Annotated in this window: 101 protein-coding genes and 2 tRNA genes (1 of these 103 running past the window's edge); 55 read left to right on the forward strand and 48 right to left on the reverse strand. The window is 64.8% G+C overall.

The window, feature by feature from the left end; genetic code table 11:
- Positions 1-1,282 (forward strand): SEC-C metal-binding domain-containing protein (locus Q0L25_RS07210; RefSeq protein WP_296612905.1); only part of this gene is annotated, 1,282 nt, incomplete at its 5' end.
- Positions 1,283-1,378: 96 nt separating this feature from the next.
- Here Q0L25_RS07210 and Q0L25_RS07215 read toward each other — a convergent pair.
- The gene (locus Q0L25_RS07215) at positions 1,379-1,921 is read right to left on the reverse strand and encodes a hypothetical protein (RefSeq protein WP_296612906.1); all 543 of its coding nucleotides are present in this window, start codon (positions 1,919-1,921) and stop codon (positions 1,379-1,381) included.
- Positions 1,922-2,300: 379 nt separating this feature from the next.
- On the opposite strand from Q0L25_RS07215, the gene Q0L25_RS07220 reads away from it, so the two are divergent.
- Positions 2,301-3,374: a carbohydrate porin gene (locus Q0L25_RS07220; protein ID WP_296612908.1), complete on the forward strand. Its 1,074-nt coding sequence runs from the start codon at positions 2,301-2,303 to the stop codon at positions 3,372-3,374.
- A gap of 45 nt (positions 3,375-3,419) precedes the next feature.
- Here the strand turns inward: Q0L25_RS07220 and Q0L25_RS07225 are convergent, their stop codons facing one another.
- From Q0L25_RS07225 to hpnI, 5 genes are read right to left on the reverse strand one after another with little or no spacing between them, the layout of a single operon-like run.
- On the reverse strand, positions 3,420-4,379 hold the full coding sequence (locus Q0L25_RS07225; RefSeq protein WP_296612911.1) for a lysylphosphatidylglycerol synthase domain-containing protein: 960 nt from the start codon (positions 4,377-4,379) through the stop codon (positions 3,420-3,422).
- A gap of 20 nt (positions 4,380-4,399) precedes the next feature.
- Positions 4,400-5,308, reverse strand: coding sequence for a ferritin-like domain-containing protein (locus Q0L25_RS07230; RefSeq protein ID WP_296612913.1), 909 nt, complete (start codon positions 5,306-5,308; stop codon positions 4,400-4,402).
- Positions 5,309-5,318: 10 nt separating this feature from the next.
- On the reverse strand, positions 5,319-6,149 hold the full coding sequence (hpnK, locus tag Q0L25_RS07235; protein WP_296612915.1) for a hopanoid biosynthesis-associated protein HpnK: 831 nt from the start codon (positions 6,147-6,149) through the stop codon (positions 5,319-5,321).
- Positions 6,150-6,154: 5 nt separating this feature from the next.
- Complete coding sequence (gene hpnJ, locus Q0L25_RS07240; protein WP_296612916.1) at positions 6,155-7,600, reverse strand: hopanoid biosynthesis associated radical SAM protein HpnJ; 1,446 nt, start codon at positions 7,598-7,600, stop codon at positions 6,155-6,157.
- On the reverse strand, positions 7,597-8,763 hold the full coding sequence (hpnI, locus tag Q0L25_RS07245; RefSeq protein WP_296612918.1) for a bacteriohopanetetrol glucosamine biosynthesis glycosyltransferase HpnI: 1,167 nt from the start codon (positions 8,761-8,763) through the stop codon (positions 7,597-7,599). Before hpnI ends, hpnJ begins: the two co-directional genes overlap by 4 nt.
- A gap of 46 nt (positions 8,764-8,809) precedes the next feature.
- Between hpnI and hpnA the strand changes: the two genes are divergently transcribed.
- Genes hpnA through Q0L25_RS07280 form a run of 7 tightly spaced genes read left to right on the forward strand, consistent with a single transcriptional unit; the run spans position 8,810 to position 16,448 of the window.
- Positions 8,810-9,820, forward strand: coding sequence for a hopanoid-associated sugar epimerase (gene hpnA, locus Q0L25_RS07250; RefSeq protein ID WP_296612920.1), 1,011 nt, complete (start codon positions 8,810-8,812; stop codon positions 9,818-9,820).
- The gene (locus Q0L25_RS07255; RefSeq protein WP_296612922.1) at positions 9,817-10,947 is read left to right on the forward strand and encodes a glycosyltransferase; all 1,131 of its coding nucleotides are present in this window, start codon (positions 9,817-9,819) and stop codon (positions 10,945-10,947) included. Before hpnA ends, Q0L25_RS07255 begins: the two co-directional genes overlap by 4 nt.
- Positions 10,944-11,768: a squalene synthase HpnC gene (gene hpnC, locus Q0L25_RS07260; protein WP_296612924.1), complete on the forward strand. Its 825-nt coding sequence runs from the start codon at positions 10,944-10,946 to the stop codon at positions 11,766-11,768. The genes Q0L25_RS07255 and hpnC overlap by 4 nt, the downstream gene beginning before the upstream one ends.
- Complete coding sequence (gene hpnD, locus Q0L25_RS07265) at positions 11,765-12,601, forward strand: presqualene diphosphate synthase HpnD (RefSeq protein ID WP_296612926.1); 837 nt, start codon at positions 11,765-11,767, stop codon at positions 12,599-12,601. Before hpnC ends, hpnD begins: the two co-directional genes overlap by 4 nt.
- Positions 12,598-13,854 (forward strand): hydroxysqualene dehydroxylase HpnE, encoded by a 1,257-nt coding sequence (hpnE, locus tag Q0L25_RS07270; protein WP_296612928.1) that lies wholly within the window; start codon positions 12,598-12,600, stop codon positions 13,852-13,854. The genes hpnD and hpnE overlap by 4 nt, the downstream gene beginning before the upstream one ends.
- Before the next feature lie 9 nt (positions 13,855-13,863).
- Complete coding sequence (gene shc, locus Q0L25_RS07275; RefSeq protein WP_296612929.1) at positions 13,864-15,801, forward strand: squalene--hopene cyclase; 1,938 nt, start codon at positions 13,864-13,866, stop codon at positions 15,799-15,801.
- Positions 15,798-16,448, forward strand: a complete 651-nt coding sequence (locus Q0L25_RS07280; RefSeq protein WP_296612930.1) for a phosphorylase — start codon at positions 15,798-15,800, stop codon at positions 16,446-16,448. Before shc ends, Q0L25_RS07280 begins: the two co-directional genes overlap by 4 nt.
- Before the next feature lie 15 nt (positions 16,449-16,463).
- Here the strand turns inward: Q0L25_RS07280 and hpnH are convergent, their stop codons facing one another.
- Both hpnH and ispH read right to left on the reverse strand, forming a co-directional pair.
- The gene (hpnH, locus tag Q0L25_RS07285; RefSeq protein ID WP_296612932.1) at positions 16,464-17,609 is read right to left on the reverse strand and encodes an adenosyl-hopene transferase HpnH; all 1,146 of its coding nucleotides are present in this window, start codon (positions 17,607-17,609) and stop codon (positions 16,464-16,466) included.
- 9 nt (positions 17,610-17,618) lie between these two features.
- On the reverse strand, positions 17,619-18,587 hold the full coding sequence (gene ispH, locus Q0L25_RS07290; RefSeq protein ID WP_296612935.1) for a 4-hydroxy-3-methylbut-2-enyl diphosphate reductase: 969 nt from the start codon (positions 18,585-18,587) through the stop codon (positions 17,619-17,621).
- A 192-nt stretch (positions 18,588-18,779) separates the two neighbouring features.
- Here ispH and Q0L25_RS07295 point away from each other — a divergent pair, with 192 nt between their 5' ends.
- From Q0L25_RS07295 to Q0L25_RS07315, 5 genes are all read left to right on the forward strand, one after another.
- On the forward strand, positions 18,780-19,373 hold the full coding sequence (locus tag Q0L25_RS07295) for an ABC transporter substrate-binding protein (RefSeq protein ID WP_296612936.1): 594 nt from the start codon (positions 18,780-18,782) through the stop codon (positions 19,371-19,373).
- Positions 19,370-20,431: a VacJ family lipoprotein gene (locus Q0L25_RS07300; protein WP_296612938.1), complete on the forward strand. Its 1,062-nt coding sequence runs from the start codon at positions 19,370-19,372 to the stop codon at positions 20,429-20,431. Before Q0L25_RS07295 ends, Q0L25_RS07300 begins: the two co-directional genes overlap by 4 nt.
- A gap of 109 nt (positions 20,432-20,540) precedes the next feature.
- Positions 20,541-22,469, forward strand: a complete 1,929-nt coding sequence (gene dxs, locus Q0L25_RS07305; protein WP_296612940.1) for a 1-deoxy-D-xylulose-5-phosphate synthase — start codon at positions 20,541-20,543, stop codon at positions 22,467-22,469.
- 8 nt (positions 22,470-22,477) lie between these two features.
- The gene (locus tag Q0L25_RS07310; RefSeq protein WP_296612942.1) at positions 22,478-22,918 is read left to right on the forward strand and encodes a DUF2141 domain-containing protein; all 441 of its coding nucleotides are present in this window, start codon (positions 22,478-22,480) and stop codon (positions 22,916-22,918) included.
- Positions 22,919-22,920: 2 nt separating this feature from the next.
- Positions 22,921-25,512, forward strand: coding sequence for an MMPL family transporter (locus Q0L25_RS07315; RefSeq protein WP_367184094.1), 2,592 nt, complete (start codon positions 22,921-22,923; stop codon positions 25,510-25,512).
- An 88-nt stretch (positions 25,513-25,600) separates the two neighbouring features.
- On the opposite strand, the gene Q0L25_RS07320 is transcribed toward Q0L25_RS07315, so the two are convergent.
- Genes Q0L25_RS07320 through Q0L25_RS07330 form a run of 3 tightly spaced genes read right to left on the reverse strand, consistent with a single transcriptional unit; the run spans position 25,601 to position 28,146 of the window.
- Entirely contained in the window at positions 25,601-26,509 is a 909-nt protein-coding gene (locus tag Q0L25_RS07320; protein ID WP_296612944.1) for a glyoxalase, read from the reverse strand.
- 52 nt (positions 26,510-26,561) lie between these two features.
- Positions 26,562-27,389 (reverse strand): alpha/beta hydrolase, encoded by an 828-nt coding sequence (locus Q0L25_RS07325; protein WP_296612946.1) that lies wholly within the window; start codon positions 27,387-27,389, stop codon positions 26,562-26,564.
- A gap of 58 nt (positions 27,390-27,447) precedes the next feature.
- Complete coding sequence (locus Q0L25_RS07330; protein ID WP_296612948.1) at positions 27,448-28,146, reverse strand: pirin family protein; 699 nt, start codon at positions 28,144-28,146, stop codon at positions 27,448-27,450.
- A 105-nt stretch (positions 28,147-28,251) separates the two neighbouring features.
- Between Q0L25_RS07330 and Q0L25_RS07335 the strand changes: the two genes are divergently transcribed.
- Positions 28,252-29,169, forward strand: coding sequence for a LysR family transcriptional regulator (locus tag Q0L25_RS07335; RefSeq protein ID WP_296612950.1), 918 nt, complete (start codon positions 28,252-28,254; stop codon positions 29,167-29,169).
- Between the two features lie 193 nt (positions 29,170-29,362).
- Here Q0L25_RS07335 and Q0L25_RS07340 read toward each other — a convergent pair.
- From Q0L25_RS07340 to moaA, 3 genes are all read right to left on the reverse strand, one after another.
- Positions 29,363-29,437, reverse strand: a tRNA-Asn gene (locus tag Q0L25_RS07340).
- 79 nt (positions 29,438-29,516) lie between these two features.
- Positions 29,517-30,284, reverse strand: coding sequence for an NAD kinase (locus Q0L25_RS07345; RefSeq protein ID WP_296612951.1), 768 nt, complete (start codon positions 30,282-30,284; stop codon positions 29,517-29,519).
- Entirely contained in the window at positions 30,281-31,279 is a 999-nt protein-coding gene (gene moaA, locus Q0L25_RS07350) for a GTP 3',8-cyclase MoaA (RefSeq protein ID WP_296612954.1), read from the reverse strand. Before moaA ends, Q0L25_RS07345 begins: the two co-directional genes overlap by 4 nt.
- 125 nt (positions 31,280-31,404) lie before the next feature.
- On the opposite strand from moaA, the gene Q0L25_RS07355 reads away from it, so the two are divergent.
- On the forward strand, positions 31,405-33,375 hold the full coding sequence (locus Q0L25_RS07355) for a bifunctional diguanylate cyclase/phosphodiesterase (protein ID WP_296612955.1): 1,971 nt from the start codon (positions 31,405-31,407) through the stop codon (positions 33,373-33,375).
- Positions 33,372-33,788 (forward strand): hypothetical protein, encoded by a 417-nt coding sequence (locus Q0L25_RS07360; protein WP_296612957.1) that lies wholly within the window; start codon positions 33,372-33,374, stop codon positions 33,786-33,788. The genes Q0L25_RS07355 and Q0L25_RS07360 overlap by 4 nt, the downstream gene beginning before the upstream one ends.
- On the opposite strand, the gene Q0L25_RS07365 is transcribed toward Q0L25_RS07360, so the two are convergent.
- The 3 genes from Q0L25_RS07365 to Q0L25_RS07375 all read right to left on the reverse strand — a co-directional run bounded on the left by Q0L25_RS07365 (position 33,764) and on the right by Q0L25_RS07375 (position 38,235).
- Positions 33,764-34,237, reverse strand: a complete 474-nt coding sequence (locus Q0L25_RS07365; protein WP_296612958.1) for a GAF domain-containing protein — start codon at positions 34,235-34,237, stop codon at positions 33,764-33,766. The two genes, Q0L25_RS07360 and Q0L25_RS07365, sit on opposite strands and share 25 nt — an antisense overlap.
- 134 nt (positions 34,238-34,371) lie before the next feature.
- Entirely contained in the window at positions 34,372-37,827 is a 3,456-nt protein-coding gene (gene mfd / locus Q0L25_RS07370; RefSeq protein ID WP_296612960.1) for a transcription-repair coupling factor, read from the reverse strand.
- A gap of 141 nt (positions 37,828-37,968) precedes the next feature.
- Complete coding sequence (locus Q0L25_RS07375; RefSeq protein ID WP_296612961.1) at positions 37,969-38,235, reverse strand: succinate dehydrogenase assembly factor 2; 267 nt, start codon at positions 38,233-38,235, stop codon at positions 37,969-37,971.
- Between the two features lie 104 nt (positions 38,236-38,339).
- Between Q0L25_RS07375 and recG the strand changes: the two genes are divergently transcribed.
- Entirely contained in the window at positions 38,340-40,391 is a 2,052-nt protein-coding gene (gene recG, locus Q0L25_RS07380; protein WP_296612963.1) for an ATP-dependent DNA helicase RecG, read from the forward strand.
- 16 nt (positions 40,392-40,407) lie between these two features.
- Positions 40,408-40,845 carry a DMT family transporter gene (locus tag Q0L25_RS07385; RefSeq protein ID WP_296612965.1) on the forward strand — a complete coding sequence of 146 codons (438 nt, stop codon included), beginning with the start codon at positions 40,408-40,410 and terminating at the stop codon, positions 40,843-40,845.
- Here the strand turns inward: Q0L25_RS07385 and Q0L25_RS07390 are convergent.
- From Q0L25_RS07390 to serS, 5 genes are all read right to left on the reverse strand, one after another.
- The gene (locus tag Q0L25_RS07390; RefSeq protein ID WP_296612967.1) at positions 40,842-41,180 is read right to left on the reverse strand and encodes a PilZ domain-containing protein; all 339 of its coding nucleotides are present in this window, start codon (positions 41,178-41,180) and stop codon (positions 40,842-40,844) included. The genes Q0L25_RS07385 and Q0L25_RS07390 overlap by 4 nt on opposite strands.
- A 65-nt stretch (positions 41,181-41,245) precedes the next feature.
- Positions 41,246-42,472, reverse strand: coding sequence for a tyrosine--tRNA ligase (gene tyrS, locus Q0L25_RS07395; protein ID WP_296612968.1), 1,227 nt, complete (start codon positions 42,470-42,472; stop codon positions 41,246-41,248).
- Positions 42,473-42,497: 25 nt separating this feature from the next.
- Positions 42,498-43,457: a LysM peptidoglycan-binding domain-containing M23 family metallopeptidase gene (locus Q0L25_RS07400; protein WP_296612970.1), complete on the reverse strand. Its 960-nt coding sequence runs from the start codon at positions 43,455-43,457 to the stop codon at positions 42,498-42,500.
- Between the two features lie 114 nt (positions 43,458-43,571).
- Positions 43,572-44,336 carry a 5'/3'-nucleotidase SurE gene (gene surE / locus Q0L25_RS07405; protein WP_296612972.1) on the reverse strand — a complete coding sequence of 255 codons (765 nt, stop codon included), beginning with the start codon at positions 44,334-44,336 and terminating at the stop codon, positions 43,572-43,574.
- On the reverse strand, positions 44,333-45,610 hold the full coding sequence (serS, locus tag Q0L25_RS07410) for a serine--tRNA ligase (protein WP_296612974.1): 1,278 nt from the start codon (positions 45,608-45,610) through the stop codon (positions 44,333-44,335). The genes surE and serS overlap by 4 nt, the downstream gene beginning before the upstream one ends.
- A gap of 88 nt (positions 45,611-45,698) precedes the next feature.
- On the opposite strand from serS, the gene Q0L25_RS07415 reads away from it, so the two are divergent.
- The 5 genes from Q0L25_RS07415 to Q0L25_RS07435 all read left to right on the forward strand — a co-directional run bounded on the left by Q0L25_RS07415 (position 45,699) and on the right by Q0L25_RS07435 (position 48,421).
- Positions 45,699-46,139, forward strand: a complete 441-nt coding sequence (locus Q0L25_RS07415; RefSeq protein WP_296612976.1) for a host attachment family protein — start codon at positions 45,699-45,701, stop codon at positions 46,137-46,139.
- Positions 46,140-46,175: 36 nt separating this feature from the next.
- The gene (locus tag Q0L25_RS07420; RefSeq protein ID WP_296612978.1) at positions 46,176-46,352 is read left to right on the forward strand and encodes a hypothetical protein; all 177 of its coding nucleotides are present in this window, start codon (positions 46,176-46,178) and stop codon (positions 46,350-46,352) included.
- 60 nt (positions 46,353-46,412) lie between these two features.
- Positions 46,413-46,946 carry a hypothetical protein gene (locus tag Q0L25_RS07425; protein WP_296612980.1) on the forward strand — a complete coding sequence of 178 codons (534 nt, stop codon included), beginning with the start codon at positions 46,413-46,415 and terminating at the stop codon, positions 46,944-46,946.
- Between the two features lie 541 nt (positions 46,947-47,487).
- The gene (gene dksA, locus Q0L25_RS07430) at positions 47,488-47,946 is read left to right on the forward strand and encodes an RNA polymerase-binding protein DksA (protein ID WP_066583685.1); all 459 of its coding nucleotides are present in this window, start codon (positions 47,488-47,490) and stop codon (positions 47,944-47,946) included.
- 100 nt (positions 47,947-48,046) lie between these two features.
- Complete coding sequence (locus Q0L25_RS07435; RefSeq protein ID WP_296612983.1) at positions 48,047-48,421, forward strand: PilZ domain-containing protein; 375 nt, start codon at positions 48,047-48,049, stop codon at positions 48,419-48,421.
- A 40-nt stretch (positions 48,422-48,461) separates the two neighbouring features.
- Here Q0L25_RS07435 and Q0L25_RS07440 read toward each other — a convergent pair whose 3' ends face one another.
- Positions 48,462-48,617 (reverse strand): DUF465 domain-containing protein, encoded by a 156-nt coding sequence (locus Q0L25_RS07440; RefSeq protein ID WP_084250836.1) that lies wholly within the window; start codon positions 48,615-48,617, stop codon positions 48,462-48,464.
- 144 nt (positions 48,618-48,761) lie between these two features.
- On the opposite strand from Q0L25_RS07440, the gene Q0L25_RS07445 reads away from it, so the two are divergent.
- Both Q0L25_RS07445 and Q0L25_RS07450 read left to right on the forward strand, forming a co-directional pair.
- A complete protein-coding gene (locus tag Q0L25_RS07445; RefSeq protein WP_296612985.1) occupies positions 48,762-48,959 on the forward strand; it encodes a DUF465 domain-containing protein in 198 nt (65 codons plus the stop codon).
- A gap of 68 nt (positions 48,960-49,027) precedes the next feature.
- Positions 49,028-49,489: a DUF1465 family protein gene (locus Q0L25_RS07450; protein WP_296612987.1), complete on the forward strand. Its 462-nt coding sequence runs from the start codon at positions 49,028-49,030 to the stop codon at positions 49,487-49,489.
- Between the two features lie 48 nt (positions 49,490-49,537).
- Here the strand turns inward: Q0L25_RS07450 and Q0L25_RS07455 are convergent, their stop codons facing one another.
- Positions 49,538-50,491, reverse strand: coding sequence for a nitronate monooxygenase family protein (locus Q0L25_RS07455; protein ID WP_296612988.1), 954 nt, complete (start codon positions 50,489-50,491; stop codon positions 49,538-49,540).
- A gap of 161 nt (positions 50,492-50,652) precedes the next feature.
- On the opposite strand from Q0L25_RS07455, the gene Q0L25_RS07460 reads away from it, so the two are divergent.
- On the forward strand, positions 50,653-53,241 hold the full coding sequence (locus Q0L25_RS07460) for a M1 family metallopeptidase (protein ID WP_296612990.1): 2,589 nt from the start codon (positions 50,653-50,655) through the stop codon (positions 53,239-53,241).
- A 137-nt stretch (positions 53,242-53,378) separates the two neighbouring features.
- On the opposite strand, the gene Q0L25_RS07465 is transcribed toward Q0L25_RS07460, so the two are convergent.
- The 8 genes from Q0L25_RS07465 to Q0L25_RS07500 form a co-directional block, all read right to left on the reverse strand.
- The gene (locus tag Q0L25_RS07465; protein WP_296612992.1) at positions 53,379-53,903 is read right to left on the reverse strand and encodes a gamma carbonic anhydrase family protein; all 525 of its coding nucleotides are present in this window, start codon (positions 53,901-53,903) and stop codon (positions 53,379-53,381) included.
- Positions 53,904-53,924: 21 nt separating this feature from the next.
- The gene (locus Q0L25_RS07470) at positions 53,925-55,133 is read right to left on the reverse strand and encodes a TetR/AcrR family transcriptional regulator (RefSeq protein ID WP_296612993.1); all 1,209 of its coding nucleotides are present in this window, start codon (positions 55,131-55,133) and stop codon (positions 53,925-53,927) included.
- 69 nt (positions 55,134-55,202) lie between these two features.
- Complete coding sequence (locus Q0L25_RS07475; RefSeq protein ID WP_296612995.1) at positions 55,203-55,955, reverse strand: 3'(2'),5'-bisphosphate nucleotidase CysQ; 753 nt, start codon at positions 55,953-55,955, stop codon at positions 55,203-55,205.
- Entirely contained in the window at positions 55,952-57,868 is a 1,917-nt protein-coding gene (gene cysN / locus Q0L25_RS07480; protein WP_296612996.1) for a sulfate adenylyltransferase subunit CysN, read from the reverse strand. The genes Q0L25_RS07475 and cysN overlap by 4 nt, the downstream gene beginning before the upstream one ends.
- A 123-nt stretch (positions 57,869-57,991) precedes the next feature.
- Positions 57,992-58,936, reverse strand: coding sequence for a sulfate adenylyltransferase subunit CysD (gene cysD, locus Q0L25_RS07485; protein WP_296612998.1), 945 nt, complete (start codon positions 58,934-58,936; stop codon positions 57,992-57,994).
- 134 nt (positions 58,937-59,070) lie between these two features.
- Entirely contained in the window at positions 59,071-60,456 is a 1,386-nt protein-coding gene (locus Q0L25_RS07490; protein WP_296613000.1) for an RNB domain-containing ribonuclease, read from the reverse strand.
- Positions 60,457-60,522: 66 nt separating this feature from the next.
- The gene (locus Q0L25_RS07495) at positions 60,523-62,409 is read right to left on the reverse strand and encodes an ATP-binding protein (protein WP_296613003.1); all 1,887 of its coding nucleotides are present in this window, start codon (positions 62,407-62,409) and stop codon (positions 60,523-60,525) included.
- Positions 62,410-62,431: 22 nt separating this feature from the next.
- Positions 62,432-63,178 (reverse strand): response regulator transcription factor, encoded by a 747-nt coding sequence (locus Q0L25_RS07500; protein ID WP_296613005.1) that lies wholly within the window; start codon positions 63,176-63,178, stop codon positions 62,432-62,434.
- Positions 63,179-63,584: 406 nt separating this feature from the next.
- Here Q0L25_RS07500 and Q0L25_RS07505 point away from each other — a divergent pair, with 406 nt between their 5' ends.
- The 12 genes from Q0L25_RS07505 (at position 63,585) to Q0L25_RS07560 (ending at position 76,858) form a co-directional block, all read left to right on the forward strand.
- Entirely contained in the window at positions 63,585-65,714 is a 2,130-nt protein-coding gene (locus Q0L25_RS07505) for a YadA-like family protein (RefSeq protein WP_296613008.1), read from the forward strand.
- Positions 65,715-65,830: 116 nt separating this feature from the next.
- Entirely contained in the window at positions 65,831-66,364 is a 534-nt protein-coding gene (locus Q0L25_RS07510; protein WP_296613009.1) for a hypothetical protein, read from the forward strand.
- A gap of 160 nt (positions 66,365-66,524) precedes the next feature.
- Entirely contained in the window at positions 66,525-66,914 is a 390-nt protein-coding gene (locus Q0L25_RS07515) for a hypothetical protein (RefSeq protein WP_296613011.1), read from the forward strand.
- Positions 66,915-66,983: 69 nt separating this feature from the next.
- Positions 66,984-67,871: a LysR family transcriptional regulator gene (locus tag Q0L25_RS07520; RefSeq protein WP_296613013.1), complete on the forward strand. Its 888-nt coding sequence runs from the start codon at positions 66,984-66,986 to the stop codon at positions 67,869-67,871.
- Positions 67,872-68,030: 159 nt separating this feature from the next.
- Positions 68,031-68,450, forward strand: coding sequence for an NAD(P)H-dependent oxidoreductase subunit E (locus tag Q0L25_RS07525; RefSeq protein WP_296613396.1), 420 nt, complete (start codon positions 68,031-68,033; stop codon positions 68,448-68,450).
- Complete coding sequence (locus tag Q0L25_RS07530; RefSeq protein ID WP_296613015.1) at positions 68,447-70,006, forward strand: NADH-ubiquinone oxidoreductase-F iron-sulfur binding region domain-containing protein; 1,560 nt, start codon at positions 68,447-68,449, stop codon at positions 70,004-70,006. Before Q0L25_RS07525 ends, Q0L25_RS07530 begins: the two co-directional genes overlap by 4 nt.
- Before the next feature lie 5 nt (positions 70,007-70,011).
- Positions 70,012-72,858 (forward strand): formate dehydrogenase subunit alpha, encoded by a 2,847-nt coding sequence (gene fdhF, locus Q0L25_RS07535; RefSeq protein WP_296613016.1) that lies wholly within the window; start codon positions 70,012-70,014, stop codon positions 72,856-72,858.
- A gap of 10 nt (positions 72,859-72,868) precedes the next feature.
- Entirely contained in the window at positions 72,869-73,099 is a 231-nt protein-coding gene (locus tag Q0L25_RS07540) for a formate dehydrogenase subunit delta (protein WP_066583631.1), read from the forward strand.
- Positions 73,100-73,143: 44 nt separating this feature from the next.
- A complete protein-coding gene (gene fdhD / locus Q0L25_RS07545) occupies positions 73,144-73,908 on the forward strand; it encodes a formate dehydrogenase accessory sulfurtransferase FdhD (protein WP_296613018.1) in 765 nt (254 codons plus the stop codon).
- Entirely contained in the window at positions 73,905-74,447 is a 543-nt protein-coding gene (locus Q0L25_RS07550; protein ID WP_296613020.1) for a molybdenum cofactor guanylyltransferase, read from the forward strand. The genes fdhD and Q0L25_RS07550 overlap by 4 nt, the downstream gene beginning before the upstream one ends.
- On the forward strand, positions 74,444-75,658 hold the full coding sequence (locus Q0L25_RS07555) for a molybdopterin molybdotransferase MoeA (protein WP_296613021.1): 1,215 nt from the start codon (positions 74,444-74,446) through the stop codon (positions 75,656-75,658). The genes Q0L25_RS07550 and Q0L25_RS07555 overlap by 4 nt, the downstream gene beginning before the upstream one ends.
- Before the next feature lie 87 nt (positions 75,659-75,745).
- On the forward strand, positions 75,746-76,858 hold the full coding sequence (locus tag Q0L25_RS07560; RefSeq protein WP_296613023.1) for a zinc-dependent alcohol dehydrogenase family protein: 1,113 nt from the start codon (positions 75,746-75,748) through the stop codon (positions 76,856-76,858).
- 208 nt (positions 76,859-77,066) lie between these two features.
- On the opposite strand, the gene Q0L25_RS07565 is transcribed toward Q0L25_RS07560, so the two are convergent.
- Positions 77,067-77,867, reverse strand: coding sequence for a universal stress protein (locus tag Q0L25_RS07565; RefSeq protein ID WP_296613025.1), 801 nt, complete (start codon positions 77,865-77,867; stop codon positions 77,067-77,069).
- 350 nt (positions 77,868-78,217) lie between these two features.
- Between Q0L25_RS07565 and Q0L25_RS07570 the strand changes: the two genes are divergently transcribed.
- From Q0L25_RS07570 to Q0L25_RS07595, 6 genes are all read left to right on the forward strand, one after another.
- Positions 78,218-79,537 (forward strand): erythromycin esterase family protein, encoded by a 1,320-nt coding sequence (locus tag Q0L25_RS07570; protein WP_296613027.1) that lies wholly within the window; start codon positions 78,218-78,220, stop codon positions 79,535-79,537.
- Positions 79,538-79,539: 2 nt separating this feature from the next.
- Positions 79,540-80,202 (forward strand): alpha/beta family hydrolase, encoded by a 663-nt coding sequence (locus tag Q0L25_RS07575; RefSeq protein ID WP_296613029.1) that lies wholly within the window; start codon positions 79,540-79,542, stop codon positions 80,200-80,202.
- Complete coding sequence (locus tag Q0L25_RS07580; RefSeq protein WP_296613031.1) at positions 80,192-80,854, forward strand: phosphoribosyltransferase; 663 nt, start codon at positions 80,192-80,194, stop codon at positions 80,852-80,854. The genes Q0L25_RS07575 and Q0L25_RS07580 overlap by 11 nt, the downstream gene beginning before the upstream one ends.
- 91 nt (positions 80,855-80,945) lie before the next feature.
- Positions 80,946-81,416 carry an NUDIX domain-containing protein gene (locus Q0L25_RS07585; RefSeq protein ID WP_296613033.1) on the forward strand — a complete coding sequence of 157 codons (471 nt, stop codon included), beginning with the start codon at positions 80,946-80,948 and terminating at the stop codon, positions 81,414-81,416.
- 109 nt (positions 81,417-81,525) lie between these two features.
- Entirely contained in the window at positions 81,526-83,961 is a 2,436-nt protein-coding gene (gene ppsA / locus Q0L25_RS07590) for a phosphoenolpyruvate synthase (RefSeq protein WP_296613034.1), read from the forward strand.
- Positions 83,954-84,913 carry a 1-phosphofructokinase family hexose kinase gene (locus tag Q0L25_RS07595; RefSeq protein WP_296613036.1) on the forward strand — a complete coding sequence of 320 codons (960 nt, stop codon included), beginning with the start codon at positions 83,954-83,956 and terminating at the stop codon, positions 84,911-84,913. The genes ppsA and Q0L25_RS07595 overlap by 8 nt, the downstream gene beginning before the upstream one ends.
- A gap of 214 nt (positions 84,914-85,127) precedes the next feature.
- On the opposite strand, the gene Q0L25_RS07600 is transcribed toward Q0L25_RS07595, so the two are convergent.
- Positions 85,128-85,808: a BON domain-containing protein gene (locus Q0L25_RS07600; RefSeq protein WP_296613038.1), complete on the reverse strand. Its 681-nt coding sequence runs from the start codon at positions 85,806-85,808 to the stop codon at positions 85,128-85,130.
- Between the two features lie 240 nt (positions 85,809-86,048).
- On the opposite strand from Q0L25_RS07600, the gene Q0L25_RS07605 reads away from it, so the two are divergent.
- The 4 genes from Q0L25_RS07605 (at position 86,049) to Q0L25_RS07620 (ending at position 92,367) form a co-directional block, all read left to right on the forward strand.
- On the forward strand, positions 86,049-87,341 hold the full coding sequence (locus Q0L25_RS07605) for a glycoside hydrolase family 130 protein (protein ID WP_296613040.1): 1,293 nt from the start codon (positions 86,049-86,051) through the stop codon (positions 87,339-87,341).
- Between the two features lie 90 nt (positions 87,342-87,431).
- The gene (locus Q0L25_RS07610; RefSeq protein ID WP_296613041.1) at positions 87,432-88,226 is read left to right on the forward strand and encodes a universal stress protein; all 795 of its coding nucleotides are present in this window, start codon (positions 87,432-87,434) and stop codon (positions 88,224-88,226) included.
- Between the two features lie 549 nt (positions 88,227-88,775).
- Positions 88,776-89,429 (forward strand): BON domain-containing protein, encoded by a 654-nt coding sequence (locus Q0L25_RS07615; RefSeq protein WP_296613043.1) that lies wholly within the window; start codon positions 88,776-88,778, stop codon positions 89,427-89,429.
- 346 nt (positions 89,430-89,775) lie between these two features.
- Entirely contained in the window at positions 89,776-92,367 is a 2,592-nt protein-coding gene (locus tag Q0L25_RS07620) for a cation-translocating P-type ATPase (protein WP_296613045.1), read from the forward strand.
- Here Q0L25_RS07620 and Q0L25_RS07625 read toward each other — a convergent pair.
- The 3 genes from Q0L25_RS07625 to Q0L25_RS07635 all read right to left on the reverse strand — a co-directional run bounded on the left by Q0L25_RS07625 (position 92,323) and on the right by Q0L25_RS07635 (position 96,081).
- Positions 92,323-93,036: a Bax inhibitor-1 family protein gene (locus Q0L25_RS07625; RefSeq protein WP_296613047.1), complete on the reverse strand. Its 714-nt coding sequence runs from the start codon at positions 93,034-93,036 to the stop codon at positions 92,323-92,325. The two genes, Q0L25_RS07620 and Q0L25_RS07625, sit on opposite strands and share 45 nt — an antisense overlap.
- Positions 93,037-93,135: 99 nt before the next feature.
- Positions 93,136-94,395 carry a glycosyltransferase family 4 protein gene (locus Q0L25_RS07630; RefSeq protein WP_296613049.1) on the reverse strand — a complete coding sequence of 420 codons (1,260 nt, stop codon included), beginning with the start codon at positions 94,393-94,395 and terminating at the stop codon, positions 93,136-93,138.
- A 75-nt stretch (positions 94,396-94,470) separates the two neighbouring features.
- Positions 94,471-96,081, reverse strand: coding sequence for an AAA family ATPase (locus Q0L25_RS07635; RefSeq protein WP_296613050.1), 1,611 nt, complete (start codon positions 96,079-96,081; stop codon positions 94,471-94,473).
- A gap of 267 nt (positions 96,082-96,348) precedes the next feature.
- Between Q0L25_RS07635 and Q0L25_RS07640 the strand changes: the two genes are divergently transcribed.
- From Q0L25_RS07640 to Q0L25_RS07655, 4 genes are all read left to right on the forward strand, one after another.
- A complete protein-coding gene (locus Q0L25_RS07640; protein ID WP_296613052.1) occupies positions 96,349-96,690 on the forward strand; it encodes a hypothetical protein in 342 nt (113 codons plus the stop codon).
- A 16-nt stretch (positions 96,691-96,706) separates the two neighbouring features.
- Complete coding sequence (locus Q0L25_RS07645) at positions 96,707-97,162, forward strand: response regulator (RefSeq protein ID WP_296613053.1); 456 nt, start codon at positions 96,707-96,709, stop codon at positions 97,160-97,162.
- 149 nt (positions 97,163-97,311) lie between these two features.
- Positions 97,312-99,147, forward strand: coding sequence for a PAS domain S-box protein (locus Q0L25_RS07650; protein ID WP_296613055.1), 1,836 nt, complete (start codon positions 97,312-97,314; stop codon positions 99,145-99,147).
- The gene (locus Q0L25_RS07655) at positions 99,144-99,767 is read left to right on the forward strand and encodes a response regulator (protein ID WP_296613057.1); all 624 of its coding nucleotides are present in this window, start codon (positions 99,144-99,146) and stop codon (positions 99,765-99,767) included. Before Q0L25_RS07650 ends, Q0L25_RS07655 begins: the two co-directional genes overlap by 4 nt.
- On the opposite strand, the gene mgtA is transcribed toward Q0L25_RS07655, so the two are convergent.
- The gene (mgtA, locus tag Q0L25_RS07660; RefSeq protein WP_296613059.1) at positions 99,697-102,291 is read right to left on the reverse strand and encodes a magnesium-translocating P-type ATPase; all 2,595 of its coding nucleotides are present in this window, start codon (positions 102,289-102,291) and stop codon (positions 99,697-99,699) included. The two genes, Q0L25_RS07655 and mgtA, sit on opposite strands and share 71 nt — an antisense overlap.
- Positions 102,292-102,639: 348 nt before the next feature.
- On the opposite strand from mgtA, the gene Q0L25_RS07665 reads away from it, so the two are divergent.
- Positions 102,640-103,635, forward strand: coding sequence for a lysylphosphatidylglycerol synthase transmembrane domain-containing protein (locus Q0L25_RS07665; RefSeq protein WP_296613060.1), 996 nt, complete (start codon positions 102,640-102,642; stop codon positions 103,633-103,635).
- Positions 103,636-103,648: 13 nt separating this feature from the next.
- Here the strand turns inward: Q0L25_RS07665 and Q0L25_RS07670 are convergent, their stop codons facing one another.
- Positions 103,649-104,398 (reverse strand): NAD(P)H-dependent oxidoreductase, encoded by a 750-nt coding sequence (locus Q0L25_RS07670; protein ID WP_296613063.1) that lies wholly within the window; start codon positions 104,396-104,398, stop codon positions 103,649-103,651.
- Positions 104,399-104,693: 295 nt separating this feature from the next.
- On the opposite strand from Q0L25_RS07670, the gene Q0L25_RS07675 reads away from it, so the two are divergent.
- A complete protein-coding gene (locus Q0L25_RS07675; RefSeq protein ID WP_296613065.1) occupies positions 104,694-105,485 on the forward strand; it encodes a universal stress protein in 792 nt (263 codons plus the stop codon).
- A 96-nt stretch (positions 105,486-105,581) separates the two neighbouring features.
- On the opposite strand, the gene Q0L25_RS07680 is transcribed toward Q0L25_RS07675, so the two are convergent.
- From Q0L25_RS07680 to Q0L25_RS07720, 9 genes are all read right to left on the reverse strand, one after another.
- Positions 105,582-106,907, reverse strand: coding sequence for a cytochrome c (locus tag Q0L25_RS07680; RefSeq protein WP_296613066.1), 1,326 nt, complete (start codon positions 106,905-106,907; stop codon positions 105,582-105,584).
- 2 nt (positions 106,908-106,909) lie between these two features.
- Positions 106,910-109,096 carry a molybdopterin cofactor-binding domain-containing protein gene (locus Q0L25_RS07685; protein WP_296613068.1) on the reverse strand — a complete coding sequence of 729 codons (2,187 nt, stop codon included), beginning with the start codon at positions 109,094-109,096 and terminating at the stop codon, positions 106,910-106,912.
- On the reverse strand, positions 109,080-109,532 hold the full coding sequence (locus Q0L25_RS07690; protein WP_296613070.1) for a (2Fe-2S)-binding protein: 453 nt from the start codon (positions 109,530-109,532) through the stop codon (positions 109,080-109,082). Before Q0L25_RS07690 ends, Q0L25_RS07685 begins: the two co-directional genes overlap by 17 nt.
- Before the next feature lie 226 nt (positions 109,533-109,758).
- A tRNA-Lys gene (locus tag Q0L25_RS07695) sits at positions 109,759-109,834 on the reverse strand.
- Between the two features lie 122 nt (positions 109,835-109,956).
- Complete coding sequence (gene rodA, locus Q0L25_RS07700; protein WP_296613072.1) at positions 109,957-111,084, reverse strand: rod shape-determining protein RodA; 1,128 nt, start codon at positions 111,082-111,084, stop codon at positions 109,957-109,959.
- Entirely contained in the window at positions 111,077-113,155 is a 2,079-nt protein-coding gene (mrdA, locus tag Q0L25_RS07705) for a penicillin-binding protein 2 (RefSeq protein ID WP_296613074.1), read from the reverse strand. The genes rodA and mrdA overlap by 8 nt, the downstream gene beginning before the upstream one ends.
- Complete coding sequence (gene mreD / locus Q0L25_RS07710; RefSeq protein ID WP_296613076.1) at positions 113,152-113,661, reverse strand: rod shape-determining protein MreD; 510 nt, start codon at positions 113,659-113,661, stop codon at positions 113,152-113,154. The genes mrdA and mreD overlap by 4 nt, the downstream gene beginning before the upstream one ends.
- Positions 113,658-114,533, reverse strand: a complete 876-nt coding sequence (gene mreC / locus Q0L25_RS07715; RefSeq protein WP_296613078.1) for a rod shape-determining protein MreC — start codon at positions 114,531-114,533, stop codon at positions 113,658-113,660. The genes mreD and mreC overlap by 4 nt, the downstream gene beginning before the upstream one ends.
- Positions 114,534-114,602: 69 nt before the next feature.
- Positions 114,603-115,343: the 3' portion of a rod shape-determining protein gene (locus Q0L25_RS07720; RefSeq protein WP_296613079.1), read on the reverse strand. It continues 303 nt past the right edge of the window; 741 of the gene's 1,044 nt are visible here — the last part of the coding sequence; its start codon lies beyond the right edge, outside the window; it ends in the stop codon at positions 114,603-114,605.

Here is a 115,343-nt window from a genome sequence, read left to right on the forward strand (position 1 = left end):
CACCATCGCCACCAACATGGCCGGCCGCGGCACCGACATCCAGCTCGGCGGCAATCTCGAATTCCGCGTCGAGGACGAATTGGCGGACATGCCCGAGGGTCCGGAGCGCGACGCCGCGATCGATCGCATTCGTCAGGAAATTGCAGCCGAGAAGCAGGAAGTGCTGGCCGCCGGGGGCCTGTTCGTGCTCGGTACCGAGCGCCACGAGAGCCGCCGCATCGATAACCAGTTGCGCGGCCGGTCGGGCCGTCAGGGCGATCCGGGGCTGTCGCGCTTCTACCTCAGCCTGGACGACGATCTGCTTCGCATCTTCGGGCCGAATACCTTGTTCGCCAAGATGATGCGATCGAGCCTGGAAGATGGCGAAGCGCTGCCGCCGTCGCGCTGGATGTCGAAGGCGATCGAGACTGCGCAGAAGAAGGTCGAGGCGCGCAACTACGACATCCGCAAGCAGGTCGTCGAATATGACGACGTGATGAACGACCAGCGCAAGGTCATTTACGAGCAGCGCAACGACATCATGGACGCCGAAACCGTCGGCGACGTGGTCGTCGACATGCGGACCGAGACGATCAACACCATCGTCAGCGACCATTGCCCGCCCAATTCCTATCCCGAGCAATGGGACGTCGAGGGGATGAAGGCGAAGGTTTCCGAAATGTTGGGGATCGAGCCGCCGATCGACGACTGGCTCAAGGAGGAGGCGGTCGACGTCGAAATGATCGAGGAGCGGCTGAACGAGGCGGCGGCGGCATTGGTCGACGCCAAGGCGGCCGACATCGACCCCGAAACCTGGACGACGATCGAAAAGTCGATCCTGATCCAGAATCTCGATCATCACTGGAAAGAACATCTCGCGACGCTCGATGCGCTGCGCCAGGTCATTCACCTTCGCGCTTATGCTCAGAAGACGCCGATCAACGAGTACAAGCAGGAAGCGTTCGCGCTGTTCGAGCGCATGCTGGGATCGATCCGTGAGGACGTGACCAAGGTGCTGGCGACGGCCGAGTTCCGCTTCCAGCCGCCGCCCGATCTTCCCGAACTGCCTGATTTCATCACGCAGCATTTCGACCCGTTCTCGGGCGATGACGACAGCGCCGATATCGATGGCGGGTCGCGAGCGTTGGGCGATCTCGGCCTACCGCCTTTATCGATCGTTCGGCCGGAACAGCCTGATCTCGGCGAGGATCCGAAGGATTGGGAAGGCAAGGTCAGCCGCAACGCTCCGTGCCCGTGCGGATCGGGGCTCAAGTACAAGCATTGCCACGGTCAGGTCGGGTGATCTTTACCCCTCTCCCGCTTGCGGGAGAGGGCATAAGCAAACAAAAAGGCCGGGGATTTCTCCCCGGCCTTTTTGTTTTAGTCCGGTCGCGCCGGCTTATTTCGGCATGACGATCGTCGGACCGATATTGGCAATCACCGACTTGGCATCGAAGGCGCGGACGTTGCCTGCGGGCTTGGGGCCCTTGCCCATCACGATCTCGGCCGTGGCCTCGTACTTTTCGACCGTATTCACGTCGATATTGCGGTCGAAGAAAGGATCGCCCCAGAACGGGTCCCAACTCCGCCAGCCGAAGCCGCGGCCATAATAGCGCCAGCGCGGACCCCAAAGCCCACCGCCGTACGGGCCGCCGAAATCGTTGACATAGGTTCGCGTCTTCTTGTCCGTGTCGCGGTCGGCCATGACGAAATAGTCATAGCCCTGCTGCTCGGTCAATTCCGCCGCGCGAAACAGCAAATAGCGCTCGACCGTGTCGCGCGAGGTCATGGTATTGCCGGAAAAGGTGACCTGGAAGCGGTTCGACTCGATCTGGCGATCGCTATAACCTTCGCGCGAGAAGCCGGCGCCGGTCGCCGGGCGGTAAGTGGTTTCGGTCATGCAGCCCGCGAGCATCAACGATGTCGCGGCGACTGCGCCCATCAGGGCTACGCGACCTAAGGAAGACGTCATTTTCAAATCTCCGTTCACCGGGAGGAAGCAACGCTCCATCCTATCCCGCCCTCTCGGAACGCAGAATGAACGGGTTTTGCTCCATTAGCCAGAGGCGTACCGATCGATTGGTCGCATCTCGTTTGGGCGGCGGGGGATCAGCAGCGCAAGCAGGTGGACCAACGCGCCGATATAATTGGGCGGCAGACGTTAGGATAAGATGTATTATAACATGCGATAATGCATTGATCTCGACACCGCATCTGGGTAGGCGCGCAGGGTCGGACGGACCGACAGAAACGATCGGTGCCATCTCGTGCAATGGTTCTTACGTCTAGCCTGCGGCGTGATCGCATGTGTCGCACCGGCGGTGGCGCGAGCCGACGACAAGCCGTCGGCCGATCTGCGCTATACGACCGACATCATGGGCGTGGCCGCCGGCGGCGAACGGCGCGGCGTGCGCTGGATGGGTCGGCTCGACCTCGATCTCGATAGCGGCACCGATCTGCTGGGTTTGGCCGGCGCGCATGCGCATGCCGACATCTTTCTTCTCCATGGCGGTGGCTTTTCGGTGCGCGACGCCGGCGATGCTCAGGTCGTCAGCAATATTGACGCGCCATACGCTGTCCGCCCGTTCGAAGCCTGGGTCGAAGCGCCGTTGAGCGGCGGCGTCCGGGTCAAAGCCGGGCTGGTCGATCTCAACAGCGAATTCGACGTCCAATCGGTCGGCTCGCTGTTCCTCAACAGCTCGTTCGGTATCGCGCCCGATTATTCGCAATCCGGGTTGAACGGTCCGTCGATCTTTCCCGTGACGTCGCCGGGCCTGGTCGTTGCGGTGGAACGGCCGCGCTGGACGCTGCGCACCGCGATATTCGACGCTGTGCCCGGCGACCCGAACCACCCGCATCGCACGCTTCCCGGTCGGTTCGGCCGTAATGGTGCGCTGCTCTCGGTCGAAGGCGAAATGAAGATCGGCGACGGTGGCGAACTGCAGCTGGGCGCCTGGTATTATACTGACCGCTTCGCGCGGCTCGATGGCAATGGCCGTGGCCGAAGCGCCGGCGCCTATGTGCAGTATGAGCAAACTTTTGCCGGGGACGAGAAGACCGGCGCGCTCCGGGGATGGATTCGCGCAGGGCAAGCCGCGGCCGAGGTCAATGACATCGGATTGTATGTCGGGGGAGGATTCTCCTGGGGTACCGACGATCGGTCGTACGGGGTTGCGGTCGCGCACGCGCGCTTGGGCGATCCGGCGCTGCGCGCGTTCGCCGCGGCGTTCACGCCAAGATACCGCGCCGAGACCGCGATCGAGGTCACCGCGACGCATCGACTGACCAAGTGGCTGCAGGTGCAGCCCGACGTACAATATGTCCGCCACCCCAGTTGGGGTGCGGCGGCCGATGCGCTGGTTTTAGGATTGCGCCTGCATTTCGCGATCAAGTGAACCGCGCGGTAGCTTCCATTGTCATCCGACAAATGGATAATCGGTTTAGCGTGCGCGGGCCGCGATGTTGCGCACCTCGACGAACTGCCAGCATAATAATGTCGGCAGGCCGATCGCCACGTCCCGCGCGCGCTTGGCGAGCGATAGCGCGAGGGCGCTTTCCGGCGGCAGGCCGAACAGGGGCGCGGCGAGTGCATAGGCTACCTCCTGCACGCCCAGCGCACCGGGAATGAAGAAGGCGACGCTGCGCAGCGTGAATATCAGGCTTTCGAGCGAGAGCACGGCCCATAAAGAGATCGGCACGCCCATCAGGCGAAGCGCCAGCCAGCCGCCCATGCCGCTCGCTACCCAGGCGGTGAGGTTGAAGCCGAACGCGGCCGCTACCCGGCTGCGCTGCGTGTAGATACGCGCAAGCTCGGCCCGCACATCGCCAAGCGCGCCTTGCGATCCGGGTATGAAGCGCTCTCCGATACGGCCAGTAAGGTCGAGCGCCGAGCGCTGCGCGACGAAAAAGAACAGGATGATCCCGATCATTACCGCAGTGCCGCCCAGAATAGCGGGCCGGAGCGACGCAGCCGCGCCATCGCCGATCAGCAACGAGGCCATCAGCGCGAGCCCGAACAGGGTATAAACCAATTGCGCCGCCATCTCGGTCGTCAGGTCGACCACCAGCGAGCCGTAGATGCGTGGGGTGGAGATACCGGTAACCGAAAGCGACCGGGCGGCGACCACCATTCCGCCGAGCTGAGAGAATGGCAGCAGGTCCGACACCGCTTCGCGCACCATTCTCGCCCAGGTGAAACGGCCGATCCGCGCATTCTGCTCGCCGGGCGCGGCGGCAAGCCATGCGGCGCCAAGCAACACGAACGTGCCGAGCGACCACGAGCAGAACAACAGGAATCCGCCCAGACCGATCCGGCGTGCCGCTACCGCGATCTCGGCAAAACCGGTGGCGCCGAAGGTCCAGATCGCGACGATCAGTCCCGCGACGGTAGCCAGCAGCAAGCCGGCGCTGGCGGAAATCTTCAGGCGGTGCCTCCCGCCGGCTTGGGCGCGCGCATGAACTTCAAAGCGAGCCGGATCATTGCCGGCACGAAGCGCGGACGGATGAGGCGCGAGTCATAGCCCACCAGCCGCCTGTCATTCTCCGATAGACAAATTCGCGCCAGCTCGGGAAAGCTCACCTCGACGCCCAGCTCCTTCGAGCCGTTGAGCGTGAAGTTGTTCTCCTGCGCCTTGCTATTGTCCCCCATGCCCTTGGCCATATCGATCCGTTCCCAGATCAGGAAGAGCCAAACGACGATGACCTTGGCTTCGAAATAGGGCCGCCGCCACCACGGCATGTTGCGGCGCCACCAGGCCACCCAATTGACGAAGAACAGGATGTGCCGCCCTTCCTCGCGCATCACCGGCTCGAACGTGTCGATCAGCTCGGGCGGGAAGAAGCCGGTATCCTTGGCCAGTTTGAACAGACCGAATCCGAAGAAGCTGTCGATACATTCGGAGTAGCCGGAGCGCATGAATGCCCATTCCGCATCCTTCGGCTTTTGATAATCCGGCTCGGGCTGCAACTCGATGCCATAGGATTGGACCATATCGGCGAGCACGACCTTGTGCCGGCGCTCCTCGAAAGCGTCCATCTCGACCGCCGATTTGAGCAGCGGATCCTTGACCGTCTCGCTGAACGTCTTGACGAACAGGCCGGTACGGCCCTCGGTCTGCACTGCCATGTCCCAGATTGGCAGCGAGACGATCCTGTTGCGCGTTTCCGGTTCGAGTTCGGGCCAGTCGATCAGCGCCGGGCGGTAGGGATCGTGCGTGTCCAGGATCATCCGGCTGAACAGCATCAGATGTTCGGGAGAGCCGAGCCGCACCGGACCGGAGGGCAACGGCGCTTCTGTATCGAACTCCCCCCAATCGGGCACGAGATTCATGGACGTTTCCTCAGACGAAATCGGTGAAGCGGCCGAGTGCGACGCTCTCGCGCGTAATCACGGCCTTCGCAAGCGGGTCGATAAGCGCGGCCAGTTCGCCGCGATAGTCGTAGCCGGGTGCCGCGCCGGGATAGGAACCGGTGGCGGGATGGGTGTAAATCTCGGTCAGTCCGTCGGGAAGCCGCTCCACGAGGCCACGCACTCGGTTCGCCGTCATTGCGCCTGACCAGGCGAGCCCGAACACCTGGTCGGGGACGACCATCCCGGCGCGGCGCATCCGTGCGCGAACGAGGCGAGCCCATGCCGTCTCGATACGCGGTCCGGTATTGGTGCCGTCGATCGCTCGCAACGGACCGCGCGGTTCGACGGGAGCGCGAGCCGACCGCATGCCGTGACGCCGCCCGGCTTTCAGGATCGTGCCAGCGATGGTCGGGTGAAGATGGAAATGCTTGTGCGCGTTGACATGGTCGAGCGGCAGGCCGGTCGCAGCGAAGGCCGCGAATTGCGCGTCGACTTCCGCCGCGAGCTGTCGCCGCGCCGCAGGTGAAGCGAAGATGGTGACGCCGGCACGCGCCATGTCGGTGCGGAACTTCCCGTCGGCATCGACCAGCGCCCGAACCCGTTCGGGCGGCAGGATCGGGCGTCCCTCGACCAGCACGACGTGCAGTCCGACGCCGAGCGCCGGCATGGCGCGGGCGCGTGCAACCGCGTCATCGATCGCGTCTCCGGTCACCATCAGCGACGCCGCCGTCAGGATGCCGTCGCGATGGGCATGTTCCACCGCCTCATTGACTTCGACCGAGGCGCCGAAGTCATCGGCCGTGACGATCAGCTGCTTCACGTCGTTTATGCGGCTTCCTTGCGGCGGCGCAGGAAGTCGAAGAATTCGACGCCTTCGCGCAGGCGGCGCTTCATCATGTCGAAATCGCGCACCATTTCCCACACGATCGAGCCGATCTTGGATGGTCGGAAATAGAAGCGTTTGTAGAATTCCTCGACCTTGTCGAAGATCACCGTCGATGGAAGATGCGGGTAGCTCAGCTGCGCGATCTGATTGCCGCCATCGGTCAGCAGATGATCGGTGCCGTCGAACCAGCCGTTCTCGGTCGCCTGCTTGAATAGGAACGTCCCCGGATAGGGCGCCGCGAGCGACACCTGGATGGTGTGGGGATTGATTTCCTTGGCGTAATTGATCGTTTCCTCGATCGTATCCTCGGTCTCCCCGGGCAGGCCCAGGATGAAAGTGCCGTGGATCACGATGCCGAGCTCGTGGCAGTCCTTGGTGAATTGCCGCGCGACATCGGTGCGCAGGCCCTTCTTGATATTGTGCAGGATCTGCTGGTTGCCGCTTTCATAGCCGACCAGCAGCAGGCGGCAGCCGCCCGCTTTCATCGCCTCCAGCGTCTTCCTCGGCACATTGGCCTTGGCGTTGCAACTCCACGAGACGCGGAACCCCGGTTTGCCGAAACCGAGCTCGCCGAGCGCCTTCGACAGCTCCTCGATCCGCGGCGCGTTGTCGGTCAACGTGTCGTCGTCGAAGAAGATCTCCTTGACCTCGGGCATCTCCTTCAGAACGTATTTCACTTCCTCGATGACGTGGCCGATCGACCGCGTGCGGTAATTGTGGCCGCCGACGGTCTGCGGCCACAGGCAGAACGTGCAGCGACTCTTGCAGCCGCGGCCGGTGTAGAACGAGACGTACGGGTGCTTGAGATAGCCGCCGAAATATTTCTCGATCTGGAGGTCGCGCTTGTAGATCGGTGAGACGAAGGGCAGCGAGTCCATGTTCTCGACGACCGCGCGGTCCTTGTTGTGAACGATCGTGCCGTCGGCGTCACGATACGAAATGCCATGGACCTCGCTGAGCGGTGTCCCCTTGGCGATATCGAGGATGGTGAAGTCGAATTCGTTGCGGCAGACGAAATCGATCGCGGTGGATGCCTCCAGCGATTTCTGGGTCTCCACCGCCACCTTGGCGCCGATCAGGCCGATCAGCGCCTTGGGATTGCGCGCGCGAATCAGCTCGGCGGTGTGGACGTCTTGGCGAAAGGACGGCGTCGAGGTGTGCAGGATGACGAGATCCTTGTCGTCGACCTCATGCTTGATGTCGTCCCAGCTGAGATCGTGCGCCGGCGCGTCGATCAGTTTCGATCCCTCAATCAGCGCCGCGGGCTGGGCGAGCCAGGTCGGATACCAGAAGGAGCGCACCTCCCGCTTCATCTGATACCGGGCGCCGGCACCTCCGTCATAACCGTCGAACGAAGGGGCCTGAAGAAACAGCGAGCGCATCATCGGAAAGGTAACTCCGGTTCGGCCGAGATCCGGCCACGTTGTGCCATTCTAAGTGTTGCACCGCGCCAATCAACCGATCGCACCGCCAGGCTGGCAATAAACACCGAAAAAGCGAGGCAATCGCTCAACGGCAGAATCCATAACGGCGCGGTTCGTGCGCCGCCGCGCCGATCCGCTACGATGGCGACCGAAAGGCGGGCAAGCAGGGCGAGTCCGGCGATCGCGAGGCCCGGCAGCGGGTGAAGGGGGATCGCGAGGAGCGCAAGCGGCAGCGGCATGGCGATCACGCTCGTCAGATAAGCGGCTGGCGCAACATTTCGGACCGTCGCGCCCCAGCGTAGTTCGTGCCGCCAAAACTCCCCGAAACTAGCTTCCGTCGAGGCATGAGTGACCAGCATTGGAGGCATTCTGACCTCGAGTCCCAATGCCGCAACTGCCTCGCCGATCGCGTAGTCATCCGCCAGCACGTCGGCAAAGGCGGCGAAGCCGCCGATCGCGGCCAAGGTCTCGAGCCGCATCGCGATGGTCGATCCCATACAGGGCCGCGCCAGACCGTACATCGCTCCGAACACCACGCCTGACAGGAACTGCCAGCTAAGCCCGGCGGCGACCATCTTCGACCAGAAACCGGCATCCCCGCGGCCGTTATACGCGACCGTCACCACTCCCGTCTTTGGCGTGTCGAGCGCCGCGAGTAGGCGCGTCAGGTAGTCGGCCTTTACCGCCATGTCGCTGTCGCTCAGCACGACGATCTCGTGCGCGATATACGGCTCGAGATTGATCAGATTGGCGATCTTGCCATTGGCACCATGCGGCGTCGGATCGACGATCAAGTCGATTCGCGCCTGAGGAAAACGCGCGCGAAGCGTTTCAACCACGGCAATCGCGGGATCGTCGGGACGCTGGACGCCGCACAGGACCTGGACGGGCCCATCGTGATCCTGCGCCAGGAACGTTGCCAGATTGTCGGCCAAACGCGGTTCGGCACCATATAGGGGCTTCAGGATCGTCACGGCATCGTTGCGGCGCCCAGCGGCGGCACGAGGCGACAGGAAGGATTGCAACGTGATCGCAGCCGCGATCATATAGGCCGAGCCAATCAGGCTCAGTCCCAGCATTCCCCATGCCAGGCCGGCAACGATCGCCATCGGAATGCCTCCCATGACTGCTCCTCTATCCTGCGCCGCGGGTCATGTGTAGAGCGCGCGCGTGGGTCCTTCCGAAGCGTCATCTCCGCTCGTCCTCGTCACCGGCGTTTCCGGTTTTGTCGGCTCGGCCGTGGCGCGAGCGCTGGCGGCGCGCGGTGCGTGGGTGCGTGGCCTCGTCCGGGAGTCGAGCCCGCGAACCAATCTAGGCGACTTTCCGGGCGAACTCGTCGAAGGCGATCTGCGCGATGCGGAAGCGGTCACACGGGCGATGGCCGGGGTGCGCCATCTCTTCCATGTCGCGGCGGATTACCGCCTCTGGGCACCCGATCCGGAAGAAATCGTCCGCAACAACGCAGCGACAACACGGATAGTGATGGAAGTGGCGCTCGCCGCCCGCGTCGAGCGCATTGTCTATACGTCGAGCGTCGCCACGTTGAAGCCGCGCGAGGGCGAGCCCGCTGACGAAAGCCGCGCGGCAACCCCCGACCAAGTGGTTGGCGCCTATAAACGGAGCAAGGTCGTCGCTGAGCGGCTGGTCGAGGACATGGTCACCGGACGCGGCCTGCCCGCAGTAATCGTCCAGCCCTCCACGCCGATCGGGCCGCGCGACGTGAGGCCCACGCCGACCGGGCGAATCATCGTCGAGGCGGCGAACGGCAGGATGCCGGCTTTTGTCGATTCGGGGCTCAATCTCGTCCATGTCGACGATGTCGCCAACGGCCATTTGCTCGCGTTCGACAAGGGGCGGGTCGGCGCGCGCTATATCCTGGGCGGCCAGGACGTGATGCTGGGCGACATGCTCGCCGACATCGCCGCGATCGTCGGTCGTAGGCCCCCCACGATCCGCATCCCGCGAACGCCGCTGTTCCCGTTTGCCTGGGCGAACGAGCAGGTTGCGCGGATCACCGGCGGAGATCCGTTTCTCAACATGGATTCGCTGCGGATGGCGAAGCACCGCATGTTCTTCACCTCGGCCAAAGCGGAAACCGAGCTCGGCTATCGCGCGCGGCCGCATCGCGAGGCGCTGGCCGATGCGATCGCCTGGTTCCGCGGCGCGGGAATGGTGCGGTGATCTGGACGGTCGTCGCCGGACTGTCGCTGGCGATCTGGCTGGTGCTGATCTTTGCCCGGCACGGTTTCTGGTTGACGCGCGAACGCGATACGCGCGATATTCCGGTCGACCCCACGCAATGGCCGGACGTGGTGGCCGTTGTGCCGGCCCGCGATGAGGCCGATGTGATCGCGCGTTCGATCGGTAGCCTTGCCGCACAGGATTATCCCGGACGTTTCCGCATCATCCTGATGGACGATTCGTCGAGCGATGGCACCGCCGACATCGCGCGCGGGCTGGGAAGCGATCGAGTCGCGGTGGTGCGCGGCCTGCCGCTCGCGCCTGGCTGGACCGGAAAATTATGGGCGGTCTCGCAAGGTATCGAGCGAGCCGGGAGCGCACCGACCTGGCTGTGGCTCACCGATGCCGATATCGAGCATGCGCCGGACACGTTGCGCACGCTGGTCGCGCGGGGGGAGGCGAGCGGACTCGTTTTGGTCAGCCTGATGGCCAAGCTCCGTGCCGACAGTTTCGCCGAGCGGATGCTGATCCCTGCCTTCGTCTTCTTCTTCCAGATGCTCTATCCGTTCGGCCTGGTGAATCGCCCCACAGGCCAGGGCGGCGCGGCCGGTGGTTGCATGCTGGTACGGAGCAAAGCGCTCGAAGCAGCCGGCGGCATCGCCGCGATTCGCGATGCGCTGATCGACGATTGCACGCTGGGTGCCTTGCTCAAGCAGCAGGGATGCATCTGGCTCGGCCTCACCGACCGGTCGCGAAGCATCCGGCCGTATGACGGTTTCGGCGCGGTGGCAGCGATGATCTCGCGCTCGGCTTATGCCCAATTGCGGTATTCGCCCTTGCTACTCGCCGGCACCCTGTTGGGCTTGGCGCTGGTCTATGCAGCGCCGCCGTTGCTCGCCCTTTGCGGCCACGGCCCCGCACGGTTCGCGGGGATTGCCGCCTGGGGTTTGATGGCGATCGCGTTCCAGCCGATGCTGGCTTTTTATCGACGCTCGCCGCTCTGGGGCATTGTGCTGCCGTTGATCGCGGCTTTCTACGCCGGATGCACCTTGCTATCGGCCTGGCAGCACATGCGCGGTCGTGGCGGCATGTGGAAAGGTCGGGCGCAGGCGGCGGCGGGGCGATGACAGAAGTAACCGACCTTGCTTCGGGCAAGGGGCATACCGATGAGAATTTCCCGGTGGCGAGCTTCCTGCTTCGCCCCGAGCATCGCGCGCCCGTCATGGCCTATTATCGCTTCGCTCGTGCCGCGGACGACATTTCCGACAATGCGCAGGCCTCGCCCGAGACCAAGCTCGAACTGCTCGCGCAGATGCGCGCCGGCCTCGACGGAAAGGGTGCTCCCGAAGCGATGGCGCTGGCCGAGGTAATGAAGGCGCGGCAGATCGACCCGATTCACGCCCATGATTTGCTCGACGCTTTCGTCCGCGACGTAACGGTCACTCGGTACTCCGATTGGGATGCATTGATCGGCTATTGCCGCCTCTCGGCGATGCCGGTCGGGCGCTATGTCCTCGACGTACACGGCGAAAGCCGCGAGACTTGGCCCGCCAACGACGCTTTGTGCGCGGCCCTGCAGATCATCAACCATCTCCAGGACTGCGCCGAGGATTATCGAGAGCTCGACCGCGTTTATATCCCGCTCGATACAGGCCTGCGCATCGAGGATCTTGGCGAAGCGCGCGCCACGTCGGCACTGCGGGCGATCCTGACCGATCTGGTCGGACGGACGCGGCAGTTGCTCGACTCGTCCGCCGCTTTCGCTGAGCAGATCCGCGATCGGCGGCTGGCGGCGGAAGTAGCGGCGATCCACCGGTTGGCGCTGGGCCTGTGCGACCGGTTGGAAGCGCGCGACCCGCTCAGCGAGCGCGTCCATCACGGCAAGGTCGAAGCGGGCTGGATCGCGCTTGGGGCGGCGCTTCCCGTCCTCTTTCGGCGCGCCGCATGAGCGATGCCTCAACGACCGCGCCGGCGACCCAGGCTGCGGGCAGCTCCTTCTATGCCGGTATGCGCATGCTGCCCAGGGCCGAGCGCGAGGCGATGTATGCGATCTACGGCTTTTGCCGAGCGGTTGATGACATCGCCGACGATCAGCATGGGGAGAGGGAAGGACGCGCGCTAGCGCTCGACCGCTGGCGCCGCGATCTCGATTCTCTCTATGCTGGCGGCGATCCGGGACAGGCCGCACTTGTAGCCGAAGCCGTGCGCCGGTTCGACCTCGACCGCGCCGATTTCGAAGCCGTGATCGACGGCATGGCAATGGACGTGGCTTGCGACATACGTTGGCCGGCGATGGCGGAACTCGATCTCTATTGCGACCGGGTAGCGTCGGCAGTCGGGCGTTTGTCGGTACGCGTGTTCGGCATGCCTCGCCAGCCCGGCATCGAGCTTGCGCACCATCTGGGCCGCGCGCTTCAGCTCACAAATATCCTGCGCGATATCGATGAGGATGCCGAGATCGGCCGCGTCTATCTGCCGTCTGAGGCCTTGGCCGCGGCCGGAATCACGCCGACCACGCCGGCCGAGGTGGTTGCCGATCCGCGCATCGACCAAGCGGTGCGTCCGCTGGTGGCGCGTGCGCACGACCATTATCGGGCTGCTGATGCAATTCTCGCTGCCAGGCCGAACGGCCATCTGATCGCGCCACGATTGATGGAAGCGGTCTATTCGAAGCTGCTCAAGCGGATGGAGGTCGTCGGCTGGGCGCCGCCGCGCCGACGTGTCAGGGTGAGCAAGCCGGCATTGCTGTGGACCGTTGCACGTCTGCTGGTGACGCAGTGACCTTCGCGCGAGCGACGATTGCGGGTGCCGGTCTCGCCGGGCTGTCGGCGGCGGTGCGGCTGGTCGAAGCTGGCTTGACCGTCCGTGTCGCCGATTCCGCCGCCCAGGCAGGCGGACGATGTCGCTCCTATCACGACCCACAGCTCGGCCTGACGATCGACAACGGCAACCATCTGGTGCTGTCGGGAAACACGTCGGTCGCGGCGTTCCGCGCGACGATTGGGGCAAGTACGCCGCTTGCCGGGCCGGATCATGCCGACTTCGCGTTCGCCGATCTCGCCAGCGGCGAACGTTGGGCGATCCGAATGAACGACGGCATGCTGCCCTGGTGGGTGCTATCGAAGCACCGGCGCGTACCGGGAACGGGTGCGCTGGACTATCTCAGGCTCGCCGGGTTGCTGACCGGCGCCGCGGCGGACGCAGTTGGCGACCGGATCGATGCGGCGGGGCCGGTTTGGAGCAAGCTGATGGCACCGGTGCTGCTCGCCGTGCTCAACACGCCGCCAGAAACCGGATCCGCCCTGCTGACTGCTGCGGTGCTTCGCGAATCACTACTGCGCGGCGGCAAGGCGACATTGCCGCGCATTGCCGAGCCGAGCCTTGGCGCGGCGTTCATCGACCCCGCTTTGGCCTGGCTTGCGGCTCGCGGCACGCCATTCACGCCGGGCAGGCGCCTGCGCGCGATTGAAACGATCGGCGATCGAGCGACCGCGCTCGACTGGGGCGCTGGTTCGGAACCCCTGGCTGATGACGAAGCAGTGATCCTCGCCGTTCCGCCCTGGGTAGCGACCACGCTGCTGCCCGAAATCTCGGCGCCTGATAGTTTTCATTCGATCGTCAACGGCCACTTCGCGATCGCGCCGCCGGAAAGCGCGGCGCCAATGCTCGGACTGCTCAATGGTACCGCGGAATGGCTGTTTGCTTTTCCCGACCGGATCTCGGTGACCGTCAGTGCCGCCGATGCGCTCGTCGATCTCGACCGCGAGAAACTGGCGCGCCGTTTCTGGGCGGACATCCAGAGCGCCTATCACTTCGCCGCGCCCATGCCGGCGTGGCAGATCGTCAAGGAAAAGCGTGCCACTTTCGCCGCGACGCCGGAGCAGGACGCAAAGCGCCCTCCGGCCGCGACGCGCTGGCGCAACATATTCCTGGCGGGTGATTGGACGCGTACCGGTCTGCCGGCGACGATCGAAGGCGCACTTCGGTCGGGCGAGACCGCCGCGCGCTTGGCGATTGGCGGCGGGACGCGCTAACGGATCGAGATGGCCACCAAGCTTCAGTCAACCGATCCACTTGCCGAGATCGATCGGGCGGTCGATCGCGCCGCCGCCGCCTTGACCGCCGCGCAGCGTCCCGATGGCCATTGGGTGTTTGAGCTGGAAGCGGACTGCACCATCCCGGCCGAATATGTGCTGCTACGCCATTACCTCGGCGAACCGGTCGACGAAGTGTTGGAAGCGAAGATCGGCCGCTATCTCCGCCGCATCCAGTCGTCGGTGCATGATGGTTGGGGACTGTTCCATGCCGGTGGCTTCGATGTCAGCGCCAGCGTGAAGGCCTATTATGCGCTCAAGATGATCGGCGACGATCCTCAGGCACCGCATATGGTGCGCGCGCGGACTGCGATCCTGGCGGCGGGCGGCGCGGCGGCAGTGAACGTTTTCACCCGCATCCAGCTTGCCTTGTTCGAGGCCGGACCCTGGTCGACCGTGCCGACCATGCCGCCCGAGCTGATCCTCCTGCCGCGCTGGTTCCCGATCCATCTCTCCAAGATGAGCTATTGGGCGCGCACCGTGGTGGTGCCGCTGCTAGTGCTGGGCGCGCTCAAGCCCGTCGCGCGCAACGCTAAGGGGATCAAGGTCGACGAGCTCTACACGGGTGAGGCGGTACGCGCCGGAACCAAGGCGGCCGATCCGAAATGGCTATGGACCAAGGGTTTCAACGCGCTCGACCGGTTGCTCAAGGCCGGTGACGGTCTGTGGCCGACCAAGCTGCGGCAACGCGCGATCCGGGCCTGCGAGGCCTGGGTGGTCGAGCGGCTTAATGGCGAGGACGGGCTCGGCGCGATCTATCCGGCGATAGCGAACAGCGTGATGATGTTCGACCTGCTAGGCTATACGGAAGACCATCCGGTCCGCGCGATCGCCCGGAAATCGGTCGAGAACCTTCTCGTGATCAAGGAGGATGAGGCCTATTGCCAGCCCTGCGTGTCGCCGGTGTGGGACACGGCGCTCGCGGCGCATGCGATGCTGGAGGCGGGGGGTGAGGCCAATATCGCCAGTGCCGATGCCGCGCTCGATTGGCTCAAGCCGCGCCAGGTGCTGGAGGTCATGGGCGATTGGGCGGAGGAACGGCCCGGCGTGCGCGCTGGCGGCTGGGCCTTCCAGTATAATAACGCGCATTATCCCGACCTCGACGATACTGCGGTGGTAGTGATGGCGATGGATCGCGCCGGGACGGCCGACCGCATGCCGATCGACCGCGGGGTCGAATGGACAGTCGGCTTGCAGTCGAAGAATGGCGGCTGGGGGGCGTTCGACGCCGACAATGCGTACGACTATCTCAATAACCTGCCATTTGCCGACCATGGCGCGCTGCTCGATCCGCCGACCGCCGACGTCTCGGCGCGCTGCGTTTCGATGCTCGCCCAGCTCGGCGAGGCGAGCGACAGCCCGCGCATGACGGCGGCGATCGACTACCTTCGGCGGGAACAGGAACCCGATGGCAGCTGGTTCGGGCGCTGGGGCGTGAATTACATCTACGGCACCTGGTCGGTGCTGTGCGCGCTCAACGCTGCGGGGCTAGGGACCGACGATCCGATGGTGGCGCGCGCCGCCGGCTGGCTGACCGCGATTCAGAATGTCGACGGCGGCTGGGGCGAGGATTGCAACAGCTACGATCTCGATCGTACCGGCCACGTTCCGGCCCCGTCGACCGCATCGCAGACCGCCTGGGCGCTGCTGGGATTGATGGCTGCGGGCGAGGTGGACAGCGATGCGGTCGCGCGTGGTATCGACTGGCTGGCTACCAATCAGGATGCCGACGGATTGTGGGGGCAGGAATATTATACCGGCGGCGGCTTCCCGCGGGTCTTCTATCTTCGCTATCACGGTTACCCGAAATATTTCCCGCTTTGGGCGATGGCGCGCTACCGCAATCTCAAGCGCTCGAACACCAAGCGCGTCACGGTCGGCATGTGACCTTGCTCATTGCCTGCGGGCTTAAGCGCGAGGCGCGGATTTTCGATCGCGCGGATCGCGACGTCTCCGTCGTCATCGGCGGCGGCATCGCTGAGACGCTCGATCACGATCTCGACGCCAAAGCCGAACTCCTCCCCGGTATCATTCTGTCGTGCGGAATCGCCGGCGCGCTCGCACCTGCACTGAAACCCGGTGATGTGGTGATCGACGGCAATGTGATCGTGGTTGAACGGCTGGGGCAGGCGCTTCCGCACGCTCATCGCGGCGGGATTGTGGGGAACGACGCAATCACGGCGACGGCAGAAGAAAAACGCACCCTGCATGAGCGCACCGGCGCGATCGCGGTCGACATGGAGAGCCATGTCGCCGCGCGGGTAGCGGTGCGCAAGGGGCTGCCGTTCGCCGCGCTGCGGGTGATCTCGGATCGCGCAGACGACGATCTGCCGCCCGCAGCTCTGGTTGGGATGCGTCCGGACGGCGGGATGGCGCTGGGCGCTGTCCTCGCCTCGCTCGCGCGAAATCCGCGGCAATTGTCCGCACTTATCCGCACCGGCCGCCAGGCCGACCAAGCGTTTCGCAGTCTGGCACAGGCATTCGACGCGATTATCGGCGCCGGGATAGACCGGTTCGGGTTGCCGCCCAGGTAAGGCAGGCGAGCGGGATCACGCCGCGCGCTGAACCCGTTTGAAGCCTTCGGGATCGGCCGCCTTGATCTTCGCCAGCTCGAGCTCGACGTGCGAGGAATAAACATCCTCGGCAGGCCGTGCGGCCGACAGGTCGACATCGGGCGCCATTGGACCATCGGTCTTCACGCCGTTGCGGCCGACCTTGAACATCTTGAGCGGGTGACGGATCGCGTCGGTCGCGGCAGTGCCTTCGAACCCGCAATGCGTCATGCAGTTCGAGCATTTCTCGTACTTGCCGACGCCGTATTTCTCCCAGTCGGTGCCTTCCATCAGCTCCTTGAAGGTCGCGACATAGCCTTCGCCGAGCAAATAACAGGGCTTCTGCCAGCCGAAGATCGTGCGCAGCGGCATCGACCAGGGCGTGCATTCGTACGTCTGGTTGCCGGCGAGGAAATCGAGGAACAACGGCGAGTTGGTGAAGGTCCAGTCCTTGCCGCCATTACCGCGGGCGAACACGTCGCGGAAGAACTTCTTGGTGCGCTCGCGATTGAGGAAATGCTCCTGGTCGGCGGCGCGCTCATAAGCATAACCGGGCGAGATCGTGATCTCGACGCCGAGCGATTCCATCTCGTCGAAGAACGACGCCAGCCGCCCCGCATCGGCGCCGTCGAACACGGTGCAATTGACCTGCACGCGGAAGCCCTTGCTCTTGGCGAGCTTGATCGCCTCGATCGCGACTTCGTATGTGCCGTCGAGATCGACGGCATGGTCGTGCATCTGCTTGTCGCCATCGAGATGGATCGACCAGGTGAAGAAGGGCGACGGCTCATATTCGTCGATCTTCTTCTTGAGCAGCAGGGCGTTGGTGCACAGGATCACCAGCTTCTTCTTGGCGATATAGCCCTTGACGATCCGCGCCATGTCCTTGTGCAGCAAGGGTTCGCCACCGGCGATCGAGACGGCAGGCGCACCGCATTCGTCGATCGCTTCCATGCACTCCTCGTAGGACATGCGCTGGTTGAGGATCGGATCGGGATAATCGATCTTGCCGCAGCCGGGGCAAGCCAGGTTGCAGCGGAACAGCGGCTCTAGCATCAGGACAAGCGGGTATTTCCCGCCCTTGATATGCTGTGTCAGCGTATAGGCGCCGATCCGCGCGATCTGGGAAAGCGGTAAAGTCATCGCGTAATCCTATTCGGCCGCTGCACGAGTGATGTTGCGCAACTGGGTAGGGAGGGTGAATTCCACGTCTTCGGTGACGCCGTCCAGCGGTTTCACCTGCACCGGACGTACCAAAGCAATGGCGGCGATGACACTCTCAATCAACTCGTCAGGGGCCGACGCGCCCGCGGTGATTCCAACCGTCTCCACGCCATCGAGCCAGGCGGCGTCGACGCCGTCGCCATCGTCCACCAGATAGCTCGGCACGCCCATTTCGTCGCCGATTTCGCGCAGTCGGCTCGAATTCGAGCTGTTTCGTGCGCCGACGACGATCAGCAGATCGCTTTGCCTGGCGAGGTCGCGGACCGCGGTCTGACGGTTCTGTGTGGCGTAGCAGATATCGGCGACGTCCGGACCCTGGACGTCGTCGAAGCGCTGGTTAAGCGCCGCGATCACGCCACGCGTATCGTCGACGCTGAGGGTGGTCTGCGTGATATAGGCAATCGGCGTATCGTCCGCGAGCGGTAGGGCGGCCACGTCGTCAATCGTCGAAACCAGGTGAATCGGGGCATCGATCTGGCCCATCGTACCGATCACCTCGGCATGGCCGGCATGGCCGATCAGCACGAGCGTCCGCCCCGCTTTGGCATAGCGGCGACCTTGGACATGGACCTTCGTGACCAGCGGACAAGTCGCGTCGAGCACCGGCAGGCCTCTGGCGACTGCCGCTTCCTGAACCGATCGCGGCACGCCGTGCGCACTGAAGATCGTCGGGGCATCCGGGGGAATTTCGTCCAGCTCGTCGACGAAGATCGCGCCTTTGCCGCGCAGGCGATCGACGACGTGGCGATTGTGAACGATCTCATGCCGGACATAGACCGGGGCGCCGTACAGATCGAGTGCGCGCTCGACGATCTCGATCGCGCGGACCACACCCGCGCAGAAACCGCGTGGATTTGCCAACAGGACGTTGATCGAAGGCGAGGAAGGATCGGTCATTTTGCCCTGCATGCAATTCCGTCTTTCGAAATGCCGCGACCTGTTCACGCCAGGTCTTGGGGGAACAGATAGTCGTTCGCCTCCGGTTGCAAAAGACGCAATATTGCAACGCGGCAAAGACTTTGCGTCCGACAAGGGTGGACGCCTTCGCTCTGGACGGGGTATTGCCCGGGGTCGATCAGGAGTGTTTCGATGCGTATCACTGTCTCCTCCGCCTTGCTGCTGGCGCTTGCGATCCCTGTCCCAGCCGTCGCCCAGACCGATCCCGCGCGCACCACCGTGCAGGCGCTCGACGATGGTCTGATCACGATCATGAAGGCAAAGGGAACGGTGAGGAGCCGCGCGGCGGCGATCGGCCCGGTCATCGACCGCGCCTTCGACTTGCCGCTGATGGCGCGACTCGCGGTCGGACCCGCCTGGACGACGACTCCGCCGGCCGATCAGCAGGCCCTGGTCGCCGCTTTCCGGCGCATGACGATCTCGCAATATGCGACCAATTTCGACAGCTGGTCGGGCGAACGCTTCGCGATTGCGCCGCAGATCGATGCGCGGGGCGGCGATAGGTTGGTCCGCACCACACTGGTTACGCCGGGCAAAGCGGACATCCCGATCAGCTATCGCTTGCGCGCGAGCGGCGGCAGCTGGAAGATCATCGACGTATTCTACCGTAACTCGATCAGCCAGATCGCGACGCGACGGTCCGATTTTGCGGCCGTTCTGGCCAAAGGCGGCGCCAAGGCGCTGGTAACCCATCTCGATGCCCTGGCGGCGAAGGGCGATTTTTGACGATCCCGCTTCTCCTTCCGGCGGTGGCGCTGATCGCCACCCCGGCCCAAGAACAAACGACACCGCCGCCGGCACCACCGGTCGTCGCGCCGGCAACCGCGGCCGGGTCGACGCCTATCGTCGCGCCGGTCTCGCCCGTTGCTCCGCAACCGCCGATTACCGACTCGTCGCCCTCAAATTCTTCGGCGGCAATCCCCGAGTTTGCGGATCCGCTGTCCGACCCGGAGTCCGCCAGCGCTGCAACTGGCGGAGAAGCGCCGTTTCGCGCGACAGCGGTCGATCCCAACCGCGCTGATCCGCTGGAAGGATTCAATCGGGCGATGTTCGGGATTCACCAGGCGCTCGACAAGGCGATCTACCGACCGCTCGCCATGGGTTACCAGCACGTCGTGCCCAAACCTGTGCGATCGGGGTTTCGCAATTTTCTGAGTAACCTGACCGAGCCGGTCGTGTTCCTGAATTACTTGCTGCAGTTCAAGTTCGGCAAGGCGGCGGAGACGCTGGTGAGGTTCACGGTCAATTCGACCCTGGGTGTCGGCGGCCTCTTCGACGTCGCGAAGACGAAGGAGTTCAACCTTCCGCACCGCAGCAATAGTTTCGGCGATACGCTGGCCTATTACGGCGTTGGTCCTGGCCCTTATATCTTTCTGCCGCTGGTCGGTCCGACCACCCTGCGGGACGTTCTGGGCGGACCGCTGGGGGGAGCCGTCCTGCCGGTCGCCGTCGGTAACCCGTTCAACGATTGGCGCTTTCAGTTTCCGACGGGTGTGATCAACGGCCTCGACCGGCGGGCCGAATCGGACCAGGAATTGCGCGCCTTGTTCGGCGGTGCCGTCGACCCTTATGCGACCTTGCGGTCGGTCTGGCTTCAGCATCGCGCTGGCGAAGTGAGCGCTTTGCGACACCATCGGATCGAAGCGCCGAGTCCGTCGGAATTCGACGATCCCCTGCGCGATCCGGGTGCGCCAGCCACGGCCCCGCCCGAATCGGGCACTCCGGAATTGCAGGATCCGATGACCGATCCGGCCGCACCGGCGCCGGCCGGGGCGCCGCATTGATTTCGTTCGGAGCCGGTTACCATCCTGCGGGCTTCGGAAAGATGGTCGTTGGCCGCACGATTGTTTCGCGGCGCTGTTGGGCTAAGTTGGGCGCAGGAGCCGATACCAAATGACCACTTCTTTCGAGACCCCGTTGCTCGACACAGTTTCGACGCCGGCGGATATTCGCGGACTTGCGCCGGAGCAATTGCGCCAGCTGGCGGACGAGTTGCGTGCGGAGACGATATCGGCGGTGGGGACGACCGGGGGGCATTTGGGCTCGGGGCTGGGGGTGGTCGAGCTGACGACGGCGATCCATTATGTGTTCGACACGCCTCATGACCGGCTGATCTGGGACGTCGGGCATCAATGCTATCCGCACAAGATCCTGACCGGGCGGCGCGACCGCATCCGCACTTTGCGCCAGGGGGGAGGGCTATCGGGTTTCACCAAGCGCTCGGAGAGCGAGTACGATCCGTTCGGCGCTGCGCATAGTTCGACCTCGATCTCGGCGGCGCTGGGCTTTGCCATCGCCAACAAGCTGGCGGGCAGACCCGGCAAGGCGATCGCGGTGATCGGCGACGGCGCGATGTCGGCCGGCATGGCCTATGAGGCGATGAACAATGCCGAAGCCGCCGGCAACCGGCTGGTCGTGATCCTCAACGACAACGACATGTCGATCGCGCCGCCGGTCGGGGGGCTTTCAGCTTATCTCGCGCGGATGGTCAGTTCGAGCGAGTATCTGGGCTTGAGGAGCCTCGCCAAGCGGATCACCGCCAAGGTCTCGAGGCGTGTCCACAATGCCGCGCAAAAGGCCGAGGAACTGACGCGCGGCTGGGTGACCGGCGGCACGTTGTTCGAGGAGCTGGGCTTCTATTATGTCGGCCCGATCGACGGCCACAATCTCGACCATCTGATCCCGGTCCTGGAGAATGTCCGCGACAGCGAGCACGGTCCGATCCTGGTCCATGTCGTGACCAAGAAGGGCAAGGGCTATGGTCCGGCGGAAGCGGCCGCGGACAAATATCATGGCGTGCAGAAGTTCGACGTCATCACCGGCGCGCAGGCCAAGGCGCCGCCGGGGCCGCCTGCCTATCAGAACGTGTTCGCCGACCAGCTGATCAAGGATGCGCAGCGCGATCCGACCATCGTCGCGATCACTGCCGCCATGCCCTCTGGCACCGGCGTCGACCGCTTCGCCAAGGCGTTCCCCGAGCGGACGTTCGATGTCGGGATTGCCGAGCAGCATGCGGTGACGTTCGCCGCGGGGCTCGCCGCGCAAGGCATGCGGCCATTCTGCGCGATCTATTCGACCTTCCTGCAGCGCGCCTATGATCAGGTCGTCCACGACGTCGCGATCCAGAACCTGCCCGTGCGCTTTGCGATCGACCGTGCCGGCCTGGTCGGTGCCGACGGTGCGACCCATGCCGGCAGCTTCGACGTCACCTATCTCGCGACACTCCCCAATTTCGTCGTGATGGCGGCGGCCGACGAGGCCGAGCTGGTGCATATGACGCACACCGCCGCACTTCACGACAGTGGACCGATCGCCGTGCGCTATCCGCGCGGCAACGGGGTCGGGGTCGCGCTGCCCGAGACGCCTGAGCGGCTCGAGATCGGCAAGGGCCGGATCGTGCGCGAAGGCAAGAAGGTCGCGATCCTGTCGCTCGGCACGCGCCTTCAGGAAGCACTCAAGGCCGCCGATGCGCTCGATGCCAAGGGGCTGTCGGCGACGGTCGCCGACCTGCGCTTCGCCAAGCCGCTCGACGAGGAACTGATCCGCCGCCTGCTCACCACCCACGAGGTCGCGGTGACGATCGAGGAAGGCGCGGTCGGCGGGCTGGGCGCGCATGTCCTGACGCTTGCCAGCGACACCGGACTGATCGATGCCGGGCTGAAGCTCAGGACGATGCGCCTGCCCGACATCTTCCAGGACCAGGACAAGCCCGAAGTCCAATATGCCCAGGCCGGGCTCGATGCCGACGCCATCGTCGACACCGTGCTCAAGGCACTGCGCTATAACGATGCAAGCGTGGTGGCAGAGTGCCAGCGCATATGAGGCGATTGGTGTTGGCTTTACCCGCATTGTTGTTTTTGGTGGGTGCCGCGGCTCCCCCGCATGGCGTCCTGACGATCGATGTCGGCAATGTCCGCATCGCCAAGGGCAATGTACATGTGGACGTCTGTCCGGAGGCGCAATTCCTGAAGGACGACTGTCCCTGGTCCGGGAATGCCCGCGCCAAGGTAGGCGATACTCGCGTCACGGTCGCCAACCTGCCGGCGGGACGCTACGCGGTGCAGGCCTTTCTCGATGAGAACGGCAATGGCGAGGTCGATCGGGCATTGTTCGGCATCCCCAAGGAGGGTGTCGGCTTTTCGAACGATGCCAAGATCGGCCTCGGCCCGCCCAAATTTGCCGAGGCGGTGTTCGCATTCGATGGCAGTGCCCGGACTATCCGTTTGAACCTGCGCTATTTCCTGGGCGCAAAGGGCCCGTCGGCGCGCTGATCGTGCGATCGCCGGTCACGCCCATCGTCGCGGCTAGCGTACGCCGTCCGTGGCTGACGGTCATCCTCGTGCTGGTACTGGCCGCGCTCGCGCTGTCGGTCACGGTCAACCGTTTCGCGATGACCACCGACACCGCCGAACTGATCTCCCCCAATGTCGAATGGCGCCAGCGCGAACGGGCGATGGAGCAGGCGTTCCCGCAATTGCGCGACGTGATGCTGGTGATGGTCGACGGCGACACGCCCGAGCTAGCCGAGGATGGCGCGGCGCGGCTCGCCGCTCGGCTCGCCGCCGACAAGGCGCATTTCCGGCTGGTCACCCGGCCCGACGGCGGCGACTTCCTGGGACGCGAAGGTCTGTTGTTCGGCTCCGAACAGGATGTGCGCGATACCACGGCGGCGCTGGTCGAAGCGCAGCCGATGCTCGGGCCGCTTGCCGCCGATCCGAGTCTGCGCGGTGTCGCGGGCGCCTTGTCGACCATTGCAGACGGGGTCCAGGCAGGTCAGGTCACGTTCGACCGGATCGACAAGCCGGTTCGCGCGCTTGGCGACGCCGCCGACGGCGTGCTGGCCGGAAAGCCGAGGCCGTTTTCCTGGCAGGCTCTGTTCGCGAGCGGCAAAGGGGCGTTGGCACCACCGAAGCGGCGGCTGATCCTCGCCCAGCCGATACTGGATCATAGCGCGCTGATGTCGGGCGAAGCGGCCAGCGACGCCGTTCGGTCGGCCGCCGCCGCGCTCGGGCTCGATGCCGCGCATGGCATACGGGTGCAACTGACCGGCGAGGTACCCTTGGCCGACGAGGAGTTCGGTACGCTCCAGGAAAATATCGGTCTGGTCGGGCTGGTGATGTTCGCGGCGATGCTGCTCACTTTGTGGTTCGCGACGCGATCGGTGCGCCTGGTCGCCGCGATCCTGACGACGATCGTCCTTGGCCTTCTCGTCACCATGGCGGCGGGGCTGCTCGCCGTCGGCCGCTTCAATCTGATCTCGGTCGCCTTCATTCCTCTCTTCGTCGGCCTGGGAGTCGATTTCAGCATCCAGATCTGTGTCCGCTATAATGCCGAGCGCGCTGATGGCGCGCCGTCCGATGCGGCGCTTCGCCAGGCGGCGACCGCGCTCGGCGCTCCGCTGACCTTGGCGGCAGGCGCAATCTTCCTGGGCTTCGGCGCGTTCCTGCCGACCGCTTACGTCGGCATCGCCGAACTGGGCGTGATTGCCGGCCTGGGCATGATCGTGGCGCTTGCTCTGAGCGTTACCTTGCTGCCGGCGTTGGTGATGCTGTTTCGGCCCGGGCAGCCGCGCGGCGACGTGGGATTCGCCGCGCTCGCACCGGTCGACGTGTGGCTCGAACGCAAGCGCGCCCTGGTGCTATGGGGATTTGCGATCGCGCTTGTGGCCAGTATCGCCATCCTTCCTTGGGTGAGCTTCGACTTCAACCCGCTCCATCTGCGCAACCCCGACGCGCCGGCAATGCGGGCATTGGCCGATTTGACGCGCGACCCGGACCGCACGCCGAACACGATCGACGTGCTGGCCGCCAATCCGACCGAGGCGCGGATGATCGCCCGGAAGCTCTCGCGTTTGCCCGAGGTCTCGCGCGTGATCTCGCTCGACAGCTTCGTACCCGAAGATCAGCAGGCCAAGCTGCCGATCATCCAGGATGCGGCCTTGTTGCTCGATGTGACGATCAATCCGCTCGATATCGCGGCGCAGCCGACGGATGCCGACCTGGTCGCATCGCTCTCGCAGAGCGCGGCCAAGCTGCGCACTGTCGCCGGGAACCGTCAGCAACCCGGCGCACGCGACATCTTGCGGCTCGCGACGTTGTTCGACCGGCTGGCCAAAAGCTCGCCTCAAAAACGCGCCGAAATGGATGCCGCGGTGTCCCAGCCGCTTAACGTGATGCTCGGCCAAGTTCGGCTTGCCTTACAGGCGACGCCGGTCACTCGCACCGATCTGCCGGCGGAATTGGCCCGCGACTGGATCACGCCAGACGGGCGCGTACGGCTCCAGGTGTTTCCGAGCGGCAACAGCAACGACAATGACGTGATCCGGCGCTTCCGGACCGCGGTCGCCGGCGTGACGCCCGCAATATCTGGCTTGCCGGTCGCGACCCAGGCAGCGGCCAACACCGTGGCTGGCGCTTTTGTCCAGGCGGGCGTTCTTGCCTTCCTGTTGGTCAGCGCGCTGCTGTTCGTGGTGCTGCGCAACTTGCGCGAGGTGGCGTTCACGCTGGCACCGGTCGTGCTGTCGATCTTCCTGACATTGGGCAGCTGCGTGCTGATCCGACAGCCGATCAACTTCGCCAACATCATCGCCTTCCCGTTATTGTTCGGGGTCGGCGTGGCTTTCCATATCTATTTCGTGATGGCGTGGCGGGCAGGGGCGACGGGACTGCTCCAGTCCAGTCTGGCTCGCGCCGTGATGTTTAGCGCGCTCGCCACCGGCACCGCGTTCGGCAGCCTCTGGCTGTCGCATCACCCCGGTACGGCAAGCATGGGCGAGATCCTGATGATCTCGTTGATCTGGACGTTGATCTGCGCCTTGATCTTCGAGCCTGCATTGCTGGGGCCGCCACGGCGCGAGCGGCCTTGACCGGCGCCGGCCGATCCCGACGCCGTGGCGCCAATTTCGGCAGTCCGTCGCTCCGCATCGCCGCAAGGCGATGACGGAACGGTTGGGGTCAGCGGTTTTCGCTGGGCGATGGCGCATGGATCTCCGCGATATATCCGCCGGGAAACCGCACGATCGCGGATTGCCGGCCTTGTTCGGCATGCGCGGACACAAGCGTTTCAACTCCGGCTGCCGACGCCTTTGCAAGCGTCGCCAGAAGGTCTGAAACGCCATATCCCGTCACTTCACGGCCGTATGGCCAAGGCAGCGCGCCGTTGCTGACCAGCACCGCCATATCGCCATAACCCGAGCTGAGGCGAATGCGGCGATAGGTCTTGCCGGGTTCGCCGATCTCGATGCCGGGCGCTTGCTTGTTGTCGGCGACGATATGGCCGCGCGAAAACGCCAGCCAGCTTCGGACAAAAGCATCGGCTGAATCCGGCGTCAGATAGATGCGGTTCTCGGGAATGGTGGCGAGCGGCGCATAATTGGGTTTCACGGTGTGCACATAGAATTGCATGTTCACGCCGCCCGGCCATTGCACCAGCACATCGCGCCCGATCGGATCGGGAAAGGTGTCGACCAGCCGAGTTGCTCGAGCCTCGCGCGCGGCGGCGACCGCTCGATCGATATCCGTTACGAGATAGCCGGTGCGTTCGGCTCCGAACGGATAGGGTATCGGTGTGGTGAAGCCGAAGACGGACACGATCCCGGCCGGCGTCAGCACGACCTGAGACATGGTCTGACTTGGCGTCGGGGTGACCTGGAATACGCCTTTCTTGCTGGTCGTGCCGCCGAAGGTCGCGACGAAACTCGCGACGAATTTGTCGAAATCTTCTGCTGCGACATAGACATGAGTCGAATCGTATTGCGGTCCAACCGAGAAATCGGTTGCCGGCGCTTCCTTCGAGGAGGCGGGCGGGAACTGTGTTGGCATGCTTAGCGTCATGACAGCAATGATGAGGGGCAGGCGCTTCATCTCGACTCTCCTATGAAAGGACGCGCAGGTGGTTGCCTGCGCGCCATTTTCCTCAGCCCTTGATGAAGGCGAACAAATCGGCGTTGATCCGATCGGCATTGGTGGTCGGCATGCCGTGCGGATAGCCGGGATAGGATTTCAGAACGGCGCCTGGGATCAGCTTGGCTGATAGCGGGCCGGCGTTGGCATAGGGTACCACCTGGTCATCTTCGCCGTGCATCACGAGGGTCGGGACGGCGATCTTCTTCAAATCCTCGGTAAAGTCGGTCTCGGAGAAGGCGGCGATGCCGAGATAGTGCGCGATCGCACCGCCCATCATCCCTTGACGCCACCAATTCTGACGAACGCCTTCCTTCACCTCGGCACCGTCGCGGTTATAGCCATAAAAGGGCATGGTGAAGTCCATGTAGAATTGCGCGCGATTGTTGGCGGTTTGTTCACGCACGCCGTCAAACACCTCGATCGGCAAGCCGCCCGGATTGGCCTCAGTTTTGACCATGTGTGGCGCTACGGCGCTGATCAGCACTGCTTTGGCGACGCGGCCAGGCTTGGCCCGGGTGACGTAGCGCGCCACTTCGCCGCCACCCGTCGAGTGGCCAATATGGATCGCGTTCTTCAGATCGAGTGCGTCGATCAGGGCAATCACATCGGCGACATAGGTGTCCATGTCATGCCCCGTCGCCGACTGAGTCGAGCGGCCGTGGCCGCGCCGGTCGTGAGCGATGACCCGATAGCCCTTGTTCAGGAAGAACATCATCTGCCCGTCCCAATCGTCCGAGCTCAGCGGCCAGCCATGGTGGAAGACGATCGGTTGTGCGTCCTTGGGACCCCAGTCCTTGTAGAAGATCTCGGTGCCGTCCTGAGTGGTGATCGTGGTCATGGAATGTCTCCCTTTGTGTCGATGGTCGGTGTTGGGGATAAGCAGCGCGAAAGATTGCTCAGGCAGCGTCGACGAGCACGAGTTCGGCGTCGTCGATCGCGGTGACGCGCAGGACGGGTTCGTCGGCGATCGCTGCGCCGTCGCGGGCTTCCAACCGGATACCGTTGATTTCGACCGTGCCGCTGGCAGGGACGAGGTAGCCGTGGCGATCGGCACCCAACGGATATTCGGCGGTTTCACCGGCTTTCAGGGTCGCGCCGACGATACGGGCATCGGTGCGGATCGGCAGCGCATCGCCATCATCGGCAAAGCCGCTGGCCAGCGTGACGAAATGGCCGGAGCGTTCCCCCTTGGGGAAGGGCTTGGCACCCCAGGACGGCGTCCCGCCGCGAGTCTTGGGCTCGATCCAGATCTGGAAGATCTTGGTCGTGTCCTGCTCCCGGTTATATTCCGAATGACGTACGCCTGACCCGGCGCTCATCACCTGGACGTCGCCAGCTTCGGTTCGGCCGATATTGCCCAGACTGTCCTGGTGTGTGATCGCGCCTTCGCGGACATAAGTGATGATCTCCATGTCGGCGTGACCGTGCGGCGGAAAGCCGGTGCCGGCGGCGATCGTATCGTCGTTCCACACCCGGATCGGACCCCAGCCCATCCGATTGGGATCGTAGTAACTGGCGAAAGAGAAATGGTGCCGGGCATCGAGCCAACCGTGATTGGCACTGCCGAGTTCGGCGAAGGGGCGGCGTTCGATCATTGTCTGTCTCCGGCGGAAAGGCGCGGTTGCCTTCCCGATGACTTGAAGATGCGGCGAGATTGGACTTGACGAAATAGAAACGTTGGCATCACGTCATTGCCGAAAATGAAAAGGCGACTTCCCGACCTCGAAGCATGGGCGATCTTTGCGAAGGTCGCCGAAATAGGTTCCTTTTCAGGCGCCGCGAGCGAGCTCGGCTTGTCCAATCCCACCGTTTCGAAGGCGATCGGGCGGCTCGAAGCGCGGTTGGGATTCGCGCTGCTCGCACGCACCTCGCGGCGCCTGTCGCTAACCGAAGCGGGGCGAGCATCGCTCGATCGGGCATCGCGGATATTGAGAGAGGGCGAAGCAATCGAAGACGAGGCGGCCGACCAGTCAACCGTGCCTCGCGGGCTGGTACGGGTCAGCGCACCGCTATCGTTCGGGACCGCTTATCTCGGCGCGGTGCTGCCGGAATTTCTCACGCGCTATCCTGAGATTGCACTCGATTTCGCGTTGAGCGACCGGCGCGTCGATCTGGTTGCCGACGGATTCGATTTCGCGCTACGTATCGCGAGCCTCGAGGACTCCTCGTTATTGTCGCGTCGCTTGTGCGCGGTACGGCTGCTGCTCGTCGGTGCACCGGCATATTTCGATGCGCGCGGCCGGCCAACCCATCCGGCGGAACTGCGACGGCACGACGCCTTCGCGTATACTGGCAGCGCCCAGAAAGGCGTTTGGCGGTTCACTCATCCGCAATTTGGGGAAGAAGTGGTCGAGCCATCGGTGCGCATCTGGGCCGACAATGCCGACATGCTGAACCCGCTTCTGATTGCAGGGCAGGGCCTGGCGCTGCAGCCGGAGTTCCTGGTGTGGCGCGAACTGCGCGACGGTATCCTGGAAATTGGCATGCCGGATTGGTTCGCCAAGCCGCTGGGTCTGCACCTCGTTATGCCGCCCAATCCGTTGCGACCACAGCGCGTCCAATTGCTCATCGACTATCTCGCCAAGGCGCTCGCAAATCCCCCATGGGCGACGGAATAGGGTGGATTCGGTGCACCACCGGGCGGTCTTAGCTGACGCCTATTCGATTTCCGGCACCACAATGGGCGCTGGAATCGAGAATCTGGACAGTGGGGGATTTTTGCTGAGCGCGGGTCGCGGTTATTCGACCGGTGTTGCGCAGGTCAGACCCTGCGACGATCGGAAAAGGGGGAGGCAATGCCCAAAACCGCGGTGGCTCCCTGAGTAGGATTCGAACCTACGGCCGCTCGATTAACAGTCGAGAGCTCTACCGCTGAGCTATCAGGGAACGTCACCGGAGCGCGCGTCTATACCGTCGCGCTTTAACGATGCAACCCCTGATTTCCGCCTGAATGCGGGCGCACACGTCAGGCGGTGAACTGCTCCATCGTGATGCGGTCGTCGAGCGCGTGTTCGGGATCGAATAGTAGGGTCAGCTCGCGCGAACGGTCGATCGCGATATCGACCTGCGCCACGTCGCGCACCTCGTGCTGGTCGGCGACGGCCGATACCGGTCGCTTTGCCGCTTCGAGCACCTTAAGCGTGATTCGCGCCTTTTCGGGCAGGATCGCGCCTCGCCAGCGGCGCGGACGGAAAGCGGAAATAGGGGTCAGGGCGATCATCGCCGAACCGAGCGGGAGGATGGGCCCGCTGGCCGACAAATTATAGGCGGTCGATCCCGCCGGTGTCGCGGCCAGGATGCCGTCGCAGGCCAGTTCCGGGATCACCACCCGCTCGTTGACGGTGACTTCCAGCTTGGCGGTCTGACGCGTTTCGCGGAGGAGAGAGACTTCGTTGATCGCCGGGTGGACGAACGTCTCGCCCGCAATCGTCCGAGCCGTCATCTGGAGCGGCGTGACCTTGAACGGCCGCGTCCGTTCGAGCCGTGCGTCAAGCCCGTCGCGTCGCCAATCGTTCATCAGGAAACCGACCGTGCCCAGGTTCATGCCGAACACGGGGACCGGGTCGCCGCGGCGATCGAGCATGGCATGTAGCGTCTGGAGCATGAAGCCATCGCCACCCAGCGCCACGACCAGCTCGGCCTGGTCGATCGGCACCCATTCGTAGGATTCGCGCAGTTCGCGCTCGGCAGCCTGGGCGGGTGGGGTCGGCGACGCGACCAGCGCGCGCTTCATCCGCCGGTCACGCTCATATGCCGTCCGACCGCGGGTGCGGCACCCGCGGCGATACGGAAATCGTGGCGCGCGGGCTTGATCGCCAGCGCTTCGTCGATCGCGGCATCGAGCGCGGCCATGCCGCCGGAGCGCAACGCGGCCTTCAGATCGACCTGATCGTCATGGCCGAGACAGGCGTAGAGCCGCCCCTCGGTCGTGAGTCGGACCCGGTTGCAGCCGTCGCAAAAATTGGCGGTCAGGGGGGAGATCAGCCCCAACCGGGTGAGGCTGGCGCCGACGCGCCAATAGCGCGCGGGGCCTCCCGTCGAACGCGCGTCTCGGACCAGGTCGAACCGCCGCGACAGATCGTCGAACACGGCGGTCAGAGGCACGAACCTGTCTGCGCGATCCTCGTCGATCGATCCCAATGGCATCGTCTCGATCAGGCTGAGATCGTGACCCTGCTCGACGCACCAGGCGAGCATGGCAGGAATCTCGTCCTGATTGAGATCCTTCAGCGCAACCATGTTGATCTTGATCGCAATTCCCGCCGCCGCCGCCGCGGCGATGCCGGCCAGCACGCGTACCAGGTCGCCGTGGCGGGTGATGTGGCGAAAGCGGTCGGGATCGAGGCTGTCGAGACTGACGTTGATCCGGCGAATCCCCGCGGCGCTGAGATCGTCGGCGACGTCCGCCAGACGCATGCCGTTGGTCGTCAGCGTCAATTCGTCGAGCCCGTTGCCGATTTGGCGCCCCAGCCGGTGTGCGAGATCGGTCATGCCGCGGCGCACCAGCGGTTCTCCGCCGGTCAGTCGGATCTTGGTGATGCCCCGGGCGATGAAGCGCTCGGCAATCGCGGCTAGCTCGTCGATCTCGAGCAGCGCATCGCGGGGGAGAAACCGCATGTCCTCGGCCATGCAATAGCGGCAGCGCAGATCGCAGCGGTCGGTCACCGACACGCGCAGATAGCTGATCGTGCGGCCATGTCGGTCGATCAGGGCGGGGGCGGTCGCCATCGTGCTTCGACAGCTAGGGCGTCGTCCCCCTTGCGGCAACCCCGATTAGCTGCCGACGCGTTCCTATTGCGCATAGCCGATTGCGGATTGGCGAAGTGCATCCGGCATGCGTAGAACCGCGCGCAATGGTCTCCAGCGAGCCCCAGAGCGGAAACTCCCTGTTCCTGCTGTCGTTCAGGCAGCGCGGCGAATTGTCGACGATCGCGGCGGAAGCAGGCTGGCGCGTGGTGGCCGCCCGGCGCGGGGACGGCGCGGCGCGGCGCTATCTAGGCAGCGGCGCGGCCCTGGCCGTGCTCGATGCTCGCGGGGCTCTTGGCGATGGGCTGGCTGCCGCCAAGGCTTTCGGGGAGGTCGCGCGGGTGCGCGGGGGCGCCTTGCTCGTGCTGGTGTCGCGCGACGATGTCGCCGCTTTGGGCGATTTCCACGCAGCCGGAGCGACGCATTTCCTGGCGAGCCCGTTTACCGAAGCAGAGTTCGCCCAAGCGCTGCGATATGCGTGGCGTTTCGTCGAGCGCATCGCTGGCGATTGGGATCGCGGGCGCGCGATCGACCTGCTCGGCTGGCGCTATAATCGCCGCACGCGGCGTGTGCGCTTGACCCCCGCTTTGGGCAAACGGCTCGATTTGGGTGAAGAGGTTTCGCTCGGCACCGCGCTTCGCGCGCTTTCCCCCGAGGATCGCGGGGCGGCGGCGGGGGCGGTTCGCCGTGTCGGCGGCGGCGGAGTGACCGCGTTCGCACATGATCATCCGGGAATCGGGCGATTGGTTCACCATGTCCAGGCGACGACGGGCGATCCCTGGGTCCATGGGCTGATCGAGGAACTGGGCACCGCGCCCAACGCAGCGGCAGAAACCGAGGAGGCGATCGAAGGCGCCTTCGATGCCGGAGCGGCTCGCGCCTGGCTCGACCGCCGGCTGCAGCGCGGGGAACGTCCCAGCGCGGTGCTGATCGCGCTCAGCCGCTTCGATCTGGTCAATAGCGGATATGGTCGCCCGGCCGGCGATGCGTTGATCCGCGCCGCGGTCAGGCGGATCGCCGGAGTCGCCCGCGCGACACTTGGCAAGCGCCAGATCGTGGCCCGTCAGAAAGGTCCCGAATTCCTCGTTGGGCTTGAGGAAACGGCTGACGCCGAAGCGCTGGCTGGCGCGCTGGCCGAGGCATTGGCGCGTCCCTTCGCTATCGACGGCACATTGGTCGCGGTCGGCGCGCGGTTAGGCGTGGCCGCGGCGCGGGCGGACGAGACCGTCGATGCGTTGTTGCGCCGCGCCAATGACGCGCTGGACGACGCGCGCGCGTCCGACGGCGCGACGATCCGCATCGCAGACGAACCTGCGATCGCCGATGCTCTGTCGGTCGATCTGCGCCGGGCGATCGACAGCAATGAGATTGCAGTGCTGTTCCAGCCCCAGGTCGCGATCGCGACCGGCAAGATCGTTGGCGTGGAAGCGCTCGCGCGATGGGAGCATCCCCGCTTCGGCCCGATCGGCGCTGACCAATTGTTCGCCGCTGCGGATCGCGCCGACCTGGGACTGGCCTTATCGGACCACATCCAGCGGCTGGCGCTCAGCCGGGCGACGGCCTGGCCCGAAGCGCTTTCCGGGCTGCGTCTGTCGATCAACTTGACGGCTGCCGACATCGCGCGGCCCGGCTTTGCCGATATCCTGCTCGACCGCATCGACGCTTCGGGGTTCGCACGGTCGCGTCTGACGGTCGAGATCACGGAAAGCGGCCTGATCGACGACCTTGGCGCGGCTGCGTCGTTACTCACCGGGCTGAGGCAAGCGGGGTGCCGGGTGGCGATCGACGATTTCGGCACTGGCTATTCGAGCCTCGCCTATCTCAAGGCGCTGCCGCTCGATTATCTCAAGATCGACCGCAAGCTGGCCCAGGACATCAGCGGGTCACCGCGCGACCGCATCGTCGTACGCGGCGTGATCGAGATGGCATTATCGCTGGGGCTGGCGGTGATCGCGGAAGGCGTCGAAACCGTCGAACAGCTCGATCTGCTCGCCAAGGAAGGGTGCCAATATTATCAGGGTTTCCTTTGTGCCGAGCCGCTGAACAGCGCGGCGCTTGCCGATCTGGTCGCGAGGTGAGTGACGATCCGCAGAATCTCGGCGGGGTCTGGTATGGTCGCTACGATGCGTTGGGCTATGTCGATACCAATAGCTTCGTCGCACGGCTCGACGATGATGGCGGCGCGATCTCGGGAACAATCACCGAGCCCAATACCAGCGGCGGAACTGGAGTGAGGCGGGCCTTTATCAGCGGCACTCGAAGCGCATCGGGGCTCCGGTTCGTAAAGCAATATGACGGCGGCGCACTGGCACACGCGGTTCGCTATTTGGGCCGGATCAATAGCGACGCGACGGAGATATCAGGCACTTGGATAATCGTGAGACATCACGGCATCTTCACGATGCGCCGCGAGAAATTCGCCCAGACCGACCTCGAACGTGAAGAGGAGGTCGAACTTGTCGGCCCTCACGACGCCCTCTTCAGGCGCTGATCGACGATCCGCTCGAATTGCGCGCTGGCGCCCTTGGCCAGCATGTCGAGCAATACCAACGCGTCCTCGTCGATCGGGCGGCCGCTGCGCCAATAGGCGCCGACCGCCGCAACTGGGCTGCCGACACCGATCGGGGCGATCGCCAGGCCGACGAAGTAGATCGAAAGATAGGCTTCGAGCGGCACGCGGTGATCGATGCGGATGTCGGGAATGACGATCGTCCGGCGCTGCGTCATCGCCATGCCCGAGATGCAGGAGCCGATCGGAAAGCGTCGCCCTGCCGATAAAGGCGCGATCGAATCCTCTCCGACATAATGGACCTGATCGCGCTCACGCATCGCCACTGTCACTCCATCACTGCCCAGGATGGCGCGCGCGCGCGACCGTAATATCTCCAGTATCTCGGCGAGCGACTGGGCTTTCGTCAGTGCATCGGTCGCGGCGGTCATGAGCCGCAAGCGTTTGAAACGGACCGTCTTCTCCATTCGCTCCTACCCCACGCGCGAATCCTGGCGTTACGCTCAGGGAGTAAAGATCAATTCTTTTTGGACCAATTTCTTGTCAGGTCAATCGAGCGATGGGCTTATCCCGCTGCCTTCGCCAGTCCCTTCGACAATTGCAGCGCGCCATTGAGCCGCGCCTGCGGATCGCCCCATTCGCGGGCGATCACCAGCTTGCTGTCGGGACGCAGCTTGGCCACGCCATTGAGCCGCGCGACATAGGCCAGCAGGCCCTCGACATTGGGCGGCTTGTCGTCGTGGAAGCTGACCAGCGCGCCCTTGGCGCCGACGTCGATCTTGGCGACGCAGGCCTTTTTGGCGTTGAGCTTGATCTCGATGAGCTTGATCAGGTTCGCGGTCGGCTCGGGCAGGGGACCGAAACGGTCGATCATCTCCGCGGCGAAGGCCTCGATCCCGTTCTGGTCGTCGAGCTCATTGAGGCGGCGATAGAGGCCCATGCGCAGGTCGAGATCGGGGACATAGTCCTCGGGGATCAAGATCGCGGCGTCGACGGTGATCTGGGGGCTGAAATCGCGCGGACGCTGCGCCAGGCCACCGGCGCGCGCGTCTAGGATCGCTTCCTCGAGCATCGACTGGTAGAGTTCGTAGCCGACTTCGCGGATATGCCCCGATTGCTCGTCGCCGAGCAGGTTGCCCGCGCCGCGAATGTCGAGATCGTGGCTGGCGAGCTGGAACCCGGCGCCGAGCGTGTCGAGATCCGACAGCACCTTGAGTCTTTTCTCGGCGGTTTCGGTGATGATGCGATTGGCCGGCGTCGTCAGATAGGCATAGGCCCTCGTCTTCGCGCGCCCGACGCGGCCACGCAGCTGGTAGAGCTGGGCGAGGCCGAAGCGATCGGCGCGGTGGACGATCATCGTATTGGCGCTGGGAATGTCGAGCCCGCTTTCGACGATCGTCGTCGAGACCAAAACCTCGAACTTCTTGTCGTAGAAAGCGGACATCCGTTCCTCGACCTCGCCCGCCGCCATCTGACCATGGGCGACCACGTAGCGCACCTCGGGGACATGCTCGCGCAGGAATTCCTCGATCTCGGGCAGGTCCTTGATCCTGGGCGTGACGAAGAAGCTCTGCCCACCGCGATAATGTTCGCGCAGCAGTGCCTCTCGCAGGACCACTGGGTCCCACGGCATGACGTAGGTGCGAACCGCCAGGCGGTCGACCGGCGGGGTCTGGATGACCGACAATTCACGCAAGCCTGACATTGCCATCTGCAGCGTGCGCGGAATCGGCGTGGCGGTCAGCGTCAGGACATGAACGTCGGTCTTGAGCGCCTTGAGCCGCTCCTTGTGGGTAACGCCGAACCGCTGTTCCTCGTCGACCACCACGAGCCCGAGCCGCTTGAACTCGACCCCCTTGGCCAGGATTGCATGGGTGCCGACCACGACATCGATCGTCCCGTCAGCCAGGCTTTCCTTGACCGCCTTGGCTTCACTGGTGCCGACCAAGCGCGACAGCCGCCCGACCTTGATCGGGAAGCCTTCGAACCGCGCGACGAAATTGTTGTAATGCTGGCGCGCCAGCAGGGTGGTCGGGCAGACGACCGCGACCTGCATCCCGCCCATCGCGGCGACGAACGCGGCGCGCAACGCGACCTCGGTCTTGCCGAAGCCGACATCGCCGACGATCAGGCGGTCCATCGGCTTGCCCGACCCCAGATCTTCCAGCGATTCTGCAATCGCGCGGTCCTGATCGTCGGTTTCCTGATAGGGGAAGCGGTCGACGAAGGCGGGATAACCGGAAGGATCGGGCTCGGCGACATCGGCTTGACGCAGCGCGCGTTCGGCGGCGGTCGCGATCAACTCGCCCGCGATCTCGCGGATACGCTCCTTCATCCGCGCCTTGCGGCGCTGCCACGCTTCGCCACCCAGCCGGTCGAGCGTGCCGCCCTCGTCCCCGCCATAGCGGCTCAGGACTTCGAGATTCTCGACCGGAACGTAGAGCTTGTCGCCGCCGGCGTAAGTCAACGCGACGCAATCGTGCGGCGCCTTCTGCACCGGGATCTGGGTCAGGCCCTCGTACCGCCCGATGCCGTGGTCAGCATGGACGACCAGGTCGCCCGGGGTCAGCGTCGCCAGTTCCGCTAGGAAAGCATCGGCCGACTTCTTGCGGCGATTGCGGCGCACCAGACGGTCGCCGAGCATGTCCTGCTCGGTGAGCAAGGCGATGTCGGGCGCGGTGAAACCATGATCGAGCGGCAGGATCGTGAGCGCGACACCATGATCCGCGGCGCCCTGCGCTTCCTGCCAGGTGTCGACGAGTTTCAGCCCGGTCAGTTCGTGATCTCGAAGCAACCCGGCGAGGCGCTCGCGCGACCCGGCCGAATAGCTGGCCAGGATCGGTTTCTTGCCCTCTTTCCGTAGCTTGCTGAGATGATCTACGACCGCTTCGTAGATGTTGACGCCGCTCGCACGTTCGGGTGCGAAGTCGCGCGGACCGTCGACCTCGAAATCGAGCACGGTATCGCTCGCCGGCTCATGGAAGGGCGTGGCAAGATGCGCCTTGGCCTGGTCAAGCCGCTTCGCCCATTCGTCGGGGAGGAGGTAGAGTGCGTTGGGCGCCAGCGGACGATAGCTGCCTGGATCGCTCGACTGCGCCTTCAGGCGGTTGGCGTGATAATCCGACACCGCCTCGAATCGCTGCTCGGCCGCCGCGGTGACGCCCGATTCGCGGATGACCAGGGCGTCGTCGCCGAGATGGTCGAACAGCGTTTCCAGCCGTTCCTCAAACATCGGCAGCCAATGTTCCATCCCGGCCAGGCGGCGGCCGTCGCTGATCGCCTGATAGAGCGGATCGCCAGTCGCGGTGGCGCCGAACTTCTCGCGATAGCGCGTGCGGAAGCGCTTGACGGATTCCTCGTCGAGCAACGCCTCCGATGCCGGCAACAGGGTGAAGCCTTCGACCCGGCCCGTCGTGCGCTGATCGGCGGCATCGAAGGTGCGAACGCTCTCGATCTCGTCGCCGAAGAAATCCAGGCGGAGTGCCTGCTCCTCGCCGCTGGGAAATAGGTCGACCAACCCGCCGCGCACCGCGAATTCGCCCTGATCGTGGACGGTATCGGTGCGGACATAGCCGTTGGCCGACAGCAAGGCGGCCAGCTTGTCGCGGCCGATCCGCTCGCCGGGCGCCAGGCGCGCTACCAACTGGCGGATACGGAACGGCGTCAGCGTGCGCTGGGTCGCGGCATTGGCGGTGGTGACGACTAGTTGTGGCTTTTTGGGCGGCTGTTGCAGGCGATGGAGCGCGGCCAGACGTTCAGCCATGACGCGCAAAGTCGGGCTGGCGCGGTCATAGGGCAGGCAGTCCCAAGCCGGATAGGTGACGATCTCGAGCTCGGGCGCGAAATACCCTGCGGTCGTTGCCACTGCACGCATCTCCGCCTCGTCGGGCGCGATCAGCACGACGCGGCCGGGCGCCTGCGCCCGGGCGAGGTCGGCGAGCAGAACAGGAAGGAACCCTGCCGGGACGCCGGCGAGGGTCAGGGAAGTTTTCGCGGAGAGGATCTTGCGCGGGTCGGTCATTTCTTCTTCTCCCCTCCCTGTAAGGGAAGGGTCGGGGGTGGGTATCGGCGTCAGCGCCGATCGATTGGCTTGGGGCTCGTTAGGGAGCGAGCTTCGCTCGCAACCCACCCCTTAATCCCCTCCCTTGCAGGGAGGGGAGATTCACTTCTGGATCGGCACGAAATTGAGCTGCGTCAGCGCCTCCATCATCGGCCCCCGCCAGCGCTCGGGCACGTCCTGCGTCCCGATCGCCCAGGCCATGATGTCGACATCCTGTTCCTCCAGAAAGGTTTCGAACCAGTCGATCTCGGCATCGTTCCATGTCGCGCCGTGCGCGTCGAAAAATCCGCCGATCATCAGATCGGCTTCCTTGGTGCCGCGGTGCCAGGCACGAAAGCGCAGGCGCTTGAGGCGGATCTCGCGGTCCATGACACTCCAACGGCGATTGGCCGGCGGCGCGTTGAGGCGCAGCCGGCGGTTGAGATTGACGGCGTTTCGAACGGTTCCGAAACGCTGTAAGCGCTCAGATAGTCATGCGCCCCGATATCCTCAACCCGCTCTTTGCCGAAGTGACTGCGCTCAAGGGCGTTGGCCCCGCGCTTGCCAAGCCGCTCGACCGGCTGGGGCTGCACCGGGTGGTCGACATCGCGTTTCATTTGCCGACCGGGTTCATCGACCGCGTGCCGCGCGACGAACTCGACATGGCCGATGCCGGACGAACCATCGCCATCACCGTGACGCCGGTTGATTACCGGACCAGCAGCAGCCCGCGGGGACCAATGCGCGTCCACGCGACCGACGCCAAAGGGAATTATGTCAGCCTGATCTATTTCGGCGGCTCGACCGGATGGGTGAAGAAATTGCTGCCGCTCGGCGAGGCCAAGCGCATTTCGGGCAAGCTCGAAATGTACGGGCAGGAATTGCAGATCGTCCATCCCGACCTGGCCGAGCCCGATGAGGGATTTCGCGAGCGCGAAGCGATCTATCCCCTATCGGAAGGGCTGACCTCGCGCCGGCTGGGGCAGTTGGCGCATCAGGCCATCGAGCGCACGCCCGATCTGCCCGAGTGGATCGAGCCAGGCGTCAAGGCGCAGCACCAATGGCCCGATTGGCGCGACGCGCTGGCCCGTGCGCACGCGGATCCCGCCGATCACAAGGCACGCGAGCGGCTGGCGTATGACGAATTGTTCGCCAATCAGCTCGCCTTCATGCTGGTGCGGCAATCGTCGCGGTCGCGGAAGGGGCGGCCGCTCAACGGCGACGGACGGCTGCGCACAATGCTCAACCTGCCTTATGCGCCGACCAATGCGCAGGCGCGAACGATCCGCGAGATAGAGGGCGATCTCGCGCAATCGGCGCCCATGTTGCGATTGCTCCAGGGCGATGTCGGGTCGGGCAAGACGTTGGTCGCGACGATGGCGTTGCTGATGGCGGTCGAGGCAGGTGCGCAAGGTGCTTTCCTGGCCCCGACCGAAATCCTCGCCCGACAGCATTATGATACGCTGCGGCGCACGCTTGCAGGGCTTCCGGTCAACGTCGCCGTGCTGACCGGGCGCGACAAGGGCAGGGTCCGCGAATCGACCTTGATGGGACTGGCCGACGGGTCGATCCATATCCTGGTCGGCACGCATGCGATCTTCCAGGAAGCGGTTGCCTATCGCGATCTCGCGCTGGTCGTGGTCGACGAGCAGCATCGTTTCGGCGTCGCGCAGCGCCTGTTGTTGCAGGAGAAAGGCGCCGCTCCCCACCTGCTGGCGATGACCGCAACGCCGATCCCGCGCACGCTCACATTGGCGCAATATGGTGAAATGGACGTCAGCCGGCTCGACGAGATGCCGCCTGGGCGCCAGCCGATCGAGACGCGCGTGATGTCGGAAGACCGGCTCGGCGAGATTGTCGATGCTCTGGGACGTCATCTCGACGGCGGCGGACAGGCGTATTGGGTGTGCCCACTGGTCGAGGAAAGCGAGAAATCGGACCTTGCCGCGGCCGAGGCGCGGGCGGGGTCGCTCCAGGCGCGGTTCGACGATCGCGTCGGGCTTATCCACGGCCGCATGAAACCGGCCGAGAAGGACGCGGTAATGGCGCGCTTCGCGAGCGGCGACCTCGGCGTATTGGTCGCGACCACGGTTATCGAGGTCGGTGTCGACGTACCCAATGCCACGCTGATCGTGATCGAGCATGCCGACCGATTCGGACTGGCGCAGCTTCACCAGCTTCGCGGGCGCGTCGGCCGCGGCACGGGACGCTCGATCTGCCTGCTGATCCGCGGTAACGGGCTGAGCGAGACGTCGCGCGCGCGGCTGGCGCTGATGCGCGAAACCAATGACGGCTTCCGCATCGCCGAAGAGGATCTCCGGCTGCGCGGCGCGGGCGAGATGCTTGGCACCCGGCAATCGGGCGAGCAAGGCTATCGGCTGGCGACGCCCGAGCATTTCGCCTCGCTCCAGCAGACTGCGCATGACGACGCCCGCCTGATGATCGATCGCGACGGCGGACTCGCGGGGTCGCGCGGGCAGGCGGCGCGGGTCGCGTTGTACCTGTTCGAGCGCGATGCCGGCGTGCAGTTGCTGCGGTCGGGTTGAGACGATACGAGCCCGCATGCCGATCGCCGCTCTCGTATTCGTTCTGCTTGCGGGAATAGGGCTAGCCGTGCAGGCGCCCACCAACGCCGCCTTGGCCAGGACGTCGGGGTCGGTCCTGCTTGCGGCGCTGGCCTCCTTCGTTGCTGGATCGGTGGTACTCGCGCTGACTTGGGCGGCGATCGACCGCACCTCGCCTGCCGCGCTCCGCGGCGCTCCGGCCTGGGCATGGGCGGGCGGCCTCTACGGCGCGTGCTTCGTTGCGGCGATGGCCTATGCCGCACCGCGCCTGGGGTTGGCGACGACATTGACGATCGCGATCGCGAGCCAACTGGCCACCGCGCTGGTGCTCGACCATTTCGGTCTGTTTGGGCTCCGGGCGGCGCCGATATCGGTTGGGAAGGTAGTTGGGGTCGTGCTCGTTCTGGCTGGCGTCGTTTTGGTGCGGCGCGGTTAGCGCGCGTTCTTGAGTAACGCGGCGAGCAACTCGTAATATTCGGCCATGCCGATTGGCCGTTCGAGCTCACAGCCGATCCGGCCTCCCAGCGACCAGCGCACTTCGGCGACGACGACACCGACTACCGGCAGGGTGATATGCAGTCGCTCGCCGACAGGTCGGTCGACATCGACCCGCGCCATCAATCCTTGCGCCGACATGTTCACGACTAGGATCGAAACCGGTCGGGCATCGCTTCCGAAAGCGCGGGCACGGTAATGAACTTCATCCCGTGGAGCATCGCGTTGATCGCTATAGGCCAGTGCCGCGCCCATCGATTCCTTTCCGTTCGCCACAATGAGTAACGACCAGCACGTGAAAAGCTTGAAAAGGAACGTGTTTAACGCGTGTTAGCGATATTTTACGCCGGCGTGAGCAGCCCGTGATTCTTCTTGCCCGCCGACACGCGCACCGGGTTCGCGCCGATCGCGATGGTGAACGCCTCATCCACCACCTTCGCGCCATCCACGCGCGCGCCGCCCCCCGCGATAAGCCGCCGGGCTTCGCCTTTCGACGCGCAGAAACCGAGGCCGATCAGCGCATCGACGATCCCGATCGACCCCGACGCAGCGAACATGGGCAGTGCCTCGCCGCTCGCGCCTTCCTCAAACGTCTTGCGCGCGGTCTCGGCGGCAAGATCCGCTGCGTCCTTGCCGCGGCACAAGGCGGTCGCCTCATTGGCGAGCACGATCTTGGCCTGGTTGATCTCGGCACCTTCAAGCGCTTCGAGCCGTGCGATCTCGTCGAGCGGCAGATCGGTGAACAGCCGCAGGAACCGGCCGACGTCGCGGTCATCGACGTTGCGCCAATATTGCCAGTAATCGTAAGCCGGCAGGGCATCGTCGTTGAGCCAGACCGCGCCTGCAGCGGTCTTGCCCATCTTCGACCCGTCCGCATTGGTGATCAGCGGGGTGGTCAGCCCGAACACCTCGGTCCCGTCGACGCGGCGCGACAGCTCGATGCCGTTGACGATATTGCCCCATTGATCGGAGCCGCCCATTTGTAGGCGGCATGCCGAACGGCGAGATAATTCCAGGAAATCATAAGCCTGGAGGATCATGTAGTTGAATTCGAGGAACGTCAGCGGCTGCTCGCGGTCGAGTCGCAGCTTGACCGAGTCGAACGCCAGCATGCGGTTGATCGTGAAATGCTGGCCGATGTCGCGCAGGAACGGAATATATTCGAGCGCGTCGAGCCAATCGGCATTGTTGACCATCACGGCGTCGGTCGGCCCGTCGCCGAAGGTCAGAAAGCGTTCGAACACGCGGCGGATCGACGCGATGTTTGCGCCGATCGCCGCATCGTCGAGCAGCTTTCGGCTCTCGTCCTTGCCGGACGGATCGCCGACCTTGGTCGTGCCGCCGCCCATCAGGACGATCGGCTTATGCCCTGCCTGCTGCAACCGGCGCAGCATCATGATCTGGACCATCGACCCGATATGCAGCGACGGCGCCGTGGCATCGAAGCCGATATAGCCGGGCACGACCTGTTTCGAGGCGAGCGCATCGAGCGCACTCGCATCGGTCACCTGGTGGATATAGCCGCGCTCATCGAGCAGGCGGAGCAGGTCGGATCTGTATTCGGTCATGATGGCGGCGCGGGTAGCACCGCCACTAGCGACTCGGCAACTTCGACAGAGGGTCGACCGGGGTGCGGCCCTGACGGAGCTCGAAATGCACTTCCGGCCGGTCGGCGAACCCGGTGTCGCCCGACAGCGCGATCGTCTGGCCGCGCTTAACCGCCTGGCCGCGCGTCACGATCACGCGGCTGGCATGGCCGTAAACGCTCGTCCAGCCATTGCCGTGCCGGACCATCACCAACCCGCCGAGCCCGGCGATGCTGTCGGTGGTGTAGATTACCACACCATCGGCCGCGGCCTTGATCGGGGTCCCCAGCGGCACCGCGATCTTGATCCCGTCGTTACGCTCGCCGCTCGCGCCGCTGCCGAAACGCTTGACGACCTTGCCGCTCGCGACGGGCCAGAGGAACGGACCGCTGAGCGGCGAGGGCGCGCCCACCGCGGCGGTCGACGGCAGCGCCCTGGTCACCGAGCTGGCGGGGCGAACCGGCCTGACATTGTCGGGAATGGCGGGTTCGCCACCGCCGGTGGCGATGTCGCCAAGGTCGATCTTAAACGCTGCCGCGCGCTCGGCGAGAGTTTGGGGCGGCCGCGCGCCGCCGGGGATCAGGATGCGACGGCCCGACCGCAGCACATAGGGCTCGATCAGATCATTGGCGGCGACGATATCCGCCCAGCGGACACCATAAGCCCGCGCGATTGCGATGCCCGATTCGCCCGGCCGGACCAGGTGGTATCGGCCACCGGGGATGCGCAGTTGCTGCCCTGTAACGATGGTGAAGGGGGATCGCAGGCCATTCGCTTTGGCGATGATCTCGGAGCCCGAGCCGGTCTTGTCGGCAACGCCGCGCAAAGTGTCGCCGGGCCGCACGATATAGCTCGATTCGGCGATCGTCCTCGCATCGGCGGTGACCGGCCGCGCTTCCCAGGCGGGGGGTGCTGAGGGCGGGGCAGGGACCTCGCTGTGCGGCGATGGCGAGTCGTAATCGGCCATGGGCGGTGTGCCCGCGTCGGAAGGCCGAGCGTAATCGGTCCGCGGAATGCAGCCCGTGAGCCCGAATATCAAAAAGACGAGTGTGATCCTTCGCATCGCGGGCCCCCCCCTGCGTTATCGATACGCTTTCTCCAGCATAGCCAGCGAATCGCGATGCGTCAGGTCCATCTGTAATGGCGTCACCGTCACGTAACCCATTTCGATCGCTTCAAGATCGGTATCGGCCGCCGGCGTGTGCTCGACGCGGCCCAGTCCCATCCAATAGTAAGCGAAACCGCGCGGGTCGGTGCGTTCAATCACCTTGACCCGGCCATAGTCGCGCAGCCCTTGGTGGACGACGCGCACGCCCTTCACCTTGTCCGGTGGAATGGGCGGGAAATTGACGTTGACCACGACGCGCGGATCGACCGGGGAGGAGATCAACGGTGCCAGCACCCGCTCGCCCCACGCCTCGGCGGTTTCGAAGGTAACGTCATGGCCAGGCGCCTCGGCACCATAACGCTGGCTGATCGCGATCGAGCGGATGCCTGCGAGCGCACCTTCCATCGCGGCGCCGATCGTGCCCGAATAGAATACGTCCTCGCCCAGATTGGCGCCGCGATTGACTCCTGACAGGATCAGGTCGGGCCTGGCGTCGCGCATCACGTTGGACAGCGCGAACATCACGGCGTCGGTGGGAGTACCGCCGACCGCGTAACGCTTGTCGTCGAAACGCTTGACCCGCAGCGGCTCGGTCAGCGTCAGCGAGCGGCCCTTGCCCGATTGCTCCTCGGCGGGCGCCACGATGGTGATGTCGTCGGAAAAGCACCGCGCCAAACGTTCGAGCACGGCAAGACCGGGCGCGTGATAGCCGTCATCGTTGGTGAGGAGGATCCTCACGCCTTGGGCTCGAGCCGGTTCAGTCCGCCGAGATAGGGTTGCAGCGCATCGGGGATCGCGACCGCACCGTCCTCCTGCTGATAATTCTCCAGGATCGCGACCATCATCCGCCCGACGACCAGCCCCGAGCCGTTCAGCGTGTGGACGAATGCCGGCTTGCCGTCCTCGCCCCGGAAGCGGGCGTTCATTCGCCGCGCCTGGAAATCGGTGCAGGTCGAGCAGCTCGAAATCTCGCGATAACGGCCCTGGCCGGGCAGCCAGACTTCGAGGTCGTATGTGCGCGCCGCGGAAAAACCCATGTCGCCGGTGCAGAGCTTCATCCGGCGAAAGGGCAGGCCCAGCCGAGTCAGCACGTCTTCGGCCGCCGCGGTCATCCGCTCATGCTCGGCTTCGGACTGATCGGGCGGCACGATCGAGACCATTTCGGCCTTCTCGAACTGGTGCTGGCGAATGAAGCCGCGCGTGTCGCGTCCGGCGGCGCCCGCTTCGGATCGGAAGCACGGCGTCAATGCGGTGAAGCGCAGCGGCAGTTCGTCGGCGGCCAGGATCTTTTCGCGCACGATGTTGGTCAGGGACACTTCGGACGTAGGGATCAGCCAGCGACCGTCAGTGGTTTGGAACAAGTCTTCGGCGAACTTGGGCAATTGCCCGGTTCCGAACATCGCCTCGCTACGCACCAGCAGCGGCGGCACGACTTCCTCATAGCCATGATAGCGGGTCAGGACATCGAGTCCGAACTGACCGAGCGCGCGGTTTAGCCGGGCCGCCGCGCCGCGCACCAGGGTGAAGCGCGCGCCGGCCAGCGCGACGCCGGTTTCGAAGTCCAGCCCAAGCCCGGGCCCGATCGCGTCGTGCTCGCGAATGTCGAACCCGAAAACGGGCTTGGGGCCGCGCTCGTGCATCAACTGGTTATCGTCTTCGTCCGCCCCGGCGGGCACGTCGTCGAGCGGCAGATTGGGAATCGCAGCCAGCGCATCGTTCAACGCGGCTTCGGCGGCGCGTTCCTCCTCCTCCAACTCGGGCAGGCGGGTCTTGAGCGTCGCGACTTCGGCCATCAGCGCGCTCGCGGTCGCCTCGTCCTTGGCCGCCTTGGCGGCGCCGATCGCTTTCGACGCCTCGTTACGGCGAGTCTGGCCAGCTTGCAGTTCGGTGATCACCGCACGGCGTTTCTCATCGAGCGCAAGCAGGTCCGGCGCCATCGGCGGCAGGCCGCGTCGGGCCAAACCGGCATCGAAGGCTTCGGGATCGTCGCGGATCAGGCGGATATCGTGCATAATGGTGCGGCTATGACGAGGCGTGGCGGCCCGCGCAACCCGGCGCGATGCTGCAGCGTTGACCCGTCAAGATAGCGAGGAGAAGGCCATGCAATTACGGCACGATAGTCTGGTCGTGGTCGCCGATGGGCGCAAGGCGTTGTTCCTGCGGAACGAAGGGGACGGCCTACATCCCAATTTGGTCGTCGAGCACGCCGAAGAGCGGATCAATCCGGCCGACCGCGATCAGAAGAGCGATGGTCCTGGAAGCATGGCCAACGTGCTCCGGTCACCGCGCAGCACGGTCGACGAGGTCGATTTTCACCGTCTGGAAGAAGACAGGTTCGCGGCCGATATCGCAGCGACCCTGAAGCAGCGGGCGCTCGCCAACGAGTTCGAATCGCTGATCGTCGCGGCGCCGCCCCACACGCTGGGCGAACTGCGCAAACATTATCATGTCGAGGTTGCCAACAGATTGGCCGGCGAAATCCCCAAGGATCTCACCGGCCATCCGATCCCGGAAATCGAGAAAGCGCTGACCGCCGCTTAGGCGGCAACCGTATCGGTTTTCTTCTTGGTCAGGCGCTTGCGCGCGACCATCGCCGCGGCCGCGCCGCCGAACAGCAGGACCATCGGCGGCGCCGGCACCGGGGCAGGCGTACCACCGGTCGATCCGGTCGAGGATCCGTGGCCGCTCGAACTCCAGCCGCCGTTCGACGACCAGCCGCCGTTCGAACTCCAGCCCTTCGAGGACGAGCCGTAGCTCGACGACGAGGTCGAGGACGAGCCGGAGGTCGAGGACGACCCTGAGCTCGCCGAGGAGTTGGACGAACTCGATCCGTTCGAGGATGAAGACGTCGAGGATGACGATCCGTTCGAGGAGCTCGAGGTCGACGAGGAAGAGGAGACGTCACCCGACGATGAAGTCGAGGACGACACGTTACCCGACGACGAGGACGACACATTGCCCGACGACGACGAGGAAACGTTGCCCGACGACGAAGACGAGGTGCTGCCCGACGAGAAGCCGCCGGTAGAGGACGAAGTCGACGAAGAGCCGCCCGAACTTGACGAAGTCGACGAAATCGCGATCCCGCCGCTACCTCCGCCACTACCGCCGAAACCGCCGACAAAGAAGCCTCCGCCGCCGCCCCAGCCACCACCGCTACCGCCAACGACCGGCACGCCGCCGCTCGACCCGGTGAAAGCAGGCGGCATCGGCAACGGAGCGCCACCGGCGACCGTCACTACTGCGGGTGGGCAAGTCGTCGTGGTGGTAACCACCTTGCGGACACGCGATCTGGCCGCGCTCGCCACCCGGGCGCGCACGACGTGCCGCTTGTACGTCTTGGCATAAACGGGCCGAGCCTTGGCGCCATCGGCCACCTTGACCGCGCCGCCGCCGATAATGGCGCCCCCGCAAGCGCAGGCGCATAGTTTAGCCATCGCCATCCGGACAGACATCGCGTCTACTCTCTCTTTAACCGTCTCTGACCCCACAGAGACGATGGTGAATCTCGCAGTTGCTTCCCTGCTAGTGCGATAGTGCAAAACAAAGAATTAAGCGCAATTCCGTTAACCATTTATAGTCGCCTGATTTGATCTTTATATCGATCGATGTGGGTGTGATTATGGTTAACGTATCATTGTGATACGCCGTGAGTTAACTTCTCCGGCCGATCCAGCTCATCCAAGCGGTGTCCCTCAATCACCAGGGAGCGGCTGGCCGGTTCATGGCGCCGTCATCCACTCCGCAATATCGTGTCCTAAACGCGGCCGATCTTTCGTCCGTCGTCAATCGCTTGTGGAGCAGCTTCCGCGCCGCTATAGGCCCGCTCGTCATTGGGGTCCGACAGGCGCACGGGAACGGTGTTCCAAGGGCCGACAGGAGAGTGGGGATGGCAACGGCTTTGAATCGCATGGATGATTCCAGTTTCAGCGTACCGGCCAACGACGGCGACGGCTATCGTCCGAGCCCGGACGAGCCGTTCATGAATCCCCGCCAGCAGGAATATTTCCGCGACAAGCTGCTGCGCTGGAAGGAAGCGATCCTCAAGGAAGCGGAAGTCACTTTGTCGCAGCTTCAGGTTGAGCCGCTGCGCGAAGCCGATTTGACTGATCGCGCATCGAGCGAGACCGACTGGTCGATCGAATTGCGCACGCGTGATCGCCAGCGCAAGCTTATCTCCAAGATCGATGCCGCGCTACGCCGGCTCGATGAAGGCGAATATGGTTATTGCGAGGTCACCGGCGAACCGATTTCGCTCGGCCGACTCGAGGCGCGGCCGATCGCGACGATGACCGTCGAGGCGCAAGAGCGTCATGAGCGCAATGAAAAGGTATCGCGCGAGGATTGATCCTATCCCTATCGGATGTTCGTAGGGGCTGCGGTTTAACGCTTTCGACAATGTTTGGGCCTATGCGTTCACGCGCGGCATGGACCGTTTTGGCAGGCATATGGACCAATTTTCGCACGACCCCTTAACCGACGGCACCGCCGGAGACGCGACCGCGCAGCGTAACGACGCGCGCGACAGTCTGTTGCTGGTGGCGCGGTTCCGTATCGAGGGGTCGACGGAAACCACGCAAGTACGCGTCCGTAACCTGTCGTCGGGTGGATTGATGGCCGACGTGCCCAAGCCGATCGACATCGGCACGATGGTTGAGATTGAGGTACGCGGTGTCGGTTGGGTAAGTGGCCGCATCGCCTGGATCGCCGCTGGTCGCGCCGGCGTGGCATTCGACCACCCGATCGATCCTCAGGCCGCGCGCAAACCGGTCGTAGCCAGTGCACGCCCGATCAAGGACAAGCCGATCAAGCCGCTATTCTGACAGGCGGCCCGGGCATGCGCCCGGGACGCCGCAAGCGGTGTCAGATCGCCGCGATGGCTTCCTTCACTCGCAATTTCTGCTTCTTGAGATCCGCAAGGATGCGGGTGTCGGGCGCAGGGCGCTGGCTTTCGGCAGTGATTTGCCGGTCCAACACCATATGCTTCGCCTCAAGAGCTGAAAGGTGCGAGTTCTGCATGGGAGCGACCTCCTTCATCAAGGTGGGTGGACTAATAGAACACGAGTCGCGCGATTTGTCGCCATCGATTTCACTTTCGATTCGACGCGGCGCATCGTTTTGGCGACAGGTCGGTCTTCGACTGCCCATGGGATGCGGAGAGCGATGGACGAAGCGCAGATCCACAAACGGCTTGAGGCCCTGAGGACCGAGCATCGAGATCTCGACTCGGCGATCGAGGCTTTGCGGGCCTTGGGGTCTAGCGACCAACTCCAGATTGCGCGGCTGAAGAAGCGGAAGTTGATGCTGAAGGATGAGATTACCGCGCTGGAAAACCAGTTGATCCCCGACATCATCGCGTGATCGAATTTGGGACGCGATGGTCCTTTCGCCGCTTGCAGGAACCGGCATTTGTGGCAATCGTGCTGCGCATGACAGGGGACGTCACCGAACTGCGCATCCATCGCAAGATGATCGACTCGCTCTACGTCGAGGCGATGGTCCTGGCGGATGAGGCGCGCGGCTATTTCGACCAAGGCGCGCGGGTCGAGCGCGAGGCGCTGGATCCCCTCGGCCGCGTCACCTTCTCATGCGAATCGCTCAAGGTGACGACGCGACTGATGCACGTCATCGCCTGGCTATTGACTCAGCGTGCGGTCGACTCGGGGGAATTGTCGCCACGGGATGCGCTCGATCCCACGCGACGCCTTGGAGATGCGCCGGTCACCGATCGCGGCGTGATCGATCAGATGCCGGCCGATGCGCGCGCATTGATCACCGCTAGCATCGATCTCCATCGCCGCGTGGCGCGTCTGGATGGAGCACAGAGCGCCTCGCTTCCCGCCGACAGCCCCGTGCAATGGATGCAGGCCCGTCTGGCAATGGCGTTTTAGAAGATCTTCATCGCCCGCTACGCCAGAGCCCCACGCACCGGCTGAACATCATAAGGCGCAGATGCGCGCCTTGGCTGCCTTATACTCGGCTTCCAGCCGGTCGACGCGAGCCGCGACCGGCTCGATCTTGTCGATCACGCCAATGCCCTGGCCGGAACCCCAGATGTCTTTCCAGGCCTTGGCCTCACGATTACCGCCAAAATTCATCGTGCTGAGGTCGCCCTCCGGCAGATTATCGGGATCCATTCCCGCCGCCGCGATGGAACTGCGCAGATAATTGCCGTGCACGCCGGTGAACAGGTTCGAATAGACGATGTCCGCCGCCTTGCTCTCGACGATGCTCTGTTTGTAGCCCTCGACGGCATTGGCTTCCTCGGTCGCGATGAAGGGTGAGCCGATATAGGCCAGGTCGGCGCCCATCGCCTGCGCCGCGAGTACCGCGCCGCCGGTCGCGATCGCGCCCGACAGGATCAGCGGGCCGTCGAACCATTGCCGGATTTCCTGGGTGATCGCGAAAGGCGACAAGCGCCCGGCATGGCCGCCGGCGCCAGCGGCGACCGCGATCAGCCCGTCGGCGCCTTTTTCGATCGCCTTGCGCGCGAAACGATCGTCGATGACGTCATGGAGGGTGATGCCGCCCCAAGCATGAACTGCCTGGTTGAGTTCCTCACGCGCACCGAGTGAGGTGATGGTGATCGGCACTTGCCATTTCGCGCAGATGGCGAGGTCGCCCTCCAGCCGGTCGTTCGACTTGTGGACGATCTGATTGACCGCGAAGGGAGCCGCCGGGCGATCGGGATTGTCGCGGTTCCACGCCGCGAGTTCCTCGGTGATCCGGTGCAGCCATTCGTCGAGCATGGTCTGCGGCCGCGCGTTCAGGGCCGGAAAGGAGCCGACGATTCCCGCCTTGCATTGCGCGATCACGAGATCGGGTCCGGAGATGATGAACAGCGGCGACCCGATCACGGGCAGGCGCAGGCGATCGAATATGGGCGTCTTCATGCCGGTTTCATAGCGCAACCGAAACCACTGTCCAGCGGCCTCGGGAAGGTTTTCGAATTGACGGTACGGAATCCTGGGATCGGGCCGGATCGATCCATTTGCCATTCACGCCCGGCGCGTTATGGCCAGACAATACACCAATATCGGGTCCAGGAAATCGCATGAAAATCGCCGTCACTGCCGCATTGTTACTCGCCACCGTGTCCGCCCCGGCACTCGCCGCGGCGCGTTTGCCCACCGACGTCGTGCCGGTGTCCTACGACATCACGGTAAACCCCGACGCGCAGAAGATGACCTTCACCGGAACCGAGACAGTCAATGTCGCTGTGAAGAAGGCGGTCCGCACGATCGTCCTCAATGCCGCCGACATGACGATCAGCCGTGCGACGATTGACGGCAAGTCGGTGCCGTTCAAGCTCGACAACGAAGCGCAGCAACTGACCCTGACGCTCCCGGCGCCGGCCAAGCTCGGAAACCATGTCATCACCTTCGCCTGGACGGGCAAGATCAACGAATCGGCGGCCGGTTTCTTCGCGATCGACTATACCAATGACGACGGGTCGAAGGCGCGGATGCTGGCGACGCAGTTCGAGGCGCCCGACGCCCGTCGCTTCGCGCCGATGTGGGACGAGCCGAGCTTCAAGGCCAAGTTCAAGCTGTCGGCGGTGGCGCCCAAGGGGCAACTTGCCTTTTCCAACATGCCCGCGACCATGACCAACCGTCCCGACGGCACCCAGCTCTATAGCTTCCGCCAGACCCCGATCATGTCGAGCTACCTGCTGTTCCTCGGCATGGGCGACATGGAGCGCAAAACGGTGATGGCCGGCAACACCGAGATCGGCGTCATCACGCGCAAGGGCGTCAAGGATCAGGGCGATTACGCGCTCGCCTCGGCCAAGCGGCTGCTGACCTATTATAACGACTATTTCGGCCAGCCTTATCCGCTGCCGAAGCTCGACATGATCGCCGGTCCCGGCACCAGCCAGTTCTTCGGCGCGATGGAGAATTGGGGCGCGATCTTCTATTTCGAGCCGGAACTGCTGTTCGACGCGAAGCGGTCGACCGAAAGCGACAAACAGCGCATCTTCACCGTCGTCGCGCACGAAATGGCGCACCAATGGTTCGGCGATCTCGTCACGATGAACTGGTGGGACGATCTCTGGCTGAACGAGGGTTTCGCCTCGTGGATGGAGAACAAGGCGTCCTACGACCTCAATCCCGGCTGGTTCGCCCGCGAGAGCGCGGTCAGCGAGGACCGTGAAGGCGCGCTGGCGATCGACGCCACCTCGGCGACCCACCCGATCATCCGTCACGTCGAGACCGTCGACCAGATCGGCGAGGCGTTCGACAACATCACCTATAACAAGGGCCAGGCGGTCATCACGATGATCGAGTCGACGCTGGGGCCGGACAAGTTCCGCGACGGCATCCGCCGCTACATGGCCAAGTACAAATACGGCAATACGCAGACCGACATGCTGTGGGCCGAGCTGGAGGCGGCGTCGGGCGTGAAGATCAGCGACAGTGCGCACGACTTCACGCTGCAGGGCGGCGTGCCGCTGATCACCTTGACCGACGGCAAATGCATCAACGGCAAAACCATCGTGTCACTGGCGCAGGGCCGGTTCGGACTCGACGAGGCGTCGAAGGCGCCGCAGAGCTGGCGCGTGCCACTGCGCGTCGGGACGATCGGTGGTGCTCCAGTCAGCGCGATCGCGACGGGCGCCAAGACCGACGTCACCGTACCGGGCTGCGGGCCGGTCGTGCTCAATGTCGGCAAGGGCAGTTATCTGCGGGCGCGCTATTCGGACGCAGCACATGCCGCGCTTGTCGCCAATTACGGCAAGCTGGCGGTGGCCGACCGGCTGGGCACGCTGGGCGACGATTTCGCGCTGGCGCGCTCGGGCGACCAGGATTTCTCGGACTGGGCGGCGACCTTCGCGGCGATTCCGGAGGACGCCAATCCGCTCGAATGGTCATTGGTCTCGGGCGAGCTCGGCTCGCTGTCGGGCCTCTATACCAACACCCCGCTGCAGCAGGAGGTCGATGCGCTGACGATCAAGCGGCTCGGGCCGGTGCTGGCCCGGATCGGTTACGAGCAAAAGGCCGGCGAGTCGCCTCTCGTCACCAATTTGCGCGAGGGACTGGTCGGCCGGCTCGGCGCGGCGGGCGATCCCGAAGTGTTGAAGCGCGCCCGGGAATGGGTCGCCAAACTCAAGACCGACAGCGCCGCGATCCCGCCGGCGATTCGCGGGCCGATGCTCGGCACCTTCGCCAGCAATGCGAGCGCGGCGGACTGGGACGAGTTGCTGACCTTGTTCAAGACCGAAACCAATCCGGTGGTGAAGAACGAATATGTCCGCCTGCTCGGCGCGGCCAAGGACCCGGCGCTGGCGCAGAAGGCGCTCGAACTGGTCAAGACCGACGTGCTTACCGCGCAACAGAAGCCGACCATCCTGCGCGCGGTGGCCGGAAAGCATCCGGAGATGGCGTTCGATTTCGCCGTCGCCAACGCCGACCTAGTCAACGGCGTGCTGGAGGCGAGCACCCGGGCGGGCTTCATCGTCAGCCTGGGCGCGGGTTCGAACGATCCGGCGATGCCGGGCAAGATCAATGCTTATGCCGAGAAGAACCTGCCCGTCAGCTCGCGCGGCGGCGCCAAGCGCGCGCTGGCGGCGATCGCGGTACGAAAGGCGGTGGCGGATCGGCTGCGGCCTGGCGTGACGGCATGGGTAGCGAAGGGAAGCTGAGCGCTTAGCCTAACCGCAATCGTCATGCCGGGCTTGTCCCGGCATCCAACGTGCAACAACGGCTGTTTTCCGTTGTGGAGGGTTGGACCCCGGCACAAGGCCGGGGTGACGACTAACGGGTGGCCGATCGATTGGCTTCAATCGATCCGCTTCAGTCCCTTGGCGAAGCGATGCGCGTTAGCGATGTAATGATCCGCCGACGCCTTCAGGAACGCGCGCTTGTCGGGCTCCAGCGTCTTCACCGCGCGGGCAGGGGAGCCGACGATCAGGCTACCGGCTTCGAACGTCTTTCCTTCGGTGACCAGGGCATTGGCGCCGATCACGCATTCGTCGCCGACCACCGCCTGGTTGAGCACAGTCGCCCCCATGCCGACCAGGACTCGGTTTCCGACCGTGCAGCCGTGCAGGATGGCGTGGTGTCCGACCGTGCAGTCTTCGCCGATCGCCAGCGGCACGCCATAGTCCGAATGGAGCATGGTCCCATCCTGGACATTGGTGCCGCGGCCGACCGAGATCAGCGACGTGTCGCCGCGGATCACTGTCCCGAACCACACTCCGACATCGTCGCCCAGCACGACCTCGCCGATGACATGCGCATCGGGGGCGATCCAAACGCCGCTGCCGATGACGGGGACCTTTCCGTCGAGTTCGTAGATGGGCACGGGGTTCTCCTCGCGACGGGACTAGGTTGGGAAGATGCCGGATCGCAAAGCCGCCGAGAATTGCGCAACGGCATCGCCCAGTGGGCGCTGCCCTGCCCAACGGCGCAAGGATGCGGCGGCGTCGATCGCGGCCATAATCGAGTGTCCGGCAATCTCAGGATCGACCGCGCGAACCGATCCGTCGGCGACGCCGTCGGCGATCGTACCGGCTATGTGCCGAGTGACGCGGTCCGTCCGTTGCAGCATGAATTCGCGTAAATCTACCGGGAGTGCCTGATAGGCGCTGGTACGTAGCAGCGGGCTGTCGGCGGCGAATTGCAGCGCGACGAGGCTCGACACCATGATCGCCAGTCGCTCGCCTTCGTCGCTGCCGGCGGCATCGGCACGCGCCTGTGCTGCATCGAGCAGCGCATAGCTGCGATCGAAACAGGCGACGACCAGATCGTCCTTGTTGTCGAGGTGGTGGTAGAAGCTGCCGGTCGACACGCCGAGTTCCGCGGCGATCTTCTCCACGCTCGCGCCGACATAGCCTTCGCGGTTGATCAGGTTGGTGGCGGCATGGAGGAAGCGCGTCTGCGCGTCGCCGTCATTCGGCGGGTCGAGCGGCATGATATCGACCGGCCACTCGCCAGCCGCGCCCAACCCGCGGTCGAGGATGTCGAACAACCGCGTCTCGGCACGATCGAGATCGCGTTCGAGATAATGGGGCAGCCAAGCCGGCATCCAATGTACGTTGTGGATCAGGACCGAGCTGGCGATCAGCACGCGCGATTCCGCATTGGGCGCGTCGCCATAGTCGAAGAAGCCGCGCACCAGCCGCGCCATATCCGCGTAGAGCGTGTCGAGCGGCGCGCGCGTGTCGGGATCGAGCGCCCGCATGTCGGACAGCAGCGCCAGTTTGGCCTCCCCAGGCAGGCGCTGACGCAAATGCGTCTGGAACTGATCGTGCAGGAAGGCGCGGACGCGGGATCGGGGATCGCCCTCGTGCGCTGCCGCCGCGGCGCTGTCGCGTAACTGGAGCAGGGTACGTTCCAGACAGGCAGCGGCCAGCAAGTCCTTGCGCTTGAAATAATAGGTCACGCTCGACGTATCGAGCCCCATCGCCTTGGCCACCGCCGTCAGCGTCATGCCGCGCGTGCCGTGGACGTTGATCAGGTCCGACGCGACGTCGAGTATCTCGCCGCGACGCCGCGCGAAGCGTGGCGTCTGGCGGGCGGGATCGACGGTCATGCCGCCACTATAGGGGTTCGCCTTGGCGAAACAAACGGTCGCAGATAAGCGGCGGGGCGGCCTTGGATTTCAGTTCGCCGCGGCTGTGGCGCGCAGCGCCTCGGTCACTTCAGCCAGCAATTCCTTGCGGCAAATGAGCAAATCGGGGACCCAGGTTTCGGCGCAATTATAGACGAACGGCGAGCCGTCGAGGCGCGTCGCGTGCAGCCCGGCGGCGAGCGCGACCGCGACGGGCGCGGCATTGTCCCATTCGTGCTGTCCGCCCGAGTGCAGATAGATGTCGGCAAGGCCGCGCACGACCGCCATCGCCTTGGCACCGGCCGATCCCATCGGCACCAGCTCGGCGCCGATCGCCTCGGCCACCGCGATCGCTTCGGCGGCCGGCCGCGTGCGGCTGATCACCATTCGCGGCGGATGGTTGAGCGGCTGCAGGGCAGGGGGCGCATCGGAGCGCAGCACCAACCCGGCATCGGGCAGCGCGACCACGCCGAGTTCGGGGCGTCCGTCGATGCACAAAGCGACATGGACCGCCCAATCGTCGCGCGCCTCGCCATATTCGCGCGTGCCGTCGACCGGGTCGATGATCCAGGTTCGCGACTTGGTCAGGCGGCTGCCATCGCACTTGCGCTCTTCCGACAGCAAGCCGTCGTCGGGGCGCTCGATGCTGATGGCGTGACACAGCAACTCGTTGGCAGCGGCATCCCCTGCCTTGCCGAGCTCCTTGGGCTCCCAATCGCGCGACGCGCGCACTTCCTGCAGCAATTTCCCCGCCGCCACGGCGATTTCCGCCGCGAAGTCGGCATCGGCCTGGGTCCAGCTCACAGATCGGGACTCCATACGCCCATGATATGCTCGACGATGCGCTCGGCCGCCGCCTCCGGCGTCTCGCGCGTCGTGTCGATCACGATTTCGGGCCGTTCGGGGCGTTCGTACGGGCTCGAAATGCCGGTGAAGTTGCGGATCTCTCCGGCGCGCGCCTTCTTGTAGAGGCCCTTGACGTCGCGCGCCTCCGCGACCTCGATCGGCGTGTCGACGAAGATCTCGACGAAATCGCCCTCCGGCAACATCGCGCGGATCATGTCGCGTTCGGCGCGGAACGGCGAGATGAACGCGGTCAGCACGATCAGCCCGGCATCGGTCATCAGCTTGGCGACTTCGCCGACCCGTCGGATATTCTCGATCCGGTCGGCATCGGTGAAGCCGAGATCCTTGTTGAGGCCGTGGCGGACATTGTCGCCGTCGAGCAGGTAGGAGTGGCGCCCGAGCGCATAGAGCTTCTTCTCGACCATATTGGCGATGGTCGACTTGCCCGATCCCGAAAGGCCGGTGAACCACAGCACCTTCGGTTCCTGGCCCTTTTGCTGGGCATGCGCTTCGCGCGTGACGTCGACCGACTGCCAATGAACGTCGCGCGCGCGGCGCAGCGCGAAGTGCAGCATGCCTGCGGCAACCGTGGCGTTGGTCAGCTTGTCGATCAGGATGAACCCACCGAGTTCGCGGCTGTCGCCATAGGGCTCGAACACCAGCGGCTTGTCGGTGACCAGGTTGGCGACCCCGATCGCGTTGAGATCGAGCGTCTTCGCGGCGATCTGTTCGAGCGTGTTGACGTTGATCTGGTATTTCGGCTGGTGGATCTTGGCGCCGACGGTCTGCGTGCCGAGTTTGAGCCAATAGCCGCGCCCGGGGAGCAGTTCCTCGTCCGACATCCAGACGATTGTCGCCTCGAACTGGTCGGCGGATTGCGGCGGGGAGTCCGCCGCGGCGATGACGTCGCCGCGCGAACAATCGACCTCGTCGACCAGGGTCAGCGTGACCGACTGACCGGCCACGGCGACGTCGAGATCGCCGTCCAAGGTCACGATGCGTTCGACCCGCGTCGTCTTGCCCGACGGCAGGATGCGCACCGCGTCACCCGGCGCGATCGTCCCTTCGGAAATCAGCCCGGCAAAGCCGCGGAAATCGAGATTTGGGCGGTTGACCCATTGCACCGGCATACGGAACGGCTTGGCGCGATCCGCATCGGCGTCCAGCTCGACCGTGTCGAGATGCTCGATCAGCGTCGGGCCGGCATACCAGGGCGTGTTGCCCGACAAAGCGGTGATATTGTCGCCCTTGAATCCCGAAATCGGGATCGCGGTGAACTCCTCGATCCCGATGCTTTTCGCGAACGCGGCATAATCGGCGACGATCGCGTCGTAAGTCGCCTGATCGTAGCCTACCAAGTCCATCTTGTTTACCGCCAGCACGATGTGGCGGATGCCGATCAGGTGCGCGAGGTACGAATGCCGTCGCGTCTGCGTCAGCACGCCCTTGCGCGCGTCGATCAGGATCACCGCGAGGTCGGCGGTCGATGCGCCGGTGACCATGTTGCGGGTATATTGCTCATGGCCGGGCGTGTCGGCGACGATGAACTTGCGTTTCTCGGTCGCGAAGAAGCGATAGGCGACGTCGATCGTGATGCCCTGTTCGCGCTCGGCGGCGAGCCCGTCGACCAGCAACGCGAAGTCGATCTCCTGCCCCTGCGTGCCGACCCGCTTGCTATCGGCTTCGAGCTGGGCGAGCTGATCGTCGAAGATCATCTTGCTGTCGTAGAGCAGCCGCCCGATCAGCGTGGACTTGCCGTCATCGACCGATCCGCACGTGATGAAGCGCAGCAACGTCTTACGCTGATGCTGCGCGAGATATTCGTCGATGTCCTGCGCGATCAGGGCATCGGGGCGGTAGGTGGCGGTCATGTCTTTATTCCGTCGCCCCGGCGAAGGCCGGGGCCGCTGGCGATCGAAGGCTCATGCATGAGGCGCACGACCCCGGCCTGCGCCGGGGTTGACGCTGCGTCACGCTGCGCATGACGTGGCGCGTCAAAAGTAGCCCTCCTGTTTCTTCTTCTCCATGCCCGCGCCGCCGGCATCCTTGTCGATCGCGCGGCCCTGGCGTTCCGAGGTGGTCGTCAGCAGCATTTCCTGGATGATCTGCGGCAGGGTCGCCGCCTCGCTCTCGACCGCGCCGGTCAGCGGGTAGCAGCCGAGCGTGCGGAAACGGATCGAGCGTTCGACCGGCACTTCGCCGGGATTGAGCCGAAAGCGGTCATCGTCGACCATCAGGATCAGGCCGTCGCGCTCGACCGTCGGGCGTGGCGCCGAGAAATAGAGAGGGACGATCTCGATCCCCTCGAGATGGATGTATTGCCAGATGTCGAGCTCGGTCCAGTTCGACAGCGGAAAGACGCGGATGCTTTCGCCCTTGGCCTTATGCGCGTTGTAGAGATGCCAGAGTTCGGGCCGCTGGTTCTTGGGGTCCCAGCGATGCGAGGCCGATCGAAACGAAAAAACGCGTTCCTTCGCCCGGCTCTTCTCCTCGTCGCGCCGCGCACCGCCGAATGCCGCGTCGAAGCCATATTTGTCGAGCGCCTGCTTGAGGCCTTCGGTCTTCCACATATCGGTGTGGAGCGCGCCGTGATCGAATGGGTTGATCCCGCGCGCCATCGCGTCGGGATTATGATGGACGAGCAATTCCATCCCCGCCTCGCGCGCGGCGCGATCGCGCAACGCATACATGTCGCGGAACTTCCAGGTCGTATCGACATGGAGAAGTGGGAAGGGCGGTGGAGCAGGGTAAAAGGCTTTGCGCGCCAAATGCAGCATTACCGCACTGTCCTTGCCGACCGAATAGAGCATCACCGGACGCTCCGCCTCGGCCACCACTTCGCGCAGGATATGGATGCTCTCCGCTTCCAGCCGCTCGAGGTGCGTCAGCGTCGCAGGCTGGATCAGGTCGTCGGTAGAGGCCAGCGGCCGGGTCGCCATGCGTCGAAACACCTTTCGAGGGCGCACGTTAATCGCGTGCGCCGGAAATGCACTATTTGTCGGACGCCTACATAGGGACCCAGCGTCCCGGGTCACCGCTCGGCTTTCTTTAGGCAGGCAAAGCCCTGTTAGGGTCAGTTGATCCGGACGAAGGTAATCGCGCGGCGGTTTGGGTCCGCGCCGGTCAGGCGGACGCGGACGGTGTCGCCCGGCTCGACGCCATGGGCATCGACCCGCGCGACGACGGGCAAGTCGCTCAACTGGATTCGCGCCCCTTTCTGGTCGAGATCGGTCACGACCGCGCCGAATATCTGGCCGACATGGTCCTTGAGCGCCGCCGCCTCGGCGAGATCGATCACCGCACGGTCGATCTGGCCGCCGGTCGCGTCGGCATGCGCCATCACCGGCGGCAGTTTCTCGAAGGCTTGCGCAACGACCTCCGGAACCGGCTGGCCGTTGGCGACGGCGAGCGCGGCACGCACGACATACCGGTCAGCCAGCCGGCGAAGCGGCGCAGTCGCATGGGCATAGGTCGCCGCCATCGGTGCGTGCCAAGGCACGACGCCGTCGCGATAGGGCTGATAAGCTGCCCCGCCGCCCGCGCGCCGGATCGCCAGCATGAAGGCGGCCTGGCGCGGATCGTTGGCGTTCAGCCCGTTCTCGTAACATTCGAGCGAAACATCGGCGGGCCAGGACAGGCCGAAGGCGCGGGCGGTATTGCGCAACCGGCCGACCGCATGCGCGTCGGGCGCGGGCATCACGCGGAAAAGCCCGGTGTGATGCGCCTGCAATGCGTCGGCCACCGCCAGATTGGTCGCCAACGACAGCGCCGCGTTACGATCCTCGGCCTCCAGACGGGGGCGGAATTGCAGCTCGAAACTGCCATCGGCTTGCCGGTCGACTTCCTGTTCGGGCGGATCGACGCGTGAGGCGCCGCGCGCATCTTCCGCCGCGGTGATACGCCGCGCGAGTTCGGCAAAGTCGGGCGGCAGGTCGCTGTCGCGGACACTGTCATATGCGAGCTTGGCGCGGTTGCGGATCACCGCGCGCTCGGCGCCATCGAGCTTGACCGATCCGTCGGGTGCGACCCGGACGATGAAGATGACCGCAGGGCGCGGCCCGTCGGGAAGCAGGCTCGCGGCGCCTTCGGCCAACACCGGCGGATATAATCCCGCCTTGCCGTCGGGTAGATAGAGCGTCGTGCCGCGCGTCCATGCCTCGACGTCGATCGCGCCCCCGTCGTCGACGAACCACGCCACGTCGGCGATCGCATAGCGCAGCAACAGGTCGTTCCCGGCCGCCTCGATCGCGAAAGCCTGGTCGAGATCGGTCGAGGTCGCCGGGTCGAGCGTGACGAATGAAAGGTCGGTGCGATCGACATGCTCGGTCGGCGCACGCTTTGCGGCTGCTTCGGCGGCGGCGAGCACGTCCGGGGGGAAAGCGGCGGGAACCTTGAACTGGCTGCGGATTGCGGCGAGTCCTTGCGCAAGCGCATTGGACGGATCGACAAGCGTCTTCATTGCCGGTCGGTATAGCTGCCGATCAGGTTCGGGGAAGCCCCGCAGCGCCGATGCCGAGCTGAGAGGTCAGGACGCCGGCTCGCCGATCTCTGCCGGAGCTCGCTCTAACGGCAACCAGATTGATATCGTCGTTCCTCCGACCGCGCTGGTGTAGGATAAGCTCGCGTTCAGCGCTTCCGCACGCGCAGCCATGTTGGCAAGGCCTTTGCCGCGCGAGGTGCTGGCGGGATCGAAGCCGACGCCGTTGTCCGCGATCTCGATCAGAACGCCAGCGGCCCCGTCCCGTCTCGACGGTGCACAGCGGACCTCGATCGTCGCCCCTTCCGAATGGCGCAGGCTGTTGCCGATCGTTTCCTGCAGGATGCGCAGAATGTGCAGCGCGCCGACCGGGTCGAGCCAGGGCAGGGGTGGCGCCGCCTCGACCTTCCACACGAACGCCAGTCCTGCGCCTTTCAGCTCGCGTTCCATCCGGTGCCGCAAATTGGCGAGCAGCGCCACGACGTCGCCGCCGATCGGCTCGAGCGAATCGACGCCGATGCGCAGGTCGGTAATCGAGCGCTTCAGCGTCGCGATCGTTTCGGGCGATTCGTTGCGATGCTTGGCGTGGGCGAGCGCGGTGAGCAGGCTGGACCCGATCCCGTCGTGGATTTCACGCATCATTCGTTCGCGTTCGCCATCAACGGCGTGCGCGACCTGCAGTTTAGCGCGCGCATCTTCGCTTTCGGCCAGGCTCGCGGTGATTTCGGCGACGCGGGCTTCGAGCTTCAGGTTGACGTCTTCAACGTCGACCAGGGCAGTCTGCAATCGCGATGTCAGCGCCACGTCGAACGCCGCGAAGATCGCGAGTCCGCCAAAGGGCTGGAGAAATAGCCCGGCGCCCCGCGAGACTTTGAACGAAAACAGCATGTCGTGGAAAGAGAAGGCGAGTGACAGGAGGATCGCGCCGAACATCGTCCAATGTTGCGAGGTTGGCTTCTTGACGCATGCCCAGGCCAGCAGGACGATCATCGTCGCCGTCATCGGGACGGTCAGCAGGAAGCTCGGCAACTCGCTGCGACCCGCGGCCACCAATTGGTGGCGGACGAAGATTTCCACCGCGCACATTGCAAAAACCGCGCCCTGTATCAGCCGGGCACGGGGCAGCGCGAAATAGGCTGCCGCGAATCCGAAAACGGCGGCCATCAGCACGAATATCGCGTCGGTCGACGCGGTCCAGAACAACACCCGCTCGATCGGCGGTTCCTGGACGAAATATTGAAGATTCCGGAACAGCCACACGAGGCCGACAAGCGCCAGCCAACCATAGATGTTATCCTTCGGCCGCTTCACCCAGAACGACAGCGCGCCGATCGTCAGGATCAACAAATAGCCCGACACGATCTGCGGCGCGATACTGCTGAAGAACAACTGGCTGTTGAAGCCGGCCCGCACGACGCGATCGGGGCCGATATGCAGCGCCCCAAGGCCGAGCAGATTGGGAGCGAGCGTCTCGACCCGAAAGACGATCTCATTGCCGCCGGGGCGCAGCATCGCAGGCGGCAGCGGCACGTAGAGCGGGCGATTCCAGCTGAACGACTGGTCGCCGGGGTCGGCGCGCGAGCGGTATAGTTCGGTGCCGTTGAGATAGACCGTGTAGCTGTCGCGCACCATTTCGGTGTGGAGCGCCAGCGGCCGTTCGCCGAAAATCGAGCGGTCAAATCGCGCGCGCACCCATACGTGCGGGGGATCGCTGCCTCGCGCCTTGGCCGCGCTCAATAAACGGAAATCCGGCAGCTTGCCCGGCTGCCAGCCGCCGATCGGAATAGTTGCCGCATCCGAAAAACTGAAATCGACCGCGCCATAATCGAGCGCCACTTCAGTCTCGGCCGCAGCGGGCCCGTCCCGGCCCGACCAGCACAGGACAAGGGTGACGAGCAGCACCAGCGCGGCGATGGACGCGATGATCGGGGTCACCCGGTAACGCCGCCCTACCGCGTCAATGCGCATTCATGATGCCGCGGCTCGATGCTTCGAACACGGCTTCCGATCGCGAATTGACCTCGAGCTTGCGATAAATGTTCTTGACGTGCGTGCCGACGGTCAGCTTCGAAATCGAGATCAGTTCGCCGATCTCGATGTTGCTGAAGCCGCGTGCGAGCAGGTTGAGGATTTCCAGTTCGCGTGGCGACAACCCCTCCTTCAGCGGAGCGATAATAGCCCTGCTCGCCGGATGGATCTGAAGCAGCAACTGGCGGGCGATAATCGGACTGATTGGCGACCCGCCCCGGCGGATTTCGCGAATGCCTTCGACGCAATCCGCGAATTGTTCGTCCTTCAGCAGATAGCCGCGCGCACCCGCCTTGATGCTGTCGAGCACCTTGGCTTGGTCGGCGAAGATCGTGATGACGATGACGTCGGCCGCCGGATATCGGATGGCGGACTCGCGTATCAGCGCGATGCCACTACCGTCGGGCAGCCCCAGGTCGCACAACAGCACATCGTATCCGCCCGCGGCGATCAACTTCACGCCGGTCATGACGTTGCGCGCCACCGCCGCGATTTCGATATTTTCGGCCGGCTCGATTGCCGATCGTAGCAGGTCGATCGTCGCAGGATCGTCCTCGATGATCGCCACGCGGATCATCTCGAGCTCGTCGGTCGAGTCCACGGTCCCACGGCTCTGATCTTCCTTGGCGGGCTCATCAGGGACGCGACCGGCGCGGTCCGGGGAAATCGGTTGCATCAGGCTCACCGAATGTCTTGGGCTGGATAGCGGCTCGGCAACTTCAGCGCTTGTTGATCGGGCGCGATCGCGGGGCCCCTGGCGGCATTGCGGATTGCGCGCCGCTGCGTGAATCGCGAGCGATCGGCCCAACGCGGCGGTGGGTCGCCAAAAGAAAAGCCCATCTTGTAGCTCCCGCCTGGATCGTCGCCGTCGCCGTTTCGAAGAACGTCAAACACCCCTGCGCGATCAAGGCATAACCGCACAGTAATGCGGCTCACTCAAGCTCTAATTCGACCCCGGGCTACCGCGAATGCGGTATATTGGGGCTCCGATCACGCGACTAGTTGGCACCCCATCATCGGGTGGGCCCAGTCGGTAAGGCTCACCCATGGCTGCGAAATCATTCGCGAAATGGGGATAGAACATGACGAAGCACAAGATCATCAAACTTCTCGCCGCCGGCGGCGCGAGTGCCGTCGCGATCGCCATCGCTGCCCCGGCATCGGCGCAGTGCGTTGTGGTGCCGACCAGCGGCCTCAAGTGCGGCAACAATTCGAACGCCACCGGAACCGGCGGCACTGCCATTGGCGACACGGCGGTTGCCACCGGGGATTCCAGCACGGCGGTCGGCTCGGATTCGACTGCGACCGGCGATCAGGCCGTCGCAGTAGGCAGCTTCGCACAGGCGTTCGGCGACGACGGTACCGCTGTGGGTGTTGGCGCCAAAGCAAACTTCTTCGGGGCTTCAGCCTTTGGATTCCTTGCGACCTCGACCGGACAGGATGGCTCCGTTTTCGGTCGCCAAGCGGTGGCTGGCACCTCCGCCTCTGCATTTGGAACTACTGCAATGGCGACCGGAACTCGCTCCTCCGCATTCGGCGTAGACGCCCAGGCGACCGACACATCGGCCATTGCGTTAGGCGATAGCTCGACGGCCTCAGGACAATATGCGACGGCCTTGGGACCGAATGCAGTGTCGTCCGGCAATACGTCCTTGGCGATAGGCTTCCAGGCGACCAGCACCGCGGCGGGCTCGGTCAGTATCGGCCGGAATGCTCAATCTTTCGGTATCGACAGCCTAGCCGTGGGTAACAATTCCTATGCGACGGGACAGGATGCCAATGCGTTCGGCCATTCGGCAATCGCGACGGCCGATTACGCTATTGCGATCGGCTATTTCTCTACTGCCTCGGGCTATCAGGCAAGCGCGTTCGGCGCGGGAGCGACTGCGGCGGGGGACTATGGCCTGGCGGTCGGGCAGAATTCGAGCGCCGGCGGCTTGAACGGTACCGCGATCGGCCGTGCCACCGATGCCAGCGGGCAAAATGCCTCAGCCTTTGGCACTGGCGCCAAGGCGACGGCGGATGCGGCCACGGCGGCGGGATTAAGTGCAAAGGCCATCGGAGCTAATTCCTCGGCCTTTGGAACAGGGGCTATCGCGACCGGCTTCGGCTCGTTTGCCGGCGGCAAGGACGCGGCGGCCATGACCGACAATTCGGTCGCGATCGGCAATGGTGCCGAGGCATCCGGCGGTGCTGCCGTGTCGATCGGGCTCGGCAATCATGCCAATGGCGCCGGAGCGGTCGCGATCGGCGACCCCAATTTCGCGATCGGCACTGGCGCCGTCGCGATCGGCGCGAACAATACCGCGAACGGTGATGCGGCAGTCGCGCTGGGCCAATTCTCAGATGCTAACGGCCAGTCGGCGATCGCGGTTGGAAATAGCGCCAAGGCGACCGGTGCCAGCGCGATCGCGCTAGGCGAAAACACTAATGCGTTGTTCGACAAATCTGTCGCGCTGGGCGCCGGTGCGAACGCGACCAGGGCAGGCGAAATCCGCCTTGGCGGCAACGGCAGTTCGGTCAGCATCGGCGACATCGCGGCGAGCACGTTGGCGCAAACCGGATCGGTTTCGCTGGTCACTGTCGACGGCAACGGAACGCTGGGGCGCGACACCACGACGATCTCCGGGATCATTGCGGGACAAGCTGTACAGGACGGGCGTCTGACGTCGATCGAAGGCGTCAACGCTGCCCAGGATGCCAGCATTGCGTCGATCCAGTTGCTCGATACCGCGCAGTCGGCGGATATCGCTTCCCTGCAAACCGCGTCGACCACCCAGGCGGGGCAGATCTCGTCGATCCAGGCGCTCGATACCGTCCAATCGGCCAATATCGGCTCGCTGCAGACCGCATCGAACACCCAGGCAGGACAGATCACCGCGATCCAGGCGCTGGATACGGTGCAGAACGGCCGCCTTTCGAGCCTGGAAACGCTCACCTCGTCGCTCGCGGGTCAGGTCGCGAGCCTCAACGTCAGCGTCAAGGCCGCCAATGGCGGTATTGCCGCCGCCATGGCGCTCGGCGGGGCAGTGATCGTTCCCGACAGCAAGCTGTCCTTCTCGTTCAACCTGGCGACGTACCGTGGCGAGCAGGGCTTTTCTGGCGCAGTCGTCGGGCGGGTCAGTCGGCGCGTCTATATCAGCGCCGGTGTTGCGGGATCGACCGCCCGTGGGTCGACCGGCGGGCGCGTGGGTATCAGCTTCGGCCTGTAGTTCGCGGTAGGCCGGCGCCCCCTCTGCCAGCCTTCCGCGCCGGAGGGCCGGGCGACGCTTCTTACCCGGATGCGCCGACCGGTCCTCCCTCTTCTTACTATTTCGGGACAGCGATCATGCCTATTCACCGTCACCGTAGCATTCCGGCGCTGCTGGCGGCCACCATATGTATGGCCCTTTCGGGCAATGCGGCGGCGCAAAAAGATCCCTCGCCGGCGCCCTCTGCAACACCGATGCCGGCGATCGCCGACATCGACCGCATGGTGTGGACCACGATGGTGACTGTTCAGGGAGCGGTCGCGTCCGGTAATTATTCGGTATTGCGCGATAACGCCTCACCGGCATTCCAAGCGGCCAACGATACGACCAGGCTGACGGCCATTTTCACGCGTTTGCGCGCGGACAGGATCGACCTGACGCGGACATTGTTGGTGACGCCGGTGTTTCGCGCTCCGCCTCGGCTGATCCAGCCGGGCTTGCTGCAGGTCCAGGGCAGCTTTCCGCTGCGCCCGACGGCGCTCGATTTCGAAATGCTGTATCAATGGACCGAAGGCGAGTGGCGGATGTTCGGCGTGGCCATTTCTACCGGACGGCTCCCTACGGCCTCCGGCGCCGCGCCGTCGGCTGCTCCGCAGCCGGCTAGCCGCTAACTCCATGCCGCAAGACGTTTCCGGACCTTGGACGCCGTCGTCTCGGGACGACAGCCGGCCACCGCCCACCTGCGACACGCGATTATCGCCCGACCAGACGATCAAACTGGAGCTTTTGATCGGCGAATGGAGCCCGTCGCTATGGACTCACGCCCCGCGCTTGACGGAGGTCGCGACTGGGCGCGTCATACTCGACCTCTGGGGAACAAGTTGGGATGCGCTCGCAGCGTGGGTCGGCAGCAGCGGGCTGCGGCTCGACTTGCGCCGTTACGATCAGGGCGGGATATTGACCGTGCTGATCGATTTTCCCGCCGAGACCTATCGGTTCGGCGATACAGCTGCGCTCAGCTACCCGCTGATCGACATCCGCCGCGGCATCGAGGCAGCGTTCGAACCGGCGAGCCAGCGCTATCTGGACAGCCTGAGATCGCCGAACGGGACCGGCGGCGCGGTATCGGGCGAAACTGACCCGCGGGATGCTCATCGCCCGCCGCCGCCGGGATCGTCCCTTCTGGCTCGTCTTTTCCACCGCGTGTTTGGGCCATTGTAGCAGAGCCGCCGGGGTCCGCAGCGGGCGCCGCCGGTTGACACCTAGCGCGGCGAGGTAAATCGGTATGCCGTGAACCTCAGGTTGCTCGAATATTTCGTGGCGGTCGCGCGCGAACGGCATTTCGCCCGGGCGGCGGCGGCATGCAACGTGTCGCAACCGACCTTGTCGGCAGGCATTTCCGCGCTGGAGGAACAGCTCGGTCGACGGCTGATCCAGCGCGATCGGCGCTTTACCGGGCTGACCGACGAAGGGCGCGCGGCGCTACCCTGGGCGCAACAGGCTATCGCGATGATCGAAGGACTGGAGCACGCCGCCGAGCTGGCCCACGGACCGCTGACCGGCACGCTGCGCCTCGGCGTCATTCCGGCGGCGATGCCGGTGGTCGGGCAATTCGCGCGCGCGCTCGCGGCAACCCATCCGAATTTGGTACCGACTGTGCGATCGCTGACGTCGCGAGAGATCGAGCGCGGTCTTGCCGCATTCGAGCTCGATGCCGGAATCACCTATCTCGATCATGAACCGCCGACTTCGGTACTCGCGGCGCCGCTTTATGCGGAAAGGGCGATGTTCCTGTGCCACCGCGATGCGCTCGACGATTGCGCCGCGATCGATTGGAAGACGGCATTGTCCTTCCCGCTCTGCCTGCTGCACGAAGGCATGCAGAATCGGCGCATCCTCGACGACCATCTTTCGCGTAAAGGGCTGGCCGTGCGACCGATGGCGACCGCGGACAGCTATGTCGCTTTGCTGGCAATGGTCGAGGCCGGGCCGTTCGCGACGATCGTTCCGGATACCTATGCCGAAATCGTTCCCAGCGGCGGTTGGGCCAGGATCGTTCCGTTCGACGACCCGCTTCCGCCGAGCCACATCGGGCTGATCGTGCTCGACCGCGCACCGATCGGCCCGTTGGCGAGTGCCGCGCTCGCAACTGCCCGATCGCTGGCCGCCTTGTTGTGATAGGGTTTTTCTATTGAAATCAAGGATTGTCGATTTGACTTGGCGCCGGCTCGGGCTCCTAATCTCCCGGTGAATGCGACACGGAACGACCGGTCGATCGTTGGCGATGCGACCCGTGCGGACGATTATGCCGCGGCCGTTGCGCGGTTGGTCCAAGATATGGGCGGTGAACAGACCGTGCTGTTGCCGATGCTCCACGCGCTGCAGGAAGAATTCGGCTATATCGACGACCTGATGGTGCCGCCGGTCGCATCGGCGCTCAACCTCAGTCGCGCCGATGTCCACGGCGTAGTCACCTTCTACCACGATTTCCGTCGCCGGCCTCTTGGCCGGCATCGGGTGCGGTTGTGTCGTGCGGAGAGTTGCCAGGCGCGCGGCGCCGCCGCGGTCGAGCGTACCGTCACCGAACGGTTGGGCCTGCGGATGGGCGAGACCAGCGTGGATGGACGAGTGACGCTCGACGCCGTCTATTGCCTGGGTCTGTGCGCGACCGGTCCCAATGCGATGATCGACGACGTCCTGGTATCGCGGATCGATCCCGCGACGCTCGATCGCCTGCTTGGAGACTTGATGCGATGACGCGCGTCTATGTCAGCCAGGACATGGCGGCGGTGGCGCTCGGCGCCGACGCCGTGGCCGAGGCTCTCGCGAATGCCGGCGCCGATGTCGTGCGGACTGGCAGCCGCGGGCTGTTTCGGCTCGAGCCGCTGGTCGAGGTGGAGATGCCCGAGGGCAGGGTCGGATTCGGGCCGGTCGCGGCGGCCGACGCAGCCCTGGTGCTCGACGGCAGCCATCCCGCGCGGCTCGGCGACGTGGGCGCCATGCCGTTCTTCGCGCGGCAGCAGCGGTTCACGTTCGCCCGCTGCGGCGTGATCGATCCGTTGAGCCTGGGCGATTATGGAGCGCATGGCGGCTGGCGCGGACTGGCGGCGGCACGCGCAATGCCGCCACAGGCCGCGATCGATGCGGTCAAGGGGAGCGGTCTGCGCGGGCGCGGGGGCGCCGGCTTTCCGACCGGAATCAAATGGCAGACCGTCCACGACGCGTCGGGCTCGACCAAATATATCGTCTGCAATGCCGATGAGGGCGACAGCGGGACCTTCGCCGATCGTCTGTTGATGGAAGGCGATCCGTTCTGCCTGATCGAAGGCATGGCGATCGCCGGCCATGCGGTCGGGGCCGAGCGCGGCTACATCTATATCCGTTCCGAATATCCGTTCGCCATCCGCACGATGCGCGAGGCGATCGCGCGCGCGGCGTCTATCGTCGCGCCGTTCGTGCTGGAAGTCAGGGTCGGGGCCGGAGCCTATGTCTGTGGCGAGGAAACCGCCATGCTCGACTCGATCGAGGGCAAACGTGGCGAGGTGCGGGCCAAGCCGCCTCTGCCCGCGGTCGTTGGGCTGTTCGGTCGACCGACGGTGATCAACAATGTGCTGAGTCTGGCGGCGGTGCCGTTCATCCTGAGCGAAGGCGGCGAGGCCTATGCGGCGATCGGGTTCGGCCGGTCGCGCGGGACCATGCCGGTGCAGCTGGCCGGAAATGTCAGGAATGGCGGGTTGTTCGAAGTGGGCTTCGGCATCACGCTAGGCGAATTGGTGATGGACATTGGCGGCGGCACCGAAAGCGGCCGCCCGGTCAAAGCGGTGCAGGTCGGCGGCCCGCTCGGCGCCTATTTCCCGCCGCCGATGTTCGATTTGCCGTTCGACTATGAAGCGTTCGCCGCCGCCGGCGGGCTGATCGGCCATGCCGGCATCACGGTGTTCGACGACACTGTCGACATGGCACACATGGCGCGCTTCGCCATGGAATTCTGCTCGCATGAGAGCTGCGGCAAATGCACGCCCTGCCGGATCGGATCGACGCGCGGAGTCGAGCTGATCGATCGCCTCATCGCCGGCGAATGCCGTGCTACCGACGCGGTCGAACGGCTTCCCCAGATGCGGAATGCTGCCCGTGGGACACGGTCCGCCGGGCAGGAGATCGAGTTACTGCGCGATTTGTGCGATACGATGAAGTTCGGATCGCTGTGCGCGCTTGGCGGGTTCACGCCCTATCCGGTGTTGAGCGCGCTCGACCATTTTCCGCAGGATTTCGGCGCGGCGGCTGCGCCTATTTCCTCGGCGGCGGCGGAGTAACGACCATGGCATGGATCGGCGAGCGCGATCTCGGTACCAAGGCGATAGCAGCGGCAGCGCCGGCGATGGTGACGCTGAGGATTGACGGGCAGGACGTGGTCGTGCCCGAGGGGACGTCGATCATGCGCGCCGCGGCATTGGTCGGCACCGATGTTCCGAAATTGTGCGCGACCGATACGCTCGAGGCGTTTGGCTCGTGCCGGCTCTGCCTGGTCGAGATCGACGGCCGAACCGGCTATCCGGCATCGTGCACCACACCGGTCGCCGAGGGCATGATCGTGCGGACGCAGACCGATCGGCTGGCCAAACTGCGGCGCGGGGTGATGGAGCTCTACATCTCCGATCATCCGCTCGATTGCCTCACCTGCTCGGCCAATGGCGATTGCGAATTGCAGGATCAGGCCGGCGCGGTCGGCCTGCGCGACGTCCGCTATGGCTATGAAGGGAGCAATCACCTCACCGCCGACAAGGACGAGAGCAACCCGTATTTCACCTTCGATCCTGCCAAATGCATTGTTTGCTCGCGCTGCGTGCGTGCCTGCGACGAAATCCAGGGGACGTTCGCCCTGACGATCGAGGGCAGCGGGTTCGGCTCAAAGGTCGCCGCCAGCCAGGACGACGGATTCCTGGCGTCCGAATGTGTGTCGTGCGGCGCTTGCGTGCAGGCTTGCCCCACTTCCGCACTGATCGAGAAGTCGGTGATTGCTACGGGAACGCCTGACAAGGCGGTCGTCACGACGTGCGCCTATTGCGGGGTCGGTTGCACCTTCCGGGCGGAAATGCGCGGCGAGCAGCTGGTCCGCATGGTGCCGTGGAAGGACGGCAAGGCCAATCGCGGGCATAGCTGCGTCAAGGGGCGGTTCGCCTGGGGTTACGCCAATCACCGCGACCGCATCGTGAACCCGATGATCCGCGCCGCGGTCGACGAGCCTTGGCGCGAGGTATCTTGGGACGAAGCGATCGCTCATACGGCGAGTGAATTCCGCCGCGTCCAGGCCAAATACGGCAAGGACAGCGTCGGGGGCATTACCTCCAGCCGCTGCACCAATGAAGAGACGTTCCTGGTCCAGAAGCTGATCCGCCAGGGGTTCGGCAACAACAATGTCGATACCTGCGCGCGCGTCTGCCACTCTCCGACCGGTTATGGCCTCAAGACGACCTTCGGAACCTCGGCTGGGACGCAGGATTTCGACAGCGTCGCGCATGCCGATGTCATAATGGTGATCGGCGCCAACCCGACCGACGGCCATCCGGTGTTTGCCAGCCGGATGAAGCAGCGGTTACGTGAGGGCGCGAAGCTGATCGTGATCGACCCGCGGCGCATCGATCTCGTCCACACACCGCATATCGACGCGGCGTATCATCTTCCGTTGCGTCCCGGCACCAACGTCGCGGTGCTGACTGCGATCGCACATGTCGTCGTGACCGAGGGACTGGTCGACGAGGCCTTTGTACGCGAGCGGTGCGACTGGAGCGAGTTCGAGGATTGGGCGGCATTCGTTGCACAGCCCGAGCGCTCGCCCGAAGCGACCGAGACGTTGACCGGCGTACCGGCCGCAGACCTGCGCGCCGCCGGGCGGCTGTTCGCAACCGGCGGCAACGGTGCGATCTATTATGGCCTGGGGGTGACTGAGCATAGCCAGGGGTCGTCGACCGTCATGGCGATTGCCAATCTGGCGATGGCGACCGGCAATATCGGTCGCGAAGGCGTCGGCGTGAACCCGCTGCGTGGCCAGAACAACGTCCAGGGCTCATGCGACATGGGCAGCTTTCCGCACGAATATTCGGGCTATCGCCACGTTTCCGATCCCGCGACGCGCGCGATATTCGAACGTGCCTGGGGCGTCACGCTCGACGCCGAGCCGGGTCTGCGCATCCCCAATATGCTCGACGCCGCGACCGACGGAACCTTCAAGGCGCTGTTCGTCCAGGGCGAGGACATTCTGCAGTCGGATCCGAACACGCATCATGTCGCGGCAGGGCTCGCCGCGATGGAATGCGTGGTGGTGCAGGACCTGTTCCTCAACGAAACCGCCAATTACGCCCACGTCTTCCTGCCCGGCTCGACCTTTCTCGAAAAGGACGGCACCTTCACCAATGCCGAACGCCGGATCCAGCGCGTGCGCAAGGTGATGGAGCCGCTCAACGGTTATGCCGATTGGGAAATCGTCCAGCTCGTCGCGAGTGCGATCGGGCTCGAATGGAGCTATACCCATCCGGCCGAGATCATGGACGAGATCGCCGCTTTGACGCCGACCTTCGCCACGGTGAGCTATGACGCACTCGACCGCCTGGGGTCGATGCAATGGCCGGCGAACGAGGCTGCGCCCGAAGGTACGCCGACCATGCATGTCGACCATTTCGTGCGCGGCAAGGGGCATTTCGTCGTCACCGATTATATCCCCACCGACGAGAAGACCGGGCCGCGTTTCCCGCTGCTGCTAACCACCGGGCGCATCCTCAGCCAGTACAATGTCGGCGCCCAGACGCGGCGCACCGACAATGTCGTCTGGCACCCGGAGGACCGGCTCGAAATCCATCCGCACGACGCCGAGAATCGTGGCATCCGCGACGGCGACTGGGTCAGCCTGCGCAGCCGGGCGGGGGAGACGACCTTGCGTGCCCTGATCACCGAGCGCGTGGCGCCGGGCGTGGTCTATACGACCTTCCACCACCCCGCGACCCAGGCCAACGTCATCACCACCGACTATTCGGACTGGGCGACCAATTGCCCCGAATATAAGGTCACCGCCGTCCAGGTCGCGATATCAAACGGGCCGAGCGACTGGCAGCAGAGCTATCAGGCGCAGGCAGAGCGCTCGCGCCGCATCCTTCACGAAGCGGCCGAGTGAGGCGCGGGCGATGTCGACCACCGACCATCTCGTCTATATGGCCAATCAGATCGCGCGCGAGCTCGCCAGCCAATGTCCCGACCGCCCGGTGGCCGCGACCCGGGATCATATCCGCCAGTTCTGGGATCCCCGGATGCGCGAGGCGATCTTGGGCTATCTCGATCGCGGCGGCGAGCATCTGAGCGATACCGCCAGGGGTGCGGTTAGGCTGCTCCGCGAGAATGCGGAACGGGCCGATTGACCGAAACGTCGCCCGACCGTTTTCGCACCGCCGGCGTTTCTGCCATGCGCTTTCGCCGCCATGCCGCCGACGGTTCGGCCGTCGATGAGGTCGAGCGGGCTGTGGCGGTCGAGCGCCCGCTGGCGATCGAGTTTAACGGCATCGGCTATGCCGTGATGATGGCGACGCCGCTCGATATCGAGGATTTCGCCGTCGGGTTCGCGCTGAGCGAGCGGCTGATCGACCATGCCAGCCAGATCGAGGCGATCGACGTGCATGCGACGCCCAGTGGCGACGTGGTCCGCGCATCGCTCGTGCCGTCGCGCGCCGAGGCGTTGGTCGAACGGGCGCGACACCGCGTGTCGGAATCGTCCTGCGGGCTTTGCGGCATCGAAAATCTCGAACAGGCGATCCGGCCGCTGCCCAGGGTCGAAACGGTGTCGCGCGCCGCCCCGGACCAGATATTCGCCGCGCTGGCCGAGCTGCGTGCCCGCCAGCCGCTCCATGAACAGACCGGCGCGGTACATGCCGCCGCCTTGTGCGACGCGGACGGTGCCGTGATCGAGGTCCGCGAGGATGTCGGCCGCCACAATGCCTTCGACAAGCTGATCGGCGCGATGGCGCGATCCGGCCGAACCTGGGATGGCGGGTTCGCCTTGTTATCGTCGCGCTGCTCCTATGAACTGGTGGAAAAAGCGGTCCTCGCGCAATGTCCGATGCTGGTGACGATCTCGGCACCGACCGAGCTAGCCATGGCACGCGCGGCCCAGGCGGGGCTTCGGCTCGTCGTTCTGGCGCGCAGCGATGCGCTGCTCGAGCGGGCACCGTGACCCGGCTGCTCGGCATCGTCCTCGCCGGTGGGCAGGCGCGCCGGTTCGGCCGCGACAAGGCGCTCGCGACGCTCGATGGAGTGGCCTTGCTCGACCACGCGGCCCAGGCATTGCGGACGGTGACCGATGACGTCGCCGTCGTCGGGCGCGACAGCGCGAGCTATGTCTCGATAGCCGACTGGCCGGCGGCCGGGCTCGGCCCGCTCGGCGGATTGTGCGGTGCGTTGCGTCACGCCCGGGATCGCCATTTTGATGCGGTGCTCACGCTCCCCTGCGATACGCCGTCACTCCCCGCTGGCCTGCTCGCCGATCTCGCCGGGCGCCGTGTTGCGAGCTTCGTCGCCGGCACGCCGGTGATCGGGCTATGGCCCAGCGCGTTAGCGGACAGACTCAGCGACTATCTCGGCGGCGGCGGGGACCTCGCCGTCAGGGCTTGGGCGAAGGCGATCGGCGCCGAGGCGCTCAAAGGCTGGCCGGCCATCCCGAACGTCAATCGGCCCGACGATCTGGCCGAGCTGCGTGCTATGGCAGGACGATGAATCGCATCGATTTTCCGGCCGCGCTTACCTGCATCGAGACTGTCGCTCTCCGAATGCCGATCGAACCCGTGGCAATCGATGCGGCGCTCGGCCGTATCATCGGCGCCGATGTGGTCGCTCAAGCGGACTATCCGCGGTTCGATTGTTCGGCGATGGACGGATACGCAGTCGTGGCCGGCGAAGCCATCAATGCGTCGCTTGAAAGCCCGGTTCGCCTGGACGTGGTCGGGGAAAGCCGGGCCGGCGCGGCGGCAAGCCTGGCCTCAGCGCCCGGTGCCTGCGCGATCAGCACCGGGGCGCCGATAATCCCGCCATTCGACGCCGTGGTCGCCAAAGAGCGCGTCGTTCGCGACGGGCCGGCGATTTTGCTGACCGAGCCCGTCGGTCTCGGACGTAACATCCGCCGCCGGGGCGAAGATGCGCGGCAAGGCGATCTCGTGGCCGTGCGCGGCAAGTTGGTAACACCTGAAGTCATCGGAGCGTTATGCTGTTTCGGCGTTCCCGAGATCGATGCGATCCGGTTGCCGCGCGTCGTCGTGCTGACCACGGGCGACGAATTGCGGCGGGCGAGGGGAGAGGGCGAGTATTTCGTCCACGATTCGAACGGACCGATGATCGCCGCGATGATGCGGCAGGCCGGCCTTGGCCCGCAGCTTGTCACACCAGCACCAGACGACCGCGGCGCGTTGGTGACGAGCATCGAGCAGGCCTTGGCCGCCGCGCCGGACCTGATCGTCTCGACCGGCGGGATCTCGGTCGGCGATCATGACCAGGTGCCCGCCGCGCTACAGGCGCTGGGCGCGACAATCCATTTCCGCGGCGTGGCGATGCGCCCGGGCAAGCCGGTGCTCTTCGCCAGCTTGCCCAATGGCTGCCTGTATTTCGGATTGCCGGGAAATCCGGTTGCCGCCGCGGTGGGTGCCCGCTTCTTCGTGATCGCCGCGATCCGCGCGATGCTCGGCTTGCAGCGCGAGCGGGGATGGACGGTCGCGATCGACGCTCCCGGCGGGCCCGACAATGTCGGTACCCGGATCCTGAAGGCGCGATGGCATCCCGGCCCGCCGCCGGCCGTCACCCTTGCGGCCGATCAGCGCTCGCATACCATGCGGCCGTTATTGGATTGCAACAGCTGGGTCGTGCGCTCGATTGGTCCGGACGGCGATGCCGGCTGGACCTGTTTCGCGATGACCCCAAGCTTCGCCGAGGGATAGGACAAGGCAGGCCGATCTGACTTCTATATCGCGAGTGCAGGCACGCGCGATCGCTGAGCGGCCCGGAGGTCCTTGGTAAAACTACCAATGTTCCCACGCGCGCCGAACCGCCATTGCCGCGACATTGCCCGGTCGGGCGGCGAGCGATCGGAGAACATCGCGATGAAAGCACTGGTTTATCACGGCGCCGGCGACAAGCGGCTCGAGGAGCGACCGATGCCCGAGGTCGAGCATCCCGGCGACGCGATCGTGCGCATTCTGCACACGACCATCTGCGGCACCGACCTTCATATCCTCAAGGGCGATGTGCCGACTTGCCAACCGGGCCGGATCCTGGGCCACGAAGGGGTCGGCGTGATCGAAACGGTGGGAGCGGGCGTATCCTCGTTCAACCGTGGCGACCATGTCCTGATCTCCTGCATCACTGCCTGCGGTCGCTGTTCCTATTGCCGCCGTGGGATGTATTCGCATTGCGAGACCGGCGGCTGGATTCTCGGCAACCTCATCGACGGTACCCAGGCGGAATATGTCCGTATCCCGCACGCCGACACCAGCCTGCACCACATTCCCGCCGGTGCCGACGAGGAAGCGCTCGTAATGCTCAGCGACATCCTGCCGACGGGATATGAATGTGGCGTGCTCAACGGCAAGGTAGCGCCGGGCAGCAGCGTCGCGATCGTCGGCGCCGGGCCGATCGGGCTCGCCGCGTTGCTGACCGCGCACTTCTATTCTCCCGCGAGCGTGATCATGATCGACGTCGACCCGCGACGACTGCAAGTCGCTTCGTCGTTCGGTGCCACGGCGGTGATCGACAGCGGGGCAACCGATCCGATCGCGGCGGTCATGGCGCTTACCGAGAACCGCGGTGCCGACACGGTGATCGAGGCGGTCGGCGTCCCTGCGACGTTCGAACTATGCCAGGATCTGGTCGCGCCAGGTGGGGTCATTGCCAATATCGGCGTCCACGGCGCGAAAGCCGATCTTCACCTCGAGCGCCTGTGGTCGCGTAACATCGCGATCACCACGCGGCTGGTCGATACCGTTACAACGCCATTGCTGTTGAAGACCGTGTCGGCGGGCACGCTCGACGCCGGGCGGCTGGTCACGCATCACTTCACGCTCGACCACGTCCTCGAAGCCTATGACACGTTCGGGCGCGCCGCCGATACCGCCGCACTGAAGGTGATCATCACGCCTTAAGCACCGTCTAGGGGCCGTATATGCAGGGTGTCCTGACAAGAATATCCCGCGCCCCCGAGCATCTCGCCTGCTTCATTGGCCTGCCCGACCCATGGAATTATTCGGCAGCGATCGATCGGCCCAAGCCGTTCCGCCCCGCGTGTGCGAGCACAACCGGATGGTGAGCGCTCGCCAGGGGACAAACGCGCGTTTTGCATCTCCTCGCTGCTCAATGCGCCATGAAGATCGGGCAGGGGGCGTTGGTCAGCAGTTCGCGCGTGACACCGCCGAACAACGTCTCCGCCAGGCGCGCACGCCCGAAGCCGCCCGCCACGATATAACCTGCTTGATGCCTCACGGCTTGATCGACCAATGTCGGGCCCACGCCTTTGGCCGAGGCCGCGATGTGCTCGATCCGTGCATGGATGTCGTAGCGCGAAAGATAGCTGGCAGCAGCTTCGGCCGATCCCTCGGTACCATCTTCGACCTGGACAAGGAGTACACGTTCGCTGCGCGCCAATAGCGGTATCGCCTGGCGCAGGGCTGCCATCGCCGATGTCGATCCGTTCCACGCGATCATGGCGCATTCGGTATCGAGGCGGCGCGCGTCCTCCGGCACCGCGAGGACCGGCTTGCGCGATCTGGCGATGACCTCGGCGGCGACGGCGCGCATGTCGGGCACCGGGAAGTCGTGAAGCTGCCGGTTGACGACGATAAGGTCGGCAAAGCGGCTGGCGTCACGCAGGCTGGGTGCTATCCGGCCGGTCGCTTCCGCCCATTCCCACGACACTTCCTCGTGCGACAACCGATCCTCGATACGCGTGCGGTTCAATGTTTCCCGGCTGACTTCATCGGCCAGGAGTACTACGCCAACCGTGCCGCCCAACATATCGTCGGTCATCGCTGCCGGCGGGATTACCACGTCGAGGCAGGTGAGATGCCCATTGAGCATACGTGTGACATCGAGCGCGACCTGAAGCCGCGCCTCCTGACCCGTATCGTCGTGGATGAGCACCAGAATATTCTTCATTACCGTCTCCGCACAAGGGGGCGGCATCGATCTATGATGCATGCGCGGGCCACGATATGCGTGGAGTTACGGATGCGCGGCGGGCGAAGTGCCAGCTCGGGTCGATCACGACCCAAACGATCCGGCATCCAGCCCGTACGAAGCCAGTAGATCGATCGGGCCGGCACCTAGGCGGATTTCGAGGGCCGATGGCTCCATTGCGACAATATCCCACACGTATCGGTACCCAACTCCGGATGGAAAGTGGACTGATCCCGCCGTGGAAAGGCAGCTGACGCGGGAAGCGACGTTGCGGAACATTACGGACAGACAAGCGGCATAGCGGACCGCATTGTCAGAAGATGGCCGACATGCCGCAACCCTCTCGCAATGATCTGGTCGGCTTGCTCCGACATCACGCGGAGCCGTTGCCGTATCCAACCGACAGCGCGGCTTTCGGGCGTTCGTTCGACCGGTTCGGCGATGCGCGCATCGTCCTTCTCGGAGAGGCCACGCACGGCACGGCCGAATTCTATCGCGCACGCGCGGCGATATCGCGGCACCTGATCGAACATCATGGCTTTTCGATCATCGCGGTCGAAGCCGACTGGCCGGACGCCGCCCGGATCGATGACTATGTCCGCCACCAGGCCGCCCGTCCGCGCCGCGGTGAGCCGTTCATCCGTTTCCCGACCTGGATGTGGCGCAACATCGAAGTGCTGGAATTCGCCGATTGGCTGCGCGGGCACAATGCCGAGCGCGACGCCGACGACCGCGTGTCGTTCCGCGGGCTCGATATCTATTCGCTCAGCGACTCGATCCACGCGGTGCTGACCTATCTCGACACCGTCGACCCCGACGCCGCGGCGGAAGCGCGGCGGCGCTATGGCTGTCTGACGCCTTGGCAAGACGAGCCGAGCGACTATGGCCGTGCCGCGTTGAAGGCCGGCAAAGGCGATTGCGAAGAGCGCGCGGTCGCGCAATTGCGCGACCTGCTCGATCGGCGCGTCGAATATATCGCGCAGGACGGCGAGCAATGGTTCGATGCCGTCCAGAATGCGCGCATCGTGCGGGCCGCCGAGCGTTATTATCGGGCGATGTATCGCAGCTCGGCAGAGAGCTGGAATCTCCGCGATCGGCACATGTTCGGTACGCTCCAGGCGTTGCTCGCGCACCATGGCGAGGGCGCCAAGGCGATTGTCTGGGCACATAACAGCCATATCGGCAACGCGGCCGCGACGGCGATGGGGTGGCAGGGCGAATTCAATATCGGCGAGCTGTGCCGGATGGCGCATGGCGAAGAGGCCGTGTTGGTCGGCTTCGGCACCGATACCGGCACGGTTGCCGCGGCCAGCGCATGGAACTGCGATATGGAGATCAAGCAGGTGACGCCTGCGCGGCCGGACAGTTTCGAAAGCGCTTTCCGCGCGACCGGGCTCGACCGCTTCATGGTCGATTGGCGCGATGCGAGCGGCAAGGCCGATCTGATCGAGGCATTGCGGCAACCGCGCCTCGAGCGCGCGATCGGGGTGGTTTACCGCCCCGACACCGAGCGCCTCAGCCATTATTTCGAGGCAATCATGGCCGACCAGTTCGACGCGTTCGTCTGGTTCGCGCGAACGAACGCGGTGACGCCGCTTGGCGCCGAGCACGCCCGTGGTGCTCCCGAAACCTGGCCGTTCGGGCTGTAACCGTGAACGCCGCCGCGCCCCCGATCGACGTCGCTGTAGGGCCCGACGGCCTGATCGGATCGCTGGGCATTCCCGAGCAGGCCCGGGGTATCGTCATCTTCGCGCACGGCAGTGGCAGCGGCCGGCTGAGTCCGCGCAACAATTATGTCGCCGAACAACTGCGCCGGGCTGGGCTCGCCACTTTATTGCTCGATCTCCTCACACCCGAAGAGGAGAATAATCGGCGCAACGTCTTCGATATCCCCTTGCTCGCTTCGCGCCTCTCGGCCGCCGCGGCCTGGACGGCGACCTTGCGCGCGACGCGCGATCTGCCGATCGGGTTTTTCGGGGCGAGCACCGGAGGGGGCGCGGCATTGCTCGCGGCATCTACCGCGGGCGAGCGGGTGCGTGCGGTCGTTTCGCGTGGCGGGCGACCCGATCTGGCCAGCGCGCGCGCTCTGACGCAAGTTCGTGCGCCGACCCTGTTGATCGTCGGGAGCCGCGACATTCCGGTGATCGAGCTCAACGAAATCGCGATGCAACATCTTCGTTGCCCGAAGGAACTCGTGCTCGTTCCCGGCGCACACCACTTGTTCGAGGAACCGGGCGCACTCGACGCCGTGGTCGGTCTCGCGACGAGATGGTTCCTGCGTCATCTGGATGCGGAGGCTTCCTATGGTCCCTGAGTTTCACGACCGGCGCGACGCGGGGCGGCGGCTTGCGGCAGCCTTGGCATCCTTCAAGGCGAGCCATCCGCTCGTCCTCGCGTTACCGCGCGGCGGCGTGCCGGTGGCGTTCGAAGTCGCCCGCGCGCTCGATGCCGATCTGGATCTGCTGATCGTACGCAAGCTCGCCGCGCCCGGCCATCCCGAGGTCGGGATAGGCGCGGTCCTCGACGGCGCACTCGCCAGGATGGTGCTGAACGACGCCGTGGTGAAGCAGCTTCGTCCCTCGCCGGAATATGTCCGCGCCGAGGTGGGGCGCCAGCTGGAGGAAGTCGCGCGTCGCCGTCGTGCCTATCTCGGCGATACGCAGCCCATTCCCATCGGCGGACGCACCGTCATCCTGGTGGATGACGGCATCGCGACGGGCGGCACCGTGCGGGTTGCGCTGAACGGCATTCGCCAGGCCGATCCGGCGCGGCTGATTCTCGCCGTCCCCGTGGCGCCGGCTGAAACGCTCGTGGCGCTGCAGCGGGAATGCGACGAGATCGTGTGTCTGAGTACCCCGGATCCCTTCTTCGCGGTCGGCGCGCATTACGAGATATTCGATCAGACCGACGATGAAGAAGTGATCGAATTGATGCGAGCCTGTCGAGCGCGATCACCGGCAGCCTAGCCCAGCGCCGATGCTTTGACATTGGAGGCGATTCTGGCGAACCAAGAGCGCGTCCAGCGCCTGCCGTGCCGCCTTACCGAGTGATTGCCGTATGCCGACTAGCGCCGGTGTTCTGCTGTTCCGCCGTCACCGCCTCCTCGAAATATTGCTGGTTCACCCGGGAGGGCCATTTTGGCGTCATCGCGATCAGGGTGCCTGGCAGATTCCCAAGGGGCTTGTGGAACCGGCGGAAACCCCGGAAGCCGCCGCGCGCCGCGAAGTGGCCGAGGAACTCGGTATCGATGTGGTGGGCCCTCTCATCGCGCTAGGGTCCGTTCGGCAGGCAGGTGGGAAGATCGTCCATGCCTTTGCGGTCGAGCGCGATTTCGATCCCGCCGGACTGACCAGCAATATGGTCGAAATCGAATGGCCGCCCGCATCCGGCCAAAGGACGCGGTTTCCCGAGATCGACGCCGCGCGCTGGTTTGCTGTGGTGGAGGCGGAACGAGCCATGCTCGCAAGCCAGTTGCCTTTCATCGAGCGCCTCCTCGCTGCGGTCGATCACTCCCCGCATCCTGACTAGGCGTCGCCAGGAGATTGGTGGGTACTGCCGGAATATCTCCGTTCGGACCATAACCGACTCCGTAGGTTTCCCGATGTCGCGGAGCCGCTCGGATGCGCAAGGTCGCGTCATGACCGACCTCAGCCTCATCGACTCGCCCCCGTCCGACACGGCGCCACGCCGTGTGATCGCACTCGACGCCGTCCGCCGTGACGATGTCGCGCTCGTAGGAGGAAAAAACGCCTCGCTTGGCGAGTTGATGCGCGCGCTGGGCGGCCAGGGAATTCGTGTTCCGGTAGGGTTCGCCGTGACCACCGATTCGTACCGCGAATTGGTCGAGAGCGCCGGCCTGCAGCCGAAGATCGACGATGCGCTGGCCGCTTTCGCTTCGGGTCGGGTGGACCTCGCCGCCACTGGATCGTCGATCCGCGCGCTGTTCGAGGACACGGCGCTGCCGCGCGCCGTCGAGGAGGAGGTTGTGGCCTCGTATCGCGCGCTCGCCCGGCGGCGTGGCGTTGCTGATCCAGCGGTCGCGGTGCGGTCGAGCGCTACGTGCGAGGACCTCGCCTCCGCGAGCTTTGCCGGTCAGCAGGAAAGCTTTCTGAACGTCCGCGGCGAAAAGGCGCTGATCGAGGCGTGCCGGAAGTGCTTCGCGTCCTTGTTCACTGACCGCGCCATCGCGTACCGGCAAGCCAAGGGCCTGGCCGACAAACAATGGGCGCTTTCGATCGGCGTCCAGATCATGGTCCGCTCGGACCTCGCCGGTGCGGGCGTCATCTTCACGCTCGATCCGGAAACCGGATTTCCCGGAGTGGTGTCGATCAGTGCGGCTTGGGGACTCGGCGATACGATCGTCCAGGGTGTGGTCGATCCCGATATGCATGAAGTGGCCAAGGGGCTGGTCTGCGACGACCGTGTGCACCCGATCGTGGGCAAGGTGCGGGGAAGCAAGCTGCAAAAGACGGTCCTGGGCGGCGAGGCCGGCCAGACGACCGCGCTCGTCCCGACGAGCGAACACGAGCAAGCCTGCTTCGTCCTGGACGATGACGAAATCTTGCAGTTGGCACGCTGGGCGTTGCTGATCGAGGATCATTATGGCCAGCCGATGGATATCGAATGGGCCAAGGACGGCGAGTCCGGGCAGCTCTTCATCGTTCAGGCGCGGCCCGAAACGGTCCACTCCAATCGCCGTGATACGCCGCTGCGCTCTTGGACGCTCAAAGAGCGTGGGCCGGTGCTCGCGACCGGGGTAGCGGCCGGCGACGGCATCGTGACGGGCACCGCCTGCGTGATCGCGCGCCCGGAGGACGCGGATCGGTTTCGCGACGGCACCATCCTTATAGCGGCCGCCACCGACCCGGACTGGGTTCCGCTGATGCGGCGGGCGTCGGGTATCGTCACCGACCATGGCGGTGCCACCAGCCATGCCGCGATCGTCAGCCGCGAACTGGGCATTCCGGCGATCGTCGGTACGGGGCATGGCACCACGACCATTCCGGACCAGGCGCAGATCACTTTGGCTTGCGCAGGCAGCGCCCTCGGTACTGTCTATGCCGGCGCGTTGCCCTATGCCTGTGAGGACATCGCGGTCGGCACGCTACCCGAGACGCATACCGACCTGATGCTGAACGTCGCCGATCCGGCCCAAGCCTTCCGCTGGTGGCGGCTGCCAAGCAAAGGCGTCGGTCTTGCGCGGATGGAATTCATCATTTCGTCGCTGATAAAGGCGCACCCGATGGCGCTCGCGCATCCCGACCGGATCACCGGTGCCGCTGTTCGCGATCAGCTCGCGGCGCTAACTGGCGAGTATCGGGATGGAGCAGAATTCTTCATCGACACGCTCGCCCGCGGGCTTTCGCGGATCGCCGCCGCGCACCATCCCCGTCAGGTCATCGTTCGGATGAGCGACTTCAAGTCGAACGAATATCGCCATCTGCTCGGGGGTGCGGATTTCGAACCGGTCGAGGCCAATCCGATGCTCGGGTTCCGCGGCGCCTCGCGTTATTATCATCCCAGCTATCGCGACGGCTTTGCGCTCGAGTGCCGCGCATTGCGCCGCGCGCGCGAGCAATTCGGCTTCGACAATATCATCGTCATGATCCCGTTCTGCCGAACGCCGCTGGAGGCAGACCATGTCCTGGCCGAAATGTCGCGCCATGGCCTCCAGCGCGGCGACGCCGGGCTGAAGGTCTATATGATGTGCGAGCTGCCTTCGAACATTGTGCTGGCGGAGGAATTTGCTGCGCGGTTCGACGGTTTCTCGATCGGATCAAACGACCTCACCCAATTGGTGCTCGGTGTAGATCGCGACTCCGAACTGCTTGCCGCCGCGTTCGACGAACGCGACCGGGCGGTCACCACGCTGATCGGCGATGTCATTCGGCGCACCCGGGCCTGCGGCATCCGCGTCGGATTGTGCGGAGAGGCGCCGTCGCTCTATCCCGAATTCGCGGCGTTCCTGGTCGAGCAGGGGATCGACTCCATTTCACTCAGCCCCGAACGGTTCGTTCCAACCCTTGCGAGCGTCGCGGCGGCAGAACGCGCGGCGGTGCACGCCAATGGCTGATGTCGTCACGCTTTGCCTCGGGCCGGCGCTCGACAGCACCACGGCGACCGATCGTGTCGAGCCGAGCCGCAAGCTTCGGTGCGACATTCCCCGCCACGATGCCGGCGGCGGTGGGATCAACGTCGCGCGCCTGCTCCACGCGTTGGGCAAACAGGCGGTGGTCGTGTTTCCCGCCGGCGGCTCGACCGGCAGGGATGTGGCCGAACTCGTCGATGCCAGTGGTACCTCTTTCCATACAGTGCCGGCATCCGGTGCGACGCGGCAGAGCTTCTGTATCAACGACCGCGCGGCCCAGGTTCAGTATCGCTTCGTTCTTCCCGGCACCCCGCTGAGCAGCGCCGAGCAGCAAGCATGCCTCGACGCGCTGACAACCGAAGCAACCGGCGCCCGCTATGTCGTGCTTTCCGGCAGCATTCCGGAGGGCGTACCCCTCGATATTGTCGGGCGTGTTGCCGGTTGTGCGCGCGCGGCGGGCTGTCGGCTGATCGTCGACACGTCGGGCGCGGCGCTCCGGCAGTCGTTGTGGGTCGGTGCCTGGTTGATCAAGCCCGACCTCGAGGAATTGGAAGACCTGGTCGGCCGGCGGCTGACGAGCGACGCCGAGATCGACGAGGCGGCGCGCGATGTGCATCATTCGGGCAATGCGGACGTGCTGCTGGTGTCGCTGGCGGAGCGCGGCGCGCTTGTCGTGACGCGACAGGGTCTCACCCGGATCGCAGCGTTCCAGGTGACGCCGGCGGGAGGGAGCGGCACGGGTGACTCGATGATCGCCGGCTTGATCTGCGGGCTGCTCGAAGGACTGGATGTCGTCGAGGCCGCGCGGTTCGGCGCGGCAGCGGGCGCAGCGGCGTTGACGAGGCCCGGAACGGCGATGGCCGATCCGGCGGAGATTCGGCGGCTCTTCGCCACCGGGACGGCCCCCACCCGCAGTCCGGCGCTGGCCGCGTCATGACTGGGCGTCAGGGATCCAAGGTCGGGGCCAAGGCGCGTCTGCGCCGTTGGCCGCGCACCGACCCGCGGGCCCGCCTTGTTTCGCTCCTAATGCTGGGTGCCTTTTGCGTGATGTTCCTGCTCGGCATCGCCCTGTTGATCTTCGTCCTGCGCGATCTCTGGGTGTTCATGGCCACCATGATGCAGCCCTAGGAACTTGCGGGCTTTTGACCCGATCATTCGATGACGATGCAATTCTCCACGCGGTCGATGCCCTGAAGGTTGCGAAATACCTCTTCGGCCAGTGTGCGATCCTGGTCCGACCGAGCTTTACCGGACAGCCGTATCACGCGGGCCGAGGCCGCGATGTCGATTTGAGCCGCGGCCGCTTCTCCGGCGTCGCGAAAGGCGGCGATGAGCCGCGCCCGCATGCTGCCCAGCGAAGGCATGCCGTCCACGCGTATGGTGCTGGTGACGTTCTTGACGCCGCGCACCCGGCGAATTGCCGCGAGCGCGGCCTTTGCCTGGCCGGGCCATTCGACGTGGCCGCCGATGGCGACGTTGCCGTCCAAGACCGACGTGATCAGGCGATCGGGGGCGACCCCGGCGTCGAGCGCCAGCATCGTGCGGACGCGCAGCAGGATTGTCTCGTCCGCGTCGCTGCTATGGGGTGCCACGCGAAGATCGTCCTGGACGTCCAGCACGCCGGCTACTCGCCGGGCAGCCATCAATGCCGCCTCTTTGGTCTTCTCGTCGGCCAGGACGCCGGACAGAACGGCGACGGCATGTTGAACGGTGACGTGGATCGCGTCCCTTTCGTGCAGATGCTCCAGTTCGGTGCGAACGTCGCGAAGCAGTTGCGCGTCGTTCGCCGAGTCCGCTTCGTGCTGCAACAGCGTGTCGAAACCGTCGGGCATCTTTTATCGCCTTCCTCGAGAAAACATCGGTCAGAACCGGCACCGTAACGTGTGCGCTCAAGCAGAGAATCAGGAGCTTTGCGGATGACGGCGATGCGGGCGCCAGCTTCGCATGGGAGAATCCCCTATACGCTCACGGCGCGGCATTACCGATAAGACGGCGACGCCACCTGAGGGGAAAGGAACGCCGTGGACGCCGCGAACCTGTCTTTGCCCGCTTCGCCGCGGGGACAAACGCCCGTGGCGGAAGCAGCGAGCACCGGCACCACCTTGTTCTCGCCCGAGCCGCAGCGCGTCGTGCTGCGGCCGTTCTTTCCTGCCGAGAACGGCACCGCCGAGTCGCAAGAAAACAGGGTCGATCACATTCTCGACCGTGTGCTGGCATTGGCACCGGCCGATCTCGACCGCGAACTGGACCATGTGCTGCAAAGCCTGAACAGCCGCCATCGCGACGTCGAGCTCCTCTTGGAGCGCCGTTTCGACGCAATTGCCGGGCCGCACCTTCGCGGCCGATCGATAAGCCCGTCACAGCGGTTGTTGTGCGGCGCTTACTTTACAGAGGAATATTCGTTCGAAGCGGCGGCGCTGTTCAACCCCAGCGTAACGCCGCATCCGCATCAGAGCGGACTTGCCGCAGGGGAGACGCGCTTGCTGTTCTCGTTGCGCGCGATCGGCGAGGGCCACATTTCGTCGATCGTGTTTCGCACCGGCGTGACCAGCGCGGATGGCGTCATCCGGGTGGATCCTCCCAGCCGCTGGGCAGTGTCCCCGGCGATCGAGTTCAGCAGGCGCCCTCGCAGCCGAACCGGGGGCAGGGTGCATTTGTCCTACAGCGGCTGTGACGACCCTTCCGAAGTCGTCATTTTCCCCGTTACCTATCAACAGCGTCATGGGGTGGAAGATTTGCGCCTGGTCAGGTTCGTGGAGGATGACGGCCAAGTCCTCTACATCGGGACCTACACCGCCTTCAGCGGCGAGACGGTGCGGCAGGAATTGCTGCGCACGTCCGATTTCGTCGACTTCGATCTCGATCCGCTCGAGGGATTGCTCAGCGCGACCAAGGGCATGGCGCTGTTTCCTCGCCGGATCGACGGCCAATACACGATGCTCGGGCGCCACGATCACGAGAATATCTGGCTGCTGAAGTCCGACACGCTCACCAGCTGGAGTAGCGGGGAAATCCTCCTGACGCCGCAATGGCCGTGGGAATTCGTCCAGGTCGGCGCGTGCGGGCCGCCGATCGAGATCGACGAAGGCTGGCTGTGCATCACGCATGGCGTGGGGTCGATTAGGACCTATTGCCTCGGCGCGTGTCTGCTCGATAAGCAGAACCCGGCCAAGCTGCTGGCGCGCTCGGTTGAGCCCCTGTTACGGCCCAGCCCGCAACAGCGCGACGGTTACGTCCCCAACGTCCTCTATAGCTGCGGCGCGCTGGTCGCCGGACGCAATCTGCTCCTCCCTTATGGAGTCGCGGACTCGCAAGTCGCCTTCACGGCGCTACCGCTTGCCGAAGTCCTGTCTACGCTTCGCTAAGCCGCGCGGTGCGAAGTCTTGCGTAACAATACGCATTTCGGCCGATTGGAAGCAATTTAAGCTGCGTCTCTCTGCCAAGGGGGCTGCGCCGTGCTGAATATTCTCGTTCCGGTATCAGACGCTTCCGACGACGGGCAGAGTGGGCGCGTTCGAGTGGCGATAGAAATCGCCAGGGCCCTGACCGCACGTTTGACGGTGATCGTCGAAGGCCAATTCGCCCTGGCGGGCGGTGATTGGTCGGGACCGCCACCTTGCGCAACGCCACAACAAGAGGCGTTCAGTCCGGTACCGGAGCAGCTTGCCGATTTGCTCGACCGATCGGCAATCCGATGGGGCTGGATCGAACGGCCTGGCGGTTGGCGAGAGGTGTCGCACCAGGTGGGAACCGGTTGGCTGGTGGCCGCGCCGCCAACGAACGCAGCGGATGGCATCGGCGGTGCGGTCGATATCGAAGAGGCGTTGATCCAGCACCGGCTCGCGATGGTGACGGTACCGCCGAACCTCCGCTCGTTCGAGGTCAGGGGTCATGCCCTGGTCTTGTGGGACGGGTCGCGCGAAGCGGGCCATGCGCTCGCCGCTGCGGTTCCGCTGCTGCGGGTAGCGTCGCGGGTCACGCTTCTGGAAATCGACGACGGCACGCTCGCCACGCTTGGTTGCCAGGCGCTCGATCTGCTCGCGGCGCGCGGCATCGCGGCGACGCTGTCATACGTCAAATCAGATGGCAGAGGCGCCGCGCGGATCGCGTTAGACGAAATTGCGGCGCGGAGTCCGGACTATGCGGTCATGGGCGCGTTCGACCCGCCAAGCTGGATGGCTCGGCTGAGCGGCGAGGTAACGGGCGAACTGATCCGGCACAGTCCGGTCCCGCTTTTTCTTAAACACTAAGCCGCGGGCGTCAGCCCCCGCAGAATCATGCGGACCCGCTCCGTTTGCACATCACTCATCCGGTGATGGAGCCTCTTGCGGATACTGCTCCAGCGGCGCCTCTTTCGGCCAGGGGGAAACGATCTCGGGCCCGCCGGGAGTTGGTGCGGGCTCGGCCTCGGGCAGCGCCGGAGCCTCCGGCGGCGCTTGCGGATCGATCCGATCCGGCGCGGGTTCAACGGGTGGGCGAGGCACGATATCCTCCGTGGCGATTGAGCCCTTCGTTTATCGTGGCTGGCCGCCGCGCCGGCCATCGGGATTTGTACGAAGGCGTCGCCCGGCATGTGTCGCGGCCGATCCAGACAGCACGCTAGAATTGGCCGCTCCAGCCTAAGGATAGTTACGCATGTTTCGCTGGTGATCCCGCCGTCATGGTGACTGGGCAGCGTTGCGCGACCGTGGTTTGTGGTCGGCGATCCGCGCGAGGCAACCTGGCGCGCTCATCGCCCATCGAGGTCGGGTCCGTGCAACCCTGCCCCCCCCCTTGTGTGACACAAAGGAAATCAGGCGATGAAAAAGTCAGATGGTCAATTGCAGGACGATGTGATGGCGGAACTCGCGTGGGAACCCAGCGTGGACCACGCCGATATCGGCGTATCGGTGGTCGACGGCGTCGTTACGCTGAACGGCTTCGTCAAGAGCTATCCCGAAAAGCTTGCCGCCGAACGCGCCGCCAAGCGCGTTGCCGGCGTCAGGGCGATCGCCGAGGAGATCAAGGTCCGGCTACCTTCCGAGCCGAAGTCGGCGGACCATGAGATCGCCAAGCGCATCCTCGACATGTTCTCCTGGAACGTGCTGATCCCCGAAGACGGGATCAAGGTGAAGGTCGAACATGGCTGGGTCACGCTGACCGGTAAGGTCGAGTGGCACTATCAGTCGAACGAGGCGCGCAAGGCGGCGGGGCGCGTTACCGGCGTGATCGGAGTCAACAACCTCATCGAGGTCAAGCAATTGCCGGTCGCCGCCGACGTCAAGGACCGGATCATGGCCGCGTTCAAGCGCCAGGCAGATCTCGATGCCGCGTCGGTCACCGTCACCACGGTTGGCGGCAAGGTCAAGCTGGGCGGTAAGGTCAAGGCGTGGAACGAGCGCAGCATTGCCGAACGCGCCGCCTGGGCCGCGCCGGGGGTGACGGCGGTCGAAGATCATATCGTCGTCGCATGACACCGGAGCAAGCGGGTCCGGGTTCCGGGCCCGCTTTCCCGGCTACATGCTGCATATGAAGAAGGGCTGCTGTTTGCCTTGCCGGCCCGCATCTTTCCTGGACGAGCGCGCTGGCGATGCTCGGCGCCACGTGGCGTAGGCGAACTCCACGGATGGTTCATGGGGCGATGATTTGCGCGCGTTCGTGGTCGCGTTCACAGACCGTCACTGCCGACCAAGCGGGTGCCATGTCGAACGGGATTGCCTACAATCCCCTGCCGGCTGACTCGATCCTGGCAGTGTTCGTCGGCATCCGCGCCAGCGTAGCTGCATCGCCGTCACGGGAGCAAAAATAGTGTCGGGCGAAATGCTTAACAGACAAATGCGCCCCAACAAGGGAGCGGCCGTCGGCCTGACCGGTGCCGAAGCAACGGCGCGGCTCGCTCGCGATGGTCCCAACGAACTTCCCCGCCGCAACCAACGCGCGGCGTGGCGCATTGCGCTGCAGGTCGTGCGCGAGCCGATGTTGGCGATGCTGTTGGCGGCCGGTGGCATCTATCTCCTCCTCGGCGACAGAAGCGAGGCGATCATCCTGATCGTCTTCGCCGGGTTCTCCGTGGCAGTCGCGATCGTCCAGGAAGTGCGGACGGAAAAGGCATTGGCCGCGCTCGGCGAATTGGCGGCGCCGCGCGCCATGGTGATACGCGACGGCCAGCCGATACGGATTGCCGGCAGGGAAGTGGTCAGGGACGATCTTCTCATCATCGAACAGGGTGACCGCGTCGCTGCCGACGCCGTGCTGATCGAAGCCGACAATGTCGAATGCGACGAGTCCCTGCTGACGGGTGAATCGGTGCCCGTGCACAAATATGTTCTCGACTCCGATGCGGGGCCGACGGGCGCCGAAGCCGACCGGGAAGTGCGCGGCGGATCGATCGTCACCGCGGGCCGCGGGCTTGCGCTGGTCACCGCGACCGGGAGCGCCAGCCAGATCGGCCGTATCGGCCAGCTGCTCGCGACCGTTGAGAGCCAGGCACCCCGGCTTCAGCTCGAAACTGCGCGAATCGTCCGCCTGTGCGCGATCGGCGGCCTCGGCACCGCGGTGTTGGTCGCTTTGCTCTACGGATTTCTGCGCGGGGGATGGATGAATGCCCTGCTCACCGGGATAGCGACGGCGATGTCGCTGCTGCCGGAAGAATTTCCGGTAGTGCTCACCGTATTCCTGGCGATGGGGGCATGGCGGATAGCGCGGGTGGGCGTGCTAACGCGCCGCACGGCCGCGATAGATACGCTGGGTGCGGCGACCGTTCTGTGCACCGACAAGACGGGAACGTTGACGCAAAATCGCATGGCGGTGGCGGCCTATTGGATGCCGGCGGGCGACGTCACGATGGTTGGAGATGCGCCAGGGGACGCCCATGCGGCGTTGCTAAATGCTGCCGCGCTCGCCAGCGCGCCGATCCCGATCGATCCGATGGAGGTGGCCTTTCACCAGGCAGCCGGAGAAATGGGAAGAGCTGTTGCTCCCGAATGGAACCTCGTCCACTCCAACGGCTTGCGCTCCGACCTCCTGGCCATGTCCAACGTCTGGCAGCCGGCTGACGGAGAATCATTGATGGCCGCGGCCAAGGGCGCGCCCGAGGCTATCGCCCGGTTGTGCCGCCTCGACCCCGCCGCTCGCAAGGAACTCGACGCGGCCGCAATGGCGATGGCGTCGCGGGGTATGCGCGTGCTCGGCGTGGCGTCGGCGGCCGTGGCGCCGAACCGGGCGACCAGCGAGCATCTCGAGCACGGCTTCACGCTTTCCGGTCTGATCGGCCTGTCCGATCCGGTCCGGCCGGGAGTGGTGGAGGCGGTCGCGCAGTGCCGCGCCGCGGGCATCCGCGTGGTGATGATCACCGGCGATTATGCCAGCACGGCGGAAGCGATCGCCGCCGAGATCGGGCTGGGCGAGGGCGAGACGATGACCGGGGACCTGGTCGCCGCGCTCTCCGATGAGCAACTGGAGGACCGCGTTCGGACAGTGAGCATTTTTGCCCGGACGCTGCCCGAGCAGAAGTTGCGTATCGTGACCGCACTGAAGGCCGCGGGAGACGTTGTGGCAATGACGGGCGACGGCGTGAACGACGCGCCCGCCCTGAAGGCTGCCGATATCGGCGTCGCCATGGGCCGGCGTGGCACCGACGTGGCGCGAGAGGCGGCATCTTTGGTCCTAGTCGATGACGATTTCGGCGCGATCGTCCTCGCGATCCGGCTTGGCCGCCGCATCTATGACAATATCCGCAAAGCGGTCGGTTTCATCTTCGCGGTTCATGTGCCCATTGCCGGCCTCGCGCTTCTGCCTCCGCTGTCCGGTCTGCCGATCCTGCTCGGGCCGATCCAGGTCGCGTTGCTCGAGATGATCATCGATCCGGTCTGCGCGCTCGTGTTCGAGGCTGAGCGCGACGAACGGCTCATCATGGACAGGCCGCCACGCGCGCCCGGCGAGCGCCTGTTCGCCGCCCCGGTGGTGGTGCGTGCCGTCATCGAAGGAGGACTGGCCTTTGGCCTTCTGGCGGGGGTCGTGGCTCTCGGAATCGCATTGCAGATGCCCGAAGCGAAACTTCGTACGCTGGTCTTCTTTTCGCTGGTTGCCGCCGTCCTGGCGCTGGTGCTGGCGCACCGTTCCTACAGCATGTCGCTCGGCCACGCGCTTTTCCGCCACAATATCACGTTCCGCTATGTACTTGCGGCCATCGTCGCCGGTAGTGGGTTAGTCCTGGAAGTGGCATCGATCGCGCACGCGCTGGGCTTCGCGACGCTGGGTTGGTCCGACCTCGCGATAATCGGGGCCGGCGGAGCGACGCTGTTATTGGCGTTCGAACTGGTCAAGAGGATCGGGGGTAGTCCCGGAAACGATCCCGCGGTCCCTTCTTCAGGGACGCGTCTGCCGGCGCCCCCGGGCGGCTCCGACGACTGAAAACGGCAGGTTGATGAGATCGAAATAAAGCGTCAGCGCGCCGGTGATCGCGCTCGTGGCGGGAGGCCCCTCGCTCTGCGTGAATAGCGTCCTGACGCGATCCGTATCGGCTGCCGCAAGGGCGGCGAACACCAGGACGCCTGTTATGGCTAAGATGAGGTCGAAAACCCCCGACCGCAGGAACAGGTTGGCAAGTATCGCCGCGCTCAGTCCTGCTATGGATGCCAGCACGAATTTAGCCGTCGCCGACAGATCGCAACGCGCGCGCCATCCGATCAGCGCGAGGCAGAGATAGCTGAATGCGCAGGTGAGGAAAGCGATGTCGACACTGGAAATAGCGGTAAGAAAGGCGAGGGCCACGGCTACCGCCATACCGGTCGCAGCGGAGAAGGTCAGGAAGAGCATCCAGGCGATGACGGCACCCAGACCCGCGAGACGACGATCAAAGAAAAGGACGATCGCCGGCGGCAATGCCATGGCGGCCCAGCCGAGGACAGTCGGTGCGGTTTGGCGGAAAAACGATCCGTACAGGCTCGCGCTGGAATAGAGCAGGGCCGCCGAAAAACCCGAGACGATGAGGCCGCTCGCTATAATGGCGTACACCAGCGCCGCGTAGCGCGCGATCGGTGTCGTGTCGGCGCGAATCCGAAAGGGGTCGATTGTGGCCATGGGCCGGTACCTCCTGACGTCGTTTCTGCGCCGGGCGGCGGCGTCGCGCGATCCGTAATCCCTCGAATAGGGGGCGGGCGAGGGTGGGCCGGGACAAGCTTATCCTGTCACTAGTTCCGCTGCCCGTTTGGCCATCGCTGCCGCGGGAATCGCCGTCGGGCCGTCGACCCGCGCCAACGTGCGCTGAACCATGCGATGCCAGGTCAGCGCGCGCCCATGGGCATAGGCCCGCGCCGCTATCCGCGCGCGCAGATCGTCGTCGGCGAGTAACGTGCCCACCGCATCCGCCATTTGCTCGACCTCGTCGAATCCCACGAGCGGGCCGCGCCCATCCGCCAGCAATTCGGTCGCATGGATATAGGGCGTCGAGACGATCGGCTTGCCCAGCGCCGAGGCGTAGGAAAGCGTACCCGAGGTAATCTGTTGCACGTTGCGATAAGGTGTCACGTAGACGTCGGCGGTCGCCAGACGATCGAGCAAGTCCGCCTCATCGAGGAAACATTCTTCCCAAAGCACATTTCGATCGACCCCGAGCTCGTGCGCCATGGACTTGAGCATATCGCGGTACCGCTCGCCTTCGTGGGCGACTAGATGCGGGTGCGTCGCGCCGATGATGCGATATACCGCGCCGGGACTTCGGGCGAGGATCGCGGGCATGGCCTGGATCATCGCCTCGATTCCCTTGCCGGGCGACAAAAGGCCGAACGTCATGATCGTCTTGCGATCGGGGATTCCGAAGCGTCGCCGCGCGACGCTGGGCATCACGAACTCGCGGTCGGGGACGCCATGCTCGATGACCGCGACCCTGCCGGCGGGGACGCCATAGACGCGCTCGAGCAGCGACCGCGCATGGTCGGCCATGACGACCAGCAGCGACGCACGCGATGCCAGTCGTTCCAGCACCCAGCGTTGATCGGGGTCCGGCGTTTCCAGCACCGTGTGGAGCGTGACGACGACCGGTGCCGCGACGGCATCGAGCAGATCGAGCAGATAGGCGCCGGCAGGTCCGCCGTAGATGCCATATTCGTGCTGCACCCACACCAGATCGACGGCGCTTGCGTTGATCCGCCGGGCCGCAAGGCGATAGGCTTCGCGCTCCTCCTGATCGACCGCCATCGTAACGGCGGGCGGAAAGTCGTATTGCCGGCCGGGATCGACGATCGCGTAGACGTCGATACGAGGCGCAGGCCGCAATGCCGCCAGCGCGCCATGGACATGGGTGGTGAAGGTCGCCAGGCCGCAGAGGCGCGGCAGGAAATTACCGATCAGCGCGATACGGCGAGGGGAGGGTTGGGGCTTTGCGGGCGTCCATGTGTCGGTCGCGCCGGCGGCTGGTGCGTCGATACGTTCCTCAAACATCGCCAATCATCTCCCAGCATCCGCTATGGGCTAGGCTGCGATCGTTCCGCGCGCGATACGGGAATATACGATGCGCTATGCACCCGCTGTTGCCGCGCCGGGTACCTCGTCCAACGCCTGTTTGACAGCCGCGCGCACTGTCGCGGACAAAACGGGGAGCGGGACGTCGGCATCGATCGGGTGCCAGCCCACCGGTTCCGGTATGTGTCGGGCAGACTGAAGTTTCACGACACCGCTGTTTGCGTCTGACGCGTCGGCCGATCGCCGTTCGACGCGCTCCAATCGCCGACGCTCGCTCGCTTCCAGCCAGCAGCCGACGAACGGCACATGGGCATGCACGGCTACCCGGCCGATCTGCAGCCGTTCCTCGTCGCCGCCAAACACCGCGTCCGCGACCACGAAGCGACCGTAGGAGAGGTGGTAGCGGGCATAATCGTCGAGCAGGTCGTAGACGACCCGATTAGCAAATGGGGAATAGAACGCCGGCGACAGTCGCTCCTCAGGAGGCACGCCAGCCAGGCGCTTGCGCAGCACGTCGCTGCGCAAGATGCGGGCGCCCGGAGCATTCCCGAAATGCCCGCCGACCGCCCGCGCGACGGTGGATTTCCCCGTGCCCGAGAGGCCGCCGATGACGATCAGCGCGGCGTCGCCCGGCCGCATCATCGCTTCGGCGAGCTCGAAATAGCGCTTGGCCTCTGCGGAATCCTCCGGGCTCGCCGTTCGTTCCGCCGTCGTCGCCATCACATGCGCCCGCACGGTCGCGCGCAACGAGATGAACAGCGCAAGCAGCCGGACTCCGTCCTCGTCGCCCGAGATATCGATGTAGCGGTTGAACACGATATTGGCTTCGCACCGCAGATTTCGGTGCCAGAGATCCATCAGCAGAAACGCCAGGTCGTACAACGTGTCGATCGTAGCCAGACCCTCGTCGAACTCGAGGCAGTCGAACAGTACAGGGTCGCCATCGATCAACGCCACGTTGGCGAGATGGAGATCACCGTGACAATGCCGGACCCAGCCCCTGCGTCCCCTTCTGTCGAGGATGCCGGCGTGGCGGGTGCAGGCATCGTGCTGGGCGGCGAGGAGATCGGCGATACGGCGTTCGCCGAACACGGCCCCGAATCCGGCCAGACTGTCCGCGTTGCCGTCGATTACGCACGCAATATCCATCGCCCCGCTCTGCCGCACGATCGGTTCTGCCTGACGGTGGAACGCGTGGATGCGGTCGGCCAGGCGGATCAGCAATTCGCTGTCCAGCTCGCCGCGCTCGGCAATTTCGCTGAGCAGCGCGTTATCGGGGAACCGGCGCATCTCCAGGATCCAGTCGACGGGCTCTCCCGCCCCGTCGATGGCAAAGCCGATGTCCGTTCTCGCGATCGGGTGGACCGCCAGATACATGTCAGGCGCCGTGCGCCGGTTGAGCCGCAGTTCTGCCTCGAGCGCCGCCCGACGACATTCGGAGGTCGAAAAGTCGAGATAGGGGAAACGAACCGCGCGCTTGAGCTTCCAGGCTCTGTCGCCCGCCAGAAACACGCTCGCCGCGTGTGTGTCGATGCGCCGGCAACTTCCGCCGGTCGATAGCGTACGCTCCAGGAAGTCGATGAGGGCGCTCTGCGCTTGCAACCCGTCGGCGGACGGTACGTCGTCGTCGAACGTGAAATCGTCATTGCCAGCACAGAGGATCATCGATCGCCTTTCGTCGTCGCGACTCGGCGGGCTAAGGATCGCTGTCTCGGCGCGCGCGCGCACTAAGCAATGATGCTTAATCGCGCTTGCGCCTCCGTCGTCGCACCGCGGCAACGCAGAATATAGATATTTCACACCCTTGCTGCCTCGTCGCGGCCACCGGCCCTATCTCGGCAGGGTCGGCCGGGTAAGGGAACTTACGAAGTGTCCGCGACCGGCAAGTCGGCGAGGTTCCCACCATCCACTCTGAACATGGAAGGTAGGGCAATGCATGCATTAGCGATCGGTCACGCGGGTCCGGATGCCGCCGCTGCCGTAAACGGTCTCTGGAACGCGGGATATCACTCGATCATGCGTGTCGAGGAGTCCAACGACGCCGGTGCGGCTATCGCGTCTTTTCACCCGGAGCTCGTCTTCGTTCTGCCGGACGTCGCCCAGTCGCACTCGATGGCCACATTGCGGGCCATCGCGAAGGAAGCCGATGCGCCGGTTATCGTCGCGCGCGCCGGCACGGAGCGGGCGCTCGAATGCCTCGGTCCGTCGGCGGCGATCGACGGAGCCGATCGCTCGTCGTCTCGCCCAACCATCCACTTTCCGCTCGCGGCCTGATCGGATTTTTAGCGTAATGCGTATCAATGCGGATAGCGGTAGTACCGAAGCGGCCTTATCGGTCCGCCATGACCATGACGACGTTCATAGCATGACGACCAAGGTGGCGAACCCGCGCTTAGGCCGTGACGTGATCCTCATCGAGGACGATGATGCGTTGCGACGCTCGCTGCAACTGCTGCTCATCGGCCAAGGCTATCACGTCCTTGCCTTTTCGCAGCCCGAGGCGGCTATCGCTTCATCGGCGTCGCTCGCTGCCGCATGCCTGGTGATCGACTATGTCCTGCCGCGTCACAACGGCATCGAGACGCTACGGATGTTTCGCGCAAAGGGCTGGCAGGGGCGCGCGGTGTTGATCACGGCGTTTCATTCGCCAGGGTTACAAGATGCCGCCGCAGAGGCGGGATTTGCGGCTGTGCTTCCCAAGCCGTTCCGGACCGATGATCTGGGCCGGGCAATGGGAGACGGATGAACGCTAGGTAGCGCAATCGTCCTCAAAATAGGCCATTCGCCTTTGTTTCGCGCGCGATACATGTTATCGAAGCGCCGTGATTTGATGAGGTTGCGCGATCCATCGGGGCTATGGACGTTAGGTGGGTTTTCGCACCCGGCCGGGCCTGGGTGGGCTACGGTCTTGCGACCGTAGCGGTTGCCGTCGCGGCGCTGGTTCGGTTCGTCTTCGAGCCGTGGCTGGGCGGGCGTGGCCATTTCCAGTTCTTCACGGTTGCAATTCTTTTCGCAGCGGTCTTCGCCGGGCGAGGGCCGGCAATATTGGCGGCGCTCCTCTCTATATTGGTTGTCCGCATGCTGGGCTGGTCGAGCGGTGATTTCTGGTCGGTGGAATTGCTTGCGTTCGCCATTGCCGCCATCGCCGTCATCGGGATCGCCGGCTATGTCACCTCGTTGCGGCGCCAATCGGAAGAAAGCGAGCAGCGCGCGGCACGCCGCTTACGACGAGCCGACGATCTGGCCGAGGAGCTTAACCTGCTGATCGACGGAGCCAGCGGATATGCGATCTACATGCTCGACCCGCAGGGCAACGTGACGATCTGGAACAAGGCTGCCGAACGCCTCAAGGGCTGGAGCGAAAGCGAAGTGGTCGGTCGCCATTTCACGCTCTTTTACCCCGAGGCCGCGATTGCAAATGGCAAGCCTGAACACGACCTCGCCAGAGTGTGCCGGGAAGGGCGGTTCGAGGAGGAAGATTGGCGCGTTCGCAAGAACGGGTCGGAATTCCTCGCGCACGTCACGATGACCGCGCTTTACGACAAGGAGGGCGAACTCAAGGGGTTCGGCAAGGTCATCCGGGACGTGACCGATCAGCGAGCCAGCGAGCGCAAGCTCGGCGCCAGCGCATCGCATTTCCGGTCTATCCTTGCGACGGTGCCAGATGCCATGGTGGTGATCGACGAAGCCGGCAAGATCCTCTCGTTCAGCAGCGCCGCCGAACACCTATTTGGCTATGCCGAAGCGGAGGTGATCGGTTCGAACGTCAGCCGCTTGATGCCATCGCCCGATCGCGAGCGCCACGATTCCTATCTTCGCCGTTATCTCGAAACCGGCGAACGACGAATCATCGGCACGGGACGCGTCGTCACCGGACAGCGGCGCGACGGCACGGTATTCCCGATGGAATTGGCGGTGGGCGAAGCGATATCGGACGGCGACCGCGTGTTCACCGGCTTCGTTCGCGATCTGTCCGAGAAACAGGCGGCAGAACAGCGCATCGAGCAATTGCGATCCGACCTCGTCCACGCTGCTCGGGTGAGCGCGATGGGCACGATGGCCTCGACCCTGGCGCATGAACTCAACCAGCCGATCACGGCCGTCGCCAATTTCGTCAGCGGCGTTCGCAATCTGTTCGAGGATTATAATCCGGACGATCGCGCGATGATCGACGGCGGCCTTGCGGAGGCTTATGAGGAGGCGTTGCGCGCCGGCGGGATCGTCCGCCGCCTGCGCGAATTCGTCTCGCGCGGCGAAGTGGAAAAGAGCGTCGAGGATGTTCACGAATTGGTCGAGAGCGCGTCGAAGCTGGCACTGATCGGCGCCCGTGAGAAGGGCGTGGAGGCGCGATTCCGGCTTGATCCGGTCGCTCGGAACGTACTGGTCGACAAAATCCAGATTCAGCAGGTGCTCATCAACCTGATGCGCAACGCGATCGAGGCGATGGGCAATTCGGTGAGCCGGGTGCTGACGGTGTCTTGCGTGCCCGACGACGACGGATTCTTGCGGGTCAGCGTTTGCGATACCGGCCCGGGCGTCGCGCCCGAAATAGCCGAAAACCTGTTTCGCGCCTTCAACAGCACCAAGAGCAGCGGGCTTGGCCTGGGACTGTCGATCTGCCGGACGATCGTCGAGGCCAATGGCGGGCGGATCTGGATGGAGCGGGCGGCCGGTGGCGGGGCCTGCTTCCACTTCACCTTGGTGCGTGCCGATCTGGAGATGGTGGAATGACCGACCGGCCTGTCGTTCACGTGGTCGACGACGAGGACGGCGTCCGGCGCGCGACCAGCTTTTTTCTGAAGACGTCGGGCTATGCGGTGCGGACGTGGGAATCGGGCGTGGCGTTCCTGAATGAGGTCCGCCATATGGAAGACGGCTGCATCCTGCTCGACGTGCGTATGCCTGGGCTGGACGGGCTCGAAGTCCAGCAGCAGCTCAACGACCGCGGGATCACCATGCCGGTGATCGTCCTGACCGGTCCTGGCGATATCTCGATCGCGGTTAAAGCGATGAAAGCGGGGGCGGTCGACTTCCTGGAAAAGCCGTTCGAGACGGACGCGCTGGCAAAGGCGATCGCGCACGCGTTCGAACGCCTCGCTTCCTCCACCGACATCGCCACCCGTGCCGCCGAGGCGGAGGTGGTGCTCGGTGTGCTTACCAGCCGCGAGCGCGACGTGCTGCAAGGGCTGGCGCAAGGCTATCCCAACAAGACGATCGCCTACGATCTCGGCATTTCGCCCCGCACCGTCGAGGTGCATCGCGCCAACATCATGGCCAAGCTCAAGGCGCGTAGCCTTTCCGAGGTCTTGAGGATCGCCTTTGCCGGTGGGTTGGGGGAGGGCCGGTCCTGACGCTTTCGCGCCTGGACATGGCGAACGTCTTCAGGCCCTCCACCGCCGCCAGATAGAGAAAGACGAGCAGCACGATCGTTGCCAGAATAGCCGCACCCGGTCCTTCGAAACCGATTAGCGCCGCAAACGGCAAATAGGGCAGCGCCAATGCCACGGCCAGGCACGACAATGCCGACACGGCCAGCGCGGGATGCGGCCAGTCGCGCCAAAAGCGCCCGCGGGTGCGAATGATGAACACCACGAGAATCTGCGTTGCCATCGACTCGATGAACCAGGACGCCCGGAACGTCCCCACGCCGGAATGGAATATCCAGGTCAACACGACGAAGGTTGCGATGTCGAACAGCGACGATAGCGGGCCCATGATCAAGGTGAAGCGCACCAAAGCTGACATGTTCCAGCCGCGCGGGCGCGCGATCTCCGCAGGGTCCGCTCGGTCGAACGGGATGCCGGCCTGGGACAGGTCGTAGAGCATGTTGTTGAGCAGGACCTGCACGGCGGTGAGCGGCAGGAACGGCAGGAACACCGATGCCAGTGCCATGGTGAGCATGTTGCCGAAATTGGAGCTCGTGCCCATGCGGATATACTTCATGATGTTGGCATAGGTACGCCTGCCCTCCATGACGCCGTCGGCGAGCACGTTGAGGTCGGAGTCGAGCAGGATCATGTCTGCCGCCTCGCGCGCGACATCCGTGGCACCATCGACCGACAGGCCGACATCGGCCGCCTTGATGGCGGGCGCGTCGTTGATCCCGTCACCGATAAAGCCGACGGTGTGGCCGCGGGCCTGCAGCGCCTTGACGATCCGCGACTTCTGGTCGGGCGTGACCCGTGCGAAGATGTCGACCGATTGGGCACGGGCGGCAAGAGCGGCATCGTCGAGCGCGTCGATCTCCGGGCCCGTCAGCACGCCGGCGACCGATAGCGAAAGCTGACCGACCAGATGCTCGACGACCATGGCGGCGTCGCCCGATATGACCTTGATCCGCACGCCCGTCGATTGCAGGCGGGCGACGGCACCGGTCGCGCTCGATTTGGGCGGGTCCATGAAGACGCACAGGCCCAGGAACACGAGACCGTCATCGTCGTCGGTATCGATCCGCGCTCGCCCCTCGGCGTCCTTCCAGGCGATCCCCAGCATCCGCAGGCCCCGCGCGGCATGGCGGTCATGCAGCGCCATGATCGCCTCTCTTCCGCTCTGGTCGAGCACGCTGACCTCACCTGCGGGATCCTCCGCGCGATCGCACAGGGCCAGGACGGCTTCAGGCGCGCCCTTGACGATCTCGATGCGGCGGCCGTCCTTCTCGGCAAGGACGGATACGCGGCGCCGCCCAAAGTCGAAGGGGCGCTCGTCCAGCTTGGCCCATCCGTCGAACGAATGCCCGGCGGTGTGGGCGAGGAGCGCGTCGTCGAGCGGGCTCTTGAGACCCGTTTCGAACCGCGCGTTGATCGCGGCGAGTTCGGCCACTCTGGCGCAATCGGCGCCGTCCATGCCGAAATGCGCTATCATCGTGATATGGGCTTCGGTCAGTGTTCCGGTCTTGTCGGTGCACAGAACATGCATCTCGCCGAGGTCGTGGATCGCCGACAGCCGTTTGACGATGACCCGTGCCTTTGCCAGGCGCTCGGCACCGCGCGCCAGCGCGATCGTCATGATCATCGGCAGGAGTTCGGGAGTCAGGCCGACGGCGAGCGCCATGGCGAAGAGGAACGATTCCAGTGGCGGTCGTCTCAGCGCGATGTGACTGAGGAGGACGAACAGGACGAGGAACAAAGTCAGCCGGACGATCAGGATGCCGAGCCGTCGGATTCCCCGCTCGAACGCCGTTGGCGGTCGATCCTCTCCGAGCGCCTTAGCGATCTTGCCGAATTGAGTGTGTGCGCCGGTCCCGACGACCAGCATCGTGACCGTGCCGCCGATCACCGAACTGCCGTGGAGCAGGGCGTTGGGGGCCTCGCCCATCGTCGATGTTCGCCTGGGCGCCGGGCATTTCTCGACCGGATAGGGCTCGCCGGTCAGCGCTGCCTGGTTGACCTGCGCCGCATTGGCCTCGATCACGATCCCGTCGGCCGGAACGAGAGCACCCGCCGACAGCTTGACGATATCGCCGGGCACGAGCGTTTCGACCGCCAGATCGCATGGCTTGCCATCGCGCAGCACCGTTACCCTGAGCGCGATCGAGCGCCGCAGCGCCTCTGCCGCCGCCTCGGCACGGCGCTCCTGCTCGATATCCAGGCCCGTCGACAGCAGCACGACCGCGGTGATGATGAGGAAACTCGCAAGGTCTCCCGTTGCCCCGGCGACGGCGGACGCGACGAGAAGGATCGCGACCAGGGGATTGGCCAGGCGCCGAACCAGGTCCGCGAGCAGATGGCGACGGCGCCGCTCGTCGAGCCGGTTGGCGCCGTAGAACTCGAGCCGGCGCACCGCTTCGGCAGCCGACAGACCTTCGGGAGTCGCGTCGAGCGCTGCGAGCGTTTCGGGCGCCGGCCGATTCCAGAAGTCTGACGGCAGGTCGATCATCGGCGCTTGGCGGCGAGCCGCAATATCGACCGGGCTGGGTTGAGCGGGCTGGTTGGCTGGCCTTGGGAGCGGCTGGTGCGCAAATGCCGGGAGTGACGATCCATGATCCAGCCTCGCGTGATCGGCGGTGCGACCGGGCATGGCGCACCGATCATGGCGACCGAATCCGTTAAGCTACGTATCTCTACGAGCGTCGTGCGCGGGATTCGGAGGATAGACGCGTTCACTGAACTGTCCTGAGCATGGGCGACCCGCGAGGACGCCCCGAGCCAGGATAACGCTGTTGGGAGCGTTCGAAATGACGTCGGGGCGGATGCCGATATGCCTTCGCGCGCTGATCGTCATCACTTGAGCGGCGCATGGCGCAACTGGCTTTTCGGCGCCGTTCTGGCCGCCGCGTTGGTCGGCGCCGCGCTTCACTGGGGAGAGGTGAGGGACGTCGCTGATCTTGTTACACGCGCACGTCCGGCGTGGCTCGGCCTGGCAATCCTGTGCCAATTGTCGACTTATGCCGCGGTTGCCGGCGGCTGGGCGCAAGTCCTCAACCGCGCGGATACGCCCCGAGGGTTGCTGCCGTTGATGCGGATCGCGGTCACCAAACTCTTCGCCGATCAGGCGCTGCCGAGCGCCGGGATGGCCGGCAATTTGCTGTTGATCGATCAATTGCGGGCGCTGGGCGTCAAACGCGGGCCCGCCGTCGCCGCCCTGCTGATCACGATGATCGGCTATTATGCCGCTTATGTCGTCTTCGCAGTGGCAATGCTGATCCTGTTGTGGCTGCACGACCGGGCGACGCCGCTGATGGCCGGCGTGGTGACCTTGTTCCTCTGCGTCGCCATTGCCATTCCCTGGTTGGCGCTGTGGTTGCGCGGGCGTGGGATCAGGCCGTTGCCCGAATGGGTCGAGAAGATCGGCTTTGTCCGCTCCTTGCTCGACACGGTTTCCAGGGCCCCCGGAGAGCTGTTGCGGGATCGCTGGCTGATTGGCGGCGTCACCCTTTGCAACGCATTGGTTTTTCTCGCCGATGCCGGCACGCTGTTCGCCTGTCTGCGCGCGCTCGGCACGGCGCCGTCATTCGCGACATGTTTCATTGCCCTGATCATGGCGTCGATCGTGGTGACACTGGGTCCGATCCCCTTAGGGTTCGGGAGTTTCGAAGCGACGTCGGTGGCGACCCTGCGGCTTCTGGGCGTACCGTTCGGGGCCGCGTTTGCCGGCACGATGCTGTTTCGCCTGTTGACGCTATGGGTGCCGCTGCTCCCCGGCCTGGTTCTCGTGCGAGGCGCGATGAGGAAGAAAGGTTTAGACGCTGCGGCCGCTCCTCTACGCCGTCATCCCGATTGAAGCGGGCGATATTCTATTTGCGCAACCGGGCCATCTGCTCGCGGTGAGCGGTATTGTGCAGAACGCTGCATATCATGCGTGCCCGCTCTTCCGCACGCGTCAGGCACTCGGCCGCATAGTCGGGAGAAAGTGGCGACACGATCGAGCCGAAATGCTCGTGCTCGGAGCTTGCGAAGCCGAGCGTCCCTTCGAGATAATAATCGAACGCCTCGCGCAAACTGTACCAGAGGCCCCTCTCGGCGAGCCATGGCAAAGATGCGCCGGAGGTGGTCAGCAGGACAAACTGCTTTCCGGACAAAGCCTCTTGCCGCTTGTTGCCGCGGACGGCCTTGATGCTCAGCCCGGCGCCCAGCACCCGATCGACATATCCCTTGATGATGGCGGGCGGCATGCCGAACCAGATGGGATAGACCAGGGTGATGCTGCGGCTTGCCCTGACGAACGAAAGTTCGGTCTCCACGTCCGGCGACAGGTGGAACCTGGCGGTGTCCGGGCGTTCGTCGGCCTTCAAAAGCGGATCGAAGCCGATCGCATAAAGGTCCCGCGTCACCGACCGCTGGCCGTATTCGGCGACAGCGGTGGCATAAGCGTGCGCGATCGAATGGCAGAAGCTGTCTGCCGAAGGATGGCCGACGACGATCAGATGCTGGATGTCGCGGTCGGAATCCGCTTTACCGGCCAAAGACTCCTCGACGGGCTCGGCTGTGCCGCGCGTTCGTGCCTCAGGCTGCGTGCCTTTCCGCTCGGCCAGATCGTCCTGCATTTCCTTGCTCCTCTTCGCCTGCACGATAACAACGGGGGCGAGGCGTGGAGCTTCGCAATATCCCGTATAACTGCGCTTTTTTCTGGCCGCGTGTGGGCGGGCGGCGGAAGAAGCCGCCGTACCGAAGCGCCAAGATCGGACTCCACCGCCGAGCTTCCCTCAAACCGCGGACGCTGCGGGTACGGAGATGTACGGATGGAGTCCTTCAGGGCGGCGGGCGACTGTCTCCTTTCGAGCGCTGGAGGAGCGGAGGGCGCGGCCGGCGCCCGGCGTCTCGCTAACCGCGGAGGAGAACATGAAAGACATTCTCGTGTTGGTCCATCACGACGCCGGGCAGGACGCCCGTCTCCGAGCCGCGGTCGATCTGGCGCGGCGCCTGGACGGGCATCTGACATGTTTGGAAGTGACCAAGCTGCCGGCGACATTCGGTACCGAATTCGCCGCCGGCGCCATGCTGCTCGAGCAGGAAAGCAGCCGCGAACACCGCAACCGCGACGTCGTCCAATCGTGGCTGGCACGGCAGGGCGTCACGTGGACTTGGCTGGACTGCACCGGAAGTCTGGCAAGTTCGATCATCGACGCCGCGGGACTCGCCGATCTCATCGTCCTCAACCGGCAACTTGACGGCGCGATGTGGCCCGACATGCGCTACGTGACGTCAAACGTCTTGATGCACCTGCACAACCCAATCGTCGCCATGCCGGAGGATGCGGAAGGCTTCGGCTTCCAACGGGGATTCGTGGCGTGGGATGGTAGGCCTGCCGCCGCCGCCGCGATCCGGTCTGCCGTTCCTTTGCTGCAACTGGCGTCCGAGGTCGAAGTCTTCATGGTCGAAGACGGCGCGGACGAAATCGCGAGTGACGCCTTGCTCGCTTATCTCCGGCGGCATGAAATCATCGCCTCGGTCAGGATGGTCGATCGTGGACCGCGCGGCGTCGCCGAGCTCATCCTGGAGGCAAGCGCGCGGTTTCGGGCCGATTATATCGTCATGGGCGGCTATACGCATGGACGGGCTGCCGAAACGTTTGGTGGCGTCACGCGCTCGTTATTGTCGAATAGCAACGCGCCGCTCGTTCTCAGCCGCTAGAGTATCCGTCATCAGCTGACGCATGTAGGGAATACCTGGATACCTGGATACCTGGCGCATGCGCACGCCAACCGTCCGCCTCGTCGCCCCCCTCCGTCAATTCCGGCGAAGCTTGGCAACCTCCTTGGGGGTGATGCTTGACCCCTTGGCGCCAAACCTCGCTGTCACGTAATTGGCGACGGCCGCAACTTCCGCATCCGAATATGCGGCGGCAAAGCTCGGCATATAGGGACGCCCGGTCCCCGGCTGCCCCGCGCCGTTGAGGATCATCAACGCGACATTTGCGGCGGTGGGATCGTTGACCGAACGGACGCCGGTCAGCCGCGCCTCATCGAAGATCGCTCCTGCACCCGTCCAGGCATGGCAACTGGCGCAATTGCCCTCGAACATGCGTTTGCCGACGGGATTATCGATCGCCGTCAATTTGGGCGAGGCGGGAGCGGGGCCGGCGGGCTGCGGCAACCGGTCGCTACTGATCGCGGGCACTGTGCGCAAATAGGTGACGATCGCGGCGATATCGGATGGCGTCAGCTTGGACAGGCTTAATCCCACCGCTTCGCCCATCGGCCCCGACGCGACGCCGCGGCCCGGCGCATGGCCGGTCGATAGATAGGCTGCGATTTCGGCGTCGCTCCAGCCGCCGATGCCGCTGGTCCGGTCGCCAGTGATGTTATACGCGTTCCAGCCTTCGGCTTGGCCGCCCGCGAACTTGCTGCGCTGGTCCATCGCCTGCATCAGGTTGCGCGGCGTGTGGCATTCGCCGCAATGGCCCGCGGCCTCGACGAGATAGGCGCCGCGATTCCAGGCCGCATCGCGCTCGCGGATCGGGCGGAAGCGCCGGTCACTGTTGAAGAAGCTCGACCAGATGCCCATCAGCCAGCGCTGATTGAAGGGAAAGCCGAACGTGTTGGGCTTGTTCGCCTGCTTCACCGGGGGCAGCGAGAACAGATAGGACTTGATCGCCAGGACGTCGGCGTCTGTCAGCATCGTGTACGAGGCATAAGGAAAAGCGGGGTAGAAGCGCGTTCCGTCAGGCGCGATCCCTTGGTGCACTGCCTTCAGGAATTGCGCGTCGGTCCATTTGCCGATCCCGGTCTCGGGATCGGGCGTGATGTTGGGGGTGTAGATCGTCCCGAACGGCAGAACGAAGGGCCGGCCGCCGGCAAATGGCTTCCCGCCCTTCGCCGTATGGCAGGCCTCGCAGTCCGCCATCCGCGTGACGTATTCTGCGCGTGCCCGCGGATCGGTCGATGCGAGTTCCGCCGGCACTCCGGTCAGCGCGGCACCATTCGGGTAGCTGGCGAGATCGACCTCCGTGCCGTCCGCAAAGCTATAGGGGCCGGGCTGGAATACCATCCGCCCGACGATCGCCGCGACGAGGACGACGATCGCGCCCGTCAGAACCAAGAGGGTTCGTCGCATCCTCAGGCTCCCTTCGCGATGAGCGCGCGATCGATCGGCATGCGTTTGAGCTGCACGCCGGTTGCCGCAAAGACCGCGTTGGCGACGGCCGGCTGCGTGACCACCGTGCCCGGCTCGCCGATCCCGCCCGAATTCTCATTGCTCGGCACGATATGGACTTCGATGGCCGGCATCTCGTCGATGCGAAGGACGCGATAATCGTTGAAATTGCCCTGTTCGACGCGGCCCCCGGCAAAGGTGATCTTGCCGAATAGCACGGCCGACAGGCCGAAGGTGGCGCCGCCCTGGATCTGCGCCTCGAAGATATCGGGATTGACGATCTTCCCCGCATCCGCAGCGATCACCAACCGGGTGACTCGCACGTCGCCCTGATCGGCCACCGCGACATCGGCGATCGCAGCGAGGTAGCTGCCGAATGCGTTCATCAGCGCGATCCCGCGTCCGCGCCGGGCACCGAACGGGGATGCCGGCGGGGCCGTGCCCCAGCCAGCCTTTTCCGCCGCGAGGTTCAACGCACCCAGGGCGCGCGGGTTCTTCTCCAGCAGGCGGCGGCGGAAGGCGAGGGGATCGGTCCCGGTCTTGCTCGCGATCAGATCGATGAAACATTCCATCGCGAAGATGGTCCCGTTGGGACCGACGCCGCGCAGGAATTGCACCGGCACCGCGCTTTCGTGGCGGATATATTCGACCAGCCGGTCGCCGACCGCATAAGGGACTTCCGCCGCACCATCGACCGCGTCCGAGTCGATGCCGTCCTTGAACGCAGGCGGCAGCCAGTGCGCCATGACCGACCCGCCGGTAACGCGGTGATGCCAGGCAGTGATGCGCCCATCCTCCACGCGCGCCTTCAGCCGCTCGTGATAGAGCGGGCGGTAGAGCTGCTGGCGGATGTCCTCCTCGCGCGACCAGATCACCTTGACCGGTCCGTCGACATGTGCGGCGATCCGCACCGCCTTGATCACGCCATCCACTTCGAGCCTGCGGCCGAACCCGCCACCGATCAAATGGTTGTTGACCGTCACCTTCTCGGGCGCGATGCCCAATGCCTTGGCCGCGCCGGTTTGTGCGAATCCGGGTACCTGCGTGCCGGTCCACACCTCGCAGGCGCCGCCCTGAACGTGCACGGTGCAGTTGGTCATCTCCATCGGCGCGTGTGCCAGATAGGGCAGCTCGTAGCTCTCCTCGAAGACGGTGCCCCGCTTGAGCTTCGCGAGGGCATCGCCTTCCTTCTTGGCGACGGCGCCCTGGCCATTTGACGCCTTTTCCAGGCCGGACCAGAGCTGCGCCTGATCGAGCTCGGCATTGGCGCCCGGCGCCCAGTCGATGGCGAGCGCATTCAACCCCTGCATCGCCGCCCAGCTATTGTCCGCCACCACGGCGACGAGGTCGTCGAGCACCACCACCTGCCGTACGCCGGGGACGGCGAACGCGGGCGCCTGATCGACCTTGGCCACTTTGCCACCAAGCACGGGCGAAGACCGCAGTGTCGCGAACCTCATCCCCGGCAGCATCACATCGATGCCGTACACGGTCTTGCCGATCGCCTTGTCGGGCGTGTCGATGCGATGCACCGGCTTGCCGATCAGGCGGAATCGCGAAGGGTCCTTGAGCGTCACCTCCGTTGGCGGCTTCAGGCTAGCGGCCGCATTGGCCACCTCGCCATAGCGAAGCGACCGGCCGCTCGGCGCATGCGCGATGACGCCGTTCTCGGTGGTCAGGCTCGCGGTATCGACCTGCCAGCGCGCGGCGGCGGCGGCGACCAGCATGGCACGCGCGGTGGCGCCGGCTTTGCGCAGCGGGCCGCTCCACGCCATGGTCGTGGTCGAGCCGCCGGTCGCCTGGACGACGAAGATCGGGTTGCCGTAATTGGCCTGGTCGGGCGGGGCGTGCGCCGCGATCACCTTGTCGAGCGCGACATCCAGCTCGTCGGCGATGCACTGCGCCTGTGAGGTATAGACGCCCTGACCCATTTCGACCGCGGGCAAGGTGAAGGTGATCCGATCGTCGGGTGCGATATGGATATAGGCGTTGAATCGCGGGCCGGTCGCGACCGGTTCGGGATTGCTTGCCGGCGCCGCGCGCGCTGCGCCCCAGGGAAAGTCGATCGCGATCATCAATCCGGCCGTGACGGCGCCGCCATAAAGGACGGCCCGGCGCGTCAGGCCTTCGGGCTCAGGAGCGGGCGGCATGCTTGATCCCCTCGCGGATGCGTACATAGGTTCCGCAGCGGCAGATATTGCCCGCCATTGCCGCATCGATATCGGAATCGTCCGGGGCCGGGTTGCTGGCCAGCAAGGCTGCGGCCGACATGATCTGTCCCGGCTGGCAATAGCCGCATTGGATGACCTCCAGGTCGATCCAAGCCTTCTGGATCTTCGCGCCGGCCGGAGTGTTTCCGACGCCCTCGATCGTCGTGATCGCGCGGCTCCCGACGCGCCCCGCTGGCAATTGGCAGGAGCGGACCGCGACCCCGTCGAGATGGACCGTGCAGGCGCCGCATTGGGCGATGCCGCAGCCGAATTTGGTGCCGGTCATCCCCAGGACGTCACGCAATACCCAGAGCAGCGGCATGTCGGGCGGCACGTCGGCCTGATGCTTCTCACCGTTTATCGTGAATTCGAGCATTCGGCCGCCTTTCACATTCCCGATGACGCGAACTACCTGGATCCGGAGGCACCCTCCGTTCGGGTACGCACATCAACGCCAGTTCGAAAACTGTTTCGGAAGCATATCATCTTCTGGCCGGGGCGTGAGAGAATATTTCACGCCTGAGCGTGCGGCGTGGCCGCTAGGTCGAACGCGTTCCGTCGGGATCAGCCGTTCGGCAAGATATTATTTCGATTGGAAATTATGGTGGACGCACTAGGGCTCGAACCTAGGACCCGCTGATTAAGAGTCAGCTGCTCTACCAACTGAGCTATGCGTCCATGCCGGCTTGCGGCTGCCGCTGTTTAGAGCGGCCCCCCGGTCGGGGAGGGGCGCAATTACCATCGCAGGCGCGCTTTGCAACCCCTTTTTTGCAGCGCCGCAATCGACGTCCGCCTGGCCGCTACCAGCGGGTCTGCTGGCGGTTCTGGCGATCGAGCGACATCAGGATGCCGATGCACAACAGCACTGTCAGCTGCGACGATCCGCCGAAGCTGATCAGCGGCAGCGGCACGCCGACCACTGGCGCCATGCCCATCACCATCGCCATGTTGATCGAGACGTAGAAGAACAAGGTCGTGGCGAGACCCGCGGCGGTCAGCCGTGCGAAACGCCCTTCGGCCTTGAGCGCGACGTTGACTGCCCACCAGATGATCGTGAACCACGCAACGATCAGCAGCACGCCGCCGACCAGCCCCCATTCTTCCATCATCGTCGCCAGCGCGAAATCGGTATGGCCTTCGGGCAGGTAATCGAGATGGCTCTGGGTACCGTTCAGGAAACCCTTGCCGAATATGCCGCCTGATCCAATCGCGATCTTCGATTGGCTGATGTGGTAACCGGTGCCGAGCGGGTCGCTCTCCGGGTCCATGAAGATCAGGATGCGGTTGCGCTGATAATCGTGCAGCACGAAGTTGAACGCGATCGGCGCCAGGATCGCGCCGGCCAACCCGCCGCCGATGAACAGGCGCAGCGGAACCCCGGCCAGGAACATCACCGTGACCCCGCCCGCGGTGATCATCAGCGCGGTGCCGAGATCGGGTTGGAGCATGACCAAAGCGGCGGGAATGCCGATCAGCACCAAGGGCGGCCAGATCGCGCCGAACTTGCGGATCTCGGCCGGCGGCAGCATCTCGTAGAAGCGCGCGCAAGCGAGCACGATGAAGGGCTTCATCAGTTCGGAAGGCTGCAGGCGGATGATGCCGAGCTCGAGCCAGCGCTGGCCGCCGCCGGCGACCTTGCCCAGGATCTCGACCCCCAGCAGCATCAGGATGATCACCGCGTAAATGGGAAGGCTGATCGAACTCCAGGTGCTCTCGCGTACCCGCGACAAGGCCATCGCGCCGCCGAGCAGGACGAAGAAGCGGATACCCTGGGACAGAGCCCAGGGGCGGATATGGCCGCCTGCGGCCGAATAGAGCACCAACAGGTCGAAACACCCGATTGCCAGGACCAGCAGGATGATCTTCCAGGGCAATTGCGCGAGCGGCTCGGGCACGAAACCGAGATTGGCGGAGGAACCTCTAGTCATTGGTCGCCTCCCGAGAGCCTTCCTCGGCGGGTTGCGCGGTGTTGGCGATCGCTGCGGCGGAGGAATTGGCGGCGTCCGTCGCCGCTTCCACGGCCGGCGCCTCGGTCGGTGCGGCGGTGGCGTCGGTCTCGGTCTGCGCGCCCTGGACCAGAGAGATCTGGCTCTTATAGGCGGCGGTTTCGGCCGCCATGCGCGTGGCGATATCGCCGCCCCAGGTCGGTTCGACCTCCGCCAGCGACTTCAGCGCGCGGTCGCGGTCGAGCAGATAGGTTATGATGTCGCGCCCGATCCCCGGCGTGTCGAGGTTGGTGACGGTATGGCCGCCATGTTCGAGCACGATCGCGGCTGCATAACGCGGATTCTCGACCGGCGCGAAGCAGATGAACAAAGCGTGGTCGCGCATCTTGAATGGAAGGGAAGCGTTGGAACGCACGCCGCCTGCGCGCTCGGCCATGGTGATGCGGCGGACTTGTGCCGTACCGGTCTTGGCGCCGAGCGAGACGCCGGGAATGTTGAGCCGGGCGCGGCCGCCGGTGCCACCCTGGTTGACCACGCCGTACATCGCGTCGCGGATATAGGCGAGGTGCTGCGGATCGAGCGGCAGCGGATTGGCGAGCGGCGCATTGCCGCTCATCACGATCCTCGGGTGAAGATCGCGCCCCGACGCGATGCGCGAGGCCATGACGGCGAGCTGGATCGGGTTGGCCAGAACATAGCCCTGGCCGATCGACGCGTTGAGCGAGTCGGCGACGGTCCAGTCGGCCTTGTACTTCTTGCGCTTCCAGGCGCTGTCGGGGACCGTGCCGTAGCGCTGGGTGGAGAAGGGCAGGTCGAACTTTTGCCCCAGGCCCATCGTGCGCGCCACCGGCGCGACCTGGTCGTAGCCGAGCCGACGCACCATCTCGTAGAAATAGATGTCGCAGCTCGCCATGATGGCTTGCTTGAGGTTGAGCGGCCCGTGTCCCGACCTTTTGTGACAGTGGAAGATGCCGTTCCCGACGCGCAGCGCGCCGCCGCAGCTGATCCGCTCGTCGGGGCTGACACCGGCACGCAGCAAGGCAAGACCATTCATCGGCTTGACCGTCGACCCGGGCGGATAGAGGCCCTGCAGCACCTTGTTCATCAATGGCACGTGATCGTTGTCCGACAGCATCTTCCATTCAAGATGGCTGATGCCGTCGGAAAAGCTGTTGGGGTCGTAAGCGGGCATCGACACAAAGGCGAGGATGTCGCCCGAGGACACGTCGATGACCACCGCCGATCCCGAATTGGTGCCCAGGCGGCGCGCGGCATATTCCTGTAGCCCGGCATCGATCGTCAGCCGCTGATTGTGGCCCGGAACGTCCTGCCGGGTCGCCAGTTCGCGCACAAGCTTGCCATGCGCCGTGACTTCGACGCGCTTGGCGCCAGGCTCGCCGCGCAACTTCTCTTCCAGCGCCTTTTCAAGACCGTCCTTGCCGATCTTGAAGCCCGGCGTGATGTAGAGCGGGTTTTTAGTCTGCTTATATTGTTCGGCCGATGCGGCGCCGACATAGCCGGTCAGATGCGCGACGGCCGGGCCCGCCGGATAGCTTCGCGAATAGCCGCGCGTCGGCGCGACGCCGGGCAATTCGGGTTGGCGCACCTGGACTGCGGCGAACCGGTCCCAGTCGAGATTCTCCGCGACCTGCACCGGCTGGAAGCCCGCGGCGCGCTTCAGGTCGGTCTGGATTCGCACGATCTGTTCGGGCGGCAGCGACAATAATTGCTGGAGTAGCTTCAGCACCTGATCGGTCTGCTCCTTCGGCAGGCGATCGGGGATGATGTCGACGCGGAAATCGGTGCGGTTGTTGGCGATCGGATGGCCATAGCGATCGATGATCCAGCCACGCCGCGGTGGGATCATCGTCAGGTTGACGCGGTTGCTTTCCGCCAACAGCTGGTAGCGCTGGTTCTCGATCACCGCGAGCCAGGTCATCCGGCTCGCCAGGGCCACCGCGACCGCGCCTTGCGCCGCCCCGAGCACGATCGCACGCCGCGAGAAGCTGTAGGATTGCTGGACTTCGTTGACCAGGCGGGGTGGACGACTCACGCGCGGCCCCGTTTGCGGTCGAGCCAAGCGACCAATCGGGCGACGAAGGGATAGAGCAGCACCGCGACGATCACCTGGAACAACAACAGGGTATCGACATGCGCCTCTATCCCGGTGGCGATCAAGCGTCCTCCGATCAATGCGAAGGCGATCGCGCCCGTTGCCAGCACCCAATCCTGCCAGAAATCGCGCGCCACCAGCCGCTGGTCGAGCATGTCGATCGCCAGGAACGCCATGCTCCATAGCATCACCGCGCTGCCCAATGGCTGGCCGCTGACCAGATCGTCGAACAGGCCGAACGGAATCGGGGCCCAGACGCGTAAGGCTTCGGGACGCATCAGCCGCCAGCCGAGCAGGATCATCAGCCCGAACGGCGGCAGTACCGGAAAGGTCGCGATGAAGGGAATCACGGTGACCAGCGACCCCGCCATCACCGAACCGACGGGGATCAGCCATCGCCCGGTGGGCGAGGTCTGCGGAGCAAACGCGCTCGGTGGTCGATTCACGGACGCGTGTCCTGCGCCGGTGGTGGCGGTGGCGGCAGATAGGTTTTCATCACCGTGGCGAAATCGAGCGCATCGGGACGCGCCAGCGGCATCGCCAGCGCGCTGTCGCGGCCGCGCTCGGTCACCTTGGCGACCGGCACGTTGGGCGGGAAGATCCCGCCCGTCCCCGACGTTACCAGGATATCGCCGGGACCGAACTGGCCAGTGGTCATGGCAATCGGCCGCACTTCGAGCAGGCCATCGCCACGTCCCGCGGCGAAGCCTGGGGCGCCGTCCTTGAGGCGCCGCACCGGGATCACGCTTTCCGGGTCGATGATCATCAGCACACGTGCGGTATCGGGACCGGCCTCTATCACGCGTCCGACCAACCCGTCGGGGCCGCGCACCGGCATGCCGGCATGCACGCCCTGCGCGATGCCGGCATAGACCAGGGCATAACGCCGCGTGCTCGAAGCCGATGAACTCACCAGCCGAGCGTTGATGATGTCCTCGATCGCCGGCTCGCGCATGTTGAGCAGCTTCTTGAGGCGGATGTTCTCATAGGCGATCGCGCGCGCCTTCAGCAGGACCTGCTCCTGGCGCTCGACCTGCTCCTTCAGCCGGGCATTCTCGCCATGTACGCCGAAATAGCTGCCGACCCATCCGGGGATCGATCCGATCCCGCGCACGACCGAGCCGACGCCCCAGCTGACTGGCGCGGTGATCTCGGCCGTCCCGGCGCGCAACGCCGAGAAAGCCGGTGGATCGAGCTTGGAGATCAGCAACAGGACCGCGCCGACGAGCACGCCCGCGATCGCGATCACGTAGCCGATGAACAGACTATATTGCGCCCGCCGCGAATAACCCGGGCGCCGGTTGCGTGGCGACGCCATTCACTTCCCTCGCACCCCGAAGTCCCGGGATTCTTTCGTTCTCAGGCTTGGATCAGGCCCGAGATTCAATCAAGCGTTGTGCAGCACACCGCGGAACATCGGATCTTCCAGCGCACGGCCGGTGCCCAAGGCGACACAGGTCAGCGGGTCCTCGGCGATCGTCACCGGCAGGCCGGTCTCGTCGCGCAGCACTTCGTCGATCCCCGCGAGCAGCGCGCCGCCACCGGTGAGAACGATGCCCTGATCAACGATGTCGGCGGCGAGTTCGGGCGCCGTGTTCTCGAGCGCGATGCGCACGCCCTCGACAATCGTTCCGACCGGCTCCGACAGCGCTTCGGCGATCTGGCCCTGATTGATCTGGATTTCCTTGGGCACGCCATTGACCAGGTCGCGGCCCTTAATGTGGATCGTCTGGCCGATGCCATCGGCCGGCGGCTTGGCGGTGCCGACTTCCTGCTTGATCCGCTCGGCGGTCGCTTCGCCGATCAGCAGGTTATGGTTGCGGCGAACATAGCTGACGATCGCTTCGTCCATCTTGTCGCCGCCGACCCGCACCGACGTGGTGTAGGCGAGGCCGCGCAGCGACAGCACCGCGACTTCGGTCGTGCCCCCGCCGATATCGACGACCATCGATCCGATCGGCTCGGTCACCGGCATGTCGGCGCCGATCGCGGCGGCCATCGGTTCCTCGATCAGCCATACCTGACTGGCGCCGGCGTTCGACGCGGCATCGCGGATCGCGCGGCGTTCGACCGAGGTCGAGCCCGACGGCACGCAGATCACGATCTGCGGCCAGCGCATGAAACGGCG

The sequence above is a fragment of the Sphingomonas sp. genome, assembly GCF_024508665.1.
Classification (GTDB): Bacteria; Pseudomonadota; Alphaproteobacteria; order Sphingomonadales; family Sphingomonadaceae; genus Sphingomonas.

Excerpts from the sequence above, each read along its gene's own strand:
- Q0L25_RS07215 (WP_296612906.1), bottom strand. The coding sequence starts at position 1,921 with ATGGGCGCAGTCGCCGCGACATCGTTGATGCTCGCGGGCTGCATGACC.
- Q0L25_RS07230 (WP_296612913.1), bottom strand. The coding sequence starts at position 5,308 with ATGAATCTCGTGCCCGATTGGGGGGAGTTCGATACAGAAGCGCCGTTG.
- hpnJ (WP_296612916.1), bottom strand. The coding sequence starts at position 7,600 with ATGATGCGCTCGCTGTTTCTTCAGGCCCCTTCGTTCGACGGTTATGAC.
- hpnI (WP_296612918.1), bottom strand. The coding sequence starts at position 8,763 with ATGGGAGGCATTCCGATGGCGATCGTTGCCGGCCTGGCATGGGGAATG.
- hpnC (WP_296612924.1), top strand. The coding sequence starts at position 10,944 with ATGACAGAAGTAACCGACCTTGCTTCGGGCAAGGGGCATACCGATGAG.
- hpnD (WP_296612926.1), top strand. The coding sequence starts at position 11,765 with ATGAGCGATGCCTCAACGACCGCGCCGGCGACCCAGGCTGCGGGCAGC.
- shc (WP_296612929.1), top strand. The coding sequence starts at position 13,864 with ATGGCCACCAAGCTTCAGTCAACCGATCCACTTGCCGAGATCGATCGG.
- hpnH (WP_296612932.1), bottom strand. The coding sequence starts at position 17,609 with ATGACTTTACCGCTTTCCCAGATCGCGCGGATCGGCGCCTATACGCTG.
- ispH (WP_296612935.1), bottom strand. The coding sequence starts at position 18,587 with ATGACCGATCCTTCCTCGCCTTCGATCAACGTCCTGTTGGCAAATCCA.
- Q0L25_RS07295 (WP_296612936.1), top strand. The coding sequence starts at position 18,780 with ATGCGTATCACTGTCTCCTCCGCCTTGCTGCTGGCGCTTGCGATCCCT.
- dxs (WP_296612940.1), top strand. The coding sequence starts at position 20,541 with ATGACCACTTCTTTCGAGACCCCGTTGCTCGACACAGTTTCGACGCCG.
- Q0L25_RS07320 (WP_296612944.1), bottom strand. The coding sequence starts at position 26,509 with ATGAAGCGCCTGCCCCTCATCATTGCTGTCATGACGCTAAGCATGCCA.
- Q0L25_RS07325 (WP_296612946.1), bottom strand. The coding sequence starts at position 27,389 with ATGACCACGATCACCACTCAGGACGGCACCGAGATCTTCTACAAGGAC.
- Q0L25_RS07330 (WP_296612948.1), bottom strand. The coding sequence starts at position 28,146 with ATGATCGAACGCCGCCCCTTCGCCGAACTCGGCAGTGCCAATCACGGT.
- Q0L25_RS07335 (WP_296612950.1), top strand. The coding sequence starts at position 28,252 with ATGAAAAGGCGACTTCCCGACCTCGAAGCATGGGCGATCTTTGCGAAG.
- Q0L25_RS07345 (WP_296612951.1), bottom strand. The coding sequence starts at position 30,284 with ATGAAGCGCGCGCTGGTCGCGTCGCCGACCCCACCCGCCCAGGCTGCC.
- moaA (WP_296612954.1), bottom strand. The coding sequence starts at position 31,279 with ATGGCGACCGCCCCCGCCCTGATCGACCGACATGGCCGCACGATCAGC.
- Q0L25_RS07355 (WP_296612955.1), top strand. The coding sequence starts at position 31,405 with ATGGTCTCCAGCGAGCCCCAGAGCGGAAACTCCCTGTTCCTGCTGTCG.
- Q0L25_RS07365 (WP_296612958.1), bottom strand. The coding sequence starts at position 34,237 with ATGACCGCCGCGACCGATGCACTGACGAAAGCCCAGTCGCTCGCCGAG.
- mfd (WP_296612960.1), bottom strand. The coding sequence starts at position 37,827 with ATGACCGACCCGCGCAAGATCCTCTCCGCGAAAACTTCCCTGACCCTC.
- Q0L25_RS07375 (WP_296612961.1), bottom strand. The coding sequence starts at position 38,235 with ATGGACCGCGAGATCCGCCTCAAGCGCCTGCGCTTTCGTGCCTGGCAC.
- recG (WP_296612963.1), top strand. The coding sequence starts at position 38,340 with ATGCGCCCCGATATCCTCAACCCGCTCTTTGCCGAAGTGACTGCGCTC.
- Q0L25_RS07385 (WP_296612965.1), top strand. The coding sequence starts at position 40,408 with ATGCCGATCGCCGCTCTCGTATTCGTTCTGCTTGCGGGAATAGGGCTA.
- tyrS (WP_296612968.1), bottom strand. The coding sequence starts at position 42,472 with ATGACCGAATACAGATCCGACCTGCTCCGCCTGCTCGATGAGCGCGGC.
- Q0L25_RS07400 (WP_296612970.1), bottom strand. The coding sequence starts at position 43,457 with ATGGCCGATTACGACTCGCCATCGCCGCACAGCGAGGTCCCTGCCCCG.
- serS (WP_296612974.1), bottom strand. The coding sequence starts at position 45,610 with ATGCACGATATCCGCCTGATCCGCGACGATCCCGAAGCCTTCGATGCC.
- Q0L25_RS07415 (WP_296612976.1), top strand. The coding sequence starts at position 45,699 with ATGCAATTACGGCACGATAGTCTGGTCGTGGTCGCCGATGGGCGCAAG.
- dksA (WP_066583685.1), top strand. The coding sequence starts at position 47,488 with ATGGCAACGGCTTTGAATCGCATGGATGATTCCAGTTTCAGCGTACCG.
- Q0L25_RS07435 (WP_296612983.1), top strand. The coding sequence starts at position 48,047 with ATGGACCAATTTTCGCACGACCCCTTAACCGACGGCACCGCCGGAGAC.
- Q0L25_RS07440 (WP_084250836.1), bottom strand. The coding sequence starts at position 48,617 with ATGCAGAACTCGCACCTTTCAGCTCTTGAGGCGAAGCATATGGTGTTG.
- Q0L25_RS07445 (WP_296612985.1), top strand. The coding sequence starts at position 48,762 with ATGGACGAAGCGCAGATCCACAAACGGCTTGAGGCCCTGAGGACCGAG.
- Q0L25_RS07450 (WP_296612987.1), top strand. The coding sequence starts at position 49,028 with ATGACAGGGGACGTCACCGAACTGCGCATCCATCGCAAGATGATCGAC.
- Q0L25_RS07455 (WP_296612988.1), bottom strand. The coding sequence starts at position 50,491 with ATGAAGACGCCCATATTCGATCGCCTGCGCCTGCCCGTGATCGGGTCG.
- Q0L25_RS07460 (WP_296612990.1), top strand. The coding sequence starts at position 50,653 with ATGAAAATCGCCGTCACTGCCGCATTGTTACTCGCCACCGTGTCCGCC.
- Q0L25_RS07470 (WP_296612993.1), bottom strand. The coding sequence starts at position 55,133 with ATGACCGTCGATCCCGCCCGCCAGACGCCACGCTTCGCGCGGCGTCGC.
- cysN (WP_296612996.1), bottom strand. The coding sequence starts at position 57,868 with ATGACCGCCACCTACCGCCCCGATGCCCTGATCGCGCAGGACATCGAC.
- cysD (WP_296612998.1), bottom strand. The coding sequence starts at position 58,936 with ATGGCGACCCGGCCGCTGGCCTCTACCGACGACCTGATCCAGCCTGCG.
- Q0L25_RS07490 (WP_296613000.1), bottom strand. The coding sequence starts at position 60,456 with ATGAAGACGCTTGTCGATCCGTCCAATGCGCTTGCGCAAGGACTCGCC.
- Q0L25_RS07500 (WP_296613005.1), bottom strand. The coding sequence starts at position 63,178 with ATGCAACCGATTTCCCCGGACCGCGCCGGTCGCGTCCCTGATGAGCCC.
- Q0L25_RS07505 (WP_296613008.1), top strand. The coding sequence starts at position 63,585 with ATGACGAAGCACAAGATCATCAAACTTCTCGCCGCCGGCGGCGCGAGT.
- Q0L25_RS07510 (WP_296613009.1), top strand. The coding sequence starts at position 65,831 with ATGCCTATTCACCGTCACCGTAGCATTCCGGCGCTGCTGGCGGCCACC.
- Q0L25_RS07525 (WP_296613396.1), top strand. The coding sequence starts at position 68,031 with ATGGGCGGTGAACAGACCGTGCTGTTGCCGATGCTCCACGCGCTGCAG.
- Q0L25_RS07530 (WP_296613015.1), top strand. The coding sequence starts at position 68,447 with ATGACGCGCGTCTATGTCAGCCAGGACATGGCGGCGGTGGCGCTCGGC.
- fdhF (WP_296613016.1), top strand. The coding sequence starts at position 70,012 with ATGGCATGGATCGGCGAGCGCGATCTCGGTACCAAGGCGATAGCAGCG.
- Q0L25_RS07540 (WP_066583631.1), top strand. The coding sequence starts at position 72,869 with ATGTCGACCACCGACCATCTCGTCTATATGGCCAATCAGATCGCGCGC.
- fdhD (WP_296613018.1), top strand. The coding sequence starts at position 73,144 with ATGCGCTTTCGCCGCCATGCCGCCGACGGTTCGGCCGTCGATGAGGTC.
- Q0L25_RS07555 (WP_296613021.1), top strand. The coding sequence starts at position 74,444 with ATGAATCGCATCGATTTTCCGGCCGCGCTTACCTGCATCGAGACTGTC.
- Q0L25_RS07560 (WP_296613023.1), top strand. The coding sequence starts at position 75,746 with ATGTTCCCACGCGCGCCGAACCGCCATTGCCGCGACATTGCCCGGTCG.
- Q0L25_RS07565 (WP_296613025.1), bottom strand. The coding sequence starts at position 77,867 with ATGAAGAATATTCTGGTGCTCATCCACGACGATACGGGTCAGGAGGCG.
- Q0L25_RS07570 (WP_296613027.1), top strand. The coding sequence starts at position 78,218 with ATGCCGCAACCCTCTCGCAATGATCTGGTCGGCTTGCTCCGACATCAC.
- Q0L25_RS07580 (WP_296613031.1), top strand. The coding sequence starts at position 80,192 with ATGGTCCCTGAGTTTCACGACCGGCGCGACGCGGGGCGGCGGCTTGCG.
- Q0L25_RS07585 (WP_296613033.1), top strand. The coding sequence starts at position 80,946 with ATGCCGACTAGCGCCGGTGTTCTGCTGTTCCGCCGTCACCGCCTCCTC.
- ppsA (WP_296613034.1), top strand. The coding sequence starts at position 81,526 with ATGACCGACCTCAGCCTCATCGACTCGCCCCCGTCCGACACGGCGCCA.
- Q0L25_RS07595 (WP_296613036.1), top strand. The coding sequence starts at position 83,954 with ATGGCTGATGTCGTCACGCTTTGCCTCGGGCCGGCGCTCGACAGCACC.
- Q0L25_RS07600 (WP_296613038.1), bottom strand. The coding sequence starts at position 85,808 with ATGCCCGACGGTTTCGACACGCTGTTGCAGCACGAAGCGGACTCGGCG.
- Q0L25_RS07615 (WP_296613043.1), top strand. The coding sequence starts at position 88,776 with ATGAAAAAGTCAGATGGTCAATTGCAGGACGATGTGATGGCGGAACTC.
- Q0L25_RS07620 (WP_296613045.1), top strand. The coding sequence starts at position 89,776 with ATGCTTAACAGACAAATGCGCCCCAACAAGGGAGCGGCCGTCGGCCTG.
- Q0L25_RS07625 (WP_296613047.1), bottom strand. The coding sequence starts at position 93,036 with ATGGCCACAATCGACCCCTTTCGGATTCGCGCCGACACGACACCGATC.
- Q0L25_RS07630 (WP_296613049.1), bottom strand. The coding sequence starts at position 94,395 with ATGTTTGAGGAACGTATCGACGCACCAGCCGCCGGCGCGACCGACACA.
- Q0L25_RS07635 (WP_296613050.1), bottom strand. The coding sequence starts at position 96,081 with ATGATCCTCTGTGCTGGCAATGACGATTTCACGTTCGACGACGACGTA.
- Q0L25_RS07640 (WP_296613052.1), top strand. The coding sequence starts at position 96,349 with ATGCATGCATTAGCGATCGGTCACGCGGGTCCGGATGCCGCCGCTGCC.
- Q0L25_RS07645 (WP_296613053.1), top strand. The coding sequence starts at position 96,707 with ATGCGTATCAATGCGGATAGCGGTAGTACCGAAGCGGCCTTATCGGTC.
- Q0L25_RS07655 (WP_296613057.1), top strand. The coding sequence starts at position 99,144 with ATGACCGACCGGCCTGTCGTTCACGTGGTCGACGACGAGGACGGCGTC.
- mgtA (WP_296613059.1), bottom strand. The coding sequence starts at position 102,291 with ATGATCGACCTGCCGTCAGACTTCTGGAATCGGCCGGCGCCCGAAACG.
- Q0L25_RS07670 (WP_296613063.1), bottom strand. The coding sequence starts at position 104,398 with ATGCAGGACGATCTGGCCGAGCGGAAAGGCACGCAGCCTGAGGCACGA.
- Q0L25_RS07675 (WP_296613065.1), top strand. The coding sequence starts at position 104,694 with ATGAAAGACATTCTCGTGTTGGTCCATCACGACGCCGGGCAGGACGCC.
- Q0L25_RS07680 (WP_296613066.1), bottom strand. The coding sequence starts at position 106,907 with ATGCGACGAACCCTCTTGGTTCTGACGGGCGCGATCGTCGTCCTCGTC.
- Q0L25_RS07685 (WP_296613068.1), bottom strand. The coding sequence starts at position 109,096 with ATGCCGCCCGCTCCTGAGCCCGAAGGCCTGACGCGCCGGGCCGTCCTT.
- Q0L25_RS07690 (WP_296613070.1), bottom strand. The coding sequence starts at position 109,532 with ATGCTCGAATTCACGATAAACGGTGAGAAGCATCAGGCCGACGTGCCG.
- rodA (WP_296613072.1), bottom strand. The coding sequence starts at position 111,084 with ATGACTAGAGGTTCCTCCGCCAATCTCGGTTTCGTGCCCGAGCCGCTC.
- mreC (WP_296613078.1), bottom strand. The coding sequence starts at position 114,533 with ATGGCGTCGCCACGCAACCGGCGCCCGGGTTATTCGCGGCGGGCGCAA.